The sequence below is a fragment of the Enterobacter sp. JMULE2 genome (genome assembly GCF_013337145.1).
Classification (GTDB): domain Bacteria; phylum Pseudomonadota; class Gammaproteobacteria; order Enterobacterales; family Enterobacteriaceae; genus Enterobacter; species Enterobacter mori.
In genome coordinates this window covers 115344-229195 of record NZ_SGWD01000011.1, presented here as the reverse complement: position 1 = coordinate 229195, position 113852 = coordinate 115344, and the positions used below count along the sequence as shown (strand labels likewise).

Genomic DNA, 113852 nt, shown 5'->3' with positions numbered 1-113852 from the left:
GCGCAGGATTGTGGCGTTATATCGGCACCTCTCTGCTGATGATGGCGATGCTGGCATGCATTTTCTGGAACGGCTTTATGGCCTTGCGCCGCTATCAGCGTTCGCGCACCCGGCTTGCTGAGATTCAGCAGTATTACGAAAATTGCCTCAATCCTAAACTCATCTCATCCTCTGAGAGCCTGATCGGATAACGTCACTGCGCGGCAAGTTGTGCTACCCTGTCGCGCACGTTTCTTCTGGCTGGAGTTCCCCTAAATGCATCTTGATATTGCCTGGCAGGAGGTCGATACCGTCCTGCTGGATATGGACGGCACGCTGCTTGATCTCGCCTTTGATAACTTTTTCTGGCAACAACTGGTGCCCGAAACATACGGTAAACAGCAGGGTATCTCTCCGGCAGAAGCGCAGGAATTCATTCGTTCGCAATATAGCGCCGTGCAGCATACGCTAAACTGGTACTGTCTGGACTACTGGAGCGAGCGCCTCGGTTTGGATATTTGTGCCATGACCACCGCCCAAGGGCCACGCGCGGTACTGCGCGACGATACGGTGCCGTTCCTGGATGCCCTGAAAGCCAGCGGTAAGCGCCGCATTTTGCTGACTAACGCGCATCCTCATAATCTGGCCGTGAAGCTGGAACATACCGGTCTGGCGTCACACCTTGATTTATTACTTTCCACCCACACATTTGGTTATCCGAAAGAGGATCAGCGGTTGTGGCATGCGGTGGCGGAAGAGACCGGTTTGCAGCCGGAACGTACGCTGTTTATTGACGACAGCGAGCCTATTCTGGATGCCGCCGCGACGTTTGGCATTCGCTATTGTCTGGGCGTGACCAATCCTGATTCCGGACTGGCTGAAAAAAGCTACCTGCGGCATCCGGGGCTGAACGACTATCGCCGGATGATCCCCTCACTCACCGTGAAGGAGACGCCATGAAAGAAAAAGCCTCTGATGGGGTAAGACTGGATAAATGGCTATGGGCGGCCCGGTTTTATAAAACGCGCGCCCTTGCCCGCGAAATGGTTGATGGTGGCAAAGTGCATTACAACGGTCAGCGCAGCAAGCCGAGCAAGATGGTTGAGCTGAATGCCACCTTAACGCTGCGCCAGGGTAATGATGAAAAAACGGTAGTGATTAAAGCCATTACCGAACAGCGACGTCCCGCAACCGAAGCCACACAGCTTTATGAAGAGACAGCTGAAAGCATTGAAAAGCGTGAGAAAACCGCGCTGGCGCGCAAAATGAACGCGCTGACGATGCCTCACCCGGACCGGCGACCGGATAAAAAAGAGCGCCGCGATCTGATGAAATTTAAACACGGTGAGACCGAGTAACCCTCACCTGCACGAGAGATGAAAATGGCCCAACACGACCAATTACACCGCTATCTGTTTGAACAATTCGCCGTGCGCGGCGAGCTGGTCACCGTATCCGAAACCTGGAAACAGATTCTGGAAAACCACAACTACCCGCTGCCGGTGAAAACCCTGTTGGGCGAACTGCTGGTTGCCACCAGCCTGCTGACCGCCACGCTAAAATTCGCTGGTGATATCACCGTGCAGCTGCAGGGTGACGGCCCGATGACGCTGGCGGTGATCAACGGCAACAACCAGCAGCAGATGCGCGGCGTTGCACGCGTTCAGGGCGAAGTCCCTGAAAATGCGGATCTGAAAACGCTGGTCGGCAATGGCTATCTGGTGATCACCATCTCCCCGGAGGAAGGCGAGCGCTATCAGGGCGTGGTCGGGCTGGAAGGCGATACCCTGTCAGCCTGCCTGGAAGACTACTTCATGCGGTCTGAACAGCTGCCAACCCGTCTGTTCATCCGCACCGGTGAAGTTGACGGTCAGCCTGCTGCTGGCGGTATGCTGCTGCAGGTTCTGCCTGCACAGGATGCGCAGACCAATGATTTTGAGCACCTGGCGACCCTGACCGAAACCGTCAAAGCAGAAGAGCTCTTCAACCTGTCGGCGACCGACGTGCTGTGGCGTCTGTACCACGAAGAAGAAGTGACGGTATACGACCCGCAGGCCGTGGAGTTCAAGTGCACCTGCTCCCGCGAGCGCTGCGCGGGCGCCCTGAAAACGCTGCCTGACGAAGAGATCGACAGCATCATGGCGGAAGACGGTGAAATCGACATGCACTGTGACTACTGCGGTACGCACTACGTGTTCAATTCGATGGATATCGCCGAGATCCGCAATAACGCCTCCCCGGCGGATCCGCAGGTTCACTAAGATCTGAGCCTGTCGCCCGGCGGCGCTATGCTTGCACGGGCCTACAATGAATTGTGCAATATTTTGATATTATTGCCAATTGTAGGCCGGGTAAGCGTAGCGCCACCCGGCAAGAAAGAGCGCTAACGCCACTGCGCGTTGTTGTAACTGTCGTAACTCATATCGACACGTTCCCCGAAAATCTCAATATCCGCCCAGGGCTTCACGACAGATTTCACCTTCCCCTGCCGTAATGCGCGGTCAAGTTCTTCTCTGGTCAACCCCTCCGGCATTTTCCACGCGTCCCCGGCGATCCTCCAGCCTGTGTCGGTTCGTGTGTAGGCCATTATGGTGCGATCGGTAAATTGATATAGAACGGCTTCCGGCTTGCCGTCTCCGTTTAGATCAAGCGGCATGAGTAAACAGTTACTCTGGGCGCTATCGCAGCTCTCAAAGCGATACTGATTGCTGAGCATGGCTTGCCACAATGCCTTATCAGGACGGGCCATTCCCGGCGCAAGCTGGATCTGTTTTTCCAGCATCGCGGCGGTCATCTTCCCTGCCCTCACGGCTTCCAGAGAGCAGACCCTTTACCTCACGCTGGCGTTTTGGGTTAGCGATAAACTGCGGATCGTTTTGAAGCGTGAGCATTGCCTCTCGACCCTTTCGTCCGGCGTTGCTGAGCATGTACAGGCTAACCTGATCCGCGGTTATTCTGCCGTCCTGATAGCGGGCCATATGGCTTGCAACGCTGATACGCCATGGGTCAAGCACAGGGGTGTGGATCAAAATCAGGAAGGCGAGAGAAAGCAAACCAGCGGCCGGTGTAACGTACGCCTGAATCTTCTGCGGTTCACGGCGGTTAAACACAATGCTGACGCAAAAACCGACGGCCCATACCAGCGCCACCGTCGTTATCAGCACGCCGTAAAGACGCTCTGGCGACCAGCCGTACTGTGAAATACGCAGCCAAAGTGCCCAGGCTGCGAGGACGGGATAAGCAGGCGAGATAGCGACGGCAAGTCGAACCATTCCACGAAGGGGTGCGAAGTAAGGAAGCGCTTGACGTTGCGGATGCCAGACTATTGTTACCAGAAATAACAGCAATAGCGCTAGCGTGGTTAACAATCCCGCTGCGGATATCCGCGCTGAAATGGCCTCAAAGCCAACAAAGGGCAATGCGACAATAAAGAGCAGCGCCAGTGCTGCCATCAGGGGAAGCAGGCCAGTTGCAATAAGCGTGAGCAGCTTCTGCAATGCCAGAATCAGCCGTACCTGGACGCGGGCCAGCACTGCTGCACTTGCCGAAACCACGCCAATCGCCACTGAAATAAACCAGTCAGTATTGAAGAAAAGGCGATCAAAAAAGCGTATTCCAATGAGTTCGAACAGTTCAGCCCAGAGGAAAAGCACCAGCCAGAAGAGGCCATTCGAAACAAAAACGAGGAGTAATGTCAGGGCGTTATGCCAGTTTTTATCGTAGAAATCGCTGTAAAACGGATCCGTGGACACGGGCTCCAGACGCCTTTGAAGCCATGGCAGCAGGAAAAGCGTCATCAGCAGAAGGTGAACGCCGAAAAAGAGCACGGCATCTCTGATATCCCAACTCTCCAGCCCGGCAACGCTCCACTTAAGCCAGCCCCCCATACCCGCGACAGCCACACCAATAATCCCCAGCGCCAGCCACAAAAGCGGCTTTCTGATCGAGGTAATTGAAAGTGAGAACGTGGTGGTCATCATCACGGTGGCGGGTATCACGCACAGTAACCACAGCGTATCTGAGGGCAATTTTGCGTAGTCGATATACCACGTGATTAAATAGCAAATCACTCCCTGTAATGCGCCCGCCAGCACGATAGTGACGCACGTAGAAGGGGATAACGTTTCGCTGTTTTCCATCTTTCATCCCTTATTCACGAAAAGCCTATTCTCCCACCAACGGGACTCACTGGCGTCCACCCCAAAATCCGAAATCTTTTTAGCAAGAGACATGAATCGTTTTTCATACTGTAACCATTACGTAATTTTCTTACGTGTATGCGATTACATTCACATTCCTTCGGTTAAATTCACCAGCCCTTAACCTTTTAGGAACATTTTCCACAACCAAAAAGCGATTCCTGCGATAATCCGCCTGCGCTGTGACTGGAGTCGCAGCGTTTTCCGTTAGTAAGGGTTTTGTCCAGATACGTAAATCTATGAGCCCCGTCGCGGTTAACAACCTCAGAAAAACCCTACAATTTCAGGCAGTACATATTGGCTAAGGAGCAGTGATATGCGTGTTACTGGTTTAACCCCGCAAGATCTCATGGCTTATGGTATTCACGACGTCCAGGAAATCGTCTACAACCCCGATTACGATACGCTGTATCAGGAAGAGCTCAATCCAGCACTGGAAGGATACGAGCGAGGTGTGTTGACAAACCTTGGTGCTATCGCCGTCGATACCGGTATTTTTACCGGTCGTTCGCCGAAAGATAAGTATATCGTCCGAGACGAAACCACCCGCGATACGCTGTGGTGGGCTGATAAGGGCAAAGGGAAGAACGACAACAAACCGCTCTCCCCGGAGACCTGGCAGCATCTGAAAGGGCTCGTCACTCACCAACTCTCCGGCAAGCGCCTGTTCATTATCGACGCTTTCTGCGGCGCTAACGCCGACACCCGACTTTCCGTGCGTTTCATTACCGAAGTGGCCTGGCAGGCGCATTTCGTGAAAAACATGTTTATTCGTCCTACCGACGAAGAGCTGCAGGACTTCACCCCAGATTTCATCGTGATGAACGGTGCGAAATGCACGAATCCACAGTGGAAAGAGCAGGGTCTGAACTCCGAAAACTTTGTTGCCTTCAACCTGACCGAGCGTATCCAGCTGATTGGCGGTACCTGGTACGGCGGCGAGATGAAGAAAGGGATGTTCTCGGTCATGAACTACCTGCTGCCGCTGCGCGGTATCGCCTCCATGCACTGCTCGGCGAACGTCGGCGAGAAAGGCGACGTGGCGGTATTCTTCGGCCTGTCCGGCACCGGTAAAACTACCCTGTCCACGGATCCGAAACGTCGTCTCATTGGCGATGACGAACACGGCTGGGACGACGATGGCGTGTTTAACTTCGAAGGCGGCTGCTACGCGAAGACCATTCGCCTGTCTGAAGAGGCAGAACCGGATATCTTCCACGCGATCCGCCGCGATGCGCTGCTGGAAAACGTCACCGTGCGTGCAGACGGCTCCATCGACTTCGACGATGCGTCGAAAACGGAAAACACCCGCGTCTCTTACCCGATCTACCACATCGACAATATCGTGAAGCCGGTTTCAAAAGCGGGTCATGCTACGAAGGTGATTTTCCTGACGGCGGATGCGTTCGGCGTGCTGCCACCGGTTTCCCGCCTGACTGCCAGCCAGACGCAGTACCACTTCCTCTCGGGCTTTACCGCCAAGCTGGCGGGTACCGAGCGCGGCGTGACCGAGCCAACCCCAACCTTCTCCGCCTGCTTCGGCGCGGCCTTCCTGTCGCTGCACCCGACGCAGTACGCTGAAGTGCTGGTGAAACGCATGCAGGCATCCGGCGCGCAGGCTTACCTGGTGAACACCGGCTGGAACGGTACCGGCAAACGTATCTCCATCAAGGATACCCGCGCGATTATCGACGCGATTCTGGATGGTTCTCTGGACGACGCTGAAACCTTCACGCTGCCAATGTTTGACCTGGCGATCCCAACGTCGCTGCCGGGTGTGGATACGCATATCCTCGACCCGCGCAATACGTACGGTTCGCCGGAGCAGTGGCGTGAGAAAGCGGAATCGCTGGCGAAGCTGTTTATCGAGAACTTCGAGAAGTACACCGATACCCCGGCGGGTGCTGCGCTGGTGAGTGCGGGTCCAAAACTGTAGTCCATGTCGGGTGGCGGCTTCGCCTTACCCGACCTACAAAAAAGGGTGGCGAGTGCCACCCTTTTTTTAACTCTCTTTCACCTGCCCCCGCGTCACCGGTACCGGCAGCCAGGCGCGAATGCTCAGCCCACCCCGTTCGCTGGTGCCAATCTCCAGCAATCCGTTATGGTTATCGATAATACGCTGCACAATCGCCAGGCCTAAACCGGTTCCGCTGGTGCTGCGCGCGCTGTCGCCACGCACAAACGGCTGGAACAGATGCTTACGCTGCTCAGGCTTAATGCCAGGGCCATCGTCTTCCACCTGGAACCAGGCGCGGTTGAGTTCAGACCCGCTGCTGACTTTAATCCAGCCATTGCCGTAGCGAGCCGCGTTGACCACCATGTTCGCCACTGCACGTTTGATGGAGAGCGGGTGCATGCGTACCTGGATCTCCCCCGCCTGCAGGTCGGTATCAATTTCACGCTCGTAGCCGCTCTCCGCCGCCACCACCTCGCCCAGCACCGCGTTCAGGTCAGCCATTTCCATCGGCATCTCCTGCCCGGTGCGCAGGTAATCGATGAACTGCTCAATGATGGCGTTACACTCTTCGATGTCCTTATTGATGGACTCGGCAAGGTAACCGTCCTCTTCCCCCATCATCTCCGTCGCCAGACGAATACGCGTCAGCGGCGTGCGCAGGTCATGGCTAACCCCCGCCATCAGCAGCGTACGGTCATCCGCCAGCTGCTTCACGCCTGCCGCCATATGGTTAAACGCACGCGTTACCGAACGCACTTCTGAGGCGCCATACTCGCGCAGCGGTGGAGGAATTATCCCTTTACCGACCTGCAGCGCCGCGTGCTCCAGGTCGACCAGCGGTCGGTTCTGTATACGGATAAACAGCCACGCGCCACCTATCGCCAGCAGCATGATGGCCAGTGTGTAGCGGAACAGCGGCGAGAAGTCGCCCTGATGGATTTCGGTCAGCGGGACGCGCACCCAGATGTTGGGTGAGAGCCAGGTTTTCAGCCAGACGACGGGCGAGCTTTTGTTGACCTCAACGCGCACTTCCGTTGGGCCGCCCAATTGCTGCGCCATCTGCTGGCTGAGGAATTCGTAGTGCTGTGCCCAGCGCAGGCCAGCGTCTTCCGCCGCTTCGTTGGAGTAGAGCGAAATGCCCAGTTCACGGTAGATTTCACGGCGAAACGCCGGGGGAACAACCAGCTGCGTGCCGTCCTCCAGCTGCAGCTTATCGGTCATCAGCATACGGACTTCGTAGGCAAGGACCTTATTAAACTGCTGGAGGCTCGGCAGGATCGCAAAGTTCAGCACCACCAGATAGGTCGTCACCAGGCTGACGAACAGCAGGGTGACGATCAATAACAGGGTGCGGGCAAACGAGCTTCGCGGCGAGAAGCGCATTCGCCTCATGCTTTAGAGCCGTCCGGGACAAACACGTAGCCCAGACCCCACACGGTCTGAATATAACGAGGATGCGCAGGATCTTCTTCCACCATGCGGCGCAGGCGGGAAATCTGCACGTCGATGGAGCGTTCCATTGCGGAGTATTCGCGACCGCGCGCCAGGTTCATCAGCTTGTCACGGGAGAGCGGCTCACGCGGGTGGCTGACCAGCGCTTTCAGTACCGCAAACTCGCCGCTGGTGAGCGGCATTGGCTCGTCTTCACGGAACATCTCACGGGTGCCGAGGTTCAGCTTGAACTTACCGAAGGCAATCACCGCTTCTTCCTGGGAAGGAGCGCCCGGCAGTTCGTTCGCCTGACGGCGCAGCACGGCGCGAATACGCGCCAGCAGTTCACGCGGGTTAAACGGTTTTGGAATGTAGTCGTCTGCGCCAATTTCGAGGCCCACGATACGGTCAACCTCTTCGCCCTTCGCCGTCACCATGATGATTGGCATCGGGTTGCTCTGGCTGCGCAGACGGCGGCAGATGGAAAGCCCGTCTTCGCCCGGTAGCATCAGGTCAAGGACCATCAGGTGGAAAGATTCACGGGTCAGCAGACGGTCCATCTGCTCAGCGTTCGCGACGCTACGAACCTGGAAGCCCTGCTCGGTCAGATAACGCTCAAGCAGCGCGCGCAGGCGCATGTCGTCATCCACGACCAGAATTTTGTAGTTTTCTTGCATTGTGTGTACTCCCAAAGGTTCGGATAGTCTTTGTAACAGCGTATTCTAAAAAAGTGCACGTATTCGACCAGCTAATTCTGGTATAAATTCTAGTCGAAATTGTTACAAAGCATATTTAACAGCAGCTTATCTGCTCATTTCATCACATAAATCATTATTAATCCTGTCTGTTACACTGTGTGGTACGTATTGTGCGCAAGACAGTAAACCGGCAGCAAAGGCTTCACCATGAAAACGCCCCTGATCACCCGCGAAGGGTACGAGAAACTCAAAAAAGAGATGGATTACCTGTGGCGCGAAGAGCGTCCCGAGGTGACCAAAAAAGTCACCTGGGCCGCAAGCCTGGGCGATCGCAGCGAAAATGCGGATTACCAGTACAACAAAAAGCGACTGCGTGAGATCGACCGCCGGGTTCGCTACCTGACGAAGTGCCTTGAGAACCTGAAAATTGTCGATTACTCCCCGCAGCAGGAGGGCAAAGTGTTCTTCGGCGCGTGGGTTGAAATTGAAAACGATGACGGCAACACCCTGCGGTTTCGCATTGTTGGCTACGATGAAATTTTTGGTCGTAAGGATTACATCTCCATCGACTCACCCATGGCGCGTGCGCTGCTGAAAAAGGAGGTGGGCGATCTGGCCGTCGTTCAGACCCCTTCCGGTGAAGCCAGCTGGTACGTGAACGAAATCGAGTACGTTAAATAGTCCGAGAGCGCCCTCCCCGGCTGGCATTTTGCCGTGTCAGCCCGTATAACTATCCCCTGATTTTTCGACTCAACAGATGATAAAGCCATGATGAAAGATTCGCTCTGCCGCATTATTGCGGGTGATATTCAGGCCAGAGCCGAACAGGTAGAAGCTGCCGTTCGCCTGCTTGATGAAGGGAACACCGTGCCGTTTATTGCACGCTATCGTAAGGAAGTCACCGGCGGTCTGGATGACACGCAGCTGCGTAACCTGGAGACCCGTCTGGGCTATTTGCGCGAGCTGGAAGAACGTCGTCAGGCGATCCTCAAATCCATCGGCGAACAGGGCAAACTGACCAGCGAGCTGGAAAGCGCCATTAACGGTACCCTGAGCAAAACCGAACTTGAAGATCTCTATCTGCCGTATAAACCGAAGCGCCGCACGCGCGGGCAGATTGCGATTGAAGCGGGCCTTGAGCCGCTGGCCGACCTGCTGTGGAACGAGCCGTCCCACGATCCCGATACCGAAGCGGCGAAATTTATCGACGCTGACAAAGGCGTAGCGGACACCAAAGCCGCCCTCGACGGCGCGCGCTACATTCTGATGGAGCGTTTCTCTGAAGACGCCGCCCTGCTCGCTAAAGTGCGTGATTACCTGTGGAAGAATGCCCACATCGTCTCTACCGTCGTCACGGGCAAAGAGGAAGAAGGCGCGAAATTCCGCGACTACTTCGATCACCACGAACCGATCTCAACCGCCCCTTCACACCGCGCGCTGGCGATGTTCCGCGGCCGCAACGAAGGCGTGCTCCAGCTCTCCCTGAACGCCGACCCGCAGTTTGACGAGCCGCCGAAAGAGAGCCACTGCGAGCAGATCATTATCGATCACCTCGGCCTGCGCCTGAACAACGCCCCGGCGGACAGCTGGCGTAAAGGCGTGGTGAGCTGGACCTGGCGTATTAAGGTGCTGATGCACCTCGAAACCGAGCTGATGGGCACCGTACGCGAGCGCGCCGAAGACGAAGCCATTAACGTTTTCGCCCGCAACCTGCACGACCTGCTGATGGCCGCCCCTGCTGGCCTGCGCGCGACCATGGGCCTCGATCCGGGCCTGCGTACCGGCGTGAAGGTTGCCGTCGTTGACGGCACCGGCAAGCTTGTCGCCACCGACACTATTTACCCGCACACCGGTCAGGCAGCGAAAGCGGCCGTCGTGGTGGCGGCGCTGTGCGAGAAGTACAACGTGGAACTGGTCGCCATCGGCAACGGTACGGCCTCACGCGAAACCGAGCGTTTCTACCTCGACGTGCAGAAACAGTTCCCGAAAGTGACGGCGCAGAAAGTGATCGTCAGCGAAGCGGGCGCATCCGTCTATTCCGCGTCTGAACTGGCAGCGCTGGAGTTCCCGGACCTGGACGTTTCCCTGCGCGGCGCGGTCTCTATCGCACGCCGTTTACAGGATCCGCTGGCCGAACTCGTTAAGATCGATCCGAAATCCATCGGCGTGGGCCAGTATCAGCACGACGTGAGTCAGACGCAGCTGGCGCGCAAGCTGGATGCAGTGGTGGAAGACTGCGTAAACGCCGTCGGCGTTGACCTGAACACCGCCTCCGTTCCCCTGCTGACCCGCGTGGCGGGCTTAACCCGCATGATGGCGCAGAACATCGTCGCCTGGCGTGATGAGAACGGCCAGTTCCAGAACCGTCAGCAGTTGCTGAAGGTGAGCCGTCTGGGGCCGAAAGCCTTTGAGCAGTGCGCGGGCTTCCTGCGTATCAACCACGGCGATAACCCGCTCGATGCCTCTACCGTTCACCCGGAAGCCTATCCTGTGGTGGAGCGCATTCTGGCCGCGACCCAGCAGGCGCTGAAAGACCTGATGGGCGACAGTAGCGCGCTGCGTAACCTGAAAGCATCGGATTTCACCGACGAGCAGTTTGGCGTGCCGACGGTTAGCGACATCATCAAAGAGCTGGAAAAACCGGGCCGCGATCCGCGCCCTGAGTTTAAAACCGCGACCTTTGCCGACGGCGTGGAGACCATGAACGACCTGCTGCCGGGCATGGTGCTGGAAGGTGCGGTCACTAACGTCACCAACTTTGGCGCGTTTGTGGATATCGGCGTGCATCAGGACGGTCTGGTCCATATCTCTTCCCTCGCCGACAAGTTCGTTGAAGACCCGCATACCGTGGTCAAAGCGGGCGATATCGTGAAGGTGAAAGTGCTGGAAGTGGATCTGCAGCGCAAGCGTATCGCCCTGACCATGCGTCTGGACGAGCAGCCGGGCGAAACCAACGCGCGCCGCGGCGGCAACGGCGGCGGTCGCGAGCAGCAGCGTCCGGCAGCGAAGGCCGCGAAACCGCGCGGGCGTGACGCGCAGCCTGCGGGCAACAGCGCGATGATGGATGCGCTGGCAGCGGCAATGGGTAAGAAACGCTAAGGTTGTCAATGCCCGGTGGCGCTACTGTATGACCGGATACATAGGTGACAGATCAGACCGGGAACATAGGTAACACTTTTCAGTCTATCCGGAGCACACTCTCGGTTTTTCGGTCGTAGTACGCAAGCGTTATTCCGTTAAAGATGATGGCCTCAAGGCCATCATCCTGTTCTTCCAGCATGATGTACTCATCAGTCAGCGCTTCACTCAGGAACACCGTCCCCTTTTTCCCCATATAGAGTGTCCCCCTCGATTTCACCCTGTAGACCGTACCGCCTTCCGGATACGCGTATTCAGGAACACGGCCATCCCAGTGTCGGTTCGAGGGGTGCCATACCGTTCCGGGCGTTGCACCCGCCAGAGCTTCATGCGGCCTTTCGTGGTTAAATTCTTCCCGGTAGTCACTGAACCACCGCTGTTGTTCTTCCATCGTCATGAAGGTGTTGCCCTGTTTCACCGCACTTTTCAGGGAGCGGTGCATTCGCTCATGACGGCCATTTTCTTCCGGATGCCCCTTCCTGATACGCTCAGGCCTGATGCCCAGCTTGATTAGCCAGACGGCAAGACGACTTAGTCCGGCTATCCCTGTTCCCGCGAAGGGCTGACCGTTATCGGTTCTGAGCACTTCCGGCAGACCGTATTCCAGGAACGCATCCGTCAGGCACTGTCTGACGAAGGGCTCACTCTCCCGGTCGGTTCCCCGGCAGCTCAGAAGATACCGGCTGTGATTGTCGGTCAGGGTGAAGGGATGGCAGTACTCTCTGCTCAGCAGCCTGAACTTGCCTTTAAAATCAGCGCTCCAGACCTGATTGTTCTCACTGATGGTGGTCAGGGGCTGGCGATTGCCCGGGGTCCTGCGTTTTCGCTTTTTATCCGGAACCAGGCCTTCACGCTTGAGGATATCGCCGATAGTGCTGGCAGCAGGTACGGTAAAATCGACATGATGATTGAGCAGCCACATCCGCAGTTTTTTCGGACCCCAGTCAGGGTGTTTTTGCCTCAGGGCCGTAAGCTGTCCGGCGATATCATCAGGAACCGTCCGGGAGTGGGAGTGTGGCGCGCGCGACCGGTCAGAGAGAGATGACAGGTCAGCGGGGTCAAAACGCTGAAGCCATTTATAGCCGGTTTTACGGCTGATGCCAAAAAGACGGCAAAGCGCGGAGAAGGAGTCCGTACCTGCATGGCAGGCACGGATAAAATCAAGGCGTTGCATAGGTCGGGTCTCAGTCCAGGGCATAGCGAGTCTCCTCTTCTATGCCAGTTATAACTGTTACCCATGTATCCGGTCTAAAGTGTTACCCATGTTTCCGGTTCATACCCTACGCTTACCGGGCCTACGATTTTGTAGGCCGGGCAAACGCAGTGCCGCCCGGCAAGCAGACCGCAGGGAATTAAAATAAATATGGTGACCCCATATTTAAACCACTATTTATCACTCCATTAACAAATAAGCTTTTTATTCCCTCCCGGGTAATTCTGCAAATATTGAGCAAGGTCAATCAGACCGCAAATTAATACGATTAACAACATTCCGTCACAGTTTTAATATTGCTGATAAAAACTATTCTCATTATCATCATTGTGTAGATTATTTAACCTCTCGTGGAATCAGGCGCTATGCAATTCACTCCAGACAGTGCATGGAAAATTACCGGTTTTACTCGTGAAATTAGCCCCGCCTATCGGCAAAAGCTCTTGTCACTTGGCATGCTACCCGGCTCGTCATTCCAGGTAGTACGCGTGGCCCCGCTGGGCGACCCCGTTCATATCGAAACCCGACGCGTCAATCTGGTACTGCGTAAGAAAGACCTCGCCTTAATTGAAGTCGAAGCGTTATCTCAATAACAAGCCAGCGGTTCAGTGAGTCTATTACAATGAAAAAATTAACTATTGGCTTAATTGGCAATCCTAATTCCGGCAAGACAACCTTATTTAATCAGTTAACCGGTGCGCGCCAGCGCGTCGGCAACTGGGCAGGCGTGACGGTTGAACGCAAAGAAGGCCAGTTCACGACGACGGACAATCAGGTCACGCTGGTTGACCTGCCGGGCACCTATTCGCTCACCACGATTTCATCCCAGACCTCGCTCGATGAGCAGATCGCCTGCCACTATATTCTGAGCGGCGATGCGGATCTGCTCATCAACGTGGTGGATGCGTCCAACCTTGAGCGCAATCTCTATCTGACGCTGCAGCTGCTTGAGCTGGGTATTCCCTGCATCGTGGCGCTTAACATGCTCGATATCGCAGAGAAGCAGAAATTGCGCATCGACGTCGATGCCCTCTCCGCCCGCCTGGGCTGCCCGGTGGTTCCGCTGGTCTCTACCCGCGGGCGCGGCATTGACGCCCTCAAGCTGGCCGTTGACCGCCACGCAGGTAACGCCAACGTTGAACTGGTGCACTACGCGCAGCCGCTGCTTCGCGAAGCCAGCCAGCTGGCGCAGGAGATGGACACCGCCATGCCTGCCAGACAGCGTCAATGGCTCGGCCTGCAGATGCTGGAAGGCGATATCTACAGCCGCGCCTATGCCGGTGACGCAGCAGATAAACTCGACGTGGCGCTGGCACGCCTGAGCGACGAGCTGGATGACCCGGCGCTGCACATCGCGGACGCGCGCTATCAGGCCATCGCCGCGATTTGCGACGTGGTCAGCAACGCCCTGACGGCGGAACCCAGCCGCTTTACCGCCGCCGTAGATAAGATTGTGCTCAACCGCTTCCTCGGTTTGCCCATCTTCCTGCTGGTGATGTACCTGATGTTCCTGCTTGCCATTAACATCGGCGGCGCGCTCCAGCCTGTCTTTGATGCCGGTTCCGTCGCGATATTCGTGCACGGTATCCAGTGGCTGGGCTATACCCTGCACTTCCCGGAATGGCTGACTATCTTCCTCGCCCAGGGGATTGGCGGCGGTATCAACACCGTGCTGCCGCTGGTGCCGCAGATCGGCATGATGTATCTGTTCCTCTCCTTCCTTGAAGACTCCGGCTATATGGCTCGCGCGGCGTTCGTGATGGATCGCCTGATGCAGGCGCTGGGGCTGCCGGGTAAATCCTTCGTGCCGCTGATCGTTGGCTTCGGCTGTAACGTGCCGTCGGTGATGGGTGCACGGACGCTTGATGCACCGCGCGAGCGGCTGATGACCATCATGATGGCGCCGTTTATGTCCTGCGGCGCGCGTCTGGCCATCTTTGCGGTCTTTGCCGCCGCTTTCTTTGGTCAGCAGGGCGCGCTGGCGGTCTTCTCGCTGTACGTGCTCGGCATCGTGATGGCAATCCTGACCGGTCTGATGCTGAAGCACACCATTATGCGCGGTGAAGCGTCACCGTTCGTGATGGAGCTGCCGGTTTACCACGTACCGCATCTGAAGAGCCTGGCGATCCAGACCTGGCAGCGCCTGAAAGGCTTCGTGCTGCGCGCCGGTAAAGTGATTGTCATCGTCAGTATCTTCCTGAGCGCGCTGAACAGCTTCACGTTGAGCGGTCAGGCGGCAGATAACATCAACGACTCTGCCCTCGCCTCCGTCAGCCGCGTCATCACGCCGGTCTTCAAACCGATTGGCGTGCAGGAGGATAACTGGCAGGCGACCGTTGGCCTGTTCACCGGCGCAATGGCGAAAGAGGTGGTTGTCGGGACGCTGAACACGCTCTACACCGCAGAGAACATTCAGGAGCAAGAGTTCAATCCGGCAGAGTTTCACCTCGGCGACGAACTGCTGGGTGCCGTTGAGGAAACCTGGCAGAGCCTGAAAGACACCTTCAGCCTGAGCGTGCTGGCGAATCCGATTGAGGCCAGCAAAGGCGACGGCGAAATGGCGACCGGCGCCATGGGCGTGATGAGCGAGAAATTCGGCAGTGCGTCAGCGGCCTACAGCTACCTCATCTTCGTGTTGCTGTACATTCCGTGCATCTCGGTAATGGGGGCGATTGCCCGTGAGTCCAGCCGCGGCTGGATGGGCTTCTCCATTCTGTGGGGGCTGAATATCGCTTACTCCCTGGCGACGGTGTTCTATCAGACCGTTAACTTCAGCCAGCACCCGCGTTACAGCCTGGTCTGCATCCTGGCGGTGATCCTGTTTAACGTGATGGTGATGGGCCTGCTGCGCCGGGCGCGGAGCCGCGTTGATATCAACCTGCTGGCGACGCGTAAAACGCCGACCTCCTGCTGCAACAGCCCGGCTGGCGACTGTCACTAAGGGGCAAACAGATGGCATCGTTGATTCAGGTTCGTGATTTACTGGCGTTACAGGGGCGCATGGAGGCAAAGCAGCTAAGCCTCAGCCTGCATACGCCCCAGCCGATGATCGATGCCATGCTGGAAAGACTCGAAGCGATGGGAAAAGCCGTGCGCATTCAGGAAGAGCCGGACGGTTGTTTGTCCGGCAGCTGTAAACGTTGCCCGGAAGGGAAAGCCTGTCTCAGGGAGTGGTGGGCACTGCGCGAATAAAGCCGGACAGCGCCGAACAAAACTCGCCAGGGTGCGAGATAAACGGCGCGTGTGCCGCTTTAGCGACCACCAACGATTGGCTCTCCGGCCACAGATCATCCAGCAGCGGAACCACCTTGCGCGGCACCAGCCCGTCCAGATAACCATAAATACGCAGATGCGGGACCGCCAGCGACGCCAGCGGTTCACGCAGATCGACCGTTTTCAGGATCTCAAGCCCCCCGTTAAGCACCTCAACGTCAGGCATCGGCAGCGAGAGCACGGTCTGTTTCAGCGTGCGCGCATCCTGACGCGCGGTTTCTGTTCCCATCGTCTGCAGCGCGAGAAAACGTTCCACCGTCCGCTGGAAGTCTTCGCTTAGCTGCTGCTGGAACCCGGCCAGCACTTCAGGCTTGATACCCGGCCACGCATCCTGCGCGCTAAAACTCGGGGACGAGGCCACGGTAACCAGCGCGCTCACGCGCCCGGGGTTATCCAGCGCAATTTTGCTTGCCACCAGCCCACCCAGGCTCCAGCCCAGCCAGACGGCGTTTTGCGGCGCGGCATCCAAAACCTGCTGCGCCATCTCATCAAGCGACATCGCGCCAAAGCCGCGGCTGCGGCCATAGCCCGGCAAATCCACCAGATGCAGCGTAAATTGCGAGGCGAGTTCCTCACTTACGCAACGCCACACTTCCGCATTCAGTCCCCATCCGTGCAGCAGCACAAGATGACAATTTCCCGTCCCGACGGTCTGCCACCACAGCGTCTTCATCAGCTATCGTTCTCTTTTTTACATGGAGGTTGCCTATGCTAACAGTGCCCGGCTTGTGCTGGCTATGCCGAATGCCGCTTGCGCTCAGCGCGTGGGGGATGTGTTCCGTCTGTACCCGCTCGCTGGAAGGACGGATCGCCGGGTGTCCGCAGTGTGGGTTACCGGCGGTCAGCCTGGCGATCCCCTGCGGTCGCTGCCTGAAAAAAGCGCCGCCGTGGCAAGCGCTTGTGGCGGTGGATAATTATGTTCCGCCGCTCAGTTCGCTTATCCACGCGCTGAAGTTTTCTCACCAAAGCGTACTGGCGACGCCCCTTGCCCGCTTGCTGCTTCTCGCCGTTTTGCAGGCACGACGAACGCGCGCGCTGCCGCGGGTCGACATGCTGATGAATGTCCCCCTGCACCACCGTCGCCACTGGCGGCGCGGCTATAACCAAAGCGACCTGCTCTGTCGTCCGCTCGCCCGCTGGCTCGGATGCCGTTACGCTGCCTCAGCGCTCAGGCGCGTGCAGGCAACCGCAATACAGCATCAGCTCAGCGCCCGGCTTCGCAAAAGAAACCTGAAAAATGCCTTTCGCCTTGAATTGCCGGTTCACGGCCTCCATATCGCGCTTGTGGATGATGTCGTCACCACGGGCAGTACCGTTGCTGAACTTTCCCGACTGCTTTTGCAAAGCGGCGCCGCGTCGGTTCAGGTATGGTGTCTGTGCCGTACCTTGTAGCCCTTCTTCAATGGGCGTATGATTATACCCAGGTAATTTAGTCAACTATTAGGCCAAAGCTATGATCCGTATTTCCGATTCTGCACAAGCGCACTTTGCCAAATTGCTGGCAAATCAGGAAGAAGGGACGCAGATCCGCGTGTTTGTGATCAATCCAGGCACTCCGAATGCAGAATGTGGTGTCTCGTATTGTCCTCCGGACGCTGTGGAAGCAACTGACACCGCCCTTAAATTTGAACAGCTCACCGCGTACGTCGATGAACTGAGCGCGCCGTATCTTGACGATGCGGAAATCGACTTTGTCACCGACCAGCTGGGCTCTCAGCTGACCCTGAAAGCACCGAACGCGAAAATGCGTAAAGTGTCTGACGATGCCCCGCTGATGGAGCGCGTTGAGTATCTGCTGCAATCGCAGATCAACCCACAGCTGGCAGGACACGGTGGCCGTGTAACCCTGATGGAAATCACGGAAGACGGTCTGGCGATCCTGCAGTTCGGCGGCGGCTGTAACGGCTGTTCTATGGTCGATGTGACCCTGAAGGAAGGGATCGAGAAGCAGCTGCTGAACGAATTCCCGGAACTGAAAGGCGTGCGCGATCTGACCGAGCACCAGCGCGGCGAGCACTCTTACTACTAATTCAGTACCCGTCTGTCTTGCCCGGTGGCGCTGCGCTTACCGGGCCTACAAAACAGTTACTGCATCCGAATCGTAGGCCGGGTAAGGCGAAGCCGCCACCCGGCTTTTGTTTTCCCGCAGCCCCCCCTCTATATGTTGACCTGCGTCTCATAATTCAAATTTAGCCTCCCAGGGTGATTCTCAATCACATCATGTTACCCGTATCATTCTCGTGGGCACTCAACACCCTTATAACAGCCGACTAAACTTAATGGTTTCGCAGGCATCAGTATGAGTGCCGTTAACGCTCTGTTCCTAGTTGGGACAATCGGAATTTGTCGTTGAAACAATGACGTTACCCATAACAATTCAAAGGCCAGGTAAATCATGCCATTAGTCATCGTCGCTATCGGTGTTGTGTTATTACTGCTCTTGATGATCCGTTTCAAAATGAACGGATTTATCGCTTTGGTTCTGGTGGCACTTGCAGTCGGTCTGATGCAAGGGATGCCGCTGGTGAAAGTCATCAGCTCGATTAAAGCCGGTGTCGGCGGTACGCTCGGCAGCCTGGCGTTGATCATGGGCTTCGGCGCCATGCTCGGCAAAATGCTGGCGGACTGCGGGGGTGCGCAGCGCATCGCCACCACGCTGATCGCCAAATTTGGTAAGAAGAATATCCAGTGGGCGGTGGTGTTAACCGGTTTTACCGTCGGTTTCGCGCTGTTCTATGAAGTGGGCTTCGTGCTGATGCTGCCGCTGGTGTTCACCATCGCGGCTGCGGCAAATATCCCGCTGCTGTATGTCGGTGTGCCAATGGCTGCGGCGCTGTCCGTGACCCACGGCTTCCTGCCGCCGCACCCGGGCCCAACCGCTATCGCCACCATTTTCCACGCAGATATGGGTAAAACCCTGCTGTTCGGTACGATTCTGGCAATCCCAACCGTGATTCTGGCGGGCCCGGTTTATGCGCGCTTCCTGAAAGGCATTGATAAGCCGATTCCGGAAGGTCTGTACAGCGCCAAAACCTTCACCGAAGAAGAGATGCCTGGCTTTGGCGTCAGCGTCTGGACCTCTCTGGTGCCGGTCATTCTGATGGCGATGCGCGCCGTGGCGGAGATGATCCTGCCAAAAGGTCACGCGTTCCTGGCGGTTGCGGAATTCCTGGGTGACCCGGTGATGGCAACGCTGATTGCGGTGCTGATCGCGATGTTCACCTTCGGTCTGAACCGCGGTCGTTCAATGGATCAGATCAACGACACGCTGACCTCTTCCATCAAAATCATTGCCATGATGCTCCTGATCATCGGCGGTGGCGGTGCGTTCAAGCAGGTTCTGGTCGACAGCGGCGTGGACAAATACATCGCTGCCATGATGCATGAAACCAACGTGTCGCCGCTCCTGATGGCCTGGTCTATTGCTGCAGTTCTGCGTATTGCGCTGGGGTCTGCAACCGTTGCGGCGATCACCGCAGGCGGTATCGTTGCCCCGCTGATTGCGACCACGGGCGTAAGCCCTGAGCTGATGGTTATCGCCGTCGGTTCCGGTAGCGTGATTTTCTCTCACGTGAACGATCCGGGCTTCTGGCTGTTCAAGGAGTACTTCAACCTGACGATCGGTGAAACCATCAAGTCCTGGTCCGCGCTGGAAACCATTATTTCGGTGTGCGGTCTGGTCGGGGTGCTGCTGTTGAATATGGTTGTCTGATGTATTAAGTCGGGTGGCGGCTACGCCTTACCCGACCTACATGAGCGCTACCGGATAATAAAAAACCCGCCACTGGCGGGTTTTTTATCACTTCTTCGCGGCTGCTCTTCTGCGCTTGTCCAAATCCTTAATCAGCCTGTTCACCCCGTCATCGGCAAACATCTTCTCAAGCGTTGTGGACAGCTTGCGACGCCAGTTCTTGTACTGATAGCTGGTGCCCGGGATGTTCACCGGCTCCGCCATATCAATCCAGTCTTCCGGCTGCAGGCCCAGCAGAGCGCTGTTGCTGTCGGCAATATAGCGCTGCAAACCACGGTTAAGCGTAGAGGTCATCGACATCAACGACGCCTTATGCCCGGCGCGTTTCGGCAGACAGCCCTGCTTGTGCAGCGCATCCAGCAGCCCCTGTTTGGAGAGTTCGCGATCCTGATACAGGCCGCGCAGAACCTCTTCATCAGGATAGAGTCCCAGCGTTTTACCGAGCGTCAGGTCGCCGCTTTCCCAATAGCCACGAAGCGTAGGAAGGTCATGCGTCGTCGCGACTGCCATTGACTGTTCAGGGTACGCTTGCGGCGCGCGGAAGGTTTTCTCATGGTCGTTTTCAAAATAGAGCACTTTGTAGGAGTAGACGCCGCTGTCGCGGAGCTTACTGACAATTTCCACCGGCACGGTACCGAGATCTTCACCGATCACCATGCACTGGTGACGCTTACTTTCCAGCGCCAGGATCGACAGCAGATCGTCAACCGGGTACTGCACGTACGCCCCGTGGTCGGCCGTTTCACCGTACGGGATCCACCACAGGCGCAGCACGGACATCACGTGGTCGATACGCAGCGCTCCGCAGTTCTGCATGTTCGCGCGCAGCAGGTCGATAAACGGCTCGTAGGCGCGCGCCGCCATCACGTGCGGATCCATCGGCGGCAAGCCCCAGTTCTGGCCGAGCGGGCCAAGGATATCCGGCGGCGCGCCGACGGAGGCTTTCAGACAGTAAAGCTCGCGGTCACACCAGGTTTCCGCACCGCCTTCCGCCACGCCGACGGCCAGGTCACGATACAGGCCAATCGGCATCTTGTAGCCCTGGCTCACCTGCCAGCAGGCGGCAAACTGGCTGTACGCCAGCCACTGCAGCCACAGGTAGAAGTCCACCTCGTCAGCGTATTTTTTGCAGAAGGCTTTCACTTCAGGCGTGTCGACGGTCTGATACGCTTCCGGCCAGACCGGCCAGCCCCAGCGCATTTCGTCCTCTTTCACCTGATACGCGTGCAGCGCATCAAACGCCGCCTGCCAGTACAGGCTCTCGCCCTCCTGGGTGACAAACTGACGGAAGGCCGTCATCTGCTCGTCATCGCGCTTCGCAAAATCTTTCCATGCCAGACGCAGTGCCGCCATTTTCAACGCGGTGACGGTGGCGTAGTCCACCCAGTCTGCGTCGCGCGCCTGCTTCAGCGCGTGCTGCGTGGTACTGAGGTTCCACCAAGCCTGCGCCTCTTTGCTGTTTTTGAAGTCATCTAACGCGTTAACGTCGATGTAAATCACGTTCAGCCAGCGACGGGACGACGGGCTATACGGGCTGGCGCTTTCCGGGTTCGCCGGATAAAGCGCATGGATCGGGTTGAGGCCGATGAACGCGCCGCCGCGCTCGCCCACATCCACCAGCATCTTTTTCAGGTCGCCAAAATCACCGATGCCCCAGTTGTTGTCCGAACGCAGGGTGTAGAGCTGCACGCAGGCGCCCCACAGCTTTTTGCCTTCGAGCAACGCCTGCGGCTCGTAGCAGCGTTTTGGCGCGACGATCACCCGGCAGTGGAAACGCAGGTCATCCTGGGTGAGCGTTAAGGTGTGATAGCCCTCCGGCAACTTCGCCGGAAGGTTGAGCGTTTTGCCGCCGGTGGCGTGGCCTTTGTGCTGATGCCCCTCTTCGGTGGTAAGCAGCCAGCTAAACTCGCCGCGCCCCTCCACCGCCAGCGGCATCTTTTTGCCTGCGGTGAATACCTTCACGTTCGGCACCGGCGCAACCGACGCTTTCGCGTCGGCTTTGTGCATGGCATCCAGCAAACGTCTTTTGGTGTCGGCGCCAATAGACTGCGGTTTGCCGTGCGCATTGATGTAACTGAGGCTGATCCCCGCCGCCTGCGCGGCACTGTCCAGACGTTTACTCTCCATCGCGCTTCCTTAGCGTTTTGCCTGCCAGATACGGGCCTGATAATCACGGATTGAACGGTCAGAGCTGAACATGCCGCAGCGGGCGGTGTTCAGGATGCACGCGCGGGTCCACGCTTCCTGGTCGCGATACAGCACGTCGACTTGTTTTTGCGCTTCAACGTAGGCCGTGAAGTCCGCCATCACCAGATACGGGTCACCGCCGTGTTTGTCCATGCTGTGCAGCATCTGGTCAAACGCGTGCTTGTCGCCGTCGCTGTATTTGCCGCTCTCCAGCTCTTTCAGCACCGCGTCCAGCACTTTGTCTTTCTTACGCCATTTCACCGGGTCGTAGCCTTTGGCCTTGATGGCTTTCACCTCTTCCACGGTATGGCCGAAGATGAAGATATTCTCTTCACCGACCTTCTCGGCGATTTCGACGTTTGCTCCGTCGAGCGTACCGACGGTCAGCGCGCCGTTCAGCGCCAGCTTCATGTTGCCGGTACCGGACGCTTCTTTACCGGCGGTAGAGATCTGCTCGGAGATATCCGCCGCTGGGATCAGCATTTCAGCCGCCGAGACGCAGTAATCCGGCAGGAACACCACCTTCAGCTTGTCGCCCACTTTCGGATCGCTGTTGATCGCCGCCGCCACTTTGTTGATGGCGAGGATAATGTTTTTCGCCAGGTAGTAGCCCGGTGCCGCTTTCGCACCGAACAGGAACACGCGCGGCACGCGGTCGGCCTGCGGGTTCTCGCGGATCTCTTTGTACAGCGCCAGAATGTGCAGCAGGTTCAGGTGCTGACGCTTGTACTCGTGCAGGCGTTTGATCTGGATATCGAAAATCGCATTCGGGTTGATCTCAATCCCGGTACGCACTTTCACAAACTCCGCCAGGCGAACCTTGTTCTCCAGCTTGATCGCGCGGTACTGCTCGCGGAACTTCGCATCGTCGGCGTATTTTTCCAGGTTGATGAGCTGGTCCAGATCGTTGGCCCACTCTTTCTTCAGGATCCTGTCCAGCAGGCCAGCCAGCAGCGGGTTGCACTGCTTGATCCAGCGACGCGGCGTGATGCCGTTGGTCACGTTGTGGAATTTGGTCGGCCACAGCTGGTGGTATTCCGGGAACAGATCTTTGACCACCAGATCCGAGTGCAGCGCGGCCACGCCGTTCACCGCAAAGCCGCTGACAACGCACATGTTCGCCATGCGCACCTGCTTATCGTGCACCACCGCCAGCTTCGCCCAGACCGCTTTGTTGCCCGGCCAGGTTTTATCCACCAGCGTTTTAAACTGGTCGTTAATCTTGTTGATGATCTGCATATGACGCGGCAGCAGCGTTTTCACCAGCTTCTCATCCCAGCACTCCAGCGCTTCCGGCATCAGGGTGTGGTTGGTGTAGGCAAAGGTACGGCTGGTGATGGCCCAGGCGTCGTCCCAGCTCAGCTGATGTTCGTCGATCAGCACGCGCAGCAGTTCCGGGATGGCAATGGTCGGGTGCGTGTCGTTGAGCTGAATCACTTCGAAGTCCGGCAGCTGCGCCAGCTTGCGGCCCGCCAGGTGATGGCGACGCAGAATGTCCGCCACGGAGCAGGCGCACTGGAAGTACTGCTGCATCAGGCGCAGCTTTTTACCCGCCAGGTGGTTGTCGTTCGGGTAGAGCACTTTGGTCAGCTTCTCGGCGTCGATACCCTGCTGCTCGGCGCGCAGGAAATCGCCGTCGTTGAATTTGGTCAGGTTAAACGGATGCGCATGCTTCGCCTGCCACAGACGCAGCGGCTGCGCCACGCCGTTACGGTAGCCGAGCACCGGCAGATCCCAGGCTTCACCGGTAAGGGTGAACGCCGGTTCCCAGAGTCCCTGCTTAGTGACTTTCCCGCCAATGCTGACCTGCACATCGAGCTGCGCGTTGTGGCGGAACCACGGATAGGTGTTGCGATGCCAGTCGTCCGGCGCTTCCATCTGATGCCCGTCGGCAAACGACTGACGGAACAGGCCATACTGATAGTTCAGACCATAGCCAATCGCGGACTGACCAACGGTTGCCATAGAGTCAAGGAAGCAGGCCGCCAGGCGACCCAGACCACCATTCCCCAGCGCCGGGTCGGTCTCTTCTTCCAGCAGGTCGGTCAGGTTAATGTCGTGTTCTTTCAGCACATCGCCGACGTCCTGATACCAGCCGAGGTTCAGCAGGTTGTTGCCGGTCAGGCGGCCAATCAGGAATTCCATCGAGATATAGTTCACGTGACGCTGGCCCTTAACAGGCTTCGCCACCGGTTGAGCATCCAGTTGCTCTGCGAGCGCACCGCTCACCGCCTGCCACCACTGGTGAGGCGTCATCTCGTTTGCAGCACGAAGGCCAAAACGCTGCCACTGACGCGTCAGGGCAGCCTGGAATTGAGCTTTGTTGAAGGTAGGCTGTGACATAGGGAATTGGCATCCTGTAGAAAGAAAACACATGTTGGCGCTAGTGTGCCTGGCTCATTCCGCCTCTTCCTCCTCCTGTGGGGGATTAGACAGGGAGGAGTAGCGGGGATGAGCATAAAAGTGTGATCGAGGCCACTCTGTAAGTGTGCACGGCGGGAGAAAAGATATCCTGGAAGAGTGTCAAAAAAATGAAATGCAGTTTCGTAAGAAATTATTCCTCGCGGAAATGATTACTTACGTACAATAATATTTCTGCAATCGGGTAATAACTAAGGCGATTATTAATTCCCCTTAACTTTACCAGCAGTATATTAAATTTAACGTCACTATCCCTTTCTGAAACCAGTTTCAGCGCAGCCGCAACACAACCATACAAGCCAGCATTGACGGGGCATCAAAGACCTTTCCAGAAAGTTCCATCATCTGCCTGAATGTTTTGTGACAGAGTGCAAATTCACAGCCACCAAATCCAGACATAACTTGCAATAGTTAACTTATTGGCCGACCTTATATCCATTAATTACGAAGCGCAAAAAAAATAAAATCTCTCGTTCCCCACAGTGAAGTGAAACCTATGTTGATTCCGTCTAAATTAAGTCGCCCGGTTCGTCTTGACCATACAGTGGTCCGCGAGCGTCTGCTGGCTAAACTTTCCGGCGCGCATAATTTCCGACTGGCGCTGGTTACGAGTCCTGCAGGTTATGGAAAAACAACGCTCATTTCGCAATGGGCCGCAGGTAAGAGCGATCTCGGCTGGTACTCCCTTGATGAGGGCGATAACCAGCAGGAGCGTTTTGCCAGCTATTTGATTGCCGCCATTCAACAGGCCACTAACGGACACTGCGTCGCCAGTGAGGTGATGGTGCAAAAACGCCAGTACGCCAGCCTGTCTTCCCTTTTCTCACAGCTGTTTATCGAACTGGCCGAATGGCATCGTCCGCTTTATGTGGTGATTGATGACTATCATCTGATCACAAACCCGGTGATCCACGAGTCGATGCGCTTCTTCCTGCGCCATCAGCCGGAAAATCTGACCTTAGTTGTCCTGTCGCGTAACCTGCCGCAGCTGGGTATTGCCAACCTGCGCGTGCGCGATCAGCTTCTCGAAGTGGGCAGCCAGCAGCTGGCCTTCACCCACCAGGAAGCGAAACAGTTCTTTGACTGCCGCCTGACCTCACCGATTGAGGCCGCCGAAAGCAGCCGCCTGTGCGATGATGTCGCGGGCTGGGCCACGGCGCTGCAGCTGATCGCGCTCTCTGCCCGGCAAAACAACAGTCCGGCGCATCAGTCTGCGCGACGTCTGGCGGGCATCAACGCCAGCCACCTTTCTGATTATCTGGTGGATGAGGTGCTGGACAGCGTCGATCCCTCCACCCGTAATTTCCTGCTGAAAAGCTCCCTGCTGCGTTCCATGAACGATGCGCTGATCGTGCGCGTTACCGGCTGTGAGAACGGTCAGCTACAGCTTGAAGAGATTGAACGTCAGGGCCTCTTCCTGACGCGCATGGACGACCCCGGTGAGTGGTTTAGCTATCACCCGCTGTTTGGCAGCTTCCTGCGCCAGCGCTGTCAGTGGGAACTGGCGGTTGAACTGCCGGAAATTCACCGCGCCGCAGCAGAAAGCTGGATGGCACAAGGCTTCCCGAGCGAGGCCATCCACCACGCGCTGGCCGCCGGTGATGCCAGCATGCTGCGCGATATCCTCCTCAACCATGCATGGGGCCTGTTCAACCACAGCGAGCTGACGCTGCTCGAAGAGTCGTTAAAAGCGCTGCCGTGGGAAAGCCTGCTGGAGAACCCGCGTCTGGTGCTGCTTCAGGCCTGGCTGATGCAGAGCCAGCATCGCTACAGCGAAGTTAACACCCTGCTGGCGCGCGCCGAGCAGGAGATGGAAAGCGAAATGGATGCCACCCTGCACGGCGAGTTCAACGCCCTGCGCGCTCAGGTGGCCATTAACGACGGCGACCCGGACGAAGCTGAACGGCTGGCAATGGTCGCGCTGGATGAACTTCCGCTGGCTAACTTCTACAGCCGCATCGTTGCGACCTCGGTGCACGGCGAAGTGCTGCACTGCAAAGGCGACCTCACCCGTTCGCTTTCACTGATGCAGCAAACCGAGCAGATGGCACGTCGGCACGACGTCTGGCACTACGCGCTGTGGAGCCTGATCCAACAGAGCGAGATTTTATTTGCGCAGGGGTTCCTGCAGGCCGCCTGGGAAAATCAGGAAAAAGCGTTCCAGCTGATTCGTGAACAGCATCTGGAGCAGCTGCCGATGCATGAGTTCCTGTTGCGTATTCGCGCTCAGCTGCTGTGGGCATGGTCACGTCTGGACGAGGCCGAAAGCTGCGCCCGTCAGGGTGTAGACGTACTCTCCAGCTTCCAGCCGCAGCAGCAGCTGCAGTGTCTGGCGCTGCTGGTCCAGTGTTCACTGGCGCGTGGAGATCTGGATAATGCCCGCAACCACCTTAACCGCCTGGAGAACCTGCTCGGCAACGGTCAGTACCACAGCGACTGGGTGTCAAACGCCGATAAGGTTCGGGTGATTTACTGGCAGATGATCGGCGATAAAAAGTCCGCCGCCAACTGGCTGCGTCAAACGCCGAAACCGGAATTTGCTAACAACCACTTCCTGCAGAGCCAGTGGCGGAACATTGCCCGCGCGCAGATCCTGCTGGGTGAGTTTGAACCGGCTGAGATCGTGCTGGAGGAGTTAAACGAAAACGCGCGCAGCCTGCGGCTGATGAGCGACCTGAACCGCAACCTGCTGCTGCTGAACCAGCTCTACTGGCAGGCCGGGCGTAAAAATGACGCCCAGCGCGTGCTGCTGGAAGCGCTACAGCTGGCTAACCGCACCGGGTTTGTCAGCCACTTTGTCATTGAAGGCGAAGTCATGGCGCAGCAGCTGCGCCAGCTTATTCAGCTCAATACGCTGCCGGAACTGGATCAGCATCGCGCTCAGCGTATTCTGCGCGAGATTAACCAGCACCATCGCCATAAGTTCGCGCATTTCGATGAGAACTTTGTAGAACGTCTGCTTAACCACCCGGAAGTCCCGGAACTTATCCGCACCAGCCCGCTCACCCAGCGTGAATGGCAGGTTCTCGGGCTGATTTATTCCGGCTACAGCAACGAGCAGATTGCCGGCGAGCTGGCAGTGGCGGCGACCACCATCAAAACGCATATCCGCAATTTGTATCAGAAGCTGGGTGTGGCGCATCGCCAGGATGCGGTGCAGCATGCGCAGCAATTGTTGAAGATGATGGGGTACGGCGTGTAGGTTTTGTGCGGCCTGATGCCCTCACCCCGCCCCTCTCCCGCAGGGAGAGGGAGAAAGGCTTTTCAACACAACTCTAACTGCAAATTATTATCTTTAATCACCTGCATCACGCCCGCTGGCGGCATCACGTCGGTATAAACCGCATCCACCATGCTGATGCTGCCCATGTTCACCATCGCGTTACGGCCAAACTTGGAATGGTCTACCACCAGCATCACGTGGCGTGAGTTTTCAATAATCGCGCGCTTGGTGCGCACCTCGTGATAATCAAACTCCAGCAGCGAGCCGTCGCTGTCGATGCCGCTGATCCCCAGAATGCCGAAGTCGAGGCGGAACTGGGAGATAAAATCGAGGGTCGCTTCGCCGATAATCCCGCCGTCGCGGCTGCGCAGTTCGCCGCCCGCGAGGATGATGCGGAAATCGTCTTTCTGCATCAGGGTATTGGCCACGTTCAGGTTGTTCGTCACCACGCGCAGGTTCTCGTGATCCAGCAGCGCATGGGCCACCGCTTCCGGCGTGGTGCCGATATCAATAAACAGCGTCGCCCCGTTTGGGATCTGGCTGGCGACCTTGCGGGCAATCCGCTCTTTCTCTGCCGTCTGCGTGGCTTTACGGTCATGCCAGGAGGTATTCACCGAGCTGGACGGCAGCGCCGCCCCGCCGTGGTGGCGCAGAATGCGGTTCTGATCGGCCAGGTCGTTCAGGTCACGACGGATGGTTTGTGGGCTGACGGCAAACTGCTCCACCAGCTCTTCGGTGCTGACGTATCCCTGTTTTTTAACCAGTTCGATAATGGCGTCATGACGTTGTGTTTGTTTCATCAATTATCCCTGAGAATTATGTTCGTTTTCGCGCATGGAGCGTGTCGGCGAAGGCCATCGCCAGCCCCACGGCCAGCCCGGTGACGTGCGCACCGTTGGCGATAGACATACCAAACAGATCAAACCATCCGGCAATTAGCCATATTAACGCAAAGGTTATCAAACCGCGTTGCAGATAGATGCCGCTTTCAGGGTCGCGTTCACCTCTGAGCCAGACATAGCCCATCAGGGCGTACACCACGCCTGACAATCCGCCAAACCACGGGCCGCTGAATTTATGCTGCACATAGCCGCTCAGCAGGGCGCTAATAATGGTGATAACGATCAGCTTGCCGCTGCCGAGCCGCTTCTCCACGATACCGCCGAGATACCACCACCACAGCAGGTTAAAGAGGATGTGCATCACCGAGAAGTGCATCAGCGCGTGGGTAAAGTAGCGCCAGACGTCAAACTGCAGCGACGGATCGTACGGCCACGCCAGGGCAATCATTACGCTCTGGTCGCCCGCCACGTTCATAATGATGAAGACGATAATGCAGGCCGCCATCAGCAGCAGCGTAAACGGCCCTGCGCGTTCGCGGATGGTGGCAAGGAAGGGAAAACGACTGTAGTGCAACCCGCTGCCGGTGTGGCCGGATTGCCAGCTTGCCGCCAGATAGCGCGGATCGCCAGGGTTCTCAAGGAAACGCGCCAGTTCTTCATTTACGCGCGCGGCCTGGCTTTCGTCGGCCAGCCAAACGTCGGTCTGGTTATGTTGCTGAATGGTCAGGATAACGCCCTGCGTCGCCATATAGTCGACAAACGCCTGGGCGACGCGCGGGTTGGTAAAGGAGGTAATCATCAACATGGGCGACGGTCGCTTATTTCCACACAAAAGGGGACAGTATAGCGGGATCAGCGCTCAAAAGCGTATTCCACTTCTGCCGGGAAATGACGATGCCATGCATCGAAGCCGCCGTCGACGCTGTACACCGCGTCGTAACCCTGCTGAAGCAGATACTGCGCCGCGCCTTTGCTGCTGTTGCCGTGGTAGCACATGACCATTACCGGCGTCTCGAAGTCGTTATCGCGCATAAACGCGCCCAGCGTGTCGTTGGTGAGATGGAACGCGCCCGGCGTGTGGCCCATCGCAAAGCTTTGCGGATCGCGGATGTCCACCAGCACCGCTTTTCCCTGGTGCATCTTCTGGTGGGCTTCTTCTACGTTAATACATTCAAACTGATCCATGGTGTTCTCATCTTTTATTCAGGTGTGGTGCGTTTTCCCCTCACCCTACCCTCTCCCTGAGGGAGAGGGAAACGGATCCCCCTCTCCCCGTGGGAGAGGGCTGGGGTGAGGGCATCAGACCGCACTATGTTACCCCGTAGTGTACGTCCTGGCGGCGGGTAAACGCCATTATGTTATCCATATCACTCTAAATTGTTTTTTTGATGTTACCAAAAGCGCGTTCCTTTGCTATTATGAGCGATATCGAACATTTCTGAGCTTTAACGAAAGTGCGTGAGGGTGTTATGGAAACCAAAGATCTGATTGTGATAGGCGGTGGCATCAACGGTGCCGGTATTGCGGTCGATGCCGCAGGACGCGGTTTATCCGTGCTGATGCTGGAAGCTAACGATCTCGCCTGCGCGACCTCGTCCGCCAGCTCCAAACTGATTCACGGTGGCCTGCGCTACCTGGAACACTACGAATTCCGCCTGGTCAGTGAAGCACTGGCCGAACGCGAAGTGCTGCTGAAAATGGCCCCGCATCTGGCTATTCCGATGCGCTTCCGCCTGCCCCATCGCCCGCATCTGCGTCCGGCGTGGATGATCCGAATTGGTCTGTTTATGTACGATCATCTGGGTAAGCGCACCAGCCTGCCGGGTTCGAGCGGTTTGCGTTTTGGCTCAGAATCGGTCCTTAAGCCTGAAATCGTGCGCGGTTTCGAATATTCCGACTGCTGGGTGGACGATGCGCGTCTGGTGCTAGCGAATGCGCAGATGGTAGAGAAAAAAGGCGGCGAGGTGAAAACCCGTACCCGCGCCACTGCCGCGCGTCGTGAAAACGGTCTGTGGATTGTGGAAGCGGAAGACGTGGATACCGGCGAGAAGTTCAGCTGGAAAGCGCGCGGTCTGGTGAACGCCACCGGCCCGTGGGTGAAGCAGTTCTTCGATGACGGCATGCACCTGCCTTCTCCGTACGGCATCCGCCTGATCAAAGGCAGCCACATTGTGGTGCCGCGCGTGCATACCCAGAAGCAGGCCTACATTCTGCAGAACGAAGATAAACGCATCGTGTTTGTCATCCCGTGGATGGACGAGTTCTCGATCATCGGCACCACCGACGTGGAGTACAAAGGCGATCCGAAAAACGTCGAGATCGACGAAAGCGAAGTGAACTACCTGCTGAAAGTGTATAACGCGCACTTTAAGAAGCAGCTGGCGCGCGATGACGTGGTCTGGACCTACTCCGGCGTGCGTCCGCTGTGCGATGACGAGTCTGACTCACCGCAGGCCATCACCCGCGACTATACGCTCGATATTCACGACGTAGACGGCCAGGCGCCGCTGCTGTCGGTGTTTGGCGGCAAGTTGACCACCTATCGCAAGCTGGCCGAGCACGCGCTGGAAAAACTGGCACCGTACTATAAAGGCATTGGCCCGGCATGGACCAAAGGCGCGGTTCTGCCTGGCGGTGATATCGGCGATAACCGCGATGATTACGCCGCGAAGCTACGCCGTCGTTTCCCGTTTATCACCGAAGGCATGGCGCGCCACTATGCCCGCACCTACGGCAGCAACACCGAGCTATTCCTGGGTGACGCGAAAGCGCTAGCCGATCTGGGCGAGCATTTCGGTCATGAGCTGTATGAAGCCGAGCTGCGTTACCTGGTGGAGCACGAGTGGGTTCGCCGCCTGGATGATGCCATCTGGCGTCGTACCAAAGAGGGGATGTGGCTCAACGCCGAGCAGCAGTCTCGCGTGGCGCAGTGGTTGCAGCAGCATGCGGGAAAGCGTGAATTGTCACTCGCGTCGTAATTAGAAAAAAGCCCGGTGGCGCTGCGCTTACCGGGCCTACGGGATCGAGTAGGCCGGGTAAGGCGAAGCCGCCACCCGGCTTTGTTTTTACAACCGCACCGGATCAATATGCCAGATCGTCTCGGCATACTCCTTGATGGTCCTGTCAGACGAGAAATACCCCATATTGGCGATGTTATGCATCGCGGTGATGGTCCACTTCTCCTGCTGACGATACAGCTCGTCCACCCGGTCCTGACAATCCACGTAGCTGCGATAATCCGCCAGCACCTGGTAGTGATCGCCAAAGTTAATCAGCGAATCCACCAGGTCCCGGTAGCGTCCGGGCTCTTCAGGATTAAACAACCCGGTCGCGATTTGGGTCAGCACCTGACGGAGCTCTTCATCCTCTTCATAATACTCACGCGGTTTGTAGCCCTGCCTGCGCAGTTCCTCCACCTCCTCCGTGGTATTACCGAAAATAAAGATATTCTCTTCCCCCACATGCTCCAGCATCTCGACGTTCGCGCCGTCCAGCGTGCCGATGGTCAGCGCGCCGTTCAGGGCAAACTTCATGTTACTGGTGCCGGACGCTTCCGTCCCCGCCGTGGAAATCTGCTCTGAGAGATCCGCCGCCGGGATGATCAGCTGCGCCAGGCTCACGCTGTAGTTAGGGATGAAAACTACCTTCAGCTTGTCGCCGATGTCCGGATCGGTATTCACCACCTTCGCCACGTCGTTAATCAGGTGAATGATGTGCTTCGCCATGTAATAGGCGGAAGCCGCCTTACCGGCAAAGATCTTCACGCGCGGCACCCAGTCAGCCGTAGGGGCGGCCTTGATACGGTTGTAGTGCGTGATCACATGCAGCACGTTCATCAGCTGACGTTTGTACTCGTGAATACGCTTGATCTGCACGTCGAACAGCGCTTTCGGGTTCGCCACCACGTTCAGATGCATCGCCAGCCAGACCGCCAGACGCTTTTTGTTGAGGAGCTTGGCTTCACGCACGGCTTTATTCACCGTCGGGAAATCGATGTGCTGTTCCAGTTCGCTCAGCTGGCTCAAATCGGTGCGCCAGGTGCGGCCGATATTCTCGTCCAGCACGTCAGACAGCGGCGGGTTCGCCAGTGCCAGCCAGCGGCGCGGCGTGACGCCATTGGTCACGTTGCAGAAACGCGTCGGGAAGATCTTCGCAAAATCCGCAAACAGCGACTGCACCATCAGGTTCGAGTGCAGCTCGGAAACCCCGTTGACCTTGTGGCTGATCACCACCGCCAGCCAGGCCATGCGCACGCGGCGACCATTGGATTCATCGATGATCGACGCACGGCTCAGCAGGCCGGTATCGTTCGGGTACTGCTCCTGCAGGGTCTTGAGGAAGTAGTCGTTAATTTCAAAGATAATCTGCAGGTGGCGCGGCAGAATTTTGCCGAGCATATCCACCGGCCAGGTTTCCAGCGCTTCGCTCATCAGCGTGTGGTTGGTATACGAGAACACCTGACAGGTCACTTCAAAGGCGTCATCCCAGCTGAACTTATGTTCGTCGATCAGCAGGCGCATCAGTTCCGGAATGGAGAGCACCGGATGCGTGTCGTTGAGGTGAATCGCCGTTTTCTCCGCCAGATTGGCGTAGGTTTTGTGCAGCTGATGGTGGCGGCTGAGGATGTCCTGAATCGTCGAGGAGACGAGGAAATACTCCTGACGCAGGCGCAGCTCGCGGCCCGAGTAGGTCGAATCGTCCGGATACAGTACGCGGGACACGTTCTCGGAGTGGTTTTTATCTTCCACTGCCGCAAAGTAGTCGCCCTGGTTAAATTTACCGAGGTTGATCTCGCTACTGGCCTGGGCATTCCACAGGCGCAGCGTGTTGGTGGCGTCGGTGTCGTAGCCGGGGATGATCTGGTCATAGGCTACGGCGAGGATCTCTTCGGTTTCGACCCAGCGGGATTTTTTGCCTTCCTGCTGAATACGCCCGCCAAAGCGCACTTTATAGCGCGTGTTGTGACGCTTGAACTCCCACGGGTTGCCGTATTCCAGCCAGTAATCCGGGGACTCTTTCTGGCGGCCATCAACGATGTTCTGCTTGAACATGCCGTAGTCGTAGCGGATGCCGTACCCGCGGCCCGGCAGCGCCAGCGTCGCCAGCGAGTCAAGGAAGCAGGCGGCAAGGCGTCCCAGACCACCGTTTCCGAGGCCGGGGTCGTTCTCTTCGTCGATCAGCTCTTCTAAATCCAGCCCCATCTCTTCCAGCGCGGTTTTGACGTCGTCATAAATACCGAGCGACAGCAGCGCGTTGGAGAGGGTGCGGCCAATCAAAAATTCCATCGACAGGTAATAAACCTGACGCGTTTCCTGCGAGAGCTGGGCGCGGTTGGAGCGCAGCCAGCGTTCGACTAAACGGTCACGCACCGCAAACAGGGTGGCGTTCAGCCACTCGTGTTTGTTGGCGATAACCGGATCTTTCCCGATGGTGAACATCAGCTTGTAGGCGATGGAGTGCTTTAACGCCTCAACGCTGAGCGTGGGTGAAGAGTAGCTAAATGGAGCGTTCATATCAGTAACTTCGCCTCGTTACATCAAGCGTTGATAAAGGTCGCGGTAGGACTGCGCCGCAACGTGCCAGCTAAAGTCCATGGACATCGCCTGACGTTGTACGTAACGCCACAGCGATGGACGGGACCACAAGACGAACGCACGCCGAATCGCGCGAAGCAGCGACCAGGCATTACTGTCCTCAAAAACAAAGCCGCTGGCGATACCGTCCGCCAGGTTTTCCAGAGAGCTGTCGGACACCGTATCCGCCAGCCCGCCCGTGCGGCGTACCAGCGGCAGCGTGCCGTATTTCAGGCCGTAGAGCTGCGTCAGGCCACAGGGTTCAAAGCGGCTCGGCACCAGAATGACGTCTGCCCCACCCATAATGCGGTGCGAGAACGCTTCGTGATAACCAATCTGCACGCCCACCTGCCCCGGATGTTCTGCTGCGGCGGCAAGAAAACCTTCCTGCAGCACCGGATCGCCCGCGCCGAGCAGCGCCAGCTGGCCGCCCTGCTCCAGTAGGCCCGGCAGCGCTTCGAGCACCAAATCCAGCCCTTTCTGGCTGGTCAGGCGGCTGACCACGGCGAACAGCGGCACTTTGTCGTTCACCTTCAGCCCCATCGCAATTTGCAGCTGGCGTTTGTTTTCAGCTTTGTCTTCCACCGAATCGCGGCCATAGCGCGCAGCCAAAAGGAGATCGGTATCCGGACTCCAGATCTTTTCATCCACGCCGTTCAGAATGCCCGACAGACGGCCTTCACGGTGGCGCTGTTGTAACAGCCCCTCCAGACCGTAGCCAAACTCTGGCTGGGTGATTTCACGCGCGTAGGTTGGACTCACCGCCGTGATGTGATCGGCGTAGTACAGCCCCGCCTTCAGGAACGAGATCTGCCCGTTAAACTCCAGGCCGTGCATGTTATAGAACGACCATGGCAGATCGATGTCATTCATATGATGGGCATAGTACATGCCCTGATACGCCAGGTTGTGCACCGTAAAGACCGATTTGGCCGGATGACCTTTCGCCGCCAGATACGCAGGCGCCAGGCCAGCATGCCAGTCATGCGCGTGTACCACATCCGGTCGCCAGAACGGATCCAGCCCGACGGCCATCTCCGCCCCCACCCAGCCGAGCAGCGCAAAGCGCAGCACGTTGTCGGTATAGGCGAACAGGTTCGTATCGTGATACGGACTGCCCGGTCGGTCGTACAGGTGAGGCGCGTCGATCAGGTAAATCCCTACGCCATTGTAATGTCCAAATAGCAGGGTGATGCGTCCGGCGAAGGTTTCACGGCGGGTAACGACCTTTGCATCAGGAATACCACGCCGGATATCCGGGAAGGCGGGCAACAGGACTCGGGTATCCACCCCACCGGCGATCTGCGCCGCCGGTAATGCGCCAAGAACGTCCGCCAGCCCGCCCGTCTTCAGCAACGGGAACATCTCAGAACATACGTGTAAAACCTGCATCATCGCTCCTGTTTGATTTGCAGCTTCCGCAACATTTCCCGTGTGACTAACACGATCCCCTCTTCAGAACGGTAGAAGCGACGCGCATCTTCTTCCGCGTTTTCACCAATCACCATCCCTTCAGGGATGACGCAGGCACGGTCGATCACGCAACGGCGAAGACGACACGAGCGCCCTACCCAGACATCCGGCAGCAGGACTGCCGAGTCGATATTACAGAATGAATTCACACGCACGCGGGGGAACAGCACGGACTGCACCACCACAGAGCCGGAGATAATGCACCCGCCGGAAACCAGCGAGTTCAGCGTCATTCCGTGGCTGCCGGAGCGGTCCTGCACGAACTTCGCGGGCGGCAGCGATTCCATGTGGGTGCGAATCGGCCAGTTCTGGTCGTACATATCCAGTTCAGGCGTCACGGACGCCAGGTCGAGGTTCGCTTTCCAGTAGGCTTCCAGCGTACCGACGTCGCGCCAGTAAGGTTCCGCATTCGGGTCTGACTGCACGCAGGACAGCGGGAAAGGATGTGCATACGCCATGCCAGCTTTGGTGATTTTCGGGATGATGTCTTTACCGAAGTCGTGGCTGGAGTTTTCGTCTTTGTCGTCTTCTTCCAGAAGCTCATAAAGGTATTCTGCATCAAAGATATAGATCCCCATACTGGCGAGCGATTTGGTGTCATCTCCCGGCATGGTCGGCGGGTTCGCCGGTTTTTCAACAAAGTCGATAATCTTGTCGTCGGCATCCACGTGCATCACACCAAACGCCGTCGCCTCAGCAACGGGCACCGGCAGACACGCCACGGTGCAGCGCGCCCCTTTTTCGACGTGGTCGATGAGCATGTGCGAGTAGTCTTGCTTGTAGATGTGGTCACCCGCGAGGATGACAATATATTCCGCGCTGTAGCGGCGAATAATATCGAGGTTCTGGGTCACCGCATCCGCCGTGCCGCGATACCAGTTTTCCCCGTGAACGCGCTGCTGCGCCGGGAGCAGATCGACAAACTCGTTCATCTCTTCGCTAAAGAACGACCAGCCGCGCTGGATATGCTGCACCAGCGTGTGCGACTGATACTGAGTAATGACGCCAATGCGGCGAATGCCAGAATTCAGGCAGTTGGAGAGCGCAAAGTCGATGATGCGGAACTTACCACCAAAGTGAACGGCCGGTTTGGCGCGCTTGATGGTCAAATCTTTCAGACGGGTTCCACGCCCGCCCGCGAGTATCAGGGCAACAGTTTTTAATGGTAGCTGGCGAGCCAACATTAACGGATCGTTCTTCTCTAATCTAACCATGACTAACTCCTTTTTTATCATCTTTGGAATACGCACACTCCGTGCGCAGGCCCGTGCCAGACAGCCATAACAACCGGATTATCCGCTCCGGCAAAGGGGGGAACGGCTCGCCACTCCCCGTCAGGTAAAACAATCTCTGCGACGTCATCCGTCGCGTTCAGCGTGACCAGCCACGTATCCGAGAGCAGGATTTGCAGACAGGTTATGCCGTGTTGCCACTCTTGCGCGCTCAGCGGTTGCGCGTCTTTATTCAGCCAGCGAACGTTGCCGTCGCCCTCTTCCCACCAGCTGTCGGCGGTAAGCGCCGGGATTTGCTGGCGGAGGTGGATTAGCGCCGCGGTGAAATGGGTCAACCCGCTGTTTGCTTCTCCCCAGTCGAGCCAGGTTAAGGTGTTATCCTGGCAATAGGCGTTGTTGTTGCCGTGCTGGCTGTGGCCGTGCTCGTCGCCCGCAAGCAGCATCGGCGTGCCCTGCGACAACAAAAGCGTCGTCAGCAGCGCGTGAACGCTGGCGCGTCGCCGCTCGATCACGTCCAGACTTCCGCCTAACCCTTCTATACCATGGTTAAAGCTATGGTTATTGTTAGTCCCATCGCGATTCTCCTCGCCGTTTGCCTCATTGTGTTTCTGATTGAAACAAACGCAGTCGCGAAGCGTGAAACCGTCGTGCGCCGTTACCAGGTTGATGGTGGCCGACGGACGTTTGCCGTCGCGCTTAAAGAGATCGCTGGAGCCGGCAAAACGTCCTGCGAATTCCCCCAACGACAGATCGCGCGCCAGCCAGAAGCGGCGGATGGCATCGCGGTAGTGATCGTTCCACTCGGCAAACAGCGGCGGGAAATTTCCCACCTGATAGCCGCCCTCACCTATGTCCCACGGCTCGGCAATCAGCTTCACCTGCGACAACACCGGGCAATTTTTGATTGCCTCAAACAGCGGTGCCTGCTGGCTGAACGCCGGCGTGCGCCCCATGACGGGGGCCAGGTCGAAACGAAAACCGTCGACATGGAAGGTTTCCACCCAATATTTCAGGCACTCATACGCATAATGCGTCACCGCCGGATGGTTGAGATTGAGCGTGTTACCGCAGCCGGTCCAGTTCTCATAATCGCCATCTTCCCTGATCCAATAATAGCTACGGTTATCAATTCCGCGCTGCGAGAGCGTCGGGCCATCGAGATCGCTTTCGGCACTGTGGTTGAGCACCACATCCAGAATGACCTCAATGCCCGCCGCGTGGAGTGCCTTCACCGCATCGCGGAACTCGTCCCGGGCTTTTTCAGGATGGGCGGCATAGCGGGGTTCAAGGGCGAACATCGCCAGCGGGTTGTAACCCCAGTAGTTGCTTAGCCCAAGGCGCTGTAACCGCGGCTCGCTGGCGAAATGCGCCACGGGCAGCAGCTCCAGCGCGGTGATCCCTAAGTGCTTCAGGTAGGCAACCATGGTCGGATGCCCGAGCGCTTTATAGGTCCCGCGCATCTCTTTGGGAATCGACGGGTGCAGATACGTCAGCCCTTTCACATGCGCTTCGTAAATGACGGTATTGCCCCACGGCGTGCGCGGCGGGGCATCGTCTTCCCAGTCGTAGAGGTCGTTCACCACCACGCTTTTTGGCGCGAGCGGCGCACTGTCGCGGTGGTCGGGTTCACCGTAGCCGACGTGGAAAATCGGGTCGTCTTTAAACTCGCCGTCCACACGGTGCGCACACGGGTCAATCAACAGCTTCGCCGGGTTAAACCAGTGTCCCTGTGAAGGCTCCCATGCGCCGTGAACGCGAAAACCGTAGTGCATTCCCGGACGCCCGCCGGACAGGTAACCGTGCCAGATATCCCCCGTGCGGGACGGTAAATCGTAACGGTGCTCGTTACCTTCCCCGTCAAACACACAGAGTTCTACCCGCTCCGCGTGCGCAGAAAAGAGCGTGAAGTTCACCCCCTTCCCGTCAAAGCGCGCCCCGAGCGGTTCGGGATTACCTGCCGTAAGCTGCGTCATTCCCCCTCCCGCACCAGCCAGATGGTGCTTAGCGGCGGCAGCGTCAGGCTCAGGGAATGAGGACGCCCGTGGCTTTCGAGAGCATCGCTCTGCACCAGACCGCCGTTACCCGCGTTGCTGCCGTGATAATGCATAGAATCGGTGTTCAGTATTTCGCGCCATTTCCCTGCCTGGTTAATGCCGAAGCGGTAATGTTCGCGCGGCACCGGCGTGAAATTGCTGGCAACGATAATTTCATTGCCCGCTTTATCGCGGCGCACAAAGACAAATACCGACCGTTCACGATCGTCCACCACCAGCCACTCGAAGCCGTACGGGTCAAAATCCAGCTCGTGCAGCGCTTTGTGGTGGCGATAGGTCAGGTTCAGGTCACGCACCAGACGCTGTACGCCGTGGTGCCAGTTGTCACCGCCTTCCAGCAGGTGCCAGTCGAGGCTGGAATCGTGGTTCCACTCTCGGCCCTGCGCGAATTCATTGCCCATAAACAGCAGTTTCTTGCCCGGGAAAGCGAACATCCAGCCGTAGTAAGCGCGCAGGTTGGCAAACTTCTGCCACGCGTCGCCCGGCATGCGGTCAAGAATGGATTTTTTACCGTGCACCACTTCATCATGCGACAGCGGCAGCATGAAGTTTTCGGTGTAGTTGTAGAGCAGCCCGAAGGTGAGCTTGTCGTGGTGGTACTGACGGTGAACCGGGTCGAGCTTCATGTAGTCGAGCGTGTCGTGCATCCAGCCCAGGTTCCACTTGTACCAGAAGCCCAGCCCCCCCATTGACGGAGGGCGAGAGACGCCGGGGAAGTCGGTGGACTCTTCCGCCATCGTCACCGCGCCTTCCACCTGCTCGCCGAGAATGCGGTTGGTGTTGCGCAGGAACTCAATGGCTTCCAGATTTTCACGGCCACCAAACTCGTTCGGGATCCACTCCCCCTCTTTACGGCTGTAGTCGCGGTAGATCATCGACGCCACCGCATCGACGCGCAGGGCATCAATACCGAAGCGCTCGATCCAGTACAGCGCGTTGCCCACCAGGAAGTTTGTCACTTCACGGCGACCGTAGTTATAGATCAGCGTGTTCCAGTCCTGGTGATAGCCTTCGCGCGGGTCGCTGTGCTCGTACAGCTTCGTGCCGTCAAATTCCGACAAACTGAAATCATCAGACGGGAAGTGGCCGGGCACCCAGTCGAGGATCACGTTCAGCCCGGCGGCATGCGCGGCATTGATGAAATAGCGGAAATCATCGCGCGTGCCAAAGCGGCGCGTTGGCGCATACAGCCCGGTAGGCTGGTAGCCCCAGCTTCCGTCGAACGGGTGTTCGTTAATCGGCAGCAGCTCAAGGTGAGTAAAGCCCATCCATTTGGCGTACGGCACCAGCTGATCGGCCAATTCACGATAGCTGAGCCAGAAGTTATTATCGGTGTGGCGACGCCAGGAGCCGAGATGCACCTCATAGACGGAGATTGGCGCGTCGAAGCGGTTGGCCTGCTTGCGTTCTTCCGTCTGGACGATCTTCTCCGGCAGCCCACAAATCAGCGACGCGGTATCCGGGCGCATCTGCGCTTCAAAGGCATACGGGTCAGCTTTAATGCGCAGCTTGCCGTTGGTATCGATCATCTCGAACTTATAGAGCTGGCCGTTTTGCGCGCCGGGGATAAACAGCTCCCAGATGCCGGTTTCACGGCGCAGGCGCATCGGATGACGGCGGCCATCCCAATAGTTGAACTGCCCGACAACGGAAACCCGCCGGGCATTCGGTGCCCACACGGAAAAGCGTGTGCCGGTGATCCCGTCCATGGTATCGGCATGCGCGCCCAGCGTTTCATAGGGCCGCAGGTGAGTCCCTTCGGACAGCAGCCAGGCGTCCATCTCTTTCAGGAGCGGGCCGAAGCTGTAAGGGTCGTCAATCAGGTTCTGCTGACCGTGCCAGATGACGGCAAGCTGATAGCGAAAAGGGTTTTTACGACGGGGCATCACGCCCGAGAAGAAGCCACGAGAATCGAGGCATTCCAGATTGCCGACCTTGCGGCCGGTTTTGGGTTCTATCACCCAAACTTCTGTGGCATCCGGCAACAGCGCCCGAACTTCCAGTCCAGCCTCCGTTCGGTGCATCCCAAGCACAGAAAAGGGGTCAGCAAAATGACCCGCAATAAGCGCATTAATCACGTCTCTATCCACACGATCGGACATGGTATTCATCCTGTTTTTTATGTCGTCCTTTTTACGCGCTCCGGGACGACTTTTAATGTGACCTGAACGGGACAGCACAAATATGTGCATCCTTTCTGCTCCGTTCGAACCTCAGGTAAGAAATGACTCTTCCTTAAAGCATAGCCAACGCTCTAAATGACTCCTGATAAAAAATAAGACATCCGCGTGTTACTCCATGTAGTACGCAAAAAAAAGGGGTGAAAATCACCCCCGGTATTTAACAAATTATTACGCCAGCTGGCGCAGCATGCGGCGCAGCGGTTCGGCGGCACCCCACAGGAGCTGGTCGCCGACGGTGAACGCGGAAAGGTACTCCGGCCCCATGTTCAGCTTGCGCAGACGGCCAACCGGCGTGGTCAGCGTGCCGGTGACGGCTGCCGGGGTCAGTTCGCGCATGGTGATATCGCGATCGTTTGGCACCACTTTCGCCCACGGGTTGTGTGCGGCCAGCAGCTCTTCCACGGTCGGAATAGACACATCTTTTTTCAGTTTAATGGTGAAAGCCTGGCTGTGGCAGCGCAGCGCGCCGATACGCACGCAGAGGCCGTCAACCGGAATGGTGTTCGCGGTCGCGAGGATTTTGTTGGTCTCAGCCTGGCCCTTCCACTCTTCTCGGGTCTGGCCGTTATCCAGCTGTTTGTCGATCCATGGGATCAGACCACCGGCCAGCGGTACGCCGAAGTTGTCCACCGGCAGCTCGCCGCTGCGGGTCAGCTGAGTAACCTTACGCTCGATATCAAGAATCGCGGACGCCGGGTTTGCCAGCTCGGTCGCGACGCTCTGGTGCAGCTGGCCCATCTGGGTCAGCAGCTCGCGCATGTGACGCGCGCCGCCGCCGGACGCGGCCTGGTAGGTCGCCACGGAGACCCACTCCACCAGATCCTGCGCGAACAGGCCGCCGAGGGACATCAGCATCAGGCTGACAGTACAGTTACCGCCAACAAAGGTTTTCACGCCGTTGTTCAGGCCGTCGGTGATCACGCCCTGGTTAACCGGGTCGAGAATGATGATGGCATCGTCCTTCATGCGCAGCGAAGAGGCCGCGTCAATCCAGTAGCCCTGCCAGCCGCTTTCACGCAGCTTTGGATAGATTTCGTTGGTATAATCGCCGCCCTGGCACGTCACAATAATGTCGAGTGCCTTCAGCGCTTCCAGATCGTAAGCATCCTGCAACGTGCCTGTGGTACCACCAAAGGACGGAGCAGCCTGGCCGAGCTGGGAAGTGGAGAAGAAGACCGGGCGGATAGCGTCGAAATCGCGCTCTTCAACCATGCGTTGCATGAGTACAGAGCCGACCATACCGCGCCAGCCGATAAAACCAACGTTTTTCATAGCATTTTTTTCCTGCTGAGGGTGTGTGCTGATTGTGCAAGCCAGTATTGAACTGGGATATGCTTCACATTACAAAATGCTGCCAAAGTCGCAAGCGAAATTAATCGATGATTGCCCGGCAATCAGAAATACAGCTAATTATCATAATAACCATAGAGAGTTTCAGGGATAATTTACATGAGTGAAATCATTTCCGCGGCGGTTTTATTGATCCTGATAATGGATCCACTAGGAAACCTGCCGATCTTCATGTCGGTGTTAAAGCACACCGAGCCGAAGCGCCGTCGGGCGATCATGATCCGCGAGCTGCTCATCGCCCTGCTGGTGATGTTTATCTTCCTGTTTGCCGGGGAGAAGATCCTCGCGTTCCTGAACCTACGCGCCGAAACGGTCTCCATTTCCGGCGGGATTATTCTGTTCCTGATTGCCATCAAAATGATTTTCCCGAGCGCGGAAGGCAGCAGCAGCGGCTTGCCAGCGGGTGAAGAGCCGTTTATTGTGCCGCTGGCGATCCCGCTGGTTGCCGGGCCAACGATTCTGGCGACGCTGATGCTGTTGTCGCACCAGTACCCGAATCAGATGAGCCACCTGGTGATTGCCCTGCTGATTGCCTGGGGCGGGACGTTTATCATCCTGCTGCAGTCGTCGCTGTTCCTGCGCCTGCTCGGTGAAAAAGGGGTGAACGCCCTGGAGCGCCTGATGGGGCTGATTCTGGTGATGATGGCGACGCAGATGTTCCTGGACGGGATACGGGCGTGGATGAAAGGGTGAAGATGTAAAAAAGCCGGGTGGCGCTTGCGCTTACCCGGCCTACGGGACCTGATTTTTTTGTAGGTCGGGTAAGGCGAAGCCGCCACCCGACTAACATACGGCCTCTGCGGCCTGTTGCCCTCACCCCGACCCTCTCCCACTGGGAGAGGGAGAAAACCGGAGTTAGCTCAACAACGTAAACGCAATCATCCCGACAATCGCACCCGTCGTGCCGAGGATGGTTTCCATCAGCGTCCAGGTTTTCAGGGTTTGCGCTTCAGTGGCACCGGTAAATTTACCGAACAGCCAAAAGCCTGCGTCGTTCACGTGGGATACCACAATCGAACCGCCCGCGATACAGATAGACAGCGCCGCCATCTGCGCACCGGAGTAGTTCAGCTGTTCAATCACCGGCATAACCAGGCCCACCGCCGTTAAGCACGCCACGGTTGCGGAACCCTGGATGATACGCACCGCCGCCGCCAGCACGAAGCAGGTGACCGCAATCGGCAGGCCCATTCCGGTCAGCGCTTCGCCCAGAGCCGGACCTACGCCAGAATCCACCAGAACCTGCTTGAACACGCCGCCGGCACCGATCACCAGCAGGATAATACCCGCAGGCTGCAGCGCGGCACCGCAAATCTCCATCACGCGGTCTTTCGGCATCCCCTGACGCATTGCCAGGCCGTAAATCGCCACCAGACAGGCCACCAGAATCGCCGTGAACGGGTGGCCGATGAACTCAAACCACTCGTAAGCGCTGGAACCGACCGGCACAAAGCGCGCGGCGATGGTTTTCAGACCCACCAGCACCAGCGGGAGCAGGATCAGCGACAGGCTGAAGCCGAAGGAAGGCATTTTGCCCTCGCCCAGGTGCGGCTCGGTGATGTCATCAGGAATGTGCAGCTCAACGTAGCGGCTGATGAAGTTACCCCACAGCGGGCCGGCGATAATCATCCCCGGGATCGCGGCGCAGAGGCCAATGAGGATCATCCAGCCGAAGTCAGCGTGCATCTGGGAAGCCAGCAGCATCGGCGCAGGCCCCGGCAGCAGGAACGCCGCGGCCGCCGCCACGCCCGCAAACAGCGGAATGACCAGCTTCACGAGGTTCGTACCGGTATGGCGTGCCATCGAGAACGCGACGCTAATCAGCAGCACTACCGCCACTTCGAAGAACAGCGGCAGCGCGCAAATCAGGCCAGCCAGACCAATCGCGTAGTGCGCGCGGCTGTGGCCGAAGGATTTCAGCATCTTGACGGCAATCTGATCGACCGCGCCCGTCTCGTGCAAAATCTTGCCAAACATCGCGCCGAGCGCGACCACAATCGCCAGGAAACCCAGCGTGCCACCCATCCCTTTTTCCATCGTCGCGGCGATCTTGTCGAGCGGCATACCGGAAAAGAGACCTGCACCAATAGAAACCACCATCAAAGCAACGAAGGCATGCATACGCGCCTTCATCACGAGAAACAGCAGCAGCAAAACGGAACCCACTGCTGTCAAAACAAGCGTTAATGTACTCAAAACTTACTGCCTTTTATTAATGACCTCGATGGTGCTGGCGACAACACCTTCCAGTGACTGATCGATATCAACCACTAAGACGTCCTGCTCATCCGCACCCGGCTCCTGCAGCGCTTCGAACTGCGTAACCAGCATCTGGGTTTTGAAGAAGTGACCTTTACGCGCCTTCAGACGGCTTTCAATCACCTCGAAATCGCCCTTCAGATAGATGAAGGAGAGGTTCGGGTTACCGTCGCGCAGCAGGTCGCGGTAGGTTTTTTTCAGCGCGGAGCAGACGATCAGGGAGACTTTGTTAGTACGCTGCATCGCAAAGGCGGCATCGTTCAGCGCCTGCAGCCACGGTTTGCGGTCGTCGTCGTTCAGCGGCTCGCCGGAGGCCATTTTCATGATGTTGCTGCGCGGATGGAGGAAGTCGCCATCAAGAAACGCAGCCTGAAGTTGATGCGCCACTTCGCTCGCCACGGCAGATTTACCGCTACCGGACACGCCCATCAGGACGTAAACGTGGTGATCGTGATTAGTCGTGCTCAAAGGGTGTCCCTCAGTCAATTGTTACGGGTAACAGTTATCGGTAACATTGTCCTGCCGGGGCAAAAGAGAAGCAATATCCAAACGTGCGCGAAGTGAATAAGTGTGAGCTACTTCAAATTTGTCGGATTAAATAGATCCACCCGGTGACAAGGTGAAACCTAAATCTAACATTTTAGGAGTAACTGCCTCACCACGAATGCGCGCCAGCAGGCGTTCTGCGCCAATGCGGCCCATACGTTCACGCGGGGTCAGGACGCTCGCCAGACGCGGCTCCATCACCTGGCCGATGTCGTGGCCGTGGAAACCGGCGATCGCCATATCGTCGGGGATCTTCAGCCCCAGACGCTGGCACTCAAACGCCGCGCCGACCGCAAGGTCATCGTTGGTACAGAAAATACCGTCCAGTTGCGGATACTCGCGTCGCGCCTGACGCATCAGCTCAATACCCGAGGTGTAGGACGAGGATTGCTCCACCATCACGCTGTACGGGGTTAAACCGGCGTCGAGCATCGCCTGCTCGTATCCCTTCTGTTTGATGATAGTACGTTCATCAAGGCGTGCACCCAGATAGGCAATGTGGCGATGACCGCGCGCAATGATCGCCGCCGTCATCTGACGCGCCGCTTCAAAGTTATCGAACCCAACGGCGATATCGAGGCAAGGCGACTGGCTGTCCATCAGTTCCACCACCGGGATACCGGCCACTTCAATCATTTTGAGCGTGCGGGCAGTGTGGGTACGCTCCGTTAAAATCAGGCCGTCGATGTTCCAGGAAAGCATCGATTCAAGACGTTCCTCTTCCAGTTCCGGCTTGTAACCGTAGTGCGCGAGCATGGTCTGATAGCCAAAGGCATCGGTCACGCTTTCGATTCCACGTAATACTTCAGCGAAAACCTGGTTGGTCAAGGAAGGAAGCAGGACGCCCACCGCACGGCTGGTCGCATTGGAGAGAATATCGGGTGCGCGGTTGGGGATATAACCCAGTTCATCAAGGGCAGCGGCAATCTTGCCACGTAACGCCACGGAAACCTGTTCCGGGTTACGTAAAAAACGGCTGACCGTCATTTTGGTCACACCGACGCGATCGGCGACATCCTGAAGTACGGGGCGTTTCTTTTTCATCGTCCTGAGAAATCTTGAAGTGAGAGATTTTCTCAGTTTATCACGGACAAAGCTCAACCTTCCCCGTTTAAAGGGAAGGTTGAGTAATTATTTATACCGGCGGCAGGTCAAACAGCAGGATTTCGCTTTCGCTGTCGGCATGCACGGAGAGCGCCTGCTCATCCCAGATGGCCAGACCATCGGCGGTTGTGGCTTTGGTGCCGTTGATGGACACTTCGCCTTTCACCACCTGGATCCAGACGCGGCGGTTGGCGGCAATCTGATGCACGGACTGTTCGTCTTTTGCCAGCGCCCAGCGGTACAGCTCCATATCCTGATGCACTTTCAGGGAACCTTCACGCGCATCCGGGGACAGCACCAGCTGTTTGCCCTGTTTAGCGTCGAAGCGGCGCTGCTCGTAGCGCGGTGCGATGCCGGTCTCTTCTGGAATGATCCAGATTTGATACAGGTGCAGTTTTTCCGTTTTGCTCGGGTTGTACTCAGAGTGACGCACCCCGGTGCCCGCACTCATAATCTGGAACTCGCCCGCCGGAACCTGCTCTTCGTTACCCATGCTGTCTTTGTGCGCCACGGCACCTTCGAGCACATAGGTCAGGATTTCCATGTCTTTGTGCGGGTGGGTGCCGAAGCCCTGGCCTGCATCAATCACGTCGTCGTTAATCACGCGCAGTGCGGAGAAGCCCATGAAATTCGGGTCGTAGTAGTCGGCAAACGAGAATGAATGCCATGAGTCCAGCCAGCCATGATTCGCGTGACCACGTTCGTTTGCTTTGCGTAAGTAGATCATTGTTTTCACCCTCAGTTCGTTTCGATGGAGTAAGTGTGGACGCAAACCGCCTGGGATCATAGAGGGTGAAAATTGACTCCTCTGTTCAAAAATTATGAACAAGCGCAGAGGAGCCGTTTTTGCTTATTTTACGAGGGTTACCGTGGCAGGAGAAGCCTGCTCAAAGGCCCGTTCAAGGATTTCGAGATTGGTCAGAACGTCAGATTCCTTGACGTAATTCGGCGTACCCGTGGTGAGCGTGTCATACAGCGCATCGTAAACGCGGCCATAGTCGCCTGTTTCCGGCTTGAGTTCTTCTTTTACTGTTGTGCCATCTGCCTTCACATACTCCAGCACGCCTACGGAATCATCCGCCGCAAAGCCCGGTTCGCCCGGCATGATGTTGGCCTTCAGGCTGGTTTCCTGCTGGTCGATGCCGTACTTGATGAACGAGCCTCGGGTGCCGTGAACAATAAACCTGGGATAGTCGATTTTCACCAGATGGCTGGTTTTGACGATGGCTTTCAGGTCGCCGTAGAACAGCTGCGCTTCGAAGGTGTCGTCCGGGTTGGCTTTGTTGCGCAGGCTGCGGATGTCGTACGCTACGTGGTCCGGGCGACCAAACAGGGAGATGATCTGGTCCATGGTGTGCACGCCCAGACCATAGAACGAGCCGTCCTGCGGCAGGCCTGGCTGGGTTTCCGCGACCGGACGGTAGTAGTCGAAGTGGCTTTCAATTTCCACAATGTCGCCGAGCTTGCCGCTCTCAATCGCCTTTTTCGCCGTCAGGAAGCAGCTGTCAAAACGGCGGTTCTGATACGGCGTCACGGACAGCCCTTTGCTCTTCGCCAGCGCAAACAGTTCCTTCGCTTCTGCGATGGTCGGGGTGAATGGCTTTTCCACCAGCACGTTTTTGCCCGCTTCCAGCGCGCGCTTCGCGTAGTCGAAGTGGCTGTCGGCGTGGGTGCAGACAATGATCAGATTCACCTGCGGATCGTGAAGCACTTCATCCAGATCGCTGGTGAAATGAATGTGGGAATACTGCGGAGACTGCTCTTCCGGCTTCGCACTGCGACGGTAGATATGGGCGACGTGCCAGCTGTCTTTACGGTTGAGAACATAGGGTAGGTGATAGCGGGTGGTGCTTTTACCAAAGCCGATAAACGCACAGTTCAGGGTCATGGTTCCGTCCTTTTTGATCAGGTTTCTGTTTTCACTATAGCGATAAACTTGCCCAATAGAATCCTAAAATGGCGGCACTTGCCTTGACCCTGCGGCTAAAAACCCCGATAAGGTGAAGGTCAAATCTATGCTCGCGAATGGAGTCGCGCCCATTTCTATGGAAAGGAAATATCTCGCCTTAAACAGTGCGCTTCTCTTCTGGTTGCTTTCGCTTGCCGCCTGGTGCTTCGCCGCCCGTCAACTCGCATGGCTCTTCGCAGCATTCTCTTTATTGGCTTTCACGCTTCCCCTGCTTATCAACCTGGGTAATGTTATGTTTAAAAAGAATAAAATTAATGAAATCAAGGTGCCAACTGCCCTTCCCCCGGCTCCTGTCATGGAAAAAGAACCTACCGCCACCGAGAAGCACGGCACCACGGTGATTGCCAACGACGTCCGCGTTGAAGGCAATATCGTTTCGACGGGTCACGTCTATGTGCACGGTGAGCTCATCGGCAATATTGCCTCTGAACAGAGTCTGATCAAAATCATGCGCGGGGGACGGGTTGAGGGAAACATCACCTGCCGCGAGCTGATTATTGACGGGGCCGTGATCGGCGAATGCCACAGCGATGCCATTGAAATCTGCGAAAACGGTGAGGTAACGGGAACGCTTTCCTACCGGGCGCTGGCCGTCAAAAAAGGGGGGGATGTTTTCCGGTATTGCAGAGATGCTGCCTGCCGCTATCGAAAAGAACAACGTCGTTGGCCTGATCAAGGACAGCACCGCTGACGCTCCTGAAGCGTGCGAGCTTGCCAAATAATAAGCAAAAAAAAGCCAGCGAAACGCTGGCTAAAGTAATACTGGAAGCAATGTGAGCAATGTCGTGCTTTCAGGTTCCCGTAGCGGTCTTCCTGAATGCAGAGCAATAATAATCATTCTCATTCGCACTTGTCCACTTCTTTTTGCAAAAAATAGCGGTTGACTCAAATTTTAAAGTCATTGATGTTGGAAGGGACATTTAACTGACTGAGGAACAAGGAATGAGTGAGATAGTGATACGCCACGCAGAACCGAAAGATGCCGAAGCTTTACGCCAGAACTATATGCATCCGGGGGTGTATCACGACACGCTACAGCTACCTCATCCTTCCCTTGAACACTGGCAAGAGCGGCTTCATCCAAAACCTGGCCAAAAACGTCTGGTCGCCTGCATCGATGAAAACATCGTCGGTGACCTGGCGCTGCAGGTAGAAGCCAGCCCGCGACGCAGCCATGTGGCAACCTTTGGTATCAGCGTTGCGGCGCACGCCCAGGGGCGCGGCGTGGGGAGCGCGCTCATGCGCGAGATGATCAACCTGTGCGATAACTGGATGCGCATCGAACGTATCGAGTTAACGGTTTTTGCCGATAACCCTGCTGCACTGGGGCTGTACCGGAAGTTTGGTTTTGAAATCGAAGGCACCGGCAGGAAATTTGCCCTGCGCAACGGCGAGTATGTGGATGCATATTATATGGCGAGGATGAAGTAGTTTGTTGCCCTCACCCTAACCCTCTCCCACGGGGAGAGGGAATGAAACACGTAGGCCGGGTAAGGCGAAGCCGCCACCCGGCAATACATCAATACCCCGCCGTCAAATCATCCACCGAACGCGGGTCCGATGCGCCAAACAGCGCCCCGTCCGGCCCGACCATAATGCTCTGGGTGCTGCCCATCGCCTCTTTCACCGCCACTTTTTGCCCGCGCTGTTCAAGCAGCTTAATGGTGTCCGGGCTAAAGCCCTTCTCGACGCGCAGCTCGTCCGGCAGCCACTGGTGGTGGAAACGCGGGGCGCTGGTCGCTTCGGCGACGTTCATCCCAAAGTCGATGCTGTTCACCACCATCTGCAGCACGGTGGTAATAATTCGACTCCCGCCCGGGCTGCCGGTTACCAGCCAGGTTTTTCCGTCTTTCACCACGATGGTGGGCGACATGGACGAGAGCGGACGCTTTTTCGGCCCGACGGCGTTGGCGTCACCGCCCACCAGCCCGTAGACGTTCGGCACGCCAGGCTTAGCGGAAAAGTCATCCATCTCGTTGTTCAGCAGAATACCGCTGTTGCCCGCCACAATCCCGGTACCAAAGGTGGTATTCAGCGTATAGGTCACCGCCACCGCGTTGCCGTCTTTATCCACCACCGAGAAGTGGGTGGTCTGGTTGCTTTCATAAGGCGCCAGCTTGCCGGGGCGGATCTCGCTCGACGGCTTCGCCTTGTTGATGTCGATCTGGTCGGCCAGGGATTTGGCATAGGCTTTGTTGGTCAGCGCCTGCCACGGTACCTTCACGAAGTCCGGGTCGCCGAGGTACTCCGAGCGGTCGGCGTAGGCGCGTTTTTCCGCTTCCGCCATCACCTGCATGGCGTCCGCGCTGCCGAAGCCGAACTTGTGCATATCGAAGTTTTCCAGAATGTTGAGGATCTGCACGATGTGGATCCCGCCGGACGACGGCGGCGGCATGGAGAAGACCTCGTAGCCACGATAGGTGCCGCTAATCGGCTCGCGCTCCACCGCTTTGTACTCCGCCAGATCCGCTTTCGTGATTAGCCCACCGTTCTTTTGCATTTCATCGGCAATCTGGTCAGCAATCGCGCCTTTATAGAAGGCATCCGGGCCGTGTTCCGCAATCCGCTCCAGGCTGGTCGCCAGGTTCTTCTGCACCAGCTTATCGCCCTTCTTCAGCGGCTCGCCGTCTTTCCAGAAGATGGCCTTACTGTTTTCGTGATTCGGAATGACTTCACTGCCGTAGGTTTTGAGATCGTCCGCGAGCGCGTCATTCACCACAAAACCCTCGCGCGCCAGCTTGATGGCAGGCTGCACCACTTTGTTCAGCGGCAGCGTGCCGTATTTTTCCAGCGCCAGCGAGAAGCCCGCAACGGTGCCCGGCGTGCCGGAGGCGAGGTGCGAGGTCAGGGATTTCTTGCTGTCCGGGTTGCCCTGCTCGTCAAGGAACATATCGCGGGAGGCCTGATTGGGTGCCATCTCACGGAAGTCGATGGCGGTGGTTTTCCCGTCTTTGGTACGCAGCATCATAAACCCGCCGCCGCCGAGGTTACCCGCCTGCGGGTGCGTGACCGCCAGCGCGTACCCAACCGCAACCGCCGCATCCACCGCGTTACCGCCCTGCTTCAGAATATCGACGCCCACCTGGGTTGCCAGCGCGTCAACCGAGGCCACCATGCCATGCGTCGCCCGCACGGGATGGAAAACGTCTTCCTCCACGCCGTAGGAGACGGGAGGCGCCGCGGGCGGGTTGGCCGCCACGCTAAATGTGCCGCCTGCCATCAGCGCGGCGATCGCTACCCAGCGCAAAAACGTTGGTTTCATCATTATTGTTCTCCAGGTGATGGGGTCCATACTCCCCGCTTAAGCCTGGTTCACAACTCCTAAAAAATCATCGTCATGGTGAAATCGGGGTAAACTTAAGAGAAACCTCAAAAGGAGGAGATGACAATGAAACGCTTGATGATTCTTACGGCACTGCTTCCCTTTGCCGCGCTCGCACAGCCACTCAATACGATGAACAACCCTAACCAACAGGGTTACGTCATTCCCAGCCAGCAGCGGATGCAAACGGAGATGATGAGCCAGCAACAGCAGCAGAAAGGGATGCTTAATCAACAGTTGAAAACGCAAACCCAGATGCAGCAGCAGAGCCTGCAAAACCAGATGAACGCCAACACCCAGCGCATCCAGCAGGGTCAGGTGCGCGAGCAGCCGCTGCCGAATAAAAACGGCGGAATGTTAGGCGGGGGGTCAACCCTGAACAGCGGCCAGCAGCATATGCTGCCGCCGCAGTCGAACGGCAGTATGCTTAATCCGCAGAACTAAAGTTCGGGCCGATCCGGTCAATCGCATCGGTACAAATGCTGTCAACGCCCCAGCGCAGCAGTTCAGCTGCACGCTGGGGTTTGTTAACGGTATAAACCAGAATATGCAGACCCGCCGCTTTCAACATCTTCACCCGCGCCTCATCCAGCAGCTTATGATTGAGATGGATAGAGACGCACGCTAAGCGTGTCGTCAGCTCGTGCCAGTCCTCGCGCCACTCGTCCAGCAGCAGCCCGCGCGGCAGCGCCGGCACGGCCGCCTGTGCCGCTTCCAGCGCGTCGATCTCAAACGACGACAGCAGCGGTGCCGTCATCCCTTCCCACAGCTCGCGCGCGGCCAGCGCAATGACTTTGCCCGTCAGCGGGCCGGTGCCGGTGGTCGGTTTGATTTCGATATTGGCCATCATGCCGTGCTGGCGGCAGCGATCCGCCACCTCCGCCAGCAGCGGCAGCGGTTCGCCTTTGAACTCGCCGCTGTACCAGCTTCCAGCATCTACCTTCAGCAGATCGCGCCACGGCAGTTCGCCCGCCACGCCCCAGCCGTTGCTGGTGCGTTCGAGGTTATCGTCATGCAGCAGGAAAATTTCGCCGTCTTTCGACAGCTTGGCGTCGAACTCGATCATCGTGTGGCCGTAGCGCGCGCCAACGTCAATCGCCGCCAGCGTGTTTTCCGGCGCCAGCTTACCGCCGCCGCGGTGGGCGACGACATGGGGATAAGGCCAGTTGCTCATACTCGTTGTCCTGTTTCACCGTCAAACAGGTGCAGATGGTTTTCCGGCAGGTGCAGCCACAGCGTGCTGCCAGCCTTCGGGCGCTCCTGATGCGCCAGACGCACCACCATTTTTTGTTCGCCCCAGCGCCCGTGCGCCAGGTTATCTGCACCCAACATCTCCAGCGTGTCCATCACCAGCGGCACGCCGCCGTCCGCCTGAGAGGTTAAACCAATATGCTCCGGGCGGATACCGAGCGTCATCTTACGCCCGGCGTAGCCACGATAGTACCAGTTGATCGGCAATGCCATCCCGCTTTCCAGTTCAAAGTGGGTGCCCGCGCTGCTGATCCGTCCTTCCAGCAGGTTCATTGCCGGGCTGCCGATAAAGCTCGCCACAAAGCGGGTAGCCGGTTTCTCGTACACTTCCACCGGGGTGCCAATCTGCTCGGCGATGCCTTTGTTCATCACCATCACGCGCTGGGCGAGGGTCATGGCTTCGACCTGATCGTGGGTCACGTACAGGGAGGTGGTTTTCAGACGACGGTGCAGTTGCTGCAGCTCAAGACGCATCTGCACGCGCAGCTTGGCGTCGAGGTTAGAAAGCGGTTCGTCGAACAGGAATACCGCCGGATCGCGCACGATGGCGCGCCCCATCGCCACGCGCTGGCGCTGACCGCCGGAGAGCTCGCGCGGGCGGCGCTTCAGCAGGCCGTCCAGCTCGAGAATGCGCGCCGCCTCTTTCACGCGCTCGTCGATATGGCCTTTGCCCATGCCGCGGATTTTCAGCCCCCAGGCCATGTTCTCTTCCACGCTCATGTGCGGGTAGAGGGCGTAGTTCTGGAACACCATCGCGATGCCTCTGTCTTTCGGCTCCATTTCGGTGACGCGCTGGCGGTCAATCCAGATATCCCCGGACGTCACGCGCTCCAGCCCCGCCACCATGCGCAGCAGCGTGGATTTGCCGCAGCCGGACGGGCCGACCATCACGATAAATTCCCCGTCCGCCACGTCGAGCGTCAGCGGCTGAATCACCTGGGTTTTACCATCCCAGCTTTTGGTTACTGCCTGAAGTTTTAAACCTGCCATCTTATTTCTCGCTATCGACCAGGCCACGGACAAACGCACGCTGCATGGCTAAAACAATGACTACGGGTGGGATAAGGGTGAGCAGCATCGCCGCCATCACCTGGTTCCAGAGGGTGGTGCCTTCACCGGTGGCAATCATGCCTTTGATGCCCGCCACGGCGGTGCCGAGGTTGACGTCCTGAATAATCAGCAGCGGCCACAGGTACTGGTTCCAGCCGTAGATAAAGGTGATCACAAACAGCGCCGCGAGGTTGGTTTTCGACAGCGGCAGCACGATGTCGCGGAAAAAGCGCATTGGCGACGCGCCGTCGATGCGCGCTGCTTCAATCAGCTCGTCCGGCAGGGTCATAAAGAACTGGCGGAACAGGAAGGTCGCGGTCGCCGAGGCCATCAGCGGCAGGGTCAAGCCCGCGTAGCTGTCGAGCATCTTCAGGTTGGCGATCACCTCCACTGTCGGGAAGATACGCACCTCCACCGGCAGCATCAGGGTAATGAAGATCATCCAGAAGAAGAGGTTACGCAGCGGAAAGCGGAACCAGACGATGGCGAAGGCCGAGAGCATCGACACCGTAATTTTGCCGACGGTGATGCCAAACGCCATGATGAAGCTGTTGAGCATCATCAGCCAGAACGGCGCGCTGTTGGCGCCCACGCCCTGTGTCCAGATGGTCTTCATGTTCTCGAAAAGATGTGTGCCTGGGATCAGCGTCATCGGCGTGTCGAACACCGCTTTGGTGTCCAGCGTGGCGGCGACAAACGCCACGTACAGCGGGAAGAGGATGACGATAATCCCTAAAATCAGCATGGTATGGCTGAAAATCGTCAGCCCGCGACGGTTCTCAATCATTGGTAGCGCACCTTACTTTCGACATAGCGGAACTGCACCACCGTGAGGATGATGACGAGGAACATCAGCACCACCGACTGCGCGGCAGAAGCGGAGAGATCCAACCCCGCAAAGCCTTCGCGGTAGATCTTGTAGATCAGCGTCGTTGTCGCCTGCACCGGTCCGCCTGCGGTCGCCGCGTCGATCACCGGGAAGGTGTCGAAGAAGGCGTACACGAGGTTAACTACCAGCAGGAAGAAACTCACCGGGGCGATCAGCGGCAGCGACAGCCTGAAGAAGCGGCGAACCGGCCCTGCGCCGTCAATCGCCGCCGCTTCCACCAGCGAGCGCGGGATGGACTGCAGCGCGGCAAAGAAGAACAGGAAGTTGTAGCTGATCTGCTTCCACACCGAGGCAAACACTACCAGGAACATCGCCTGGCCGCTGTTCTGGGCGTGGTTCCAGTCGTAGCCCAGTTCGGCCAGGAAGTGGGTAATCAGCCCGCGCCCCGGGTTAAACAGGAAGATCCACAATACGGCGGCGACGGCGGGAGCCACGGCGTACGGCAGCAGCATCAGCGTTTGATAAATACGACTGCCGCGCACCACGTAGTCCACCAGCGCGGCGAAGAACAGCGAGGCTAAAAGGCCGCTGACGGTCACCAGGGCGCTGAACTTGATCGTCGTCCAGAAGGAGTCCAGGTAGTAGCTGTCATGGAACAGCGCGGTGAAGTTGTCCAGCCCGACAAACTGGCTGGAAAGCCCGAACGGATCGACGCTTTGTACCGAGTACCACAGCGCTTCGCCCGCAGGCCAGATAAAGAAAATAACGGTGATGACCAGCTGCGGCGCGACCAGCAGGTACGGCAGCCAGCGGGAACGGAACACCGGACGGGATGATGACATGGAGATTTGGTTCCTGAACAATGCCGGGTGGCGATTTCGGTTTTCTCCCTCTCCCTGTGGGAGAGGGTTGGGGTGAGGGCATCAGACCGCATTAATTCGTAGGCCCGGATCGCTACGCGCCACCGGGCATTTTTTTACGATTTGGTCGACTGCTCAAAGCGGCGCAGCAGCTGATTCCCGCGCTCTACCGCTGAATCCAGCGCCTGCTGTGGCGTTTTCTTCCCGGTCCACACGCTTTCCAGCTCTTCATCAACGATGGTGCGGATCTGCGGCATGTTGCCCAGACGCAGACCCTTGGTGAACGGCAATGGCGGCTTGTTCAGCATCTGACGCGTCGCAATGTCCGCCCCTGGGTTCTTGCTGTAGAAGCCCTGCTCGCGGGTCAGGTCATACGCGGCTTTGGTGATCGGCAGGTAGCCGGTCTTCTGGTGCCACTCGGCAGCATTTTCAGGCTTCGCCAGGAAGTCGAGGAACTCGGCCACGCCTTTGTAGGTGCCGTTGTCTTTGCCCTGCATGACCCACAGGCTCGCTCCGCCGATGATGGCGTTCTGCGGCGCGCCCTTCACGTCGGCGTCGTACGGCATCATGCCCACGCCGTAGTTAAATTTGGCGTAGTGACGGATATCCGCCAGCGAGCCGGACGATGCGGTGGTAATGGCGCAGTCGCCGTTGTAGAACTTCTCGGTGGATTCGTCTTTACGCCCGAAGTAGCTGAAGTCGCCCTTCTTGTTGAGTTCTTCCAGCAGCGCGATGTGCTTCACCTGCTCCGGCTTGTTGAACTCCAGCACCGCGTCGGTGCCGTCGAAGCCGTTGTTTTTGGTGGCAACCGGCAGGCCGTGCCAGGCGCTGAAGTTTTCAATCTGGATCCAGCCCTGCCAGCCGCTGGCGTAGCCGCACTTCATCCCCGCCGCTTTCAGCTTCGCGGTGTACTCGGCCAGATCCTGCCAGGTTTTTGGCGGCTGCTCCGGGTCTAAACCGGCTTTCCTGAAGGCGTCTTTGTTGTAGTACAGCACCGGCGTGGAGCTGTTGAACGGCTGAGACAGCAGGTGGCCGGTTTTGGAATCGGTGTAATAACCGGAAACGGTCGGCACGAACTGTGATTCGTCAAAGTTGATACCCGCCTCTTTGAACACTTCATACACCGGCTTGATGGCTTTAGAGGCCATCATGGTGGCGGTGCCCACTTCATAAACCTGTAACAAGGCTGGCGCATTGCCGGTACGGAAGGCGGCGATGCCCGCGCTCAGGCTCTGCTCGTAGTTGCCTTTGTACACCGGCACAATTTTGTAATCCGGGTGGGTGTCGTTGAAACGCTGCGCCAGGGAGTCAACCTCTTTACCCAACTCCCCTTCCATGGAATGCCAGAACGGAATGGTGGTCACAGCCATTGCGTTCGTCGCAAAAGCCAGACCGATTGCCAGACCCAAAGCTGTGTGTCGTAACGATGTCATTGTCATCTCTCTTATTGTGCCGGATGCGCGATATCACGCGTTTTATGCTCGCGAGGTAACATGACATGCTCGAATTACAGAAAAATAACTGTTTGTTTACAGATAAATGACAGCCAGGCGTCAGGGGGATGATGGTTGTGTGAAGGGGGTTGGGGTGTGGTTGGGTGCGGTCTGGTGCCCTCACCCCGACCCTCTCCCTGTGGGAGAGGGAGAAAAGCGATCGGTTCCCTCTCCCTTGAGGGAGAGGGTTAGGGTGAGGGGGAAATGCAATTAACCGCCCAAATACGCGCTCCGAACCGCCTCGTTTGCCAGCAGCGCGTCGCCAGTATCCTCCAGCACGACGCGGCCGTTCTCCAGCACGTAGCCACGGTCGGCGAGCTTCAGCGCCTGGTTGGCGTTCTGCTCGACGAGGAAGATGGTCATCCCCTCTTTGCGCAGCTGCTCAATGGTGTCGAAGATCTGCTGAATGATGATCGGCGCAAGACCGAGCGACGGTTCATCCAGCAGCAGCAGACGCGGCTGGCTCATCAGCGCGCGGCCAATCGCCAGCATCTGCTGCTCGCCGCCGGACATAGTGCCCGCACGCTGGATGCGGCGCTCCCACAGGCGTGGGAAGAGTTCGTACACCCACTTGATGCGGGTCTGGTATTCATCGCGGTGAGCAAAGAAGCCGCCCATCGCCAGGTTCTCTTCCACCGTCATGCGGGAAAACACGCGACGCCCTTCCGGGACAATCGCCACCGCTTCACGCATGATTTTGGCGGTCTGCCAGTCGGTAATGTCTTTACCATCGAACACAATCCGCCCGCTGGTGGCGCGCGGGTCGCCGCACAGGGTGCCGAGCAGCGTGGTCTTACCCGCGCCGTTGGCCCCGATCAGGGTGACGATTTCGCCCTGATTGATGTGCAGGCTGACGTCGTGCAGCGCCTGGATCTTGCCGTAGTGCGCGTTGACCTTGTCGAACGTTAACATCGCTTTTTCCATCTTATGCCTCACCAAGGTATGCGCGGATCACGTCCGGGTTGTTGCGGATCTCTTCCGGCGTGCCGTTCGCCAGCGGCGTGCCCTGGTTTACCACGTAGATACGGTCCGAAATGCCCATCACCAGCTTCATGTCATGCTCAATCAGCAGAATGGTGGTGTCGTGATGATCGCGCAGCTCGGCAATCAGCTCGTCCAGCTCTTTGGTCTCTTTCGGGTTGAGGCCTGCCGCCGGTTCGTCGAGCATCAGGATTTCCGGCTGCGTCACCATGCAGCGCACAATCTCCAGGCGACGCTGATCGCCGTAGGCCAGGTTGCTCGCCTGACGGTTGGCGTGCTGCAGCAGGCCAATTCGGTCAAGCCAGGTGGCGGCGCGGTCAAGCGCTTCATCCTGTGCGCGGCGGAAGGCCGGGGTTTTAAGCAGGCCGGAGAACAGCCCGGTTTTCAGCTGCTGATGCTGTGCCACCAGCAGGTTCTCAATTACCGTCATCTCGCGGAACAGACGCACGTGCTGGAAGGTACGCACCACGCCCATGCGGGCAATCTGCTGGCCCGGCAGACCTTCCAGGTGCTGGTCGCGCAGCATGATGGTGCCGCCCGTCGGCTTGTAGAAGCCGGTCAGGCAGTTGAAGACCGTAGTTTTCCCCGCGCCGTTCGGGCCAATCAGGGAGACAATCTCTTTATTGTGCAGATCCAGATTCACGTTGTTGACCGCCAGCAGGCCGCCAAAACGCATCATCAGACCGTTAACGGATAATAATGGCTGGCTCATGCCTGCTCTCCTTTCGCTTGCCCGTTCTTCAGCTTCAGCTGTGGACGGGTCATCGGCAGCAGACCCTGCGGACGCCAGATCATCATCAGCACCATCAAACCACCCAGCATCAGCATGCTGTATTCGTTAAAGTCGCGCATCAGCTCGCGCGAGACCACCAGCAGGATGGCCGCGAGGATAACGGCAAACTGCGAGCCCATCCCGCCGAGTACCACAATCGCCAGCACGAAGGCCGATTCGGCAAAGGTGAAGGATTCCGGGCTAACGAAGCCCTGACGTGCGGCAAACAGCGTTCCGGCGAAACCGGCAAACGCGGCGCTGATGGTGAACGCGGTCAGCTTGATGCGGGTCGGGTTCAGGCCCAGCGAGCGGCAGGCGATTTCATCTTCGCGCAGCGCTTCCCACGCGCGGCCCAGCGGCATGCGCAGCAGACGGTTGATCACGAACAGGGTAATCACCACCAGCAGCAGCGCCACCAGATAGAGCCAGATCACGCGGTCGGACGGATCGTACTTGATGCCAAAGAAGTTGCTGAAGGTATCCCAGCCGCCTTCGCGGGCGGTGCGGCTGAACTCCAGGCCGAAGAAGGTCGGTTTCGGGATCTGGCTGATGCCGTTCGGGCCGCCGGTCACTTCGGTATTGTTGAGCAGCAGGATACGGACGATTTCGCCGAAGCCCAGGGTCACAATCGCCAGATAGTCACCGCGCAGGCGCAGCACCGGGAAGCCGAGCAGGAAGCCCGCGGCGGCAGAGACCAGCCCCGCCAGCGGCAGGCAGGTCCAGAAGCCGAGGCCGTAATAGTGGTTCAGCAGCGCGAAGGTGTAGGCACCGATGGCGTAGAAGCCGCCGTAGCCCAGCACCAGCAGGCCGGAGAGCCCCACCACCACGTTCAGACCGAGACCCAGAATCACGTAGATCATGGTCAGGGTGGCGATATCCACGGTCCCGCGCGATACCACAAACGGCCACGCCACGGCAGCGACCAGCAGCGCCACGAGGAACAGCTTCTGCTTCACGGTCGTACCGTCGATAGCGGGCAGCACGAATTTCGGCCCGGAGACGTTTTTCAGCGTCTTCTGGAAGACCGGGCGCAGCAGCTGGAACAGGAACACTACGGCCGTGCCGATAAACACCCACTGCCAGCGAATATCAGCGGCGGTGTCGACCACCAGCTTAGTGCCGTCCAGCTCTAACTGGACGCCCATAAAGACGCCCGCCAGCACGAAGAACATGGCGGCAGAGAGCAGCGCCATTGCAAAATGCATCGGTTTCATACTTTCTCTACCTCCGGACGGCCCAGAATACCGGTAGGCATCACCAGCAGAACCAGAATCAGCAGGGCAAACGACACCACGTCTTTATATTCTGTGCTCAGGTACGCCGAGGAGAGCGCCTCTGCCACGCCCAGGATCAGGCCGCCGATCATCGCGCCCGGAATACTGCCGATACCGCCCAGTACCGCGGCGGTGAAGGCTTTCATCCCGGCCATAAAGCCGATGTACGGGTTGATCACGCCGTAGAACTGGCCGAGCAGGACGCCCGCCACCGCCGCCATCGCTGCGCCAATCACGAAGGTCAGGGCAATCACGCGGTCGGTGTTGATGCCGAGCAGGCTCGCCATCTTCAGGTCTTCCGCGCAGGCGCGGCAGGCGCGTCCCATGCGGGAGTAACGGATGAAAATAGTCAGAGCCAGCATTGCCAGGAAGGTTACAACCCAGATAACCAGCTGCATGGTGGTGATAGAGGCAGAGAAGTTTTCGCTGGCCCCCACAATCCACTGGCCGTTAAACAGGCTTGGCAGCGCCACGTCGCGCGAGCCTTCGGTCAGGCTGACGTAGTTTTGCAGGAAGATGGACATCCCGATGGCGGAAATCAGCGCAATCAGGCGTTTTGAACTGCGCACGGGCCGGTAAGCCACGCGTTCGATGCTCCAGCCGTAGGCGCTGGCAATCACAATCGCGCCGACAAACCCGGCGGCGACCAGCAGCCAGCTGCTGTCGATGCCCATCATCATCAGGGCGGCAATGATCATAAAGGAGACGTAGCTACCGATCATGTACACCTCGCCGTGGGCGAAGTTGATCATGCCGATAATGCCGTAAACCATCGTGTAGCCGATGGCGATCAGCGCGTAGGTGCTTCCCAGCGTAACGCCGTTAAACATCTGCTGCAGGAAATAGAGAAACTGCTCGGACATATGCAAACCTTTTTATACCCGCCCGGCGAGCCGGGCGGTGGGATAGTTATTTGGCGGCCGAGGACGAACCGTCGGCGTGCCACTTAAAGACACCAAATTCAAATCCCTTCAGATCGCCTTTCTCATCCCAGTTCAGCGGCCCAATCACGGTGTTCGCCCCGTGTGCTTTTAAATCTTTCACCAGATCCAGCGGCTCTTTGCTGCCGGTACGCTCCAGCGCGGTCGCCAGAGACTGCACGGCCGCGTAGGTGATCCAGACGTACGGACCGCTCGGATCTTTCTTCTGCGCCTTGAGCGCCTCTACGATAGCCTTGTTGGCCGGATCCTGGTCATAGCGTTTTGGCATCGTGACCAGCATGCCTTCGGCAGAATCCCCCGCGATGTTCGACAGGGAGGCGTTGCCCACGCCCTCTGGCCCCATAAACTGGGTTTTCAGGCCGGTAGCGCGCGCCTGGCGCAGCATCTGGCCCATTTCCGGGTAGTAGCCGCCGTAGTAAACGAAGTCGATATTCTCTTTTTGCAGACGGGCGATCAGCGCGGAGAAGTCTTTCTCGCCTGCGGTAATGCCGTCGAAGAAGACGATGTTCGCGCCGCCTTTTTTCAGGCCGTCCTGCACAGAGCGCGCCAGGCCTTCGCCGTACTGCTGTTTGTCATGAATGATGGCAATACGCGTTGGCTTAACGGTGTCGAGGATGTATTTGGCGGCGGTGGGTCCCTGCGAGGAGTCCAGACCGGCGGTACGCATAATGTGCTGGTAGCCGCGCTGGGTCAGCTCCGGGTTAGTTGCGCCCGGGGTGATCATCAGAATGCCTTCGTCTTCGTAAATATCAGACGCGGGCTGCGTGGACGATGAGCACAGGTGGCCGATGACGTACTGGATACCGTCGTTGACGATTTTGTTGGCGACCGCGACGGCCTGTTTTGGATCGCAGGCGTCGTCATATTCTACGCCCACCAGCTTGTCGCCTTTGATGCCGCCTTTGGCGTTGATGTCTTTAATGGCCTGACGGGCGCCGTTGAACTCCATATCACCCCACTGGGCAACAGGACCGGACATCGCGCCGACCACAGCCACTTTTATGTCGTCCGCCATAGCCGCCTGCGAAATTGCCAGTGCGACCATTCCCGCGATTATTGCTTTCGCGTTCCTTTTCATCTCTGAATCCCCATTCGTGATGTCGTGTATATATTTGTTTTATTATGGTTAAAAAGCATTCTGTACTTTTAATGAACAACGCTATTTTTACCAGTGCCTTTAATGGTTTAGCGCGGTTTTTTATCAAAAACCAGACTAATATCTCTATTTTTCAGGCGATTAAGCAAAGATAATATTCTGAAATCAGGCAGAGATAAACAAATAAAAGTGCAGTTTGCAGCATAAAATAACGGTACAAAGCGCCGAATAAATCACTGCCTGTCAGGTTAAAATTCTGCTTAATTTTCGATCCATGTGTTTTCGAACTGCGCAATGCGTTGCCAAAAAACTAATCACCTGGTAAATGGGAATAAAAAGAGAAAGCACCCGAGCAAATAAATTGAGTACACTGGCCCTACTCAATCTGATTTGGACAAGTAGCTAATGAAACTGACTATCGTGCGTCTGGTGACCTTTAGCGACCAGGATCATATCGACCTGGGCAAGATCTGGCCGGAATATTCCCCTTCGTCGCTGGCTGTCGACGACAATCACCGTATCTATGCCGCGCGCTTTAACGAGCGTCTGCTGGCCGCCGTTCGCGTGACGCTGAGCGGCACGGAAGGGGCGCTGGATTCCCTGCGCGTGCGCGACGTCACCCGCCGTCGCGGGGTCGGACAGTATTTAATTGAAGAAGTCATTCGTGAAAACCCGAGCGTGACCTCCTGGTGGATGGCCGACGTGGGCGTGGAAGACCGCAGCGTGATGGCGGCGTTTATGCAGGCGTTAGGGTTTACGGCGCAGGCGAACGGGTGGGAGAAGCGCCAGGGTTGATGTGTGCGGCCTGATGCCCTCACCCCGGCCCTCTCCCACGGGGAGAGGGAGAAAACATAAAAAAGGCAACTTACGTTGCCTTTTGCTTTTATTTTGCGTCAGTAGCAGTCCCGTTCGCATGCCAGTCAAACACGCCGAACTCGAAGCCCTTCAGATCGCCCTTCTCATCCCATGACAGCGGCCCCATGACGGTTTCCACGGAGTTCGCTTTCAGCCAGGTGGCAATCTCAGCCGGATCGGCTGACTGGTTCAGGCCCGCGTGCAGCGACTGCAGCGCCGCGTAGGTGGTCCAGACGAACGCGCCGCTTGGATCCTGTTTCTTCGCCTTGATCGCATCCACGATAGGTTTGTTGGCAGGGACCTGGTCGTAGTTCTTCGGCTTGGTCACCAGCAGGCCTTCGGCTGATTCACCCGCGATGTTAGACAGAGAGACGTTTGCCACGCCTTCCGGCCCCATGAACTGGGTTTTCAGACCGGCAGCGCGCGCCTGGCGCAGGATCTGGCCCATTTCCGGGTGGTAGCCACCGTAGTAAACGAAATCAATATTCTCTTTCTTCAGACGCGCCACCAGCGTGGAGAAGTCTTTCTCACCGGCGGTAATACCGTCGAAGAACACCACGTCAGCATTGGCTTTCTTCAGGTTGTCCTGGACGGAACGCGCCAGACCTTCACCGTACTGCTGCTTGTCGTGAACGATAGCGATGCGCTTCGGCTTCACTTTTTCAACGATGTATTTCGCTGCGGTTGGGCCCTGGTCAGAGTCCAGGCCGGTGGTGCGCAGGGTCAGCTTGTAGCCGCGCGAGGTCAGTTCCGGCGCGGTTGCAGCCGGGGTGATCATCAGAATTCCTTCGTCTTCGTAGATGTCAGACGCGGGCTGCGTAGAGGAGGAGCACAGGTGACCGATAACGTATTTGATCCCGTCGTTCACCACTTTGTTCGCCACCGCGACCGCTTGTTTCGGGTCACAGGCATCATCATATTTTACGATCTGCAGTTTTTCGCCCTTGATGCCGCCCTTAGCATTAATGTCTGCAACCGCCTGTTCTGCGCCCGTAAATTCCTGGTCGCCGTACTGAGCTACCGGACCGGACATCGCGCCAACCACAGCAACTTTGATATCTGCCTGTGCCATGGTGCTGAATGCCAACGCGATACATCCTGCCAGTAACGCTTTACCCTTCATGTTCATCCTGAGATTCCCCATTATTATGGTTATTACGATTGTTGTGATGTTGTTGTGCAGCGCTTTATGTCAGTTATAGGTGTGCTGTTCGCGCTTTTTCAGCATACTCTGCTAAAACATACCCGATTTTTATGATTTTGGAATAGCTAATTTGAAATGTATCTATGCTATGCCCGGCACCGTTTTGCGCCGGGCATTTGGCTTTATCGTGTCAGCGAGGCGGAAATAATATCCAGCGCCTGTCGGAACTGCGCTTCGGGGATCGTGAGCGGATAGAGGAAGCGAATCACGTTGCCGTACACGCCGCAGCTCAGGAGCAGCAGCCCTTCGTTCAACGCGCGTTCTTGCACCTGTCGGGTGAATTCCGGCGAGGGTTGCCCGGATTGCGGATCGTTGAACTCCACTGCCACCATAGAGCCTTGCGCACGAATGTCGGCAATATACGGGCAGCCATCCTTCGCTTTATTTAGCACCTCTACAAGATGGTGGCCAAGGTGCGCCGCGCGGGTACAGAGATCTTCTTCGTCAATCACGTCCAGCACCGCATGGGCCGCGGCAATCGCCAGAGGGTTACCCGCGTAGGTGCCGCCCAGCCCGCCGGGCGCGGGGGCGTCCATCACCTCCGCCCGACCAGAGACCGCCGAAAGCGGCATCCCGCCCGCCAGGCTTTTTGCCATGGTGATAAGGTCCGGCTTCACGCAGTGGTTTTCCATCGAGAACAGCTTGCCGGTGCGGGCGAAGCCGGTCTGGACTTCGTCGGCAATCAGCAAAATCCCGTGGGTATCGCACAGGGCACGCAGCGCCTGCATAAAATCGGCGGGTGCGACATTGAACCCGCCCTCACCCTGAACCGGTTCAAGGATAATGGCCGCCACCTGGTCTGGCGCGATATCCGCTTTGAAAATGCGCTCCAGGCTTTTTAACGCTTCCGCCGTGCTGATGCCGTGCAGATCGTTAGGGAACTGTGCGTGGTACACCGAACCGGGGAACGGGCCGAAGCCCAGCTTGTAGGGTGCGACCTTGCCGGTCAGCGCCATGGTCATAAAGGTGCGGCCATGGAAGGCGCCGCCAAAGGTGATAAGGCCGGGGCGTTTGGTGTACGCGCGGGCAATTTTGACCGCGTTTTCAACCGCTTCTGCGCCCGTCGAGAAGAAGGCGGTCTTGGCGGGACCGTCAATCGGCACGCGCTGGTTGATGCGTTCGGCAAGCGCCACATAGCCCTCATACGGCACAATCTGGTAGGCCGTGTGGGTGAAAGCGTGGAGTTGTTTTTCGATGGCGGCAATGACTTTTGGATGGCGATGGCCGGTATTCAGCACCGCGATCCCGGCGGCGAAGTCGATGTACTCATTGCCTTCCACGTCCCACACCGTGGCGTTTTCAGCTTTATCGGCATAGAAGTTACACATCACGCCGATGCCGCGCGGCGTCGCCTGTAAACGCCGGTCGTTCAGTTCGTTATTTTTCACCCTGTCCCCCTGAGAAAGTCGCCTGCTTAGCGCATCAGTAAGTGTTTGCCAGGGGGAGGGAATTCGCCAGAGCGGGCGCTAAAAAAACAAAACCCCCGGACTCGCATCCAGGGGTTATCGGTGTACTTCGCTTAGATTACGCTTCGATAGCAGCGCGAAGTTTTTTCATGGCGTTCTTTTCAAGCTGACGGACACGTTCCGCGGAAACGCCGTAGCGGTCGGCCAGCTCCTGCAGCGTGGACTTGTTGTCTTCGTCCAGCCAGCGGGCGCGGATGATATCCTGGCTACGCTCGTCGAGGCCTTCCATCGCGAAGGTCAGCTTGTTCGCCGCCTGGTCTTCCCAGTTGTCCTCTTCAATGCCGTCGGCAAAGTTAGAAGTTTTATCCTGCAGGTACAGGACCGGGGCCATCGGCTGGCTGTCAGAGGCGTCGTCGTCGGAGGACATATCAAAGGTCATGTCCTGCGCGGCCATGCGGGATTCCATCTCACGGACGTCTTTGCTGGATACGCCCAGCTCGCGCGCCACCATTTCGACTTCATCCTGGTTAAACCAGCCCAGACGCTGCTTGGTTTTACGCAGATTGAAGAACAGTTTGCGCTGCGCTTTTGTCGTGGCGACCTTCACAATACGCCAGTTACGCAGGACGTATTCGTGAATTTCTGCTTTGATCCAGTGCACGGCGAAGGAGACCAGTCGCACACCCACTTCCGGGTTGAAGCGACGTACAGCCTTCATCAGGCCGATGTTACCTTCCTGAATCAAGTCCGCCTGCGGCAGGCCGTAGCCCGAGTAGTTACGAGCAACGTGAACAACAAAGCGCAGGTGAGACAGGATCAGCGTCTTAGCTGCTTCCAGATCGCCCTGGTAATGCAGCTTTTCAGCAAGCTCCTTTTCTTCCTCGGCCGTTAACATCGGCCAGGTGTTCGCAGCCCGGATGTAAGATTCCAGGTTACCAACAGGGGCTAAAGCTAAAGTTTGCATTTCTTTGGTCATTCATTCCTCTCAATGTTTCTTCTGGTCCAGGCTGTCCCCATCAGGCAACAACCATGCCAAAGCGTTTGAGCAGCGAGATTAGCATTCACACTTTTATCAGACCGTGATTTTATCCACAAGTTCCAGGTGCAACAGTGAATAAATTACGCACAAAATGTGACATGAAGATGATAACAGGGGAAGAGACAACAGGGACGCTTTCCCTGCAGAGCGAACATCTCGGTGCAGGGAAAGATTATATCACGCTTTTATTAGTCGGGAGTAAAGTGGCGTAAATGTTGAACCGTCGCCAGCCATGCGGCTACCCAGCCGATCATGGAACACACCAGCAGCAACAGCAGGCACTCATCGAACCCTAAGCCACTGATATCAAACTTAGTTCCGAAAACCTGCGCCACTTCAGTCACGGCAGACGAAAGCCGCATCACCAAAATTTCTGACAATATCAGTGAAAGAAATGCGCCGGAAAAACCGAGCAGCGCGCCGCCGTAGAGGAACGGACGGAGGATGAAACCATCCGTTGCGCCAATCAGTTTCTGCACGTTGATGGTATCGCGGCGGGCGAAGATGCTCAGGCGCACGCTGTTACCGATGACGAGGAACACCGCCGCCACCATCAGCACGCCTATCATCGCCGACACGCGCCCCACCAGCCCGGTCAGGGCAGCAAGACGGGCGAACCAGCTGTCGTCCATGCGCACTTCATCAATCCCGTTGATACGGGTGATGCGGTCGCGCAGGGTGTTAAGCGAATCGGTACCCTGGAAATCGAGTTTCGGGATCACCACCGCCACGGCGGGCAGCGGGTTCTCTTCCAGCATATCCAGCGCGCCGCCAAAGCCTGACCAGTTGCGGAACTCGCCCAGCGCTTCATCGCGCGAGAGATAGTTAACCTTCTCCACGCCCTGTTCGGCCTGGATTTGCCCGACCACCTGCGCCGCCGCGTTATCGTCGAGCGCTTTATCCAGATAAACGGTGATCTGCGGCGACGGATAATACTGCGACGCTGCCTGGTTAACGTTCTTATAGACCATGTAGCAGACGCTTGGCAGCGTCAGGGAGATGGCGATCACCATCACCGTCAGGAACGTCGCCAGCGGCTTGCTTTTCAGATCCTGCAATGCCCCCTGGAAGGCATAACGCACCTGCTCGTTGAACACGTTGGTCTTGCGGGAAGCCGGTTTTGGCGCCGCTTTCTGGCGCTTTGGCGTATTACGATTGCCGTCACCGCCGCCCTGCGGCTTACGGAAACGGTCAAACCGGTTTCCGAACTGCCGAATCTGGTTCATTGCATCACGCTTGTTCACCGTGGCCTCCGTGCAAATGCCCGTCGCTCAGGGTCAGCATACGGTACGAACGACGGGAAATGAGCCCAATGTCGTGCGTCGCCATCAATACCGTGACCCCTACGCGGTTGAATTCCTCAAACAGACGCAAAATCCCTTCGGACAGGGCATCGTCCAGGTTACCGGTTGGTTCATCCGCCAGCAGTACGGCAGGCTTGTTCACCACCGCACGGGCGATGCCCACGCGCTGCTGCTCACCGCCGGACAGTTGGATCGGGAAGTTCTTCGCTTTGTCCAGCAGCCCGACCTTATCCAGCGCCGCAGAGACGCGACGGCGGATATCGTCATAGCTGGCGCCGGCAATAATCAGCGGGATAGCGACGTTATCAAAAACGGTGCGATCCATCAGCAGGTGGTGATCCTGGAAAATCATGCCGATCTGACGACGCAGGAACGGCACTTCGCGGTTTTTCAGGCGGCTAATTTCGTGGCCGCTGAAAAAGATTTTCCCGGCGCTGGGCCGTTCGATCCCACAGATAAGCTTGAGCAGGGTACTTTTCCCCGCGCCGGAATGGCCGGTCAGGAATGCCATCTCGCCTGGCTGCAGATGGAACGTTACCCCCTGCAGCGCTTGTCTCCCACCGAGATAGGCCTTGCTGACGTGTTCAAAGCGAATCATTGTTAGTCCTCTCGGGCAAATAATGCCTCAATAAAGTCGTCCGCCTTAAACGGACGCAAATCCTCAATACGCTCGCCCACACCGATGTAACGGATAGGAATGCCGAACTGGTCGGCCACGGAGAAGATCACCCCGCCTTTGGCGGTGCCGTCCAGCTTGGTCAGCGCGATCCCCGTCAGTCCTACCGCTTCATGGAACAGCTTCGCCTGACTGATGGCGTTCTGCCCGGTGCTGGCGTCAATGGTCAGCATAATTTCATGCGGTGCGTCTTCGTCCAGCTTCTTCATGACGCGGACGATTTTCTTCAACTCTTCCATCAGGTGCGATTTGTTCTGCAAACGCCCTGCGGTATCGGCAATCAGCACGTCCACGTTACGCGCCTTCGCCGCCTGGATGGCGTCGAAGATCACGGATGCGGAATCCGCGCCGGTATGCTGGGCAATCACCGGAATGTTGTTGCGCTGGCCCCACACCTGCAGCTGCTCAACCGCCGCTGCACGGAAGGTATCGCCCGCCGCCAGCATCACCGATTTGCCCTGCTGCTCGAACTGACGCGCCAGCTTGCCGATGGTGGTGGTTTTACCTACGCCGTTCACGCCCACCATCAGAATAACAAATGGCGTTTTGCCTTCAATATTAAGCGGTTCGTCAACTTTTGCGAGAATTTCGCCCATCTCGTCTTTCAGCAGGCCGTACAGCGCTTCGGCATCACGCAGCTGTTTGCGGCTCGCCCCTTCGGTCAGGTTGGCGATGATCTTACGGGTGGTTTCCACGCCGACGTCCGCAATCAGCAGTTGTTCTTCCAGCTCTTCAAAGAGATCGTCGTCGATCTTCTTGCCGCGGAACAGACTGATAAATCCGGAACCTAAGTTTTCTTTGGTTTTGAGCAGGCTACGCTTCAGGCGCGCGAAGAAACCTTCTTTGGTCGGTTTTTCCTGCTCCTGAACGATCTCTTCTTCGGCTTGCTCTTCTACCGGCACAACGATGACCGCTTCTTCTGCGGCTTCCGCCGCCAACGCCTGGGCTTCCAGCTCTTCGTCGGTCAGCTCTGGCTCGAGCGCCGCTTCTTCTTCCACCGCTTCAACAATTTCAACGGTTTCCGCTTCGGCCTGCCACTCTTCCGGTGAAACCTCTTCGGCTTTCACCTCTTCAGGCAGCGGCAGCTCTTCGTGCTCAATAACGGCCTGCGGCGCGTGGGTAATGTCTTCGACGACAGCCGGCTCTGGCTTCTCGCTTTCCTGAACCTGTTCAGTGACCTCAACCACCTCTTCAGCAAAGGATTCAATCTCTTCTTTGCTGTGCGCCGTTTCTTCCGCGTCGACAGCCGCGGCGGTTTCTACAGGCGTTTCAGGCTGCGACTGCTCTTCAACGGCTTGTTGTTCTTCGGTTTTCTGTTCTGTTTCTTGCTCTTTTTCACCGAAGCCCAGCCAGGAAAAGAAGCCACGTTTTTTTTGTTTTGCCATCTGCGACTACACTCCTCGCGGCGCTATATACATGTAAGCTAAAAAAATGATGAAATAGTCTAACACTTTACTTAATTGACATCACCGCCCGCAATCGCAGGCCAATTGTTAACAGAGCTTTCCTGAGATGAAGAAACCCAACCGCGCCCCGGCCGGTCAAATTCGTATTATCGGCGGTCAGTGGCGAGGCCGGAAATTACCGGTGCCGGACAGCCCCGGTTTACGCCCCACTACCGACCGCGTGCGCGAGACGCTGTTTAACTGGCTCGCCCCGTCAATGGTAGACGCCCGCTGCCTGGACTGCTTCGCCGGAAGCGGCGCGCTCGGGCTGGAAGCGCTGTCGCGCTATGCCGCCAGCGCCACGCTGCTGGAGATGGAGCGCGGCGTGGCGCAGACGCTGCAGCAAAATCTGGCGACGCTGAAGGCGAGCAACGCCAAAGTGGTCAACACCAACACGCTGAGCTTCCTCGCGCAACAGGGCACACCGCACAACGTGGTGTTCGTCGACCCGCCGTTCCGCAAGGGGCTGCTGGAAGAGACGTTATCCCTGCTGGAGCAAAACGGCTGGCTGGCGGATGACGCGCTAATCTATGTAGAAAGCGAAGTGGAGAACGGTTTGCCGCCGGTGCCCGCGCACTGGGATCTGCACCGCGAAAAGGTCGCCGGTCAGGTTGCTTATCGTCTGTATCACCGTCAGGCACAAGGAGGATCCGATGCCGGTACTGATTAACCTGGGACGTTTGCTGATGCTGGGCATCTGGGCGTTTTTGATTCTGAATCTGGTGCATCCTTTCCCGCGCCCGATGAACATTTTTGTTAACGTGGCGCTGATTTTCACGTCGTTTATGCACGCCCTGCAGATGGTGATGCTGAAAAACGGTCTGCCGAAAGACGGCCCGCAGATGACGGGCTGGCAGCAGCTGCGCGTGTTTATTTTCGGCGTGTTTGAACTGCTGGTGTGGATGAAGAAGTTTAAGGCGCAGGTGAAGAAGTAAGGTGCGTTTAGTCGCCCGGTGGCGCTTCGCTTACCGGGCCTACCAAACCCCGTAGGCCGGGCAAACGCAGTGCCGCCCGGCATTACCGCTCCGGTTCAAACCCTTCAAACCGCGATCCTTTATAGCTCAACGTTCCTTGATCCCCCACCGTCAGCTGATGGTACTGCTGCGCCTCCAGGCGGAAGGTCACCTCCAGCCCGCCGGTTTCCGGCTTAAAGCTCGCTTCATAGCGCATGCTGGTTCCAGCGGGCGTCACCTGCTGCTGGCGCGAGCGGCGGTCGTTGAGCGGTTTCTCACGCTTGTTCGTCACCACCACGCGCTTTTGCATCAGCGGCGCGGCGTCGTTATCCGCCTTCTCGCGGCGCTGCTGCACGAAACGGAACGAGGCGGCAATGACGATAATCGCCACCACGATAATGAAAAAAAGCGGCATCTTGCTCATTGATAAATCCCATCAGATTTTGCGGAATTCAGGATACCTTGCCTTCCCCGTCATTGCCAAACGCCCGCCCGCGTCACTACACTGGATCAGAAACTGATTATTCAGCCTCAACAGATACAGGGAGTTAATATGCTTTGGTCATTTATCGCCGTCTGTTTGTCCGCATGGCTTTTTGTCGATGCGTCGTATCGTGGCCCTGCCTGGCAGCGCTGGCTGTTCAAACCCGTCACGCTGCTGCTCCTGCTGCTGCTGGCCTGGCAAGCGCCGATGTTTAACGCCGTCAGCTATCTGGTCCTCGCCGGGCTGTGTGCGTCCCTGATAGGCGATGCGCTGACTCTGCTCCCCCGTCAGCGCCTGCTCTATGCCGTCGGCGCGTTCTTCCTCTCCCATCTGCTGTATACCATCTACTTTGCCAGCCAGATGACGCTCTCCTTCTTCTGGCCGCTGCCGCTGGTGCTGCTGGTGATTGGCGCGCTGCTGATTGCGGTGATTTGGTCGCGTCTGGAAGAGATGCGTTTGCCGGTCTGTACCTTTATCGCCATGACGCTGGTGATGGTGTGGCTTGCAGGCGAGCTGTGGTTCTTCCGTCCGACGTCTCAGGCGATGTCAGCGTTCTTTGGCGCGGCGCTGTTGCTGATCGGGAATATCGTCTGGCTGGGCAGCCACTATCGCCGTCGCTTCCGCGCGGATAACGCGATTGCCGCCGCCTGCTACTTTGCCGGGCACTTCCTGATCGTGCGTTCGCTGTATATTTAAATAAGTCTTGACTCTGGAGTCGACTCCAGAGTGTATGCTGCGGTTAATGAGAAAATTATCATTACCGGAGACTGCCATGTCGACTCCAGAAACATCTAAAAAAGTTCCACAATTCTCGGCACTTAAGCTCAGCCCGGTTCCGCCGAAAGACGACTGCTGCTGCGAAGGCGCGTGCGAAACGCAAACTGAAATGCTGCCTGAAAGCGGCAACCGCTACAGCTGGGTCGTCAACGGCATGGACTGCGCGGCCTGCGCGCGCAAAGTGGAAAACGCGGTGATGCAAGTGCCGGGCGTGAGTCACGTTCAGGTGCTGTTCGCCACCGAAAAACTGCTGGTCAGCGCCGAAAGCGACGTCAGCAAACAGGTTGAAGCCGCCGTCAGCAAGGCGGGCTATACCCTGCGTAGCGAAACGGCCCCCGTCGAAAAAACTTCCTCCCTGAAAGAAAACCTGCCGCTCATTACGCTCATCATCATGATGGCCCTGAGCTGGGGGCTGGAGCAGATTAACCACCCGTTCGGCAATCTGGCGTTTATCGCCACCACGCTGGTCGGGCTGTTCCCGATTGCCCGCCAGGCGCTGCGCCTGATGAAAAGCGGCAGCTGGTTTGCCATCGAAACGCTGATGAGCGTGGCGGCCATCGGCGCGCTGTTCATCGGCGCGACGGCGGAAGCGGCGATGGTGCTGCTGCTGTTCTTAATCGGCGAACGGCTTGAAGGCTGGGCGGCGAGCCGGGCGCGTAAAGGGGTCAGCGCGCTGATGGCGCTGAAGCCTGAAACCGCCACACGGGTAAATAACGGCAATCGTGAAACGGTGGCGATTAATACCCTGCGTCCCGGAGACGTGATTGAAGTCGCCGCGGGCGGTCGTTTACCCGCCGACGGCGCGCTGGTTACCGCCACCGCCAGCTTCGACGAGAGCGCCCTGACCGGGGAATCCATTCCGGTAGAACGCGCGGCAGGTGAAAAAGTGCCTGCTGGCGCTACCAGCGTCGACCGTCTGGTGCAGCTGACGGTCCTTTCCGAACCGGGCGACAGCGCCATCGACCGCATCCTCAGGCTGATAGAAGAAGCCGAGGAGCGCCGCGCGCCCGTCGAGCGTTTCATCGACTATTTTAGCCGGATTTACACCCCTGCCATCATGCTGGTTGCCCTGCTGGTCACTATCGTGCCACCGATGTTCTTCGGCGCACCGTGGGAGGGCTGGATCTATAAAGGGCTGACGCTGCTGCTGATCGGCTGCCCGTGCGCGCTGGTGATCTCCACGCCTGCGGCGATTACCTCCGGGCTGGCAGCGGCGGCACGTCGCGGGGCGCTGATTAAGGGCGGCGCGGCGCTGGAGCAGCTGAGCCAGGTTCAGCATATCGCGTTCGATAAAACCGGCACGCTGACCGTCGGCAAGCCGCAGGTCACCGGCGTGTATCCGCAGGATATCGGTGAAGATGAACTGCTTACGCTGGCTGCCGCCGTTGAGCAGGGTTCCACTCACCCGCTGGCGCAGGCGATTGTGCGTGAAGCGCAGTCGCGCGGGCTGGCAATTCCGACGGCAACGGCACAGCGGGCGCTGGTCGGGTCGGGGATTGAGGCCACCGTTGACGGTAAAAAGGTGCTGATTGTCGCGGCGGGCAAGTCTTCTCATCCAGAGGTTGAGGCGTTAGAACAGACCGGACAAACTGTCGTGACCCTCATGCAGGACGGCGTCGCGAAAGGGATGCTGGCGCTGCGCGACACCCTGCGCGATGACGCCAAAGAGGCCGTGACGGCGCTGCATCAGCTTGGCGTACAGGGCGTGATCCTGACCGGCGATAATCCGCGCGCGGCGGCGGCAATTGCCGGTGAGCTGGGGCTGGAATTCAAGGCCGGATTGCTGCCCGCGGATAAAGTCCGCGCGGTCACGGAACTGAACGCTCACGCGCCGCTGGCGATGGTCGGTGACGGCATTAACGATGCGCCTGCGATGAAGGCGGCAACCATCGGCATTGCGATGGGCAGCGGCACCGACGTGGCGCTGGAGACGGCGGATGCGGCGCTGACCCACAACCGCCTGACCGGGCTGGCGCAGATGATTAGCCTGGCGCGGGCGACGCGCGCCAACATCCGCCAGAACATTGGGATTGCGCTGGGGCTGAAGGGGATATTCCTCGTCACCACCCTGCTCGGCATGACCGGCCTGTGGCTGGCGGTGCTGGCGGATACGGGTGCAACGGTGCTGGTGACGGCAAACGCGCTGCGGCTTCTGCGCCGTCGGTAAAAACGCCCGGTGGCGGCTGAGCCTTACCGGGCCTACAACATCTCCGAACCGTAGGCCGGGTAAGGCGCAGCCGCCACCCGGCATAAAACGGCGTCACTGCATCCCTAACATCCTCGGCAGCCATAACGAAATCGCCGGGATGTACGTCACCATCCCCAGCACCACCAGCAGCATGCCGTAAAACGGCAGCATCGCCCGCACAACGTGCTCGATCTTCTGCTTGCTCACCGCACTCGCCACGAACAGCACCGACCCAACCGGCGGGGTGATCAGCCCGATCCCCAGGTTCACCATCATGATCATCCCGAAATGCACCGGGTCGATCCCCAGCGAATTGGTCACCGGCAGCAGCACCGGGGTCAGGATCAGGATGATCGGCGCCATATCCATCAGCGTGCCAATCAGCAGCAGCATGACGTTGAGGTACATCAGGATGACGTATTTATTATCGGAGAGCGAGGTGAAGAACTCGGTGATGCGGGTCGGGAGCTGCATGTAGGTCATCACCGCGCCAAAGGCCGCCGCAAAACCAATCAAAATCATCACGATGGTGACGGTTTTCACCGTCCGGCACAGCAGCTTCGGCAGTTCGCTCCACTTATAATCGCGGTAGATGAACATGGTGACGAAGAACGCCCACAGGCAGGCCACGGCGGCGGATTCGGTTGCCGTGAAGATCCCGGACAATATCCCGCCGAGGATGATCACGACCGTCATCAGCCCCCACAGGGCATCGAGCAATATCTTCAGCGCCTGCTTAAACGGGATTTTCTCGCCTTTCGGGTAGCCGCGCTTATGGGCGAAGCCGAGGCAGAGGATCATCAGACATAACCCTAACAGCAGCCCCGGCAGCACGCCCGCGATAAACAGCGTGGCAATAGAAACCGTCCCGCCCGCGGCCAGCGAGTAAATGACCGAGTTGTGGCTGGGCGGGATCAGAATCGCCTGAACGGAACCGCTGGCCGTTACCGCCGCCGCATATTCCCGCGGGTAGCCCTTCTTCTCCATCTCCGGGATCATCACGCTGCCGATAGAGGCCGTATCCGCCACCGACGAGCCGGAAATTGCGCCGAAGAACGTTGAGGCGACAATGTTCACCAGCGACAGCCCGCCGCGAATAAAGCCGACAAACACGTAGGCGAAATTCACCAGCCGTCGGGCAATGCCCCCTTCCGCCATGATCGCCCCGGCAAGGATAAAGAACGGGATCGCCAGCAGGGTAAACTTGTTCACCCCGCTGGTGATTTGGATCATCAGCGCCTCCAGCGGCAGATCGATCCACAACGCCCCCGCCACGGCGCTTAACCCGACGGCGAAAGCCACCGGCATTCCCAGCGCCAGCAGAATGGCGAGGGTGAATAACAAAACGAATGCATCCATTGTTCACCCCTTAACTGTGGTTGCCGATAAGCACGACGGGACGGTTTTCCTGCGAGCCAAACAGCAGGCGTTCAATCACAAACAGGATCAGAATGGCCGACCCGACGGGCAGCGGCAGATAGCTTTCGCCAGAGGTCAGGAGCGGGAACTCCGCGACGGGCTGTTCCCAGAGGTCGACGCACAGCCAGAGGCTGTACCAGAACATCAGGGCGGAGATCAGCAGCATCAGCAGGTCGACCACGCGGGCGCAGAGGTTTTTCAGCATGTCGGGCAGACGGTCGGTGAGCATGTTGACCGCGATGTGCGACCCAGCGCGATACCCTACCGCTGCGCCAATAAAGGTAAAGGTCACCATGCAGATAATGGCGATCGGCTCCGGCCAGGATTCTCCGCGGTTAAGCACGTAGCGCGAGAAGATGCCAATCGGGATCACGATCGTCATCACCAGCAGCGAGATGCCCGCCACGGTCATGGCGAGCAGGTACAGACGGTCCATCCACTTCAGGTAGAGTTCGGACATACGTACTCCGTTTTACTGGACGTCAGCGATGGCTTTCATCAGATCCTGATGCTTGTCGCCATACTGGGCGCGCACCGGCTCTGTGGCTTTGATAAACACCGTTTTGTCGATGTCGTGGAACTGCACCCCACCCGCCTTCATTTTCGCCAGCGCCTGGTCGTTATAGGCCTGCCAGAGCTTGCGCTGCTCGAACTGCGCTTCGCGGGCCAGCGTCAGGACTTTTTGCTGCTCGTCGGCGCTGAGCTTGTCCCATTTCACTTTTGAGTAGAGGAGCATTTCCGGGGTGATAAAGTGGCCGCTGAGGGTGTAGTTTTTGGCGACCGGCATGTAGTTGTGGGCGATAAAGGTTGGCGGGTTGTTCTCCGCGCCGTCGATTACCCCGGTCTGCATGCCGCTGTAGACTTCGCTCACGCCCATCGCGACCGAGTTTGCCCCCATATCCTTCAGCGTGGCGAGCGCCACCGGGCTACCCTGCACGCGGATTTTTTTCCCTTTCAGATCTTCCGGTTTAACGATCGGCTCTTTGGTGATCAGGTTACGGGTGCCGGAATCCATCCAGCCGAGGAAGACCAGCTTCGATTTCGGGTTCGCGGTCAGCTTGTCGCCAATCTGCTTGCCGATATCGCCGTCGATCACCTTGTGCATGTGGTCCTCATCGCGGAAGACGTACGGCAGCGTGAAGACTTCGATATCCGGCAGGATGGCGGCAACCGGCGCCATCGAGACGCGGATCATGTCGATAGCCCCCATCTGCGCCTGCTCAATCATCTGCTTTTCATCCCCGAGCACGCCGCCGGGGAAGACTTTGATCTCCAGCTTGCCGTCGGTTTGCTGCTTGAGTTTTTCACCCATGTGCTGAACCGCCACCACGTTCGGGTAGCCTTCGGGGTGTACATCGGCAGCTTTGATGGTTTGAGCAGAAACGGTGCAGGCAAAAGCAGACAGACACAGCGCGGCCAGTAACGGCTTGAGGGTCGTTTTCATCGGGTCAACTCCAGGGTAGTGAGATAAGCGTTAAAACAGCGTTTTATTTTTATACGCTTAAAAATTAGACTACGGCTGGAAAAGCGGAGGTGAAGCGCCTCACAAAAGCGCGAAAATTTGAAACGATGGTTTAGAAAGGTTTTCCCCCTCTCCCCGTGGGAGAGGGTCAGGGTGAGGGCATCTTGCTGCACTTACCCCTTACGAATCACATACCGGTACGGCAGCGTTTCGGTCTGCTGCGCCACCAGCTCATGCTCCATAAAGGTACAAAAGCCGGGAATGTCGCGGGTGGTGGCCGGATCGTCTGCGATGATCAGCAGCGTTTCACCGGTCTGCATAGTGCGCACAGTTTTGCGCACCATCATTACCGGCTCCGGGCAGCGGAGGCCCTGGGCGTCAAGGGTGTGGTCGGGGCTGGAAAACAGGTCGGTCATGGTCTTCTCGATCAAAATAAAACGGCTGTAGTTTACGCCCGGTTGCCGCCAATGCAAACCAGGTTAACGGTTGCGTGAAAATTAGCCATTGCAAAGTCCCGTCAAAGCAGTATCATGCGGCGGTTTTTATTGGGTTCCCTCACCCCAACGTATAAAAAGGTCACAATATGACGCAGTTTTCTCAATCGCAGCGCGTAAAAGCGTTGTTCTGGCTTTCGCTTTTTCATCTGCTGGTGATCACTTCCAGCAACTATCTGGTGCAGCTCCCGATCTCCATTTTTGGTTTCCATACCACCTGGGGCGCGTTCAGTTTTCCGTTTATTTTCCTCGCCACCGATCTGACCGTGCGAATCTTTGGCGCACCGCTGGCGCGTCGCATTATTTTCGCGGTGATGCTCCCGGCGCTGTTCGTGTCGTATGTGATCTCTTCCCTGTTCTACATGGGAAGCTGGCAGGGCTTTGAGGCGCTGACGCACTTCAACCTCTTTGTCGCCCGTATCGCCGTCGCCAGCTTTATGGCCTACGCGCTGGGGCAGATCCTCGACGTTCACGTGTTTAACCGCCTGCGTCAAAATCACCGCTGGTGGATGGCGCCAACGGCCTCCACGCTGTTCGGAAACGTGAGCGATACGCTGGCCTTCTTCTTCATCGCCTTCTGGCGTAGCCCGGATGCGTTCATGGCCGAACACTGGATGGAAATCGCCCTGGTGGACTACTGCTTCAAGGTGCTTATCAGTATTGTATTCTTCCTGCCGATGTACGGCGTGCTGCTGAATATGCTGCTGAAAAGGCTGGCAGATAAATCTGAAATCACCGCATTGCAGGCAGGTTAAAGGTTCGCTTTATCAGTTGTGATAAGATGAGCGAATGAGCCGCTATGGCCGTTTATCGAAAGGAAGAAGTCAATGCGCAATCTGGTTAAATATGTCGGGATTGGCCTGCTGGTTGTTGGCCTTGCAGCCTGTGATAACAGCGACACCAAAACGCCTGCACAGGGCGCGTCCGCAGAGAGCAACGCGACCGGGCAGCCGGTAAGCCTGCTGGACGGTAAACTCAGTTTCTCTCTGCCAGCGGATATGACCGATCAGAGCGGCAAGCTGGGTACCCAGGCGAACAACATGCACGTGTATTCCGACGCAACCGGTCAGAAAGCGGTCATTGTGATTGTGGGTGACGACACCACTGAAGCGCTGAGCGTGTTGTCCAAACGTCTGGAAGATCAGCAGCGCAGCCGCGACCCGCAGCTGCAGGTGGTGACCAATAAGTCTATCGAACTCAAAGGCCACACGCTGCAACAGCTGGACAGCATTATCTCTGCGAAAGGCCAGACCGCTTACTCTTCCGTGGTACTGGGTAAAGTTGATAACAAACTGCTGACCCTGCAAATCACGCTGCCTGCGGAAGACCAGCAGAAAGCGCAGACTACCGCAGAAAACATCATTAACACCCTCGTGATTCAGTAATCTTTCACGAGGATGACGTGGCCTCCGGTGCGTGCACCGGGGGCCATTTTTTTAGCCGCCACGTCAGCATCAGCGCCAACACCACTAAACCTGCCGCCGCCAGATAGATAACGGGCACGCCAGCCCAGGCCATCACCAGCCCTGCCAGCGGCCCGGTGATCCCCAGCGACATATCCATAAATACCGTATAGGTGGCGAGCGCGGCCCCCTGATTTTGCTGCGGCACGGCCTTCACCGCCACCACGCCCAGCGCCGGGAAGACCAGCGAGAAGCCCGCCCCCGCAAGAAAGACGCCGATTTTCGCCATCCACGGCGCAGTGGCGATCCCGGTCAGCAGCAGCCCGACGATTTCGACCGCAAAGCAGATCATCGCCACGTTCAGCCCGCCCAGACGGTTAATGCCGTTCGGGAAGAGCAGACGCGCGCCGACAAACGCACAGCTAAACAGGGTTAAGGCAAAGGCCGCGCCGTCCCAGCCTTTGGCGTCGTAAAACAGGGTGATGAAGGTGGCGATCACCCCAAAGCCGGTGGTCGCCAGCGCCAGTGCCATCCCGTATGGCCAGACGCGCCCCAGCACCGCGCGAAACGGCAGCGGCTTGCCCTTGCTGGCCTTCACTTTCGGGCGCGGCAGCGCCAGCAGGATCGCCAGCAGCGCAACCGCCATAATGGTGAGGGACAGGCCGTACAGACCGCCCCAGGCGTAACACACCACCCCAAGCGGCGCGCCAATCGCCATGGCGCCGTAGGTGACAATCCCGTTCCAGGAGATCACCCGCCCGATGTGCGATGCGCCGACGACGCCCACGCCCCAAAGCGTGGAACCCGTACCTGCCAGGCTTTGCCCAATGCCCAGAATCACGCGGCCCAGGCACAGCAGCACCAGACTGACCAGCGGCCACTGGCTGGCGGTGGCCGCCAGAAAGTACCCCAGCCCGCTCAGAAAGCAGCCACACAGCCCCACGACGACAATGCTCTTCGGCCCAAAAAGATCGGCGTAGCGTCCCGCGTGCGGACGGCTTATCAGCGTCGCGAAGTATTGCAGGCTAATGACCAGCCCCGCCCAGAAGGCGCTAAAGCCCATCACGTCGTGAACGTAGCCCGGCAGGATCGCCAGCGGCAGGCCAATCGTCAGATAGCTGGCGAAGTTAAAAATCACAACAGAAACAATGCGCAGATTGAGGCGCACTCCGCTCAGTGCCGGTTCGGCGGAAGGTTCGGGCATGGGTTTAACCTGGATTTTTGCAACAGTGTTTCACTATTACCATGAAGAGAGATGAAAATCAGCAGTGACTTTCAGAGTAACACCCCAGACGAAGGGGATCCGGCGCACTACAATAAACAAGCCCCCCGAAAAAGGAATTCGTATGACAGCCAGCCCGCCCGATAAAGCAGGACTTCACATTTTGTTAAAACTCGCCTGTCTGGTCGTGATCCTGGCAGGTATCCACGCTGCGGCTGATATCATCGTTCAGCTGTTACTGGCGCTCTTTTTTGCCATTGTGCTCAACCCGCTGGTGACCTGGTTTTTACGCCGCGGCGTCAGCCGCCCGGTGGCGATTACTATCGTCGTCATCGTCATGCTGATCGTTCTGACGGCGCTGTTTGGCGTGCTGGCTGCCTCCCTGAGTGAATTCTCGACCATGCTGCCGCAATACAACAAAGCCCTCACCCGCAAGCTGGTTGATTTGCAGGAGATGATGCCGTTTATCAACCTGCATATTTCGCCAGAACGGATGCTGCGCCGGATGGATTCAGAGAAGGTGATGACCTACGCTACCACGCTGATGACCGGCCTTTCCGGCGCGATGGCCAGCATTCTGCTGCTGGTGATGACGGTGGTGTTTATGCTGTTCGAAGTCCGCCACGTGCCCTACAAACTGCGCTTTGCGCTGAACAATCCGCAAATTCACATTGCCGGTTTGCACCGCGCATTAAAGGGCGTCACCAAGTATCTGGCGCTGAAAACGTTATTAAGCCTGTGGACCGGGATCATCGTCTGGCTGGGGCTGATGCTAATGGGCGTGCAGTTCGCGCTGATGTGGGGCGTGCTGGCGTTTCTGTTAAACTACGTGCCCAACATTGGCGCGGTGCTCTCCGCCGTCCCGCCCATGATCCAGGCCTTCCTGTTTAACGGATTTTACGAATGCATGCTGGTCGGGGCGCTTTTCCTTGTCGTGCATATGGTGCTGGGGAATATTCTCGAGCCGCGCATGATGGGCCACCGGCTGGGCATGTCGACGCTGGTGGTGTTTTTATCCTTACTGATCTGGGGCTGGCTGCTGGGTCCCGTCGGAATGTTGCTGTCGGTACCGCTCACCAGCGTCTGTAAAATTTGGATGGAGACCACCAAAGGCGGCAGTAAACTCGCCATTCTGCTGGGTCCAGGTCGACCAAAAAGCCGGTTGCCGGGCTAATCGCAGGGAAAGGGCTAAAAGAGACGTTTATTCGCATGCGCGCCAACAACATTGTACGATGTGCGCAGCTCATCGCGCTTGCGAAGAATAAGTCACAGAAACAGGTTTATCGCGGACGCGCGTAGATGAAATTTACACTCTCGATTATCGACTGGCAGGCACGAGCGCCAGGACTGGGCGATGCCGCTGCGTGGCAGGACTGGTCACGCCAGTCTGACGCAATCGACCCCGCCGCGCCGCTGGCAAAACTGACCGACCTGCCGATGATGACCGCGCGCCGCCTCAACTCTGGCAGCAGGCTGGCCGTGGATATCGGCCTCGCGATGCTGCGACAGCACCAGATTGACGCCGTCGTCTACAGCAGTCGCCATGGTGAACTGGAGCGCAATTACCGCATTCTGCAGGCGCTGGCGGCGGAAGAACCTGTTTCCCCCACGGATTTTGCCATGTCGGTTCACAATGCGGCCGTCGGCAATCTCACGATCGCCGCGCGTCAGCCGATTGTCTCCTCGTCCGTCTCCGCCGGTATGGATACCTTCCAGCAAGGTTTGTGCGAAGTGTTAAGCCTGCTCCATGCGGGCTATTCCCGCGTGCTGCTGGTCGATTTTGACGGCGTCCTGCCTGCGTTTTATCACGCTGGACTGCCGCCGCAAATGCCCGTCTGGCCGTATGCTCTGGCGCTGGTGATTGAAGCCGGCGATCTGCTCTGCTGCGAAACGCGTGGCGGAAGTGAAGGTGAAGAGCCCGCGCTGCCGCAAAGCCTCCAGTTTCTGCGCCATTACCTGAACGACGCGCCGCAATTTACCCTCTCTGGCGAACGCCTCCAGTGGCAATGGACGCGCAAATGAGCGGGCTGACGTCGCGTCTCGACCGGTTATGGCGCATGACGATGACCGGATTCTGCTTCGCGCTGTTCGGCCTCGGCGGGCTGCTGCTGTCGCTGGTGTGGTTTAACCTGCTGCTGCTTGTCCAGCGCGATCGCGCGAAGCGCCGCCAGCTGGCCCGCCGCAGCATTTCCGCAAGTTTTCGCCTGTTTCTCGCGGTGGTACGGGGAGTGGGTGTACTGGATTACCGCTTCAACAACCTCGACGTGCTGCGCGCGGAGCACGGCTGTCTGGTGATAGCTAACCACCCTTCGCTGCTGGACTACGTGTTCCTGGCGTCGGTCATGAACGAAACCGACTGCCTGGTGAAAAGCGCCCTACTGCGTAACCCGTTTGTCAGCGGGGTGATCCGCGCCGCGGATTATCTGATCAACAGCGAAGCTGAAACCCTGCTCTCCGCCAGCCAGCAGCGTCTGGCACAGGGCGATACGCTGCTCATCTTCCCGGAAGGGACCCGCACGCGCGTTGGCGAAGCCATAACGCTGCAGCGCGGGGCGGCTAACATCGCCGTTCGCTGCAATAGCGCTGTGCGTGTGGTGGTGATCCACTGCAGCGAACGCATGCTGGATAAGCAAAGCAGCTGGTACAACGTTCCGCCCAACAAACCTTTTTTTACCGTGGATGTTCGCGAACGCATCAACATTCATGATTTTTACGATGCGAGCCAGCACGAACCTGCGCTGGCGGCAAGGCAGTTAAACCGGCATATGCAGCATCAGTTAACAACCGGTCTTCAATCTTTGTCAGGAACGAAAGATGCAAGCGCTCTATCTTGAAATTAAGAATCTCATTATCTCTACGCTGAATCTGGAAGAACTTACGCCAGAGGATATCGATACTGACGCCCCGCTGTTTGGCGACGGGCTGGGTCTGGACTCGATAGATGCCCTGGAGCTGGGGCTGGCTGTGAAAAATCAGTATGGCGTAGTGCTTTCTGCCGAAAGCGACGAGATGCGTCAGCACTTCTATTCCGTTGCCACGCTCGCGGCTTTTATCCATCAACAACGCGCCTGAGAATTTACCCGCTATGACTAACCAGGAAACGATTTATCAGGAAGTCTCTGCGCTTCTTATTACGCTGTTTGAAGTCGCCCCCGAGGACATCACCCCGGAAGCGCGCCTGTACGACGATCTGGATCTCGACAGCATTGATGCCGTTGACATGGTGGTTCACCTGCAGAAGAAGACCGGCCATAAAATCAAGCCTGACACCTTCAAAGCGGTGCGTACCGTCCAGGACGTGGTCGACGTTGTGGAACAGCTTCAGCGCGAAGCGTAACGTGCCTGCGATTCCATTCATCCCGATACTGACGGGGTTGATGCTGCTGGCATGGCCTTTTTTGATTGGCTTCGGGCTGGCAAACAACAATTTGCACGGGATACTGCCCGTGATAGCGCTTGTGCTGCTGTTGCGGGTCTGGCAGGTGCGCCGTCAGAGCGGCCCTCTGCGCAACATGATCCTGGGCGTTGCCCTCACAGGCGTGGCGCTGTGCGCGGCGAGCTATGTGCTTCACGCTCACCAGTGGGTGTTGTTTTATCCGGTAGTCGTTAATCTGGTGATGCTGGTGGTGTTTGGCGGGTCGCTGTGGACAACCATGCCGATGGTAGAACGATTTGCGCGGCTGCGTGAGCCCACTCTCTCGCCCACCGGCATCCGCTACACTCGCATCGTTACCCGGGTGTGGTGCGGCTTTTTTATCGGCAACGGCACGATGGCGCTGTTTACCGTGTTGCACGCCGACATACACCTGTGGACGCTGTGGAACGGCATGATTGCCTACATCCTGATGGGCACGCTGATGGCCTGCGAGTGGCTGGTGCGACAACGGGTAATGAAAAAAGATGCATAAACCGCTTCCGCTCAGCCAGTGGCTCAGTGCGCCCCGCCCTGACGATACGCCGATAGCCTGGCGCGACGATGGTGTCTGGACGCTCGGCGATCTGCGTCACGACGTGACGCAGCTGGTTAACACGCTGCGTCAGGAAGAGGGCGAGCGCTGGGCGCTGTGCGTTGAAAACGGCTATCTGTTTACGGTCGCCCTGCTGGCGACGCTGCACGCGGGTAAAACGCCCGTGCTACCCGGGCACAGCCGGGCCGCGCAGCTTAACGAACAGCGGGACTTGTTCAGCGGCGTCCTGAGTGACACAGCGCTTGCCTTTGCAGGGCGACAGCGGTTGGTGGCCTCCACCCCGCGCACAGACAACGGCTTTTCCCCGCTGCCAGCCATAGACGATACGCGCGCCATCGAGCTTTTCACCTCCGGCTCCACCGGCGCGCCGCAGCGGGTGGTTAAGCCGATTATCAGTCTGGATCGCGAAGCCCGCTTGCTGGCGGATCAGTTTGGCGATCGTCTTGCGGGCTGCCATGTTGTCGCCTCCGTGGTGCTGCACCACCTGTATGGCCTGACGTTTCGTGTCGTCTTACCCATGGCGCTCGGCCTGCCGTCACGGACCAACCTGCTCAACTATGCCGAGCAGCTCTCAGCCCTGCCCCACGACAAACGCTATCTTTTTATCAGCAGCCCGGCCTTCCTCAAGCGCCTGGATACAGCACTGACGCCGCCCCCCGTTGCCCTGCTCATTTCCGCAGGTGGCGTATTGCCCTGGCGGGATATCACCGCGTTTCAGGGTTGGCTCAACCTCTGGCCCGATGAAATCTACGGCAGTACCGAAACGGGGGTCATGGCCTGGCGTCACCGTCAGGATGAGACAACGCGCTGGCAGCCGTTTCCCGGCGTGACGTTTCACGACGGTCGCGTCACGTCGCCGCTGATCCACGAGCCGGAAGGCGTCGTGCTGGATGATAATTTACACTTCACGGCCGACGGGCAGTTCAGCATCGTTGGCCGCCGTGGGCGGGTGGTCAAAATCGAAGACAAACGCATTTCGCTCGATGAAATTGAGCAGCGGCTGCTGGCGCTGGACGGCATTTGCGACGCCGCCGCGCTGGCGGTGACGCGCGGGGGACGTCAGGGCATTGGCGTGCTGCTGGTGCTCAGTGACGACGCGCGAATGCACAGAGAAAGCGTGGGGAAAAATGCCCAGGAATCCGCCTGGCGCAGCGCCCTTCGCCCCTGCCTTGAACCGGTTGCCGTGCCCCGCTACTGGCGGATTGTCGATGAAATTCCGGTCAACAGCATGAACAAGCGTGTGACTGCGCAGCTACAGGAGTTATTTCATGAAGATCCATGAAATCGAACGCCGCCAGCCCGATGCGACGCATCTGGAGATCGACCTCTATCTGGATCCGGCCCTGCTCTGGTTTAAGGGGCATTTCGCCGTACAGCCCTTGCTCCCCGGCGTGGCGCAGCTCGACTGGATCATGGACTACGCCACCACGCTGCTGGCACCGGGCTACCGTTTTCACAGCATTCAGAACGTGAAGTTCGCGGCCCCGCTGCTGCCGGAGAACAGGGTGACGCTGCTCCTGGCCTGGCAGCCCGAACGCCAGATGCTGACCTTCAGCTACCAGCGCCATGCCGGTGACGAACGCCATACTGCCAGCAGCGGGAAGATTCGCCTATGTCAGTAACCTTCCGCCCCTGCGTGCTGATCCCGTGCTACAACCACGGGGCGATGATGGCCTCGGTGCTGGCGCGCCTCGCGCCCTTCGAACTCCCCTGTCTGGTGGTGGACGACGGCAGCGATGACGCCACACGCCGCACGCTTGAAGCGCTGGCGGCAAGCCATCCGCAGGTCACGCTGCTGCGGCTGGCAGAAAACAGCGGGAAAGGGGCGGCAGTCATGCAGGGTCTGCAAGCCTGCGCAGGGCGCGGCTTCACCCACGCGATTCAGGTGGACGCCGACGGTCAGCACGCTATCGAAGACATTCCCAAACTGCTTGCGCTGGCGGAGCACCACCCTGAGGCGTTAATTTCCGGCAGGCCCGTTTACGATGACTCCATTCCCCGTTCGCGCCTGTACGGACGCTGGATAACGCACGTCTGGGTGTGGATTGAAACCCTGTCGCTGCAGCTAAAAGACAGCATGTGCGGTTTTCGGGTCTACCCCATCGCGCCGGTGCTGCGGCTTGCCGCGCGCACGCCGCTCGGTAAACGGATGGATTTTGATACCGAAGTGATGGTGCGGCTCTACTGGCAGGGCAACACCAGCTATTTTCTGCCCACCCGCGTGACCTATCCGCCGGACGGGCTATCCCATTTCGATGCGCTAAAAGACAACCTGCGCATCTCGCTGATGCATACCCGCCTGTTCTTCGGCATGCTGCCGCGCATTCCCGCTCTGCTAATGCGCCGCCGCACGCGGCACTGGGCGCAGCAGCAGGAGGTGAAAGGGCTGTGGGGAATGCGTCTGATGCTGCGCGTCTGGCAGCTGCTGGGGCGTAACGCCTTTACCGTCCTGCTGTGGCCGGTCACCGCCGTATACTGGCTGACCGCCCGCTCTGCGCGCCAGGCGTCACGGCAATGGCTGACGCGCGTAAAGCAGGTGATGGCGCAGCGGCAGATGCCTCAGCCTCCCCGCCTGCACAGCTTTTTCCACTTCCTGCGTTTTGGTCAGGCCATGCTCAACAAAGTGGCCAGCTGGCGCGGCGAAATGAAGCTCCATCGCGATCTGGTCTTTGCACCGGGTGCGCAGGCGGCGCTGGGTCTGAACGATCCGCAGGGCAAACTGCTGCTCGCCTCGCATCTTGGCGACGTGGAAGCCTGCCGGGCGCTGGCGCAGCGCGAAGGCGGGAAAACCATCAACGCGCTGGTCTTCAGCGATAACGCCAAACGTTTCAAACAGGTGATGGAGGAGATGGCCCCGCAGGCGGGCATTCACCTGATGCCCGTGACCGACATCGGCCCGGATACCGCCATCCTCATCAAAGAGAAGCTGGATCGCGGCGAATGGGTCGCCATTGTGGGCGACCGCATCGCCGTCACGCCGCAGCGCGGCGGCAGCTGGCGCGTGATATGGAGCGACTTTATGGGCCAGCCCGCGCCGTTCCCGCAGGGGCCGTTTATCCTGGCGTCTATTTTACGCTGCCCGGTGGTGCTGATTTTTGCCCTCTGCCAGCAGGGGAAACTGACCCTGCACTGCGAGCCCTTTGCCGACCCGCTGCTGCTGCCGCGCGGCGAACGCCAGCAGGCGCTGCAGCAGACCGTCGATCGCTATGCGCAGCGGCTGGAACATTACGCCCTCATGTCGCCGCTCGACTGGTTTAATTTTTTCGATTTCTGGCAGCTGCCAGAGGTCAACGAGAAGGAGTAAAGGGTGCTGACCGATCCCCGCTTTACGGCTGAAGTCGAGATCGCCGTTCCGTTCCACGACGTCGATATGATGGGCGTGGTCTGGCACGGTAACTATTTCCGCTACTTTGAGATCGCCCGCGAGGCGCTGCTCAACCAGTTTAATTACGGCTACCGCCAGATGAAGGCCTCCGGCTACGTCTGGCCGGTGGTGGACACCCGCGTGAAATACCGCGACGCGGTGACCTTCGAGCAGCGCATCCGCGTGCGCGCCCACATTGAAGAATATGAAAACCGCCTGCGCATCGCCTATCAAATCTTCGACGCGCAAACCGGAAAACGCACCACCTCCGGCTACACCATTCAGGTGGCGGTGGATGAAGCCAGCCGGGAGATGTGCTTTGTCAGCCCGGCCATTCTGTTTGAACGTATGGGGATCGCGCCATGAAATGGATACCGCTTCTCGCCCTGCTGATGAGCCCGCTGGTCAGCGCGATCACGCTGGACGAACTGCAACAGCGCTTTGCGGAACAGCCGGTGGTGCGCGCGCACTTCGAGCAAACCCGCACCATCAAGGACATGCCACAGCCGCTGCGCTCGCAGGGGGAGATGCTGATCGCCCGCGACAGCGGCCTGCTGTGGGATCAAAAAGCGCCGTTTCCGATGACGCTGCTGCTGGACGACAAACGGATGGTGCAGATCGTTAACGGCCAACCGCCGCAGACCATTACCGCCGACACTAACCCGCAGATGTTCCAGTTCAACCACCTGCTGCGGGCGCTGTTTCAGGCCGACCGCAAGGTGCTCGAAGAGAACTTCCGCATCGATTTTAAAGACCAGGGGGAAGGCCGCTGGTCGCTGGTGCTGACGCCTGTGACCACGCCGCTGGACAAGATTTTCGCCACCCTCGATTTGCGCGGTGCCGCGTACCTGGAATCGATTCGACTGAACGATAAGCAGGGCGACACAACCGATATCGCCCTGTCCCGCCACCAACTGACGCCCGCCAGCCTGACCGATGCCGAACGCCAACGCTTTGCCGCACCGTAAATCCCTGCGCCCGGCGCTGCTGTGGGCCACGGTATGCCTGATCCTGTTGGGTGTACTGCTCGCTCTGCTGCCCGGCGCGCGGCTGAACAGCAGCGTGCTGGCGATGTTGCCGAAACAGACGCTCGGGGCGATCCCCCCGGCGCTCAATGACGGATTTATGCAGCGTCTCGACCGCCAGCTCGTCTGGCTGGTCAGCCCCGGCAAAAAGCCAGACCCGCGCGTGGCGCAGCAATGGCTGGAACTGCTGCAGCGCAGTCAGGCGCTGAATGTGGTCAAAGGGCCAATGGACGCCGCCGGGCAAAAAGCCTGGGGTGACTTCTTCTGGCAGCACCGTAACGGCCTGATCGATCCCGCCACCCGGGCGCGCCTGCAACACGGCGGGGAAATGCAGGCCCAGTGGATCCTGTCCCAGCTCTATTCCGCCTTTTCCGGCGTGAGCGGCAAGGAGCTGCAAAACGATCCGCTGATGCTGATGCGCGGCTCACAGCTCGCCCTCGCTCAAAACGGCCAGAAAATGCAGCTGATGGACGGCTGGCTGGTCACCAAAGATGACGCCGGAAACTACTGGTATCTGCTGCACGGCGAACTGGCGGGGTCGTCGTTCGATATGCAGCAAACCCACCGGCTGGTCACCACCCTTAAGGCGCTGGAAGAGACGCTGAAAACGCACTCCCCGCAGGCGCAGCTGCTCTCTCGCGGCACGGTGTTTTACAGCGATTACGCCAGCCAGCAGGCCAGGCGGGATATTTCCACGCTCGGCGTCGCCACGGTGCTCGGGGTGATCCTGCTGATTGTGGCGGTGTTCCGTTCCGTGCGCCCGCTGCTGTTGAGCATGCTCTCCATTGCCATCGGCGCGCTGGCGGGCACGGTATTTACGCTGCTGCTGTTTGGCGAGCTGCACCTGATGACGGTGGTGATGAGCATGAGCATCATCGGTATTTCGGCAGACTATACGCTTTACTACCTCACGGAGCGGATGGTGCACGGCGCTGACGACTCGCCCTGGCAAAGCCTGTCGAAGGTACGTAACGCGCTGCTGCTGGCGTTGCTCACCACCGTCGTCGCCTACCTGATGATGATGCTGGCCCCCTTCCCCGGCATCCGCCAGATGGCGGTGTTTGCCGCGGCGGGGCTGAGCGCCTCGTGCCTGACGGTGATTTTCTGGCATCCATGGTTGTGCCACAGAATGCCGGTTCGCCCGATCCCCGCGAAAGGTTTTATGCTGCGCTGGCTGAACGCCTGGCGTAGCAGCAAAACCCTGTCCGTGGGGCTGCCGCTGGCGCTGACGCTGATTTCCGCCATCGGGATAGGCAGCTTACGGGTCGACGACGATATCGCCCAGCTTCAGGCGCTGCCGAAAGACATTCTGGCCCAGGAAAAGACCATCACCGCCCTGACCGGGCAGGGCGTCGACCAAAAGTGGTTTGTGGTGTACGGCGCGTCGGCTCAGCAAACGCTGGAGCGGCTGGAGGCCTTTACCCCGGCGCTGGCGCAGGCGCAAAAGGCGGGCGATATGGCCCACTGGCGCACCCTGCCGCTGAACTCGCTGGCGCGTCAGAAAAGCGATCTGCAGCTTCTGCACAACGCCGCGCCTGCGGTGACAACAATGTTGAAAAGCGCGGGGCTGAACAGCGTCACACCCAATCTGGACGCGATGCCGGTTAGCGTTGAGGCCTGGCTCGCCAGCCCGGTCAGCGAAGGCTGGCGGCTGCTGTGGCTGACGTTGCCCAACGGCGAAAGCGGCGTACTGGTCCCGGTGGATGGCGTGAAAAACAGCGCGGCGCTCGGCAAACTGGCGGCCAGCCATGAGGGCGTTGCCTGGGTCGACCGCAAAGCCAGCTTCGACAGCCTGTTTGCGCTCTACCGTTCGCTGCTGACGGGCTTACTGTTCGTGGCGCTGGCGGTGATTGCCTGCGGCGCGATGGTGCGCCTCGGCTGGCGCAAAGGGGCGATCAGCCTGGTTCCCTCCCTGCTCTCGCTCAGCTGCGGGCTGGCGGCGCTGGCCGTCGCGGGCCATCCGGTGAACCTGTTTTCGCTGCTGGCGCTGGTGCTGGTGCTCGGAATTGGCATCAACTACACGCTGTTTTTCAGCAACCCGCGCGGAACGCCCCTGACCGCGATGCTGGCGATTACGCTTGCCATGATGACCACGCTGCTGACGCTGGGCATGCTGGTGTTCAGCACCACCCAGGCCATCAGCAGCTTTGGCATTGTGCTGGTGAGCGGTATTTTCACCGCCTTCCTGCTCGCCCCGCTGGCGATGCCGACGACGAAAGAGAGAATACGATGATCCGATTTTACCGCCTGGCGATATGTCTTCTGGCGCTGCTGCTGGCAGGGTGTAGCCATTCGCCGAACCGCGATGACGCGCGGCCCGAGGCCTGGCTCCAGCCGGGCACCCGCGTGACGCTGCCGCCGCCGGATATCACCCCGGCAATGAGCTCGCAACAGCTGCTGACCGGCAGGTTCAACGGACACACCCAGTCGCTGCTGGTGATGCTGAATGCTGACGAGCATAAGGTGACGCTGGCCGGCCTCTCCTCCGTGGGGATCCGTCTGTTCCTCGCGACGTATGACAATACCGGTATCCATACCGAACAGTCGGTTGTGGCACCGGAGCTGCCGCCCGCCAGCCAGGTACTGGCGGACGTGATGCTTAGCCATTGGCCGCTCAGCGCCTGGCAGCCGCAGTTGCCGAAAGGCTGGACGCTGAACGATACTGACAGCAGACGCGAGCTGCGCAACCCCGACGGCAAGCTGGTCACGGAGATTGTCTACCTGCAACGCAAAGGCAAACGTGAGCCGATTAGCATCGAGCAGCATGTTTTTAACTACCACATCACCATTCAATATCTGGGTGACTGAGATGATCTACCTTTCTGCCGTTGGCATGGTCAACGCCCTGGGCAACTCGGCTGATGAGATTGCGGCAAACCTGACCGCAGGCGTTGCGCCGGGGATGCGTCACCGCGCAGGCTGGCTGCAGGGCGTGCCGGATGCGGTGCTGGGCGGCGTGGAAGGCGAGCTGCCGTCAATACCGGACCACCTGTCGGCGCATCGCAGCCGTAACAACCAGCTGTTGCTGGCGGCGCTGGCGCAGATCCAGCCTGCCGTCGATGCGGCCATCGCGCGCGTGGGACGCGACCGCGTGGCGGTGGTGCTTGGCACCAGCACGTCCGGGCTGGACGAAGGTGACGCGTACGTGCGCCTCTCTCAGAGCGGCGAGGAGAGCCCGCAGTGGCAATACCCGCAGCAGGAGCTGGGCGATCCGTCGCGCTTTCTCGCCAGCTGGCTTGAGCTGGACGGCCCGGCGTATACCATTTCGACCGCCTGCTCCTCCAGCGCGCGGGCAATCATCAGCGGTTGTCGTTTGATCAACGCCGGGCTGGTGGATGTCGCCATTGTGGGCGGCGCCGACAGCCTGAGCCGCATGCCGGTTAACGGGTTTAACAGCCTGGAGTCCCTCTCGCCAACCCAGTGTGAACCCTTTGGCCGTGACCGTCGGGGGATCACCATTGGTGAAGCGGCGGCGCTGATGGTGCTAACCCGCGAGCCGGGAGAGATCGCGCTGCTGGGCGCGGGTGAATCCAGCGATGCGTATCATATTTCCGCGCCGCACCCGCAGGGTGAAGGGGCCATCCGCGCCATCACGCAGGCGCTGAACGAGGCGGGCATGACGGCGGATGATATCGGCTATATCAACCTGCACGGCACCGCCACGCCGCTTAACGATCGCATTGAGGCGCAGGTTATCCACGATCTGTTTGGCGAACGCGTGCCGTGCAGTTCCACCAAACATCTGACCGGCCACACGCTGGGCGCCGCCGGGATCACCGAGGCCGCGCTAAGCTGGCTGATCCTGACCCGCAACCTGCCGCTGCCGCCGCAGGATTTTTCCCGCTACGCGCAGGACGACACGCTGCCCGCCTGCGGACTGCTGCACGCGCCTGCCCCGCTGAAAAAACCGGCGATCCTGTCGAACTCGTTCGCGTTTGGCGGCAACAACGCCAGCCTTCTGCTGGGGAGAGTGTGATGAAATATTTATCCCCCGCCGAGTACCTTCCTCACGACGCGCCCATGATGCTGCTGGAGACCGTCGAGAGCGTCACCGACAATGGCGCAGCGTGCAGCGTCACGGTGAGCGGGCACGGCGTGCTCGCCCCGTTTCTGAACGCCGACGGCGACCTGCCGGGCTGGTTTGCGCTGGAGCTGATGGCGCAGACCGTCGGCGTCTGGTCTGAGTGGCATCGCCTGCAAAAAGGGCTGCCGCACAGCCCGCTGGGCATGGTACTGGGCGCGCGTGAACTGGTATGCGCCGCAGGGCTGTTTACCGCAGGCACCACGCTGACTATCACCATCGAACGGCTGATGCAGGATGAACGCTTTGGCAGCTTCGAGTGCGTCATCCACGCGGATAACGCCTCCCTCGCCACGGGCCGGGTGAACACCTTCCAGCCGAGCGAAGAAGAATTAACATCACTTTTCAATCAGGGAACGCCATCATGAGATCCGTACTGGTCACCGGTGCCAGCAAAGGCATTGGCCGCGCTATTGCCCTTCAGCTTGCGGCTGACGGTTTCACCGTGGGCGTGCATTACCACCGCGATGCCGCTGGCGCACAGGAGACACTCGACGCGATTGTTCAGGCAGGCGGCACGGGCCGTTTACTTGCCTTCGACGTGGGCAACCGCGAGCAGTGCCGCGCGGTGCTGGAACAGGAAATGGCTGACCACGGCGCATGGTATGGCGTGGTCAGTAACGCAGGCATCACCCGCGACGGCGCGTTTCCGGCACTCAGCGAGGATGACTGGGACAGCGTGATCCACACCAATCTCGACAGTTTCTATAACGTTATCCATCCCTGCATTATGCCGATGATCGGCACCCGCAAGGGCGGGCGGATTATCACCCTGTCGTCGGTTTCTGGCCTGATGGGCAACCGCGGGCAGGTGAACTACAGCGCCGCCAAAGCCGGGATTATCGGGGCCACCAAGGCGCTGGCCGTTGAGCTGGCGAAGCGCAAAATCACCGTGAACTGCATCGCGCCGGGGCTGATTGATACCGGCATGATCGAGATGGACGAGGCCGCGCTGAACGCGGCAATGTCGATGATCCCGATGCAGCGTATGGGCCACGCTGACGAAGTGGCCGGGCTGGCGAGCTACCTGATGTCAGACAAGGCGGGCTATGTGACGCGCCAGGTGATCTCAATTAACGGAGGTATGCTATGACGCGCCGCGTCGTGATTACCGGCATGGGTGGCATCACCGCGTTTGGCGAAGCGTGGCCGACCATTTCACGCCGCCTGCGCGGGTATGAAAATGCGGTGCGCACCATGTCTGAATGGCAGGCGTATGACGGTCTGCAAACCCTGCTGGCCGCGCCCATTGAGGACTTCACCCTGCCGGATCACTACACCCGCAAGCGGATTCGGGCCATGGGTCGCGTGTCGCTGCTCTCTACCCGCGCCACCGAGCTGGCGCTGGAGCAGGCGGGCCTGATCGACGACGCCGTGCTGACCAGCGGTCAAACCGGCATCGCCTACGGCTCGTCGACGGGCAGCACCGGGCCGGTGAGCGAATTCGCGTCCATGCTTATGGAAAAGCACACCCATAACATCACCGGCACGACCTATGTGCAGATGATGCCGCACACCACCGCCGTCAACACCGGACTGTTCTTTGGCCTGCGCGGACGGGTGATCCCCACCTCGAGCGCCTGTACCTCCGGGAGCCAGGCGATTGGCTATGCGTGGGAGGCCATTCGTCATGGTTATCAAACCGTGATGGTGGCGGGCGGTGCGGAAGAGCTTTGCCCCTCGGAAGCCGCCGTTTTTGATACCCTCTTCGCCACCAGCCAGCGTAACGACGCGCCCAAAACCACGCCGTCGCCTTTCGACAGCCAGCGCGACGGCCTGGTGATTGGCGAAGGTGCAGGCACCGTCATTCTGGAAGAGCTGGAGCACGCCAGAGCGCGCGGTGCGACAATTTACGGCGAGATTGTGGGCTTTGCCACCAACTGCGATGCGGCCCATATCACCCAGCCCCAGCGTGAAACCATGCAGATTTGTATGGAACAGTCGCTGGCGATGGCGGGTCTGAGCCCTCAGGATATTGGCTACATTTCCGCCCACGGAACGGCGACCGATCGCGGGGATATCGCCGAGAGTCAGGCCACCGCCGCCATTTTCGGCGACAGCGTGCCCATTTCATCCCTGAAAAGCTATTTTGGCCACACGCTGGGCGCGTGCGGGGCGCTGGAAGCCTGGCTGAGCCTGGAGATGATGCGCGAAGGCTGGTTCATTCCAACGCTCAATTTAAGACAACCGGATGAGCAATGCGGCGCTTTAGATTATATTATGGGGGAAGCCCGTCAGATTGACTGTGAGTATCTGCAAAGCAATAACTTCGCATTCGGCGGCATCAATACTTCGATAATCATTAAACGCTGGGCGTAACTATGTACCAGTTTGTACTGGGAAAAATCTCCACCCTTAGCGCGGACCCGCTGGCGTCAACGCTCGCAGACAGGGCACCTCAGGGTGCACGAAACGCCTCCTGGCTTGCAGGCCGGACGCTGCTCGCCAGAACATTATCCCCCTCGCCGCTGCCCGATATCATTTACGGTGAACAGGGAAAACCGGCTTTTGCGAAGGGGCACCCGTTGTGGTTCAACCTGAGCCATAGCGGCGACGACATTGCCTTATTGATGAGCGACGAAGGTGAAGTCGGCTGCGATATCGAAGTGATCCGCCCGCGGCAGAACTGGCAGGCGCTGGCGAATGCCGTCTTTAGCATCACCGAGCATGAAGAGCTTGAGCGCGAAGCGCCCGAGGAACAGCTTTCTGCCTTCTGGCGTATCTGGACGCGGAAAGAGGCGATTGTAAAACAGCGCGGCGGCAGCGCCTGGCAGATTGTCAGCATCGACAGCACCGCGCAGACGCATTCGGTGAGCCAGCTGCGCTTCGGCACGCTGAGCCTGGCGGTGTGTACCCCTACGCCCTTTACCTTGACCGCCGAGTCGATTTCTTACCCCAATACGTCTGCGGCATAAAGATCGTCAGCACGCCGAGAATAATCAGGCCAACGCCCGCCAGCCCGCGCCAGGAAAAGTGTTCTCCCCAGCCGGGCAGCACAACGGCGGCACCCCACACCAGAATGTAGCTGAGGCTCAGCAGGGCATAGGCTCGACTGAGCGCCATGCGCTGCAGGGCCAGATACCAGCAGCCCATCGAGGCCACATAGCCAGTTAGACCCAGCATCAAGGTTCCCGTGCCGGGCGCGGCGTGCCGGAGGGCAGCAAAAAAGGCGTCACTCACCGGCGGCAGCGTCACCATGGCGTGGCGCAGCACCAGCTGCGCCACGCTGACCAACACCACGCTGCATAACGCCCAACATGCCCCTTTCACAGGCTTCCTCCCAGCAGGATAATCCCGACGATAATCAACCCGACGCCCAGCCAGTGGCGTGACGGGACGGACTCATGCCAGACGATTTTCGCCGCCAGCGTGACCCAGACAACGTTCAGGCTCAGCATGGGGTAAGCCACGCCGACGGGCAGAAGCTGCAACACCACCAGCCAGGCAAGCATCCCGCAGCCAAGCGTCAGCAAGGCCAGCCCAAGCCACAGGGCAGTTCGCTGACCGCCCTTCGCCCCGGTTGCCTGTTTCTGACACAGCTGCCCTGCGCAGCTCAGCAGGCTTGCCAGTACCAGCCAGATCCAGGCCATCATTGCGGCAGATATTGCAGGTAGGCCAGACGCCCCTGAATCGTCAGGCTGTCCGGTTTCGGCAACCCGGCGCGGGCAATGTCATCGTTTTTTGAAAGCAGGATCACCAGTGATACCGGCCCCTGCTGACGATGCGTTTCGAGCCATTGTGCGATGTCACCGTTGCTCACAAACCGTCCTTTCACATCCGGGTAACCGAGGCCATATTTCAGCTCCCCGGTCTGGCCAAAAAGAATGATGTCATGACGATTCAGTTCCCACGCCAGCCCCGACGCCACGCCAACGTTGTTTGCCAGCACAAACCGGCTCTCCTCCAGCGGCATACGCACGGTATCCACCAGCGACTGCGGCTGTTTGGAATCCACCACCAGGTTAGGGATGGCAAACCCAATGAGCAGCGCAAGACCGGCAGGACAGAGTGCCGCGAGCCACCAGCGCCGCGCGCTCTGCTTGAGCGTAAACCAGCCCACCGCGGCCCAGAAAAGAAAGGCGATCGCGGCGCAGAAGACTTTGTACAGTTCAACCGATGTCCAGACCGGATGTTTCGCGAGTCCCCACGGCGACACCACCAGCGCCGCCACCACGCCGATAACGCCAAACGCGAGGTTGATGCCGCCGTTGACGCGCAGCACGCGGGCCCCCTTTTCCGCCATCGTGCAGGCGTAGCGCGCCATCAGGATAGCCAGCGGCGCGAAGCACGGCAGGATATAGGTGGGCAGCTTGCCTTTGGCGATGCTGAAGAACAGCAGCGGCATCACCACCCAGCCCAGCAGGTAAAACCCTGCCCCCTCATTTTGCCTCTCACGCCAGCCGAGGCGCAGCGCGCCCGGCAGCAGCGCCAGCCACGGCAGACTCCCCGCGACGAGGAACGGCAGGTAGTACCAGAACGGCGCTTTATGCTGGGCATCGCTCTGCGCAAAACGCTGGATATGCTCCACCCAGAAGAAGTAACGCCAGAAATCCGGTTCGCGCTGGGCGATCGCCAGCCCCCAGGGCAGAACGATAAGCATGCAGCTCAGGATCGCCAGCCAGCCGAAAACAAGCACCTCTTTCCAGCGTTTCTGCGCAATCACCCACGGCAGCACGCCCATCACCGGAACCGCCAGCGCCAGGAAGCCTTTGGTCATGACGCCCATGCCGCAGGCCAGCCCCAGCAGAATGTAGCCCCCCGCTTTTCCGGCCACGGTTTTCGATTGGGCAGCCAGCCAGAAGCTGCACATCGCTAACGCCAGCCACAGGGCGATAATCGGATCCAGCACGGCGTAGGTGCCGATGCCATAGACCAGGAACAGCGTTAAGAAGATAAGACCGGAGAAAATCGCCACCCGCTTATCCTGCCAGAGGCGCCAGGCGAGCCAGATGACCAGCAGCGCCGTCAGCCCGGTGGAGAAGATCGCTCCGGCGCGCACGGCAAAGTTGGAGTGACCAAAGATCAGCTGCCCGATGCTGTTAACCCAGTAACCGGCAATCGGCTTTTCAAAGTAACGCAGGCCGAGAAAATGCGGCACAATCCAGTCGCCTGAGACGAGCATTTCACGGCTGATTTCCGCGTAGCGCGTCTCGTCCGGCTGCCACAACAGGCGGAGATCGACCGGGATCACGTAGTAAACAATAAACAGTGCGAGAAGCGCTACGCCATAACGGGCTGCTTTCATGATACCGGGCTCACGGTTTGTTGATAGCCAAGCCAGCCTTCCCGACCGGCCATTTCATTGCGCACAATTTTGCCGACCGGCAAGGTGCTGAGATCGTCTGGCAGCATATCGCCGAGCGGGCAGAAGTGAATGCCCTCGGCGGCAGCCATCGTCAACAGCGCATCAAAATCATGCTGATACGCGATCCCTTCCACCTCAGCGTGAATGGTGTAGACCGGCGTACCCTCATCGCGATGCATGCAGTCCAGTATGTAGCGGTTAAACCCTTCAGCGCAGACGTCGCGCCCGACCACTTCATCCCATGTCGGGAGCGTGACCGGAATTTGAACCGTACCGGTGCGATCGTTCCCTAACAGCGGTAAAAAAGGGGTGGTACCGCGGCAATCGCTGTTATAGCGAAACGCAAAGGTCTCCTTGGCTTTCACCACGCGCTGGTCGGCACGCCATCCCGCCGCGGCGGAACAGCGCACGGGCTGGCCGGTAATCGCCTCCAGCTCCTGCACGCCGCGCTCAACGTCTTGTTCAAGGCGCGGAATATCCCAGACGCCCGCCCAGGCCTGCCAGGCATGGTGATCCCAGGCGTGAAGCCCCACCTCGTGCTGATGCGCCGCTTCGCAGATAATCGCTTCATTCCCCGCCCCGATGCGCCGGCCGGGCCAGGCGGTCCCCGCCAGCAAAATATCCCAGCCGTAGAGGGATGCCGCGCGCGCGCGCAGCATTTTGAACAGAAATGCCGGTTTAACCAGGCGCCACAGATGACGCCCCATGTTGTCTGGCCCGACGCTGAAGAAAATGCTGGCACGCACGTCGTGCTTGCTCAGCAGTTCCAGCAGCCGCGGGACGCCGTCGCGGGTGCCGCGAAAGGTGTCGACATCAATGCGTAAACCGACCTTTTTCATGATGCCTGTTCCGACAGCTCCACGGTGCGCAGGAAGAAGTCGAGCGTTTCATCAATGGTCTGCTCCATCTTCACGGTTGGCGTCCAGTTCAGGCAGCGCTTCGCGTTGCGGATGCTCGGCTTGCGGTGCTCTACGTCCTGATACCCTTTGCCGTAGTAGCTGCTGCTCTCCACTTCGCGGAACCCGGCAAACGGCGGGAACTGGCTGCGCAGCGGATGGCGCTCAAAGCTTGCCAGCAGCATTTCAGCCAGCTCGCGGATGCTCGCTTCATTGTCCGGGTTGCCGATGTTGATGATCTCCCCGTTGCAGCGGCCGTCTTTGTTTTCGATGATGCGGAACAGCGCTTCGATGCCGTCGCTGATATCGGTGAAGCAGCGTTTCTGTTTGCCGCCTTCGATAAGCTTGATGGGCGACCCTTCCACCAGGTTCAGGATCAACTGGGTGATGGCGCGGGAGCTGCCGATACGCGCGGCGTTCAGGTTATCCAGACGCGGCCCCATCCAGTTAAACGGACGGAACAGGGTAAAGCGTAGCCCCTCTTTCTCGCCGTAGGCCCAAATCACGCGGTCCAGCAGCTGCTTGGAGACGGAGTAGATCCAGCGCTGCTTGTTGATCGGCCCAACCACCAGGCTGGAGGTGTCCTCGTCGAAGTTCTTATCGGTACACATGCCGTACACCTCAGAAGTGGACGGGAAGATGATGCGCTTATCGTATTTCACGCAGTCGCGGATAATCTTCAGGTTCTCTTCGAAATCCAGCTCGAACACGCGCAGCGGGTTACGGGTGTACTCAATCGGTGTGGCAATCGCCACCAGCGGCAGCACCACGTCGCATTTCTTGATGTGGTACTCGATCCATTCGGAGTGGATGCTGATGTCCCCTTCAACGAAGTGGAAGCGCGGATTACCGAGGAAACGGCCGATCGCATCGGATCCAATGTCCAGACCGTAGATCTCGTAGTTGTCGTCTTTCAGCAGGCGCTCGGTGAGGTGGTTACCGATAAACCCGTTCACCCCGAGGATCAACACGCGCGTGCGCCGTTTGAGCGCCACCACCGGCGCGCTGGTGATCAGCGCCCCCGCCACCAGCCCCAGAGACTGCGCCAGCTGCGCCCCCTGAACGTACAAGCCGCTGTCGGTTTGTCCGGTGACGATCTCCAGCGCCTGCTCGCCGCAGCTCACAATCAGCGGGGAGACCGAGACGACGGTGCCCGGTTTGGCGGCAGGAATGTCGTCACGCACGCGGGATTTCCAGACGATAAATTTACTCACGCCCGCAAAGCTGTATGCGCCCGGCCACGGGTCGGTCACGGCGCGTACCAGGTTGTGCAGCTGGCGGGCCGGTTGGTTCCAGTCCAGACGGCCATCTTCCGGCGTGCGGCGACCGAAGCAGCTGGCCTTGCTTTCATCCTGCGCGGTTTCGGTAAAGGTTCCCTGAAGGATCGTCGGCAGCGCGTCGCGAAGCAGGCTTTGCGCGGCGGTGCAGAGCTTGCGGTGCAGCTCCAGCGCCGTCTCATCGGCGTCAATGCTCACTTTCTGCTGCGCCACGATACCGCCCGCATCGGCACGTCGCACCATTTTGTGCAGCGTTACGCCGGTTTCCGTTTCACCGTTAACCAGCGCCCAGTTCAGCGGGGCGCGGCCACGGTAGGCTGGCAGCAGGGAGCCGTGCAGGTTGAACGCCCCTTTGTCTGCCACGCTCAGGATCGCATCGCAGAGCAGGTTGCGGTAATAGAACGAGAAAATCACGTCCGGCGCGAGTTTCTGAATGCGATCCACCCACAGCGGGTGGTTCACGTCGTCCGGGGCGTACACCGGGATCCCGTGTTCAGCCGCAATACGCGCCACCGAGCCAAAGAAATGGTTTTCTCCGGCAACGTCCGGATGCGTGAAGATGGCCGTAATGTCGAAGCCCGCGTCCAGCAAGGCTTGCGTGCCCGAGCACCCCATATCGTGATAGGCGAAGACGACAGCTTTCATGGGTGTTTTTCCTCTTGAGATGCGGTGTGTTCCTGACGGACAACCCGTTGAATAAAGTAGCGCGGACGCGCGCGAACATCGTTGTAAATACGGCCAATGTATTCACCGAGCAGGCCCATACCAATGAACTGGGCACCGATGAACATGAACAGCACGGCAAACAGCATAAAGACCCCTTCCGCCGCCCACTGTGGGCCAAAGGCCAGCCGCAGCACGACCAGCAGAACGGAAAGCGCAAACCCGGCCAGCGCGATAACGCTGCCGAAAACGCTCAGCAGGCGCAGCGGCGTGGTGGTCAGGCAGGTGATGAGGTCGTACATCAGGTTGATCAGACGCATAAAGCTGTACTTTGACTCCCCGTGCTCGCGCTCGGCGTGCAGCACCGGGATCTCCGTCGCTTTGCGGGCAAAGGTGTTCGCCAGAATCGGAATGAAGGTACTGCGTTCGTGGCAGTGCAGCATGGCGTCGATGATGTGGCGGCGATAGGCGCGCAGCATGCAGCCGTAATCGCCCATCGCTTTGCCGGTGGTGCGCTGGATCAGCCGGTTAATGGTGCGTGACGCCAGCTTGCGGAACAGGCTGTCCTGACGGTTTTGCCGCACGGTGCCGACCACGTCGTAGCCCTCGTCGGCTTTGGCAACCAGGCGTGGGATCTCTTCCGGCGGGTTTTGCAGATCAGCGTCCAGCGTTATCACCAGATCGCCCGTCACGTGGCTGAACCCGGCCATGATTGCCGAGTGCTGGCCGTAGTTACGGTTAAGCAGCACGGCAACGATATGGCTGCCCTCCGCCTGCGCGGCGTCGGTCAGCATCATCGCGGAGTCATCGCTGCTGCCATCATCCACCAACAGAATTTCGTAAGCCTTACCCAGGGTGTCACAGGCTGCGGTTGTGCGGCGGATCAGCTCCGGCAGGCTCTCCTGCTCGTTGTAGACCGGGATCACCACGGAGACTTTTTGAACGGGCGGCGCGCTGAACATATCAATGTCCTGCAAGCTGATGGAGCGCGGTAATGACGCGGGTTGTGTCGTCATGGGTCATGTCCGGGAAAAGGGGGAGAGAACAAATGCGCGCGCTGTTCCATTCGGTGTTCGGCAGGGACACCTCCGGGAAACGCTCGCGATAGTATTTTTGCGTGTGGGCCGCGCGGAAATGCAGCCCCGTACCGATGCCCTGCTCTTTCAGCGCGGCCATCAGGGCATCGCGCGAGATGCCGCACCGGGCTTCATCCACGCGAATAATAAACAGGTGCCAGGCGTGCAGATGCGGCCACACCGGGGTGCGCAGCGGCTGGAAAGGGGTATCCGCAAGTTCAAGCCGATAGCGGTCGGCAATGTCGCGACGGCGCTTATTGGCCTCGCCCAGCTTGCCGAGCTGGACCAGCGCCAGCGCGGCGTTGATATCCGCAAGGTTGTATTTGAAGCCGGGGGTGATGACCTCCGCCTGCGGCGCGCGGCCGTGGGTCTGGCGGTCATAGGCATCTACGCCCAGACCGTGGAACTTCAGGCTGCGGATTTTTTGCGCCAGCTGTGCGTCATCCGTCACCACCAGGCCCCCTTCGGCGCAGGTCATGTTTTTGATGGCGTGGAAAGAGAAAATTGCCGTCCCCTGCCAGCCCACGTGACGGTCGTTGTAGTAGGTTCCGGCGGCATGGGCGGCATCTTCAATGACGGGAATACCGTGGCGTTCACCGACAGCGCGAATGGCGTCGATATCGCACGGCGCGCCCGCATAATGCACCGGTACTATGGCTTTCGTGCGGGGCGTAATGGCGGCCTCGACCGCCTCAGGCGTCACCATCAGCGTCTCTTTGTCGACGTCGATCATCACCGGCGTGGCGCCCAGCAGCACGATCATATTCAGCGTCGACACCCAGGTGAGGGAGGGGGTAATCACCTCATCGCCGGGACCGATATCCATCGCCATCAGGGTAACGTGCATCCCCGCCGTGGCGGAGGAGACGGCAATCGCATGACGGTTTCCGGTAAGCGTACAAAACGCGTCTTCCAGCGCCTGATTTTTCGGCCCGGTGGTGATCCAGCCGGAGGTTAATACCTCCTGCACTGCGGCGATTTCCTCAGCGCCCATTGAAGGACGAGAAAACGGCAAAAAATCACGCATTATTAATTTCCTTGAGATGTTTAAGGCAACTTTTTGATATTAACCAAATGCCGACGCGTTTATTTCAACGAACCATAAACTCATCTCAAGGTAACGTTCATTTCTTAGGGAAAAATTAAGATGGCGAAAAAGAGGAATGGCCAAACAACTAAAATAAATTAATAAACAAAGAGTTATTAAATTATGAATTATTTATTTTGTGATTACGCTCACCGTTAACGCGCTTTTTATCTAAACCAAACATCAACAAACAAAAAATTCCCGACCATTTCGAATAAATATGAAATGAGCCGGGAACTTTTCTTTTTAGTTAATTGTCGCGCTTATTTTAAATTATCAGGAAAGTTTTTTGGAAGTTCACTGGCAGCGCACGCAATAACGCTTTCATCGTTAGCACCGCAGTCGCGAACAAAAGTAATAGTGGCAAATTCATCAATCACTTCGGTTGGATATGCCGGGCCCGCATCGCGAAAGCTATTCATCAGCGGAATATGATCGTTCTGGAAGCAGACGGTTTTTTCCGGATTGTTCATCACCCAGCGCGGGAAGAAGATCGTGCCGTGGAACAGGCTATCGCCCAGGTTCACAATCAGGCTCACGTCGGTGCCGGTGGGCTCGGTCCAGGAGATTTTATAGATGCTCTCCCCAACGCGGACGATATACGCCTGCTGGTCTTTCACCCAACGATTGCCGACCAGGCCGCTGTGAATACGGTAGTCGAGGGTGTTTTCGTTTTTGACGTAAATTTCATAGTTCCAGCCATTATCGTAGGTATAAACCAGATGTTTGCCGACGAAGCCGCTTAAATCAAGTTTGTCGAAAGTGTTCATAAGATGTCTCCTTTGTTTTGATGAGACGATCTTATTCCTTCAAAAAACGAATGAATAACGCTATGTTTGAATCAAATTCATCCAAATTTTAGATTAATTATGCACAAGACGACACTCGAACAATGGGCCTTGCTGGAGAGAGTGGTGGAGGCTGGCAGCTTTGCTAAAGCAGCGGAAGAGACCCACCGCAGCCAGTCTTCGGTCAGCTATAACCTGTCGCTGCTGCAGGAGCGGCTGGGCGTGCCGCTGCTGATGGCGGAGGGAAGACGGGCCGTGCTCACCCCCGCAGGGGAATTATTACTGAATCAGGTTAAACCGCTGCTGAAGGCGTTCTCTTACGTTGAGACGCGCGCCGCGACGCTGCAGAGCGGCATGCGGACCCGGCTCGACCTCATGGTTGACAGTATCTTCCCGCGTCGCCGCCTGTTCGCCATTTTGCGGCAGTTCCAGCAACGCTATCCGCAAACGCAGGTGCGGCTTACCGAAGTGCTGGAAAACAGCCGCGACGATGCGCTAAATGATGAAGCCGACGTGATGATCCTCACCCGCCGCCAGGACATTACCGGACTGGGTGAATGGCTGATGAATATCGATTTTGTTGCCGTTGCCCATCACGAGCACCCTCTGTTTGCACTTGATGCACCGCTGAACGATGAACTGCTGCGCCCGTGGCCGCTGATCCAAATTGCGGACAGCCAGCCTGCTGCCCGTCCTGCTGGCGGGTCCTGGACATTTTCCACCATTGATGCCGCCATCGAAGCGGTGATGAACCAGGTTGGATACGGCTGGCTGCCGGAAGAGCGTATTCAAACGCAGCTGGAACAAGGCGTTCTGAAAGCGCTGCCGCTCAGCCACGGCGTGCGCCGCGCGACGCCGCTGCACCTCATCGTTAAGCGCTCGCTCAGCCCGCTGGATGAACAGGTGGACACCCTGCTGCACCTTTTTAAACAGGAGCCGTCATCCTCACCTGCTACGCTTTAAGGTCTGAACGTTAAAACCACAAGGAGCGGAGCATGAAAATCGATTTTACGGGGAAAGTGGCGCTGGTGACCGCCTCAACCGGCGGGATTGGGTTCGCTATCGCCCGGGGGCTGGCTGAAAGTGGTGCGGAAGTGATTGTGAATGGCCGCAGCACGGACTCGGTGAACAAGGGTATTCAGCAGCTCCAGCAGGTCGTGCCCGGCGTGCAGGTGCGGGCGGCCATTGCCGATCTCAGTACACCGGACGGGGTGGACGCGCTGCTGAACGTGGCAACGAACGTCGACATTCTGGTCAACAACGCGGGGATTTATGGCCCGCAGGATTTCTACTCCACCGACGATGACACCTGGGAGCGTTACTGGCAGACCAACGTCATGTCCGGCGTGCGCCTCTCCCGCGCCCTGCTACCCGGCATGGTGCAGAAAGGCTGGGGGCGCGTGGTGTTTATTTCGTCCGAATCGGCCTGCAATATTCCAGCGGATATGATCCACTATGGCGTGACCAAAACGGCGCAGCTCTCGCTGGCGCGCGGGCTGGCGAAATTTGTAGCCGGAAGCGGCGTCACGGTTAACAGCGTCCTGCCAGGACCGACGATGTCTGACGGTTTTGCCGAGATGATGAAGGACGAGATCGAGAAAACAGGGAAATCACTGGAGCAACTGGCGAAAGAGTTTGTGATGGCTAATCGCCCCAGCTCGGTGATTCAGCGCGCCGCGACGGTGGAAGAAGTGGCGAATATGGTGGTGTATGTCTGTTCGACGCAGGCCTCCGCCACCTCCGGTGCGGCACTGCGCGTCGATGGTGGCGTAGTGGATGACATCATCTGAGCCGTCAGGCTGCAGCGCCCGCCACCCGGCGGGCGGTGATGAAATGTTCCTGCCAGTAGTTGTCCGTCAGGGTTGAAACCGTTACGCCCTGGCTGCTCGAAGCGTGAATGAACTGGCTATCACCAATGTAAACGCCCACATGCTTTCGGTTCGGGCCCGTCTGGAAAAACACCAAATCTCCGGCCTTCAAACGGTATTGTGCCACCTGCACACCGCGATGGATTTGCTCGCTCGTGGTGCGCGGCAGTTTCAGGTGTGCGGCATCACTGAAGAGGTGCTGCATCAGCGCAGAGCAATCTACCCCGCGGTGCGTGGTTCCTCCCCACCGGTAGTGGGTCCCTTTCCATTTCTGGTATTGATCGAGAATGCGGGAACGTAGCGGACCCGTTTGCTGATGCATCAGCCCGGCCTTTGCCGGGGATGCCGACAGCTCGCTGTTCATTGACAACATGGAAGCAGGCAGTTGAAAACTAAATGCTGAAAACGAGGCAAAACTTAACGAGAGTATTGAAATAAGCGATCTAAGAGTCATATCAAAAAGAAGCAGTGAGTGAGTTTTTCCTTACGGGTGGGGCCAATGTTTCCCCAAAAATCGTGCAATGTGGCGATAATATAGACTGTTCGTTTTTCATCCAATTTTTATCGGGTCTGATTTTGGACTCTTCGGCCCTGTCGCAAGAATGAGAAAAAAACGCGCGTGGTATAAGGACTGTGGAGCTAAAGCAGGTAAACTAATGAGCAGAATGTGTATTTCAGCTAAGACGTATTTATGACCAATATGATTGCCGACGACGCCGTGGCCAAATCCCACGTGCTCTCTGTCTTTGACTTTGATGGAACATTGACGCATCACGACAGCTTTATTCCTTTCCTGCGCTTTGCCTTTGGCAAGCGTTACTTTGCGGGACGGCTGGTGCGGATGGCGTTACCGACGCTCCACTGCGTGCGCCGCAAGCTAACGCGTGATGAGCTCAAAGAGGTGTTGATCAAAACGTTCCTGACAGGGGTGGACGAGCACTGGTTACGTCAGCAGGCGGAAGCCTTTTGTGAAAAATACTGGAACAAGCTGATGCGCCCTGAAGGGGTTTTAGCCGTGGCGGCGGAGGTGAATTCCGGTGCGGAAGTGACTATCTGCTCCGCCTCCCCGGCACTGGTGCTTCAGCCGTGGGCGGATAAGCTCGGCATTAAGCTGATTGGTACGCAGCTGGAAGTGAAAAACGGCAAGCTGACCGGGCGTATCACCGGCAATAACTGCCGCTGTGCACAGAAAGTCGCGAGGCTGGAAAAGGTCTACGGCGATCTCAACACCTACCACCTGCGCGCCTGGGGTGACACCCGTGGTGACCACGAACTGCTGGCGGCAGCGCAGGATCCACACTGGCGGCACTTCCATCATCCGCGCAAGCGTCGGAATTCACCGATTAAGTAACTTTTTGCCGGGTGGCGGCTGCGCCTTACCCGGCCTACTTTCGAACCGTAGGCCCGGTAAGCGAAGCGCCACCGGGCGTTACATCAGGCCTCACGTTTCCCCGGGAACATCACGCTCGCAATAATCCCCAGCACCAGCACGCCCAATACCACAAACAGACTGGCCGTCGCGCCAATGCTGTAACCGTGATGCCAGAAGTGATCGGTGGCATTCAGACCCAGCTTGAACGCCACAAAGAACAGCAGCAGCACCACGGCTTTCTCAAGGTGCACCAGGTACTGCTTCAGCGCTTCCAGCACGAAGTAAAGGGTACGCAGGCCGAGGATAGCGAACATCATGGCGCTGTAGATAATCAGCGGTTCGCGGCTCACCGCGATAATGGCCGGTACGGAGTCAAACGCGAACATCACGTCAGAGAGTTCCACCACCGCCACACAGAGCAGTAACGGCGTCGCGTAGCGCTTCGCTTTCTTCACGCGGCCAACCATGACGTCCTGGTTTTCTGGCTTCTCCAGCTCAGCATCCACCTCTTTTTGCGTCAGGATAAACGCGTGGCTGCTGATTTTCGGCCAGACCGGGTAAAAGCGTTTTACCAGACGATAAGCCAGATGACCGGAGTAATCTTCGACTTCATCGCTCTCTTCATTGCGCTTGAGCATCATCACCGCCGTCCAGCCGACGACCAGCGCGAAAACCACCTCAACGTACGGTCCCAGGCTTAACAGGCTGGTGCCAATAGCCACAAAGATGCCGCGGAAAACAATCGCCCCCAGCACGCCCCAGTAGAGCACACGGTGACGGTATTTATCCGGCACGCCAAACCAGGCGAAGATGGCCATCATCACGAACAGGTTATCAATGGAGAGAACTTCCTCCAGCGCGTAGCCGGTCAGGAACAGGCTCGCCATTTCGGCACCGTGGTGGATATACAGGAACCCGGCAAACGCCATCGCCATCGAGAACCAGAAAACGGACCACATCGCCGCGCTTTTCAGCGAGACAGGTTTATCGTGACGGTGCATGAAGAGATCGATAAACATCGCCCCAACGGCCATTACGACAAAGACAACAACGGTTTCCGTCGGGAAACCGAGATGAGCAGCAGACATACACAACCCTTTTATAGAGGCAAAACACAGCACCATGCAGACTGGCGTAAACCAGCCGAGAAAAAGGGTGGACTGTTGATCAACGTCTCCACCCTCAAAACCGCAGCTCTGTGGCTGCGCAAGGTGTGTACTTTACCTCACAACGTAGGGTGGCGCATCTGCCGTTTAGACGCATTACGTTAAGAACTTTATATGTGAGTCACCTCTTATTTACATAATTTAAACCTTCCATTCACTGGATAAAAATAACGCATCGTCGCTATAGTGGTTTTGTTTAATAAAACCGAGTTGTACCTGATAAAACCAAGAATAAACCCTGCGAGGACACAATGACAGAACAAACATGTTATGGCGCAACCGCCACTGAGGAGATAGAAAAAGAGACGATGCGGAAAGTGATCTGGCGTATCCTGCCGTTTCTCATCGTCAGCTATCTGATCTCCATTATCGATCGCGGTAATATCGGCATGGCTTCGCTGCAGATGAATGAGGATCTTGGCCTCAGCAAAGCGGCATTTGGCTTCGCCAGCAGCCTTTACTTTGTGGCCTATTTTTTGTTTGAAGTGCCAAGCAACCTGGCGATGCAAAAAGTCGGCGCGCGGCTGTGGATCCCGCGCATTATGATTAGCTGGGGCATTGTGTCCATGTGTATGTCGCTGGTCCAGAACACCACGTCGCTCTATATCGTCCGTTTCCTTCTCGGCGCCGCAGAGGCGGGCTTCTTCCCGGGCGTCGTGCTTTATCTGACCTGGTGGATCCCTTCCCGTTACCGCGCACGCATTATTGCCTCCTTTATGGTCGCCATCCCACTCGCCAACTTCATCGGCTCCCCGCTTTCCGGGTTGATACTGTCCATGGACGGCTGGCTGGGTCTGCGTGGCTGGCATCTGCTGTTTATCATTGAAGGTTTGCCCGCCGTGCTGCTCGGCATTGCCGCCTGGTTTATTCTCCGCGATCGCCCTCATCAGGCGAACTGGCTCAGCAGTGAGCAGAAGCAATGGCTGGAAACCACGCTGGAGAGCGAGCGTAACCAGCAAAAGAATATTGGACATCAAACGACGTGGCAGTTATTGAAACATCGCCAAATCTGGCTGCTGGCGCTGATTTACGCTGGCGCATCGTCTGCTGGCACGACTATCAGCGTATGGTCTCCTCAACTGCTGAAATCCTTCCATCTCAATAATCTTGAGACAGGCCTGTTCAACGCCATCCCGTACGGTCTGGCATCCGTACTCATGATTGTATGGGGACGAAGTTCTGACCGAACCAACGAACGCCGCTGGCATACCGCGCTGACGCTTTTCATGATTGCCGCAGGCGTATTTGCCGCATTTGTCAGCGCCTCCCTTGCTGCCACCATCGTTATTCTCAGCATCATGCTCATCGGCGCTTATTCAATGAAAGGGCCTTTCTGGGCGCTGGCGTCCGGCTGGATGAGCAGTACCTCGGCGGCAGCAGGACTCGCCGCGATTGGCGCCATCGCTAACCTGATTGGCGGAGCAGTTATGGTCAATGCGTACGGCATTATCAATGAGCGGACGGGCAGTTATACGCTGGCTATGCTTCCGCTGGCCGCGCTGTGTGTGGCGGGGGGGATCGCGGTGCTGATGATGGGCCGACAGACCCGCAATACTCAGCTACACGAGAAGCAGGTCACAAATTAACGATAACAAAAGCGGGACGCGTGTCCCGCTTTTCGTTAACGGTTTTCTTCTGCTGTATCGCTCGTTTCACCGTAAAACTGCTGGCAGAAGGGCTTACTCGCCCCCATTTTCTGTGACAGGCGGCTGGCAGTGTCATGCATCAACTGGCTGATACCTTGCTCCCTGCGGTCTTCTGTCAATCTTGATATGGGCCCGGTCAACGCCAGCACCGCAATCAACTTGTCGTGAACACCGAAGACCGGCATTGCAAACGCAGCAGTATGGGGATCGCGGGCACCTGCGGTGTAGAGCGGAACAGCAGGCTCACCGTCCGGCAGGCGTTCATTGAGACCCCAATGGCGCAGAACCTGACTGATGGCAGAATCGTCCAGCGGGAACTGTGTACCGGGAAGATTGCTGTGACGAAGCCCATGTGAGGCTTCAGCACGAAACAGGCACAGACGTTGCCCGCCCTCTAACACATACCAGCTGGCACTCTCCTGAGACGCCAGGGATAAAGCCTGTAGCTCAGGTTGAACTACCCTGGAAAGATGGAAAGACTGTTCATACAGCTTACCGAGGTAAAGCAGACGAGGGCCAAGCGCATAATTGCCGTCATCATGCCTGACGACATAGTTCATCCGTTCAAGAGAATTCATCAAGCGGTAAACCGTGGTTTTATGATAACCCGATAGCTGAGCCAGCGCGGTCAGCGTCAGGCTTTCATCGCCAGGACGGAAGCAATCCAGTAAAGCCAGCGCTTTTTCAACCGCTACAACGCCTTCATTCCCCATCATTATCTCCTTTTCAGCCCGGCAGTGAGTGTACCTCAAATTTTGTGAGTCACTTCGTGTTTACATCACAAACCCCCTCTCGGGTCTGGCTAAAAGGAAAGCAACACCGCTATAGTTGTTTCATATTGTACACCTGCATTGTACACAGTAAAACAATATGGAGGCATTCATGTCCGTTTCTGAAAAACCAACGATCAATCGCCACTTCGAACGCGTTTCTGCTGAAGAGGTGCGCCAGGCCGCAGAGTATCAGGCAGCTATCCTCGCGGATGTTGCCGGACGCCGCGGCACGCTCCATGGCCGCATCAAGCCGCTGGCACCGCATATGGCCGTTGCGGGTCCGGCCGTCACCGTTGAGGTGCGGCCAGGAGATAATCTGGCCATTCACGCCGCGATGGCGGTTGCCCAACCCGGGGATGTTCTGGTCGTCGATGGAAAAGGCGATCTGAGCTGTGCGCTACTGGGTGAAATTATGGCAACCCAGGCCCAGGCGAGCGGGATTGCCGGGATCATCATCGACGGAGCAGTGCGTGACGCTGACACGCTGAGCAAGGGTAACTATCCCATTTTCTCTGCCGGTCTGAATCCCTGCGGCCCGACAAAGTCTATTCCTGGCCGGGTTAACCATCCGATTTCCGTTGCCGGCGCGACGGTACAGGCAGGAGATTTAGTGGTAGCCGATATCGACGGCGTGGTGGTGATCCCGCGCGATGAGGTTCAGCAGATTATCGCCCTGGCAAAAGGAAAGCTGGAGATGGAGACTAAACGTCTTGCCGCCATCCGCGAGGGAGATTTACGTCCACACTGGCTTAACGACGCGCTGCGCAAGGCGGGCATGCTGGCGGACGGGGAGACGCTGTAATGGCAAACAAAAAGGTAGTCATTGTTACCGGAAGCGACCTGGCGGAGCAGGCCATGGAAATGTTGCAGGGTTTTGAGGTGGTGTTTGCAGGTCGCCAGCCCACGGAGGATGGGCTTATTGCGCTCTGCGATCAGCATAACCCGGTGGCAATACTGGTACGTTACGGCAAGATAACCGCGAAAATCATGGATGCGGCGCCTGCCCTGAAGGTTATTTCCAAACACGGAAGCGGGATCGATGTGATAGACCAGGCGGCGGCGGCCGAGCGTAACATTGCCGTCCGATCCGCGCCGGGGGCAAACGCAGCGGCGGTGGCGGAACACGCCTGGGCGTTGATTCTCGCCTGCGCCAAATCCGTGGTGTCCCTGGACACGCGACTGCGCGAAGGGCACTGGGACAAAGCCACGCATAAATCCATCGAACTGGAAGGGCTAACGCTGGGGCTGATCGGGCTGGGGGCGATTGGCTCGCGAGTGGCGAATATGGGTCACGTCTTTGGTATGCGGGTTCTGGCTTACGATCCCTACGCTAAATCAATGCCTTCCGTCTGCGAGCGCACTGATACCCTGACTGACCTTCTGTCCCGCTCCGATGTGATTTCTTTGCATTGTCCGCTCACCGACGAGAATCGGGGCATGATCAATACGGAGACGCTCGCGCACGTTAAGCGAAACGCTATCCTGGTGAACACGGCACGCGGCGGCTTGATTCACGACAGGTCATTGTTCGCAGCGCTAAAGGATGGAACACTGCACAGCGCGGGGCTGGACAGCTTTACCAGCGAACCGCTGACCGCGCCGCACATCTGGCAGGGCGTCGATAACATCATTATCTCCCCGCATATTGGCGGCGTCAGCGCAGCGTCATATATAAAAATGGGAACCGTTGCGGCCAGAAATATTGTAGACGTTATGAATACGGCTGATGAAAGAACGCTTACCGTCAGCCGCTAGCCCGAAAATGGACGACACGAAACGCCCTTCCGTCACGGTTTCTCTGCCAGCGCCTGCGCGCACGCCCAGGCGCTGGCCCACGCCCACTGGAAGTTATACCCGCCGAGCCAGCCGGTGACGTCCATCACTTCACCTATGAAGTAGAGCCCTGGAACATTGCGTGCTTCCATGGTGCGCGAAGAAAGCTCGTGCGTATCGACACCGCCCAGCGTCACTTCCGCCGTGCGGTAGCCCTCAGTGCCGTTTGGCTGAACGCGCCAGGCTGTCAGCGTCTCGACCAGCGCGTCCTGCTCGCGGCTGTTTAGCTGCTTAAGCGACACATCGGGGATCTGCCCCAGCACCTGCAGGCACTCCACCAGACGCTTCGGCAGCTGCATCGCCAGGGTATTTTTCAGGCTCTGATTCGGGTGCGCGGTACGCTGCTCGTTGAGGAACGCGTCCAGATCGCAGTCCGGCACCAGATTTACCGTCACAAATTCCCCCGGCTGCCAGTAGCTGGAGATTTGCAGCACCGCCGGACCGGAGAGGCCGCGATGGGTAAAGAGCAGGTTTTCGCGGAACACCATGCCGTCTTCGGCGGTAATGACCGAGGGAACGGACACGCCGGAAAGCGTCTGGAGCTGTTCCAGAAGCGGTTTATGCAGCGTGAACGGCACCAGACCGGCACGCGTCGGCAAGACTTTCAGGCCAAACTGTTCGGCAATTTTATAGCCGAACGGGGACGCGCCCAGCCCCGGCATCGACAGGCCGCCGCTGGCGATCACCAGGCTGTCGGCACTGACGGTTTCACCGTTGAGCTGTAGCCTGTAACCCTGCTCGTCGCGGGCGACCTCCAGCACTTCCGTACGCAGGCGCATTGTCACGCCACCCTTCTCGCACTCGGCCACCAGCATATCGACAATCTGCTGCGCGGAGTCGTCGCAGAACAGCTGGCCCAGCGTTTTCTCATGCCACGCGATGCCGTGCTTACCCACCAGATCGATAAAATCCCACTGGGTGTAACGCGCCAGCGCAGATTTGCAAAAATGACGGTTTTGGCTCAAATAGGCCGCGGGTTCAACATACAGATTAGTAAAGTTGCAGCGCCCTCCGCCGGACATCAGGATCTTACGGCCTGGCTTTTTACCGTTATCCAGCAGCAGCACGCGACGACCCGCCTGTCCGGCCATTGCCGCACAAAACATACCCGCCGCACCGGCGCCAATTACCACGGCATCAAACCTTTCCACGTCAAAATCCTCTTCGTTAACTGCCGCGGATTGTAAAGTTTCCTCTGTGGTCACACCAGCGTAAAAAGATATTACAAAGCCATTTCATTGATATTTAAAGATTATCCTTTCAGGCACTTTTCCCAAATCAGGTGGTATGTCAAAAAAGTCTATATTTCACTTTGCCCGCCGTGCATTTGTCCTGGATAATGCGCCGCGTTCATGTCCTCAAAATGGCGTAACGTCCTATGCTACATTTGTTTGCCGGCCTGGATTTAC

The 113852-nt window shown here is 58.1% G+C and carries 107 protein-coding genes and 1 pseudogene (2 of these 108 cut by a window edge); 51 read left to right on the top strand and 57 right to left on the bottom strand.

The annotated features are described in order from the left end of the window. From EXW94_RS09625 to hslO, 4 genes are all read left to right on the top strand, one after another. Positions 1-191, top strand: the 3' end of a protein-coding gene (locus EXW94_RS09625) for an intracellular growth attenuator family protein (protein ID WP_089598562.1). It extends 1948 nt beyond the left edge of the window; only the last 191 of its 2139 coding nucleotides appear in the window; its start codon lies beyond the left edge, outside the window; its stop codon occupies positions 189-191. A 64-nt stretch (positions 192-255) separates the two neighbouring features. Further along, positions 256-939: a GMP/IMP nucleotidase gene (gene yrfG, locus EXW94_RS09620; protein ID WP_100167351.1), complete on the top strand. Its 684-nt coding sequence runs from the start codon at positions 256-258 to the stop codon at positions 937-939. Further along, on the top strand, positions 936-1337 hold the full coding sequence (gene hslR, locus EXW94_RS09615) for a ribosome-associated heat shock protein Hsp15 (protein ID WP_010436398.1): 402 nt from the start codon (positions 936-938) through the stop codon (positions 1335-1337). Before yrfG ends, hslR begins: the two co-directional genes overlap by 4 nt. A gap of 24 nt (positions 1338-1361) precedes the next feature. Then, on the top strand, positions 1362-2240 hold the full coding sequence (gene hslO / locus EXW94_RS09610) for an Hsp33 family molecular chaperone HslO (RefSeq protein WP_217436400.1): 879 nt from the start codon (positions 1362-1364) through the stop codon (positions 2238-2240). 122 nt (positions 2241-2362) lie between these two features. Here hslO and EXW94_RS28195 read toward each other — a convergent pair whose 3' ends face one another. Continuing rightward, positions 2363-2773 (bottom strand): hypothetical protein, encoded by a 411-nt coding sequence (locus EXW94_RS28195; protein WP_254797825.1) that lies wholly within the window; start codon positions 2771-2773, stop codon positions 2363-2365. Beyond that, positions 2715-4118: a DUF4153 domain-containing protein gene (locus tag EXW94_RS09605; RefSeq protein ID WP_254797824.1), complete on the bottom strand. Its 1404-nt coding sequence runs from the start codon at positions 4116-4118 to the stop codon at positions 2715-2717. Before EXW94_RS09605 ends, EXW94_RS28195 begins: the two co-directional genes overlap by 59 nt. Positions 4119-4494: 376 nt before the next feature. Between EXW94_RS09605 and pckA the strand changes: the two genes are divergently transcribed. Next, positions 4495-6114 carry a phosphoenolpyruvate carboxykinase (ATP) gene (pckA, locus tag EXW94_RS09600; protein WP_120159447.1) on the top strand — a complete coding sequence of 540 codons (1620 nt, stop codon included), beginning with the start codon at positions 4495-4497 and terminating at the stop codon, positions 6112-6114. 66 nt (positions 6115-6180) lie between these two features. Here pckA and envZ read toward each other — a convergent pair whose 3' ends face one another. Then, on the bottom strand, positions 6181-7527 hold the full coding sequence (gene envZ, locus EXW94_RS09595; RefSeq protein WP_023309494.1) for a two-component system sensor histidine kinase EnvZ: 1347 nt from the start codon (positions 7525-7527) through the stop codon (positions 6181-6183). Further along, positions 7524-8243: a two-component system response regulator OmpR gene (gene ompR, locus EXW94_RS09590; protein ID WP_001157751.1), complete on the bottom strand. Its 720-nt coding sequence runs from the start codon at positions 8241-8243 to the stop codon at positions 7524-7526. The genes envZ and ompR overlap by 4 nt, the downstream gene beginning before the upstream one ends. A 228-nt stretch (positions 8244-8471) precedes the next feature. Here ompR and greB point away from each other — a divergent pair, with 228 nt between their 5' ends. Both greB and EXW94_RS09580 read left to right on the top strand, forming a co-directional pair. Then, entirely contained in the window at positions 8472-8945 is a 474-nt protein-coding gene (greB, locus tag EXW94_RS09585; protein WP_010436410.1) for a transcription elongation factor GreB, read from the top strand. Between the two features lie 87 nt (positions 8946-9032). After that, positions 9033-11363: a Tex family protein gene (locus EXW94_RS09580; RefSeq protein WP_126816066.1), complete on the top strand. Its 2331-nt coding sequence runs from the start codon at positions 9033-9035 to the stop codon at positions 11361-11363. A gap of 79 nt (positions 11364-11442) precedes the next feature. Here the strand turns inward: EXW94_RS09580 and EXW94_RS09575 are convergent, their stop codons facing one another. Further along, complete coding sequence (locus EXW94_RS09575) at positions 11443-12600, bottom strand: DDE-type integrase/transposase/recombinase (protein ID WP_174339330.1); 1158 nt, start codon at positions 12598-12600, stop codon at positions 11443-11445. A gap of 380 nt (positions 12601-12980) precedes the next feature. Between EXW94_RS09575 and feoA the strand changes: the two genes are divergently transcribed. Genes feoA through feoC form a run of 3 tightly spaced genes read left to right on the top strand, consistent with a single transcriptional unit; the run spans position 12981 to position 15807 of the window. Next, entirely contained in the window at positions 12981-13208 is a 228-nt protein-coding gene (feoA, locus tag EXW94_RS09570) for a ferrous iron transporter A (RefSeq protein ID WP_010436417.1), read from the top strand. Positions 13209-13237: 29 nt separating this feature from the next. Next, on the top strand, positions 13238-15556 hold the full coding sequence (gene feoB / locus EXW94_RS09565; protein WP_174340026.1) for a Fe(2+) transporter permease subunit FeoB: 2319 nt from the start codon (positions 13238-13240) through the stop codon (positions 15554-15556). Between the two features lie 11 nt (positions 15557-15567). After that, on the top strand, positions 15568-15807 hold the full coding sequence (gene feoC, locus EXW94_RS09560) for a [Fe-S]-dependent transcriptional repressor FeoC (protein WP_010436421.1): 240 nt from the start codon (positions 15568-15570) through the stop codon (positions 15805-15807). On the opposite strand, the gene bioH is transcribed toward feoC, so the two are convergent. Then, complete coding sequence (gene bioH, locus EXW94_RS09555) at positions 15779-16561, bottom strand: pimeloyl-ACP methyl ester esterase BioH (protein ID WP_108417711.1); 783 nt, start codon at positions 16559-16561, stop codon at positions 15779-15781. The genes feoC and bioH overlap by 29 nt on opposite strands. Before the next feature lie 35 nt (positions 16562-16596). Between bioH and gntX the strand changes: the two genes are divergently transcribed. The 3 genes from gntX (at position 16597) to gntT (ending at position 19600) form a co-directional block, all read left to right on the top strand. After that, complete coding sequence (gene gntX / locus EXW94_RS09550; protein WP_174340025.1) at positions 16597-17280, top strand: DNA utilization protein GntX; 684 nt, start codon at positions 16597-16599, stop codon at positions 17278-17280. Positions 17281-17341: 61 nt separating this feature from the next. Further along, positions 17342-17917 carry a Fe-S biogenesis protein NfuA gene (gene nfuA, locus EXW94_RS09545; protein WP_010436427.1) on the top strand — a complete coding sequence of 192 codons (576 nt, stop codon included), beginning with the start codon at positions 17342-17344 and terminating at the stop codon, positions 17915-17917. 366 nt (positions 17918-18283) lie between these two features. Further along, positions 18284-19600, top strand: coding sequence for a gluconate transporter (gene gntT / locus EXW94_RS09540; RefSeq protein ID WP_108417710.1), 1317 nt, complete (start codon positions 18284-18286; stop codon positions 19598-19600). Positions 19601-19687: 87 nt separating this feature from the next. Here the strand turns inward: gntT and malQ are convergent, their stop codons facing one another. Both malQ and malP read right to left on the bottom strand, forming a co-directional pair. Further along, entirely contained in the window at positions 19688-21766 is a 2079-nt protein-coding gene (malQ, locus tag EXW94_RS09535; protein WP_174340024.1) for a 4-alpha-glucanotransferase, read from the bottom strand. A 9-nt stretch (positions 21767-21775) separates the two neighbouring features. Then, on the bottom strand, positions 21776-24169 hold the full coding sequence (gene malP, locus EXW94_RS09530) for a maltodextrin phosphorylase (RefSeq protein WP_108417708.1): 2394 nt from the start codon (positions 24167-24169) through the stop codon (positions 21776-21778). Between the two features lie 574 nt (positions 24170-24743). Between malP and malT the strand changes: the two genes are divergently transcribed. After that, entirely contained in the window at positions 24744-27449 is a 2706-nt protein-coding gene (malT, locus tag EXW94_RS09525) for an HTH-type transcriptional regulator MalT (protein ID WP_089598550.1), read from the top strand. 62 nt (positions 27450-27511) lie between these two features. Here the strand turns inward: malT and EXW94_RS09520 are convergent, their stop codons facing one another. Genes EXW94_RS09520 through glpE form a run of 3 tightly spaced genes read right to left on the bottom strand, consistent with a single transcriptional unit; the run spans position 27512 to position 29497 of the window. Continuing rightward, positions 27512-28270, bottom strand: a complete 759-nt coding sequence (locus EXW94_RS09520; protein ID WP_008503060.1) for a DeoR/GlpR family transcriptional regulator — start codon at positions 28268-28270, stop codon at positions 27512-27514. Between the two features lie 16 nt (positions 28271-28286). Further along, positions 28287-29117, bottom strand: a complete 831-nt coding sequence (gene glpG, locus EXW94_RS09515) for a rhomboid family intramembrane serine protease GlpG (protein ID WP_108417707.1) — start codon at positions 29115-29117, stop codon at positions 28287-28289. A gap of 47 nt (positions 29118-29164) precedes the next feature. Then, positions 29165-29497, bottom strand: coding sequence for a thiosulfate sulfurtransferase GlpE (gene glpE / locus EXW94_RS09510; RefSeq protein ID WP_006177908.1), 333 nt, complete (start codon positions 29495-29497; stop codon positions 29165-29167). A 284-nt stretch (positions 29498-29781) separates the two neighbouring features. Here glpE and glpD point away from each other — a divergent pair, with 284 nt between their 5' ends. Continuing rightward, positions 29782-31290, top strand: a complete 1509-nt coding sequence (gene glpD / locus EXW94_RS09505; RefSeq protein ID WP_174340023.1) for a glycerol-3-phosphate dehydrogenase — start codon at positions 29782-29784, stop codon at positions 31288-31290. 87 nt (positions 31291-31377) lie between these two features. On the opposite strand, the gene glgP is transcribed toward glpD, so the two are convergent. The 6 genes from glgP to asd form a co-directional block, all read right to left on the bottom strand. Further along, positions 31378-33825 carry a glycogen phosphorylase gene (gene glgP, locus EXW94_RS09500; protein ID WP_174340022.1) on the bottom strand — a complete coding sequence of 816 codons (2448 nt, stop codon included), beginning with the start codon at positions 33823-33825 and terminating at the stop codon, positions 31378-31380. An 18-nt stretch (positions 33826-33843) separates the two neighbouring features. Further along, complete coding sequence (gene glgA / locus EXW94_RS09495) at positions 33844-35277, bottom strand: glycogen synthase GlgA (protein WP_089598546.1); 1434 nt, start codon at positions 35275-35277, stop codon at positions 33844-33846. Then, the gene (gene glgC, locus EXW94_RS09490) at positions 35277-36572 is read right to left on the bottom strand and encodes a glucose-1-phosphate adenylyltransferase (RefSeq protein WP_042718928.1); all 1296 of its coding nucleotides are present in this window, start codon (positions 36570-36572) and stop codon (positions 35277-35279) included. Before glgC ends, glgA begins: the two co-directional genes overlap by 1 nt. Positions 36573-36589: 17 nt before the next feature. After that, positions 36590-38563, bottom strand: coding sequence for a glycogen debranching protein GlgX (gene glgX, locus EXW94_RS09485; RefSeq protein WP_174340021.1), 1974 nt, complete (start codon positions 38561-38563; stop codon positions 36590-36592). Next, positions 38560-40746: a 1,4-alpha-glucan branching enzyme gene (gene glgB, locus EXW94_RS09480; RefSeq protein ID WP_174340020.1), complete on the bottom strand. Its 2187-nt coding sequence runs from the start codon at positions 40744-40746 to the stop codon at positions 38560-38562. The genes glgX and glgB overlap by 4 nt, the downstream gene beginning before the upstream one ends. Positions 40747-40995: 249 nt before the next feature. Beyond that, the gene (gene asd / locus EXW94_RS09475) at positions 40996-42099 is read right to left on the bottom strand and encodes an aspartate-semialdehyde dehydrogenase (RefSeq protein WP_033146834.1); all 1104 of its coding nucleotides are present in this window, start codon (positions 42097-42099) and stop codon (positions 40996-40998) included. Between the two features lie 177 nt (positions 42100-42276). Between asd and yhgN the strand changes: the two genes are divergently transcribed. Beyond that, positions 42277-42870 (top strand): NAAT family transporter YhgN, encoded by a 594-nt coding sequence (yhgN, locus tag EXW94_RS09470; protein ID WP_003861574.1) that lies wholly within the window; start codon positions 42277-42279, stop codon positions 42868-42870. Positions 42871-43032: 162 nt separating this feature from the next. Here the strand turns inward: yhgN and gntU are convergent, their stop codons facing one another. From gntU to EXW94_RS09445, 5 genes are all read right to left on the bottom strand, one after another. Beyond that, positions 43033-44373, bottom strand: coding sequence for a gluconate transporter (gene gntU, locus EXW94_RS09465; RefSeq protein WP_010436459.1), 1341 nt, complete (start codon positions 44371-44373; stop codon positions 43033-43035). Positions 44374-44376: 3 nt separating this feature from the next. Beyond that, positions 44377-44904, bottom strand: coding sequence for a gluconokinase (gntK, locus tag EXW94_RS09460; protein WP_010436461.1), 528 nt, complete (start codon positions 44902-44904; stop codon positions 44377-44379). 126 nt (positions 44905-45030) lie between these two features. Beyond that, positions 45031-46026 (bottom strand): gluconate operon transcriptional repressor GntR, encoded by a 996-nt coding sequence (gene gntR, locus EXW94_RS09455; RefSeq protein ID WP_089598541.1) that lies wholly within the window; start codon positions 46024-46026, stop codon positions 45031-45033. A 91-nt stretch (positions 46027-46117) separates the two neighbouring features. Continuing rightward, positions 46118-46813, bottom strand: coding sequence for a pirin family protein (locus EXW94_RS09450; RefSeq protein ID WP_126816075.1), 696 nt, complete (start codon positions 46811-46813; stop codon positions 46118-46120). A gap of 123 nt (positions 46814-46936) precedes the next feature. Next, a complete protein-coding gene (locus tag EXW94_RS09445; protein ID WP_174340019.1) occupies positions 46937-47974 on the bottom strand; it encodes an oxidoreductase in 1038 nt (345 codons plus the stop codon). A gap of 157 nt (positions 47975-48131) precedes the next feature. On the opposite strand from EXW94_RS09445, the pseudogene EXW94_RS09440 reads away from it, so the two are divergent. Next, positions 48132-48777, top strand: a pseudogene (locus EXW94_RS09440) (polymer-forming cytoskeletal protein). Positions 48778-48997: 220 nt separating this feature from the next. After that, positions 48998-49486, top strand: coding sequence for an N-acetyltransferase (yhhY, locus tag EXW94_RS09435; RefSeq protein WP_148401286.1), 489 nt, complete (start codon positions 48998-49000; stop codon positions 49484-49486). Between the two features lie 88 nt (positions 49487-49574). Here yhhY and ggt read toward each other — a convergent pair whose 3' ends face one another. Then, on the bottom strand, positions 49575-51320 hold the full coding sequence (gene ggt, locus EXW94_RS09430) for a gamma-glutamyltransferase (RefSeq protein ID WP_174340018.1): 1746 nt from the start codon (positions 51318-51320) through the stop codon (positions 49575-49577). 123 nt (positions 51321-51443) lie between these two features. Here ggt and EXW94_RS09425 point away from each other — a divergent pair, with 123 nt between their 5' ends. Beyond that, on the top strand, positions 51444-51821 hold the full coding sequence (locus tag EXW94_RS09425; protein ID WP_042719209.1) for a DUF2756 family protein: 378 nt from the start codon (positions 51444-51446) through the stop codon (positions 51819-51821). Here EXW94_RS09425 and ugpQ read toward each other — a convergent pair. From ugpQ to livK, 10 genes are all read right to left on the bottom strand, one after another. Continuing rightward, positions 51805-52551 (bottom strand): glycerophosphodiester phosphodiesterase, encoded by a 747-nt coding sequence (gene ugpQ / locus EXW94_RS09420; protein ID WP_109082289.1) that lies wholly within the window; start codon positions 52549-52551, stop codon positions 51805-51807. The two genes, EXW94_RS09425 and ugpQ, sit on opposite strands and share 17 nt — an antisense overlap. Further along, positions 52548-53618: a sn-glycerol-3-phosphate import ATP-binding protein UgpC gene (locus tag EXW94_RS09415; RefSeq protein ID WP_080329950.1), complete on the bottom strand. Its 1071-nt coding sequence runs from the start codon at positions 53616-53618 to the stop codon at positions 52548-52550. Before EXW94_RS09415 ends, ugpQ begins: the two co-directional genes overlap by 4 nt. A gap of 1 nt (position 53619) precedes the next feature. Then, on the bottom strand, positions 53620-54465 hold the full coding sequence (gene ugpE / locus EXW94_RS09410; RefSeq protein ID WP_013099125.1) for a sn-glycerol-3-phosphate ABC transporter permease UgpE: 846 nt from the start codon (positions 54463-54465) through the stop codon (positions 53620-53622). Further along, positions 54462-55349, bottom strand: coding sequence for a sn-glycerol-3-phosphate ABC transporter permease UgpA (gene ugpA / locus EXW94_RS09405; protein ID WP_010436482.1), 888 nt, complete (start codon positions 55347-55349; stop codon positions 54462-54464). Before ugpA ends, ugpE begins: the two co-directional genes overlap by 4 nt. A 134-nt stretch (positions 55350-55483) precedes the next feature. Further along, positions 55484-56800 (bottom strand): sn-glycerol-3-phosphate ABC transporter substrate-binding protein UgpB, encoded by a 1317-nt coding sequence (gene ugpB / locus EXW94_RS09400; protein ID WP_100167337.1) that lies wholly within the window; start codon positions 56798-56800, stop codon positions 55484-55486. Positions 56801-57070: 270 nt separating this feature from the next. After that, a complete protein-coding gene (gene livF / locus EXW94_RS09395) occupies positions 57071-57784 on the bottom strand; it encodes a high-affinity branched-chain amino acid ABC transporter ATP-binding protein LivF (RefSeq protein WP_006812273.1) in 714 nt (237 codons plus the stop codon). A 1-nt stretch (position 57785) separates the two neighbouring features. After that, on the bottom strand, positions 57786-58553 hold the full coding sequence (gene livG / locus EXW94_RS09390) for a high-affinity branched-chain amino acid ABC transporter ATP-binding protein LivG (RefSeq protein WP_174340017.1): 768 nt from the start codon (positions 58551-58553) through the stop codon (positions 57786-57788). Next, positions 58550-59827, bottom strand: a complete 1278-nt coding sequence (gene livM / locus EXW94_RS09385; protein ID WP_010436486.1) for a branched chain amino acid ABC transporter permease LivM — start codon at positions 59825-59827, stop codon at positions 58550-58552. The genes livG and livM overlap by 4 nt, the downstream gene beginning before the upstream one ends. Then, positions 59824-60750 (bottom strand): high-affinity branched-chain amino acid ABC transporter permease LivH, encoded by a 927-nt coding sequence (gene livH, locus EXW94_RS09380; RefSeq protein ID WP_010436488.1) that lies wholly within the window; start codon positions 60748-60750, stop codon positions 59824-59826. The genes livM and livH overlap by 4 nt, the downstream gene beginning before the upstream one ends. A 46-nt stretch (positions 60751-60796) precedes the next feature. Next, the gene (livK, locus tag EXW94_RS09375) at positions 60797-61906 is read right to left on the bottom strand and encodes a high-affinity branched-chain amino acid ABC transporter substrate-binding protein LivK (protein WP_010436489.1); all 1110 of its coding nucleotides are present in this window, start codon (positions 61904-61906) and stop codon (positions 60797-60799) included. Between the two features lie 423 nt (positions 61907-62329). Between livK and panM the strand changes: the two genes are divergently transcribed. Beyond that, positions 62330-62719 carry an aspartate 1-decarboxylase autocleavage activator PanM gene (gene panM / locus EXW94_RS09370; protein ID WP_010436490.1) on the top strand — a complete coding sequence of 130 codons (390 nt, stop codon included), beginning with the start codon at positions 62330-62332 and terminating at the stop codon, positions 62717-62719. 88 nt (positions 62720-62807) lie between these two features. Here panM and livJ read toward each other — a convergent pair whose 3' ends face one another. From livJ to ftsY, 6 genes are all read right to left on the bottom strand, one after another. Further along, a complete protein-coding gene (gene livJ / locus EXW94_RS09365) occupies positions 62808-63908 on the bottom strand; it encodes a branched chain amino acid ABC transporter substrate-binding protein LivJ (RefSeq protein WP_174340016.1) in 1101 nt (366 codons plus the stop codon). A gap of 197 nt (positions 63909-64105) precedes the next feature. After that, the gene (locus tag EXW94_RS09360; RefSeq protein WP_042713697.1) at positions 64106-65371 is read right to left on the bottom strand and encodes a 4-aminobutyrate--2-oxoglutarate transaminase; all 1266 of its coding nucleotides are present in this window, start codon (positions 65369-65371) and stop codon (positions 64106-64108) included. A gap of 136 nt (positions 65372-65507) precedes the next feature. Continuing rightward, entirely contained in the window at positions 65508-66365 is an 858-nt protein-coding gene (gene rpoH, locus EXW94_RS09355; RefSeq protein WP_010436497.1) for an RNA polymerase sigma factor RpoH, read from the bottom strand. Positions 66366-66616: 251 nt separating this feature from the next. Continuing rightward, complete coding sequence (ftsX, locus tag EXW94_RS09350; protein ID WP_108417694.1) at positions 66617-67672, bottom strand: permease-like cell division protein FtsX; 1056 nt, start codon at positions 67670-67672, stop codon at positions 66617-66619. Next, positions 67659-68330, bottom strand: coding sequence for a cell division ATP-binding protein FtsE (gene ftsE / locus EXW94_RS09345; protein WP_008500091.1), 672 nt, complete (start codon positions 68328-68330; stop codon positions 67659-67661). Before ftsE ends, ftsX begins: the two co-directional genes overlap by 14 nt. A 2-nt stretch (positions 68331-68332) precedes the next feature. After that, a complete protein-coding gene (gene ftsY / locus EXW94_RS09340) occupies positions 68333-69793 on the bottom strand; it encodes a signal recognition particle-docking protein FtsY (RefSeq protein ID WP_174340015.1) in 1461 nt (486 codons plus the stop codon). 127 nt (positions 69794-69920) lie between these two features. On the opposite strand from ftsY, the gene rsmD reads away from it, so the two are divergent. Beyond that, complete coding sequence (gene rsmD, locus EXW94_RS09335; protein ID WP_010436505.1) at positions 69921-70523, top strand: 16S rRNA (guanine(966)-N(2))-methyltransferase; 603 nt, start codon at positions 69921-69923, stop codon at positions 70521-70523. Beyond that, complete coding sequence (locus tag EXW94_RS09330) at positions 70507-70788, top strand: DUF1145 family protein (RefSeq protein ID WP_174340014.1); 282 nt, start codon at positions 70507-70509, stop codon at positions 70786-70788. The genes rsmD and EXW94_RS09330 overlap by 17 nt, the downstream gene beginning before the upstream one ends. An 82-nt stretch (positions 70789-70870) precedes the next feature. On the opposite strand, the gene EXW94_RS09325 is transcribed toward EXW94_RS09330, so the two are convergent. Then, complete coding sequence (locus EXW94_RS09325; RefSeq protein WP_174340013.1) at positions 70871-71230, bottom strand: DUF2500 domain-containing protein; 360 nt, start codon at positions 71228-71230, stop codon at positions 70871-70873. Positions 71231-71359: 129 nt separating this feature from the next. Here EXW94_RS09325 and EXW94_RS09320 point away from each other — a divergent pair, with 129 nt between their 5' ends. Together EXW94_RS09320 and zntA are read left to right on the top strand one after the other, a co-directional pair. Beyond that, positions 71360-71986 (top strand): lysoplasmalogenase, encoded by a 627-nt coding sequence (locus tag EXW94_RS09320; RefSeq protein WP_042713681.1) that lies wholly within the window; start codon positions 71360-71362, stop codon positions 71984-71986. A gap of 76 nt (positions 71987-72062) precedes the next feature. Continuing rightward, a complete protein-coding gene (zntA, locus tag EXW94_RS09315) occupies positions 72063-74234 on the top strand; it encodes a Zn(II)/Cd(II)/Pb(II) translocating P-type ATPase ZntA (RefSeq protein ID WP_174340012.1) in 2172 nt (723 codons plus the stop codon). A 93-nt stretch (positions 74235-74327) separates the two neighbouring features. On the opposite strand, the gene EXW94_RS09310 is transcribed toward zntA, so the two are convergent. From EXW94_RS09310 to tusA, 4 genes are all read right to left on the bottom strand, one after another. Then, entirely contained in the window at positions 74328-75614 is a 1287-nt protein-coding gene (locus EXW94_RS09310) for a TRAP transporter large permease (RefSeq protein ID WP_126816083.1), read from the bottom strand. Between the two features lie 10 nt (positions 75615-75624). Then, the gene (locus EXW94_RS09305; RefSeq protein WP_089598663.1) at positions 75625-76134 is read right to left on the bottom strand and encodes a TRAP transporter small permease; all 510 of its coding nucleotides are present in this window, start codon (positions 76132-76134) and stop codon (positions 75625-75627) included. Positions 76135-76146: 12 nt separating this feature from the next. After that, positions 76147-77118: a TRAP transporter substrate-binding protein gene (locus EXW94_RS09300; RefSeq protein ID WP_042713324.1), complete on the bottom strand. Its 972-nt coding sequence runs from the start codon at positions 77116-77118 to the stop codon at positions 76147-76149. A 191-nt stretch (positions 77119-77309) separates the two neighbouring features. After that, positions 77310-77552: a sulfurtransferase TusA gene (gene tusA / locus EXW94_RS09295; RefSeq protein WP_010436523.1), complete on the bottom strand. Its 243-nt coding sequence runs from the start codon at positions 77550-77552 to the stop codon at positions 77310-77312. A 167-nt stretch (positions 77553-77719) separates the two neighbouring features. On the opposite strand from tusA, the gene EXW94_RS09290 reads away from it, so the two are divergent. Together EXW94_RS09290 and EXW94_RS09285 are read left to right on the top strand one after the other, a co-directional pair. Beyond that, positions 77720-78385 carry a 7-cyano-7-deazaguanine/7-aminomethyl-7-deazaguanine transporter gene (locus tag EXW94_RS09290; RefSeq protein WP_174340011.1) on the top strand — a complete coding sequence of 222 codons (666 nt, stop codon included), beginning with the start codon at positions 77720-77722 and terminating at the stop codon, positions 78383-78385. A gap of 72 nt (positions 78386-78457) precedes the next feature. Next, on the top strand, positions 78458-79015 hold the full coding sequence (locus EXW94_RS09285) for a DcrB family lipoprotein (RefSeq protein ID WP_120159422.1): 558 nt from the start codon (positions 78458-78460) through the stop codon (positions 79013-79015). 4 nt (positions 79016-79019) lie between these two features. On the opposite strand, the gene EXW94_RS09280 is transcribed toward EXW94_RS09285, so the two are convergent. Next, positions 79020-80237 carry an MFS transporter gene (locus EXW94_RS09280; protein WP_100167332.1) on the bottom strand — a complete coding sequence of 406 codons (1218 nt, stop codon included), beginning with the start codon at positions 80235-80237 and terminating at the stop codon, positions 79020-79022. A gap of 142 nt (positions 80238-80379) precedes the next feature. Here EXW94_RS09280 and EXW94_RS09275 point away from each other — a divergent pair, with 142 nt between their 5' ends. From EXW94_RS09275 to acpT, 18 genes are all read left to right on the top strand, one after another. Then, the gene (locus tag EXW94_RS09275) at positions 80380-81429 is read left to right on the top strand and encodes an AI-2E family transporter (protein ID WP_042717282.1); all 1050 of its coding nucleotides are present in this window, start codon (positions 80380-80382) and stop codon (positions 81427-81429) included. A gap of 125 nt (positions 81430-81554) precedes the next feature. After that, positions 81555-82277 carry a beta-ketoacyl synthase chain length factor gene (locus tag EXW94_RS09270; protein ID WP_108417688.1) on the top strand — a complete coding sequence of 241 codons (723 nt, stop codon included), beginning with the start codon at positions 81555-81557 and terminating at the stop codon, positions 82275-82277. Beyond that, positions 82274-83089, top strand: coding sequence for a 1-acyl-sn-glycerol-3-phosphate acyltransferase (locus EXW94_RS09265; protein WP_174340010.1), 816 nt, complete (start codon positions 82274-82276; stop codon positions 83087-83089). The genes EXW94_RS09270 and EXW94_RS09265 overlap by 4 nt, the downstream gene beginning before the upstream one ends. Next, positions 83070-83327, top strand: coding sequence for a phosphopantetheine-binding protein (locus EXW94_RS09260; RefSeq protein WP_010436544.1), 258 nt, complete (start codon positions 83070-83072; stop codon positions 83325-83327). Before EXW94_RS09265 ends, EXW94_RS09260 begins: the two co-directional genes overlap by 20 nt. A gap of 13 nt (positions 83328-83340) precedes the next feature. Further along, positions 83341-83592, top strand: coding sequence for an acyl carrier protein (locus EXW94_RS09255; protein ID WP_010436547.1), 252 nt, complete (start codon positions 83341-83343; stop codon positions 83590-83592). Continuing rightward, a complete protein-coding gene (locus EXW94_RS09250; protein WP_108417686.1) occupies positions 83564-84163 on the top strand; it encodes a hypothetical protein in 600 nt (199 codons plus the stop codon). The genes EXW94_RS09255 and EXW94_RS09250 overlap by 29 nt, the downstream gene beginning before the upstream one ends. Beyond that, complete coding sequence (locus tag EXW94_RS09245; RefSeq protein ID WP_174340009.1) at positions 84156-85505, top strand: acyl-CoA synthetase; 1350 nt, start codon at positions 84156-84158, stop codon at positions 85503-85505. The genes EXW94_RS09250 and EXW94_RS09245 overlap by 8 nt, the downstream gene beginning before the upstream one ends. Then, complete coding sequence (locus EXW94_RS09240) at positions 85492-85845, top strand: hydroxymyristoyl-ACP dehydratase (RefSeq protein ID WP_174340008.1); 354 nt, start codon at positions 85492-85494, stop codon at positions 85843-85845. Before EXW94_RS09245 ends, EXW94_RS09240 begins: the two co-directional genes overlap by 14 nt. Beyond that, positions 85836-87527, top strand: a complete 1692-nt coding sequence (locus tag EXW94_RS09235; RefSeq protein WP_174340007.1) for a glycosyltransferase — start codon at positions 85836-85838, stop codon at positions 87525-87527. Before EXW94_RS09240 ends, EXW94_RS09235 begins: the two co-directional genes overlap by 10 nt. A gap of 3 nt (positions 87528-87530) precedes the next feature. Further along, positions 87531-87953, top strand: a complete 423-nt coding sequence (locus EXW94_RS09230) for a thioesterase family protein (RefSeq protein WP_174340006.1) — start codon at positions 87531-87533, stop codon at positions 87951-87953. After that, complete coding sequence (locus tag EXW94_RS09225; RefSeq protein WP_174340005.1) at positions 87950-88555, top strand: outer membrane lipoprotein carrier protein LolA; 606 nt, start codon at positions 87950-87952, stop codon at positions 88553-88555. Before EXW94_RS09230 ends, EXW94_RS09225 begins: the two co-directional genes overlap by 4 nt. Next, complete coding sequence (locus EXW94_RS09220) at positions 88524-90845, top strand: MMPL family transporter (RefSeq protein ID WP_174340004.1); 2322 nt, start codon at positions 88524-88526, stop codon at positions 90843-90845. Before EXW94_RS09225 ends, EXW94_RS09220 begins: the two co-directional genes overlap by 32 nt. Then, positions 90842-91420 (top strand): DUF3261 domain-containing protein, encoded by a 579-nt coding sequence (locus tag EXW94_RS09215; protein WP_174340003.1) that lies wholly within the window; start codon positions 90842-90844, stop codon positions 91418-91420. Before EXW94_RS09220 ends, EXW94_RS09215 begins: the two co-directional genes overlap by 4 nt. A 1-nt stretch (position 91421) precedes the next feature. Continuing rightward, a complete protein-coding gene (locus EXW94_RS09210; protein WP_174340002.1) occupies positions 91422-92588 on the top strand; it encodes a beta-ketoacyl-[acyl-carrier-protein] synthase family protein in 1167 nt (388 codons plus the stop codon). Further along, positions 92588-93061, top strand: coding sequence for a 3-hydroxy-fatty acyl-ACP dehydratase (locus tag EXW94_RS09205; protein ID WP_120159411.1), 474 nt, complete (start codon positions 92588-92590; stop codon positions 93059-93061). The genes EXW94_RS09210 and EXW94_RS09205 overlap by 1 nt, the downstream gene beginning before the upstream one ends. Then, positions 93055-93786, top strand: a complete 732-nt coding sequence (locus EXW94_RS09200; RefSeq protein WP_100167322.1) for a 3-ketoacyl-ACP reductase FabG2 — start codon at positions 93055-93057, stop codon at positions 93784-93786. Before EXW94_RS09205 ends, EXW94_RS09200 begins: the two co-directional genes overlap by 7 nt. Further along, the gene (locus EXW94_RS09195; RefSeq protein WP_010436577.1) at positions 93783-95012 is read left to right on the top strand and encodes a beta-ketoacyl-ACP synthase; all 1230 of its coding nucleotides are present in this window, start codon (positions 93783-93785) and stop codon (positions 95010-95012) included. The genes EXW94_RS09200 and EXW94_RS09195 overlap by 4 nt, the downstream gene beginning before the upstream one ends. A 2-nt stretch (positions 95013-95014) precedes the next feature. Then, positions 95015-95608 (top strand): 4'-phosphopantetheinyl transferase AcpT, encoded by a 594-nt coding sequence (acpT, locus tag EXW94_RS09190; protein ID WP_010436580.1) that lies wholly within the window; start codon positions 95015-95017, stop codon positions 95606-95608. Here acpT and arnF read toward each other — a convergent pair. The 8 genes from arnF to EXW94_RS09150 form a co-directional block, all read right to left on the bottom strand. Continuing rightward, complete coding sequence (gene arnF, locus EXW94_RS09185) at positions 95559-95963, bottom strand: 4-amino-4-deoxy-L-arabinose-phosphoundecaprenol flippase subunit ArnF (protein ID WP_120159409.1); 405 nt, start codon at positions 95961-95963, stop codon at positions 95559-95561. The two genes, acpT and arnF, sit on opposite strands and share 50 nt — an antisense overlap. Beyond that, the gene (arnE, locus tag EXW94_RS09180) at positions 95960-96286 is read right to left on the bottom strand and encodes a 4-amino-4-deoxy-L-arabinose-phosphoundecaprenol flippase subunit ArnE (protein ID WP_120159408.1); all 327 of its coding nucleotides are present in this window, start codon (positions 96284-96286) and stop codon (positions 95960-95962) included. Before arnE ends, arnF begins: the two co-directional genes overlap by 4 nt. Continuing rightward, positions 96283-97938: a lipid IV(A) 4-amino-4-deoxy-L-arabinosyltransferase gene (gene arnT, locus EXW94_RS09175; protein ID WP_174340001.1), complete on the bottom strand. Its 1656-nt coding sequence runs from the start codon at positions 97936-97938 to the stop codon at positions 96283-96285. The genes arnE and arnT overlap by 4 nt, the downstream gene beginning before the upstream one ends. Further along, the gene (gene arnD, locus EXW94_RS09170; RefSeq protein WP_174340000.1) at positions 97935-98837 is read right to left on the bottom strand and encodes a 4-deoxy-4-formamido-L-arabinose-phosphoundecaprenol deformylase; all 903 of its coding nucleotides are present in this window, start codon (positions 98835-98837) and stop codon (positions 97935-97937) included. Before arnD ends, arnT begins: the two co-directional genes overlap by 4 nt. Then, on the bottom strand, positions 98834-100816 hold the full coding sequence (gene arnA, locus EXW94_RS09165; protein ID WP_010436592.1) for a bifunctional UDP-4-amino-4-deoxy-L-arabinose formyltransferase/UDP-glucuronic acid oxidase ArnA: 1983 nt from the start codon (positions 100814-100816) through the stop codon (positions 98834-98836). The genes arnD and arnA overlap by 4 nt, the downstream gene beginning before the upstream one ends. Next, a complete protein-coding gene (gene arnC / locus EXW94_RS09160) occupies positions 100813-101796 on the bottom strand; it encodes an undecaprenyl-phosphate 4-deoxy-4-formamido-L-arabinose transferase (RefSeq protein WP_010436594.1) in 984 nt (327 codons plus the stop codon). Before arnC ends, arnA begins: the two co-directional genes overlap by 4 nt. 1 nt (position 101797) lies before the next feature. Further along, complete coding sequence (arnB, locus tag EXW94_RS09155; protein WP_174339999.1) at positions 101798-102937, bottom strand: UDP-4-amino-4-deoxy-L-arabinose aminotransferase; 1140 nt, start codon at positions 102935-102937, stop codon at positions 101798-101800. Positions 102938-103260: 323 nt separating this feature from the next. Continuing rightward, entirely contained in the window at positions 103261-103767 is a 507-nt protein-coding gene (locus EXW94_RS09150) for a phenolic acid decarboxylase (protein WP_174339998.1), read from the bottom strand. A 99-nt stretch (positions 103768-103866) separates the two neighbouring features. On the opposite strand from EXW94_RS09150, the gene EXW94_RS09145 reads away from it, so the two are divergent. Together EXW94_RS09145 and EXW94_RS09140 are read left to right on the top strand one after the other, a co-directional pair. Next, positions 103867-104748 carry a LysR family transcriptional regulator gene (locus tag EXW94_RS09145; protein ID WP_174339997.1) on the top strand — a complete coding sequence of 294 codons (882 nt, stop codon included), beginning with the start codon at positions 103867-103869 and terminating at the stop codon, positions 104746-104748. Positions 104749-104780: 32 nt separating this feature from the next. Next, positions 104781-105575 carry an SDR family NAD(P)-dependent oxidoreductase gene (locus EXW94_RS09140; RefSeq protein WP_174339996.1) on the top strand — a complete coding sequence of 265 codons (795 nt, stop codon included), beginning with the start codon at positions 104781-104783 and terminating at the stop codon, positions 105573-105575. Between the two features lie 4 nt (positions 105576-105579). Here EXW94_RS09140 and EXW94_RS09135 read toward each other — a convergent pair whose 3' ends face one another. Then, on the bottom strand, positions 105580-106107 hold the full coding sequence (locus EXW94_RS09135; RefSeq protein ID WP_148401148.1) for an NlpC/P60 family protein: 528 nt from the start codon (positions 106105-106107) through the stop codon (positions 105580-105582). A 237-nt stretch (positions 106108-106344) separates the two neighbouring features. On the opposite strand from EXW94_RS09135, the gene EXW94_RS09130 reads away from it, so the two are divergent. Next, entirely contained in the window at positions 106345-107004 is a 660-nt protein-coding gene (locus EXW94_RS09130; RefSeq protein ID WP_120159403.1) for an HAD family hydrolase, read from the top strand. Between the two features lie 83 nt (positions 107005-107087). On the opposite strand, the gene EXW94_RS09125 is transcribed toward EXW94_RS09130, so the two are convergent. After that, on the bottom strand, positions 107088-108113 hold the full coding sequence (locus EXW94_RS09125; RefSeq protein WP_174339995.1) for a TerC/Alx family metal homeostasis membrane protein: 1026 nt from the start codon (positions 108111-108113) through the stop codon (positions 107088-107090). A 329-nt stretch (positions 108114-108442) separates the two neighbouring features. Here EXW94_RS09125 and EXW94_RS09120 point away from each other — a divergent pair, with 329 nt between their 5' ends. Next, positions 108443-109777, top strand: coding sequence for an MFS transporter (locus tag EXW94_RS09120; RefSeq protein WP_148401146.1), 1335 nt, complete (start codon positions 108443-108445; stop codon positions 109775-109777). Between the two features lie 35 nt (positions 109778-109812). Here the strand turns inward: EXW94_RS09120 and EXW94_RS09115 are convergent, their stop codons facing one another. Continuing rightward, positions 109813-110550, bottom strand: a complete 738-nt coding sequence (locus EXW94_RS09115; protein WP_010436618.1) for an IclR family transcriptional regulator — start codon at positions 110548-110550, stop codon at positions 109813-109815. A 169-nt stretch (positions 110551-110719) separates the two neighbouring features. On the opposite strand from EXW94_RS09115, the gene EXW94_RS09110 reads away from it, so the two are divergent. After that, on the top strand, positions 110720-111412 hold the full coding sequence (locus EXW94_RS09110; protein ID WP_174339994.1) for an RraA family protein: 693 nt from the start codon (positions 110720-110722) through the stop codon (positions 111410-111412). Beyond that, positions 111412-112365, top strand: coding sequence for an NAD(P)-dependent oxidoreductase (locus EXW94_RS09105; protein ID WP_174339993.1), 954 nt, complete (start codon positions 111412-111414; stop codon positions 112363-112365). Before EXW94_RS09110 ends, EXW94_RS09105 begins: the two co-directional genes overlap by 1 nt. Positions 112366-112397: 32 nt before the next feature. Here the strand turns inward: EXW94_RS09105 and EXW94_RS09100 are convergent, their stop codons facing one another. Beyond that, entirely contained in the window at positions 112398-113594 is a 1197-nt protein-coding gene (locus EXW94_RS09100) for an NAD(P)/FAD-dependent oxidoreductase (protein ID WP_174339992.1), read from the bottom strand. A gap of 227 nt (positions 113595-113821) precedes the next feature. On the opposite strand from EXW94_RS09100, the gene pitA reads away from it, so the two are divergent. Beyond that, on the top strand, positions 113822-113852 hold the 5' portion of the coding sequence (gene pitA, locus EXW94_RS09095; protein WP_042717227.1) for an inorganic phosphate transporter PitA. The gene runs 1469 nt beyond the window's last position; only the first 31 of its 1500 coding nucleotides appear in the window; it begins with the start codon at positions 113822-113824; its stop codon lies off the right edge, out of view.

Excerpts from the sequence above, each read along its gene's own strand:
- yrfG (WP_100167351.1), top strand. The coding sequence starts at position 256 with ATGCATCTTGATATTGCCTGGCAGGAGGTCGATACCGTCCTGCTGGAT.
- hslR (WP_010436398.1), top strand. The coding sequence starts at position 936 with ATGAAAGAAAAAGCCTCTGATGGGGTAAGACTGGATAAATGGCTATGG.
- hslO (WP_217436400.1), top strand. The coding sequence starts at position 1,362 with ATGGCCCAACACGACCAATTACACCGCTATCTGTTTGAACAATTCGCC.
- EXW94_RS28195 (WP_254797825.1), bottom strand. The coding sequence starts at position 2,773 with ATGACCGCCGCGATGCTGGAAAAACAGATCCAGCTTGCGCCGGGAATG.
- EXW94_RS09605 (WP_254797824.1), bottom strand. The coding sequence starts at position 4,118 with ATGGAAAACAGCGAAACGTTATCCCCTTCTACGTGCGTCACTATCGTG.
- pckA (WP_120159447.1), top strand. The coding sequence starts at position 4,495 with ATGCGTGTTACTGGTTTAACCCCGCAAGATCTCATGGCTTATGGTATT.
- envZ (WP_023309494.1), bottom strand. The coding sequence starts at position 7,527 with ATGAGGCGAATGCGCTTCTCGCCGCGAAGCTCGTTTGCCCGCACCCTG.
- ompR (WP_001157751.1), bottom strand. The coding sequence starts at position 8,243 with ATGCAAGAAAACTACAAAATTCTGGTCGTGGATGACGACATGCGCCTG.
- greB (WP_010436410.1), top strand. The coding sequence starts at position 8,472 with ATGAAAACGCCCCTGATCACCCGCGAAGGGTACGAGAAACTCAAAAAA.
- EXW94_RS09580 (WP_126816066.1), top strand. The coding sequence starts at position 9,033 with ATGATGAAAGATTCGCTCTGCCGCATTATTGCGGGTGATATTCAGGCC.
- EXW94_RS09575 (WP_174339330.1), bottom strand. The coding sequence starts at position 12,600 with ATGCCCTGGACTGAGACCCGACCTATGCAACGCCTTGATTTTATCCGT.
- feoA (WP_010436417.1), top strand. The coding sequence starts at position 12,981 with ATGCAATTCACTCCAGACAGTGCATGGAAAATTACCGGTTTTACTCGT.
- feoB (WP_174340026.1), top strand. The coding sequence starts at position 13,238 with ATGAAAAAATTAACTATTGGCTTAATTGGCAATCCTAATTCCGGCAAG.
- feoC (WP_010436421.1), top strand. The coding sequence starts at position 15,568 with ATGGCATCGTTGATTCAGGTTCGTGATTTACTGGCGTTACAGGGGCGC.
- bioH (WP_108417711.1), bottom strand. The coding sequence starts at position 16,561 with ATGAAGACGCTGTGGTGGCAGACCGTCGGGACGGGAAATTGTCATCTT.
- gntX (WP_174340025.1), top strand. The coding sequence starts at position 16,597 with ATGCTAACAGTGCCCGGCTTGTGCTGGCTATGCCGAATGCCGCTTGCG.
- nfuA (WP_010436427.1), top strand. The coding sequence starts at position 17,342 with ATGATCCGTATTTCCGATTCTGCACAAGCGCACTTTGCCAAATTGCTG.
- gntT (WP_108417710.1), top strand. The coding sequence starts at position 18,284 with ATGCCATTAGTCATCGTCGCTATCGGTGTTGTGTTATTACTGCTCTTG.
- malQ (WP_174340024.1), bottom strand. The coding sequence starts at position 21,766 with ATGGAGAGTAAACGTCTGGACAGTGCCGCGCAGGCGGCGGGGATCAGC.
- malP (WP_108417708.1), bottom strand. The coding sequence starts at position 24,169 with ATGTCACAGCCTACCTTCAACAAAGCTCAATTCCAGGCTGCCCTGACG.
- malT (WP_089598550.1), top strand. The coding sequence starts at position 24,744 with ATGTTGATTCCGTCTAAATTAAGTCGCCCGGTTCGTCTTGACCATACA.
- EXW94_RS09520 (WP_008503060.1), bottom strand. The coding sequence starts at position 28,270 with ATGAAACAAACACAACGTCATGACGCCATTATCGAACTGGTTAAAAAA.
- glpG (WP_108417707.1), bottom strand. The coding sequence starts at position 29,117 with ATGTTGATGATTACCTCCTTTACCAACCCGCGCGTCGCCCAGGCGTTT.
- glpE (WP_006177908.1), bottom strand. The coding sequence starts at position 29,497 with ATGGATCAGTTTGAATGTATTAACGTAGAAGAAGCCCACCAGAAGATG.
- glpD (WP_174340023.1), top strand. The coding sequence starts at position 29,782 with ATGGAAACCAAAGATCTGATTGTGATAGGCGGTGGCATCAACGGTGCC.
- glgP (WP_174340022.1), bottom strand. The coding sequence starts at position 33,825 with ATGAACGCTCCATTTAGCTACTCTTCACCCACGCTCAGCGTTGAGGCG.
- glgA (WP_089598546.1), bottom strand. The coding sequence starts at position 35,277 with ATGCAGGTTTTACACGTATGTTCTGAGATGTTCCCGTTGCTGAAGACG.
- glgC (WP_042718928.1), bottom strand. The coding sequence starts at position 36,572 with ATGGTTAGATTAGAGAAGAACGATCCGTTAATGTTGGCTCGCCAGCTA.
- glgX (WP_174340021.1), bottom strand. The coding sequence starts at position 38,563 with ATGACGCAGCTTACGGCAGGTAATCCCGAACCGCTCGGGGCGCGCTTT.
- glgB (WP_174340020.1), bottom strand. The coding sequence starts at position 40,746 with ATGTCCGATCGTGTGGATAGAGACGTGATTAATGCGCTTATTGCGGGT.
- asd (WP_033146834.1), bottom strand. The coding sequence starts at position 42,099 with ATGAAAAACGTTGGTTTTATCGGCTGGCGCGGTATGGTCGGCTCTGTA.
- yhgN (WP_003861574.1), top strand. The coding sequence starts at position 42,277 with ATGAGTGAAATCATTTCCGCGGCGGTTTTATTGATCCTGATAATGGAT.
- gntR (WP_089598541.1), bottom strand. The coding sequence starts at position 46,026 with ATGAAAAAGAAACGCCCCGTACTTCAGGATGTCGCCGATCGCGTCGGT.
- EXW94_RS09450 (WP_126816075.1), bottom strand. The coding sequence starts at position 46,813 with ATGATCTACTTACGCAAAGCAAACGAACGTGGTCACGCGAATCATGGC.
- EXW94_RS09445 (WP_174340019.1), bottom strand. The coding sequence starts at position 47,974 with ATGACCCTGAACTGTGCGTTTATCGGCTTTGGTAAAAGCACCACCCGC.
- yhhY (WP_148401286.1), top strand. The coding sequence starts at position 48,998 with ATGAGTGAGATAGTGATACGCCACGCAGAACCGAAAGATGCCGAAGCT.
- ggt (WP_174340018.1), bottom strand. The coding sequence starts at position 51,320 with ATGATGAAACCAACGTTTTTGCGCTGGGTAGCGATCGCCGCGCTGATG.
- EXW94_RS09425 (WP_042719209.1), top strand. The coding sequence starts at position 51,444 with ATGAAACGCTTGATGATTCTTACGGCACTGCTTCCCTTTGCCGCGCTC.
- ugpQ (WP_109082289.1), bottom strand. The coding sequence starts at position 52,551 with ATGAGCAACTGGCCTTATCCCCATGTCGTCGCCCACCGCGGCGGCGGT.
- EXW94_RS09415 (WP_080329950.1), bottom strand. The coding sequence starts at position 53,618 with ATGGCAGGTTTAAAACTTCAGGCAGTAACCAAAAGCTGGGATGGTAAA.
- ugpE (WP_013099125.1), bottom strand. The coding sequence starts at position 54,465 with ATGATTGAGAACCGTCGCGGGCTGACGATTTTCAGCCATACCATGCTG.
- ugpA (WP_010436482.1), bottom strand. The coding sequence starts at position 55,349 with ATGTCATCATCCCGTCCGGTGTTCCGTTCCCGCTGGCTGCCGTACCTG.
- ugpB (WP_100167337.1), bottom strand. The coding sequence starts at position 56,800 with ATGACATCGTTACGACACACAGCTTTGGGTCTGGCAATCGGTCTGGCT.
- livF (WP_006812273.1), bottom strand. The coding sequence starts at position 57,784 with ATGGAAAAAGCGATGTTAACGTTCGACAAGGTCAACGCGCACTACGGC.
- livG (WP_174340017.1), bottom strand. The coding sequence starts at position 58,553 with ATGAGCCAGCCATTATTATCCGTTAACGGTCTGATGATGCGTTTTGGC.
- livM (WP_010436486.1), bottom strand. The coding sequence starts at position 59,827 with ATGAAACCGATGCATTTTGCAATGGCGCTGCTCTCTGCCGCCATGTTC.
- livH (WP_010436488.1), bottom strand. The coding sequence starts at position 60,750 with ATGTCCGAGCAGTTTCTCTATTTCCTGCAGCAGATGTTTAACGGCGTT.
- livK (WP_010436489.1), bottom strand. The coding sequence starts at position 61,906 with ATGAAAAGGAACGCGAAAGCAATAATCGCGGGAATGGTCGCACTGGCA.
- panM (WP_010436490.1), top strand. The coding sequence starts at position 62,330 with ATGAAACTGACTATCGTGCGTCTGGTGACCTTTAGCGACCAGGATCAT.
- livJ (WP_174340016.1), bottom strand. The coding sequence starts at position 63,908 with ATGAACATGAAGGGTAAAGCGTTACTGGCAGGATGTATCGCGTTGGCA.
- rpoH (WP_010436497.1), bottom strand. The coding sequence starts at position 66,365 with ATGACCAAAGAAATGCAAACTTTAGCTTTAGCCCCTGTTGGTAACCTG.
- ftsE (WP_008500091.1), bottom strand. The coding sequence starts at position 68,330 with ATGATTCGCTTTGAACACGTCAGCAAGGCCTATCTCGGTGGGAGACAA.
- ftsY (WP_174340015.1), bottom strand. The coding sequence starts at position 69,793 with ATGGCAAAACAAAAAAAACGTGGCTTCTTTTCCTGGCTGGGCTTCGGT.
- rsmD (WP_010436505.1), top strand. The coding sequence starts at position 69,921 with ATGAAGAAACCCAACCGCGCCCCGGCCGGTCAAATTCGTATTATCGGC.
- EXW94_RS09330 (WP_174340014.1), top strand. The coding sequence starts at position 70,507 with ATGCCGGTACTGATTAACCTGGGACGTTTGCTGATGCTGGGCATCTGG.
- EXW94_RS09325 (WP_174340013.1), bottom strand. The coding sequence starts at position 71,230 with ATGAGCAAGATGCCGCTTTTTTTCATTATCGTGGTGGCGATTATCGTC.
- EXW94_RS09320 (WP_042713681.1), top strand. The coding sequence starts at position 71,360 with ATGCTTTGGTCATTTATCGCCGTCTGTTTGTCCGCATGGCTTTTTGTC.
- zntA (WP_174340012.1), top strand. The coding sequence starts at position 72,063 with ATGTCGACTCCAGAAACATCTAAAAAAGTTCCACAATTCTCGGCACTT.
- EXW94_RS09310 (WP_126816083.1), bottom strand. The coding sequence starts at position 75,614 with ATGGATGCATTCGTTTTGTTATTCACCCTCGCCATTCTGCTGGCGCTG.
- EXW94_RS09305 (WP_089598663.1), bottom strand. The coding sequence starts at position 76,134 with ATGTCCGAACTCTACCTGAAGTGGATGGACCGTCTGTACCTGCTCGCC.
- EXW94_RS09300 (WP_042713324.1), bottom strand. The coding sequence starts at position 77,118 with ATGAAAACGACCCTCAAGCCGTTACTGGCCGCGCTGTGTCTGTCTGCT.
- tusA (WP_010436523.1), bottom strand. The coding sequence starts at position 77,552 with ATGACCGACCTGTTTTCCAGCCCCGACCACACCCTTGACGCCCAGGGC.
- EXW94_RS09290 (WP_174340011.1), top strand. The coding sequence starts at position 77,720 with ATGACGCAGTTTTCTCAATCGCAGCGCGTAAAAGCGTTGTTCTGGCTT.
- EXW94_RS09285 (WP_120159422.1), top strand. The coding sequence starts at position 78,458 with ATGCGCAATCTGGTTAAATATGTCGGGATTGGCCTGCTGGTTGTTGGC.
- EXW94_RS09280 (WP_100167332.1), bottom strand. The coding sequence starts at position 80,237 with ATGCCCGAACCTTCCGCCGAACCGGCACTGAGCGGAGTGCGCCTCAAT.
- EXW94_RS09275 (WP_042717282.1), top strand. The coding sequence starts at position 80,380 with ATGACAGCCAGCCCGCCCGATAAAGCAGGACTTCACATTTTGTTAAAA.
- EXW94_RS09270 (WP_108417688.1), top strand. The coding sequence starts at position 81,555 with ATGAAATTTACACTCTCGATTATCGACTGGCAGGCACGAGCGCCAGGA.
- EXW94_RS09265 (WP_174340010.1), top strand. The coding sequence starts at position 82,274 with ATGAGCGGGCTGACGTCGCGTCTCGACCGGTTATGGCGCATGACGATG.
- EXW94_RS09260 (WP_010436544.1), top strand. The coding sequence starts at position 83,070 with ATGCAAGCGCTCTATCTTGAAATTAAGAATCTCATTATCTCTACGCTG.
- EXW94_RS09255 (WP_010436547.1), top strand. The coding sequence starts at position 83,341 with ATGACTAACCAGGAAACGATTTATCAGGAAGTCTCTGCGCTTCTTATT.
- EXW94_RS09245 (WP_174340009.1), top strand. The coding sequence starts at position 84,156 with ATGCATAAACCGCTTCCGCTCAGCCAGTGGCTCAGTGCGCCCCGCCCT.
- EXW94_RS09240 (WP_174340008.1), top strand. The coding sequence starts at position 85,492 with ATGAAGATCCATGAAATCGAACGCCGCCAGCCCGATGCGACGCATCTG.
- EXW94_RS09235 (WP_174340007.1), top strand. The coding sequence starts at position 85,836 with ATGTCAGTAACCTTCCGCCCCTGCGTGCTGATCCCGTGCTACAACCAC.
- EXW94_RS09225 (WP_174340005.1), top strand. The coding sequence starts at position 87,950 with ATGAAATGGATACCGCTTCTCGCCCTGCTGATGAGCCCGCTGGTCAGC.
- EXW94_RS09220 (WP_174340004.1), top strand. The coding sequence starts at position 88,524 with ATGCCGAACGCCAACGCTTTGCCGCACCGTAAATCCCTGCGCCCGGCG.
- EXW94_RS09215 (WP_174340003.1), top strand. The coding sequence starts at position 90,842 with ATGATCCGATTTTACCGCCTGGCGATATGTCTTCTGGCGCTGCTGCTG.
- EXW94_RS09210 (WP_174340002.1), top strand. The coding sequence starts at position 91,422 with ATGATCTACCTTTCTGCCGTTGGCATGGTCAACGCCCTGGGCAACTCG.
- EXW94_RS09205 (WP_120159411.1), top strand. The coding sequence starts at position 92,588 with ATGAAATATTTATCCCCCGCCGAGTACCTTCCTCACGACGCGCCCATG.
- EXW94_RS09195 (WP_010436577.1), top strand. The coding sequence starts at position 93,783 with ATGACGCGCCGCGTCGTGATTACCGGCATGGGTGGCATCACCGCGTTT.
- acpT (WP_010436580.1), top strand. The coding sequence starts at position 95,015 with ATGTACCAGTTTGTACTGGGAAAAATCTCCACCCTTAGCGCGGACCCG.
- arnE (WP_120159408.1), bottom strand. The coding sequence starts at position 96,286 with ATGATGGCCTGGATCTGGCTGGTACTGGCAAGCCTGCTGAGCTGCGCA.
- arnT (WP_174340001.1), bottom strand. The coding sequence starts at position 97,938 with ATGAAAGCAGCCCGTTATGGCGTAGCGCTTCTCGCACTGTTTATTGTT.
- arnD (WP_174340000.1), bottom strand. The coding sequence starts at position 98,837 with ATGAAAAAGGTCGGTTTACGCATTGATGTCGACACCTTTCGCGGCACC.
- arnA (WP_010436592.1), bottom strand. The coding sequence starts at position 100,816 with ATGAAAGCTGTCGTCTTCGCCTATCACGATATGGGGTGCTCGGGCACG.
- arnC (WP_010436594.1), bottom strand. The coding sequence starts at position 101,796 with ATGTTCAGCGCGCCGCCCGTTCAAAAAGTCTCCGTGGTGATCCCGGTC.
- arnB (WP_174339999.1), bottom strand. The coding sequence starts at position 102,937 with ATGCGTGATTTTTTGCCGTTTTCTCGTCCTTCAATGGGCGCTGAGGAA.
- EXW94_RS09150 (WP_174339998.1), bottom strand. The coding sequence starts at position 103,767 with ATGAACACTTTCGACAAACTTGATTTAAGCGGCTTCGTCGGCAAACAT.
- EXW94_RS09145 (WP_174339997.1), top strand. The coding sequence starts at position 103,867 with ATGCACAAGACGACACTCGAACAATGGGCCTTGCTGGAGAGAGTGGTG.
- EXW94_RS09140 (WP_174339996.1), top strand. The coding sequence starts at position 104,781 with ATGAAAATCGATTTTACGGGGAAAGTGGCGCTGGTGACCGCCTCAACC.
- EXW94_RS09135 (WP_148401148.1), bottom strand. The coding sequence starts at position 106,107 with ATGACTCTTAGATCGCTTATTTCAATACTCTCGTTAAGTTTTGCCTCG.
- EXW94_RS09130 (WP_120159403.1), top strand. The coding sequence starts at position 106,345 with ATGACCAATATGATTGCCGACGACGCCGTGGCCAAATCCCACGTGCTC.
- EXW94_RS09125 (WP_174339995.1), bottom strand. The coding sequence starts at position 108,113 with ATGTCTGCTGCTCATCTCGGTTTCCCGACGGAAACCGTTGTTGTCTTT.
- EXW94_RS09120 (WP_148401146.1), top strand. The coding sequence starts at position 108,443 with ATGACAGAACAAACATGTTATGGCGCAACCGCCACTGAGGAGATAGAA.
- EXW94_RS09115 (WP_010436618.1), bottom strand. The coding sequence starts at position 110,550 with ATGGGGAATGAAGGCGTTGTAGCGGTTGAAAAAGCGCTGGCTTTACTG.
- EXW94_RS09110 (WP_174339994.1), top strand. The coding sequence starts at position 110,720 with ATGTCCGTTTCTGAAAAACCAACGATCAATCGCCACTTCGAACGCGTT.
- EXW94_RS09105 (WP_174339993.1), top strand. The coding sequence starts at position 111,412 with ATGGCAAACAAAAAGGTAGTCATTGTTACCGGAAGCGACCTGGCGGAG.